This window comes from Brevibacillus jepli, from assembly GCF_047229145.1.
In the GTDB taxonomy this organism is placed as follows: Bacteria; Bacillota; Bacilli; order Brevibacillales; family Brevibacillaceae; genus Brevibacillus.
Window position 1 is genome coordinate 57,672 of the sequence record NZ_JBFEFW010000005.1, and the last position, 115,343, is coordinate 173,014.

Annotated in this window: 99 protein-coding genes, 2 tRNA genes, 1 pseudogene and 1 riboswitch (2 of these 103 cut by a window edge); of the genes and pseudogenes, 28 read left to right on the plus strand and 74 right to left on the minus strand. The window is 47.1% G+C overall.

Features of this window, described 5'->3' with window-relative positions; translation table 11 throughout:
• The 3 genes from AB1L17_RS07275 to AB1L17_RS07285 all read right to left on the minus strand — a co-directional run.
• Window positions 1-479: the 5' portion of a histidinol phosphate phosphatase domain-containing protein gene (locus tag AB1L17_RS07275; protein WP_412846228.1), read on the minus strand. Its footprint begins 520 nt before the window's first position; 479 of the gene's 999 nt are visible here — the first part of the coding sequence; its start codon is at window positions 477-479; its stop codon lies off the left edge, out of view.
• A 154-nt stretch (window positions 480-633) separates the two neighbouring features.
• The gene (locus tag AB1L17_RS07280) at window positions 634-1,110 is read right to left on the minus strand and encodes a dihydrofolate reductase (RefSeq protein ID WP_412846229.1); all 477 of its coding nucleotides are present in this window, start codon (window positions 1,108-1,110) and stop codon (window positions 634-636) included.
• Entirely contained in the window at window positions 1,107-1,901 is a 795-nt protein-coding gene (locus tag AB1L17_RS07285) for a thymidylate synthase (protein WP_412846230.1), read from the minus strand. Before AB1L17_RS07285 ends, AB1L17_RS07280 begins: the two co-directional genes overlap by 4 nt.
• A gap of 108 nt (window positions 1,902-2,009) precedes the next feature.
• Between AB1L17_RS07285 and pdxR (AB1L17_RS07290) the strand changes: the two genes are divergently transcribed.
• A complete protein-coding gene (gene pdxR, locus AB1L17_RS07290) occupies window positions 2,010-3,449 on the plus strand; it encodes a MocR-like pyridoxine biosynthesis transcription factor PdxR (protein ID WP_412846231.1) in 1,440 nt (479 codons plus the stop codon).
• A gap of 120 nt (window positions 3,450-3,569) precedes the next feature.
• Window positions 3,570-3,770: a hypothetical protein gene (locus AB1L17_RS07295; protein WP_412846232.1), complete on the plus strand. Its 201-nt coding sequence runs from the start codon at window positions 3,570-3,572 to the stop codon at window positions 3,768-3,770.
• Between the two features lie 118 nt (window positions 3,771-3,888).
• Here AB1L17_RS07295 and AB1L17_RS07300 read toward each other — a convergent pair whose 3' ends face one another.
• Window positions 3,889-4,095: a cold-shock protein gene (locus AB1L17_RS07300; RefSeq protein WP_412846233.1), complete on the minus strand. Its 207-nt coding sequence runs from the start codon at window positions 4,093-4,095 to the stop codon at window positions 3,889-3,891.
• 124 nt (window positions 4,096-4,219) lie between these two features.
• On the opposite strand from AB1L17_RS07300, the gene AB1L17_RS07305 reads away from it, so the two are divergent.
• The 3 genes from AB1L17_RS07305 to AB1L17_RS07315 all read left to right on the plus strand — a co-directional run bounded on the left by AB1L17_RS07305 (window position 4,220) and on the right by AB1L17_RS07315 (window position 6,741).
• Window positions 4,220-4,699, plus strand: coding sequence for an outer membrane protein assembly factor BamD (locus AB1L17_RS07305; RefSeq protein ID WP_412846234.1), 480 nt, complete (start codon window positions 4,220-4,222; stop codon window positions 4,697-4,699).
• A 191-nt stretch (window positions 4,700-4,890) separates the two neighbouring features.
• The gene (putP, locus tag AB1L17_RS07310; RefSeq protein WP_412846235.1) at window positions 4,891-6,354 is read left to right on the plus strand and encodes a sodium/proline symporter PutP; all 1,464 of its coding nucleotides are present in this window, start codon (window positions 4,891-4,893) and stop codon (window positions 6,352-6,354) included.
• A 141-nt stretch (window positions 6,355-6,495) separates the two neighbouring features.
• Complete coding sequence (locus AB1L17_RS07315; RefSeq protein ID WP_412846236.1) at window positions 6,496-6,741, plus strand: DUF3951 domain-containing protein; 246 nt, start codon at window positions 6,496-6,498, stop codon at window positions 6,739-6,741.
• Here the strand turns inward: AB1L17_RS07315 and pdxR (AB1L17_RS07320) are convergent.
• A complete protein-coding gene (pdxR, locus tag AB1L17_RS07320; protein ID WP_412846237.1) occupies window positions 6,736-8,157 on the minus strand; it encodes a MocR-like pyridoxine biosynthesis transcription factor PdxR in 1,422 nt (473 codons plus the stop codon). The two genes, AB1L17_RS07315 and pdxR (AB1L17_RS07320), sit on opposite strands and share 6 nt — an antisense overlap.
• 114 nt (window positions 8,158-8,271) lie before the next feature.
• Between pdxR (AB1L17_RS07320) and AB1L17_RS07325 the strand changes: the two genes are divergently transcribed.
• From AB1L17_RS07325 to AB1L17_RS07340, 4 genes are all read left to right on the plus strand, one after another.
• Entirely contained in the window at window positions 8,272-8,841 is a 570-nt protein-coding gene (locus AB1L17_RS07325; RefSeq protein WP_412846238.1) for a GNAT family N-acetyltransferase, read from the plus strand.
• Window positions 8,842-9,383: 542 nt separating this feature from the next.
• Window positions 9,384-9,833 (plus strand): hypothetical protein, encoded by a 450-nt coding sequence (locus AB1L17_RS07330; protein WP_412846239.1) that lies wholly within the window; start codon window positions 9,384-9,386, stop codon window positions 9,831-9,833.
• A gap of 6 nt (window positions 9,834-9,839) precedes the next feature.
• Window positions 9,840-10,448 (plus strand): hypothetical protein, encoded by a 609-nt coding sequence (locus AB1L17_RS07335; protein ID WP_412846240.1) that lies wholly within the window; start codon window positions 9,840-9,842, stop codon window positions 10,446-10,448.
• A gap of 89 nt (window positions 10,449-10,537) precedes the next feature.
• Entirely contained in the window at window positions 10,538-11,401 is an 864-nt protein-coding gene (locus tag AB1L17_RS07340) for a hypothetical protein (protein WP_412846241.1), read from the plus strand.
• Between the two features lie 107 nt (window positions 11,402-11,508).
• Here AB1L17_RS07340 and AB1L17_RS07345 read toward each other — a convergent pair whose 3' ends face one another.
• Both AB1L17_RS07345 and AB1L17_RS07350 read right to left on the minus strand, forming a co-directional pair.
• Window positions 11,509-13,476: a dynamin family protein gene (locus AB1L17_RS07345; RefSeq protein WP_412846242.1), complete on the minus strand. Its 1,968-nt coding sequence runs from the start codon at window positions 13,474-13,476 to the stop codon at window positions 11,509-11,511.
• Complete coding sequence (locus AB1L17_RS07350) at window positions 13,473-15,146, minus strand: dynamin family protein (RefSeq protein WP_412846244.1); 1,674 nt, start codon at window positions 15,144-15,146, stop codon at window positions 13,473-13,475. The genes AB1L17_RS07345 and AB1L17_RS07350 overlap by 4 nt, the downstream gene beginning before the upstream one ends.
• 220 nt (window positions 15,147-15,366) lie before the next feature.
• Here AB1L17_RS07350 and AB1L17_RS07355 point away from each other — a divergent pair, with 220 nt between their 5' ends.
• The 3 genes from AB1L17_RS07355 to AB1L17_RS07365 are packed head-to-tail and all read left to right on the plus strand — an operon-like array spanning window position 15,367 to window position 19,273.
• Window positions 15,367-16,941, plus strand: coding sequence for a spore germination protein (locus AB1L17_RS07355; protein ID WP_412846245.1), 1,575 nt, complete (start codon window positions 15,367-15,369; stop codon window positions 16,939-16,941).
• Window positions 16,942-18,048, plus strand: a complete 1,107-nt coding sequence (locus AB1L17_RS07360) for a GerAB/ArcD/ProY family transporter (RefSeq protein ID WP_412846246.1) — start codon at window positions 16,942-16,944, stop codon at window positions 18,046-18,048.
• Complete coding sequence (locus AB1L17_RS07365) at window positions 18,041-19,273, plus strand: Ger(x)C family spore germination protein (RefSeq protein WP_412846247.1); 1,233 nt, start codon at window positions 18,041-18,043, stop codon at window positions 19,271-19,273. The genes AB1L17_RS07360 and AB1L17_RS07365 overlap by 8 nt, the downstream gene beginning before the upstream one ends.
• Window positions 19,274-19,478: 205 nt before the next feature.
• Here the strand turns inward: AB1L17_RS07365 and AB1L17_RS07370 are convergent, their stop codons facing one another.
• From AB1L17_RS07370 to tynA, 4 genes are all read right to left on the minus strand, one after another.
• Window positions 19,479-21,320 (minus strand): hypothetical protein, encoded by a 1,842-nt coding sequence (locus tag AB1L17_RS07370; RefSeq protein WP_412846249.1) that lies wholly within the window; start codon window positions 21,318-21,320, stop codon window positions 19,479-19,481.
• 96 nt (window positions 21,321-21,416) lie between these two features.
• Window positions 21,417-21,938 carry a type 1 glutamine amidotransferase domain-containing protein gene (locus AB1L17_RS07375; RefSeq protein ID WP_412846250.1) on the minus strand — a complete coding sequence of 174 codons (522 nt, stop codon included), beginning with the start codon at window positions 21,936-21,938 and terminating at the stop codon, window positions 21,417-21,419.
• Window positions 21,939-22,009: 71 nt separating this feature from the next.
• Complete coding sequence (locus AB1L17_RS07380) at window positions 22,010-23,482, minus strand: aldehyde dehydrogenase family protein (RefSeq protein WP_412846308.1); 1,473 nt, start codon at window positions 23,480-23,482, stop codon at window positions 22,010-22,012.
• A gap of 21 nt (window positions 23,483-23,503) precedes the next feature.
• A complete protein-coding gene (tynA, locus tag AB1L17_RS07385; RefSeq protein ID WP_412846251.1) occupies window positions 23,504-25,783 on the minus strand; it encodes a primary-amine oxidase in 2,280 nt (759 codons plus the stop codon).
• A gap of 164 nt (window positions 25,784-25,947) precedes the next feature.
• Here tynA and AB1L17_RS07390 point away from each other — a divergent pair, with 164 nt between their 5' ends.
• Entirely contained in the window at window positions 25,948-26,781 is an 834-nt protein-coding gene (locus tag AB1L17_RS07390; RefSeq protein WP_412846252.1) for an AraC family transcriptional regulator, read from the plus strand.
• A gap of 60 nt (window positions 26,782-26,841) precedes the next feature.
• Here the strand turns inward: AB1L17_RS07390 and AB1L17_RS07395 are convergent, their stop codons facing one another.
• On the minus strand, window positions 26,842-29,925 hold the full coding sequence (locus AB1L17_RS07395) for an ATP-binding protein (RefSeq protein WP_412846253.1): 3,084 nt from the start codon (window positions 29,923-29,925) through the stop codon (window positions 26,842-26,844).
• Between the two features lie 221 nt (window positions 29,926-30,146).
• A complete protein-coding gene (locus AB1L17_RS07400; RefSeq protein WP_412846254.1) occupies window positions 30,147-31,154 on the minus strand; it encodes a response regulator in 1,008 nt (335 codons plus the stop codon).
• A 226-nt stretch (window positions 31,155-31,380) separates the two neighbouring features.
• On the opposite strand from AB1L17_RS07400, the gene AB1L17_RS07405 reads away from it, so the two are divergent.
• A complete protein-coding gene (locus AB1L17_RS07405; protein WP_412846255.1) occupies window positions 31,381-31,719 on the plus strand; it encodes an ArsR/SmtB family transcription factor in 339 nt (112 codons plus the stop codon).
• 81 nt (window positions 31,720-31,800) lie between these two features.
• A pseudogene (locus AB1L17_RS07410) lies at window positions 31,801-32,803 on the plus strand (NADP-dependent oxidoreductase).
• A 107-nt stretch (window positions 32,804-32,910) separates the two neighbouring features.
• Here the strand turns inward: AB1L17_RS07410 and AB1L17_RS07415 are convergent.
• From AB1L17_RS07415 to AB1L17_RS07430, 4 genes are all read right to left on the minus strand, one after another.
• Window positions 32,911-33,045 carry a hypothetical protein gene (locus tag AB1L17_RS07415; RefSeq protein ID WP_412846256.1) on the minus strand — a complete coding sequence of 45 codons (135 nt, stop codon included), beginning with the start codon at window positions 33,043-33,045 and terminating at the stop codon, window positions 32,911-32,913.
• Window positions 33,046-33,207: 162 nt separating this feature from the next.
• Window positions 33,208-33,290: transfer RNA gene (locus AB1L17_RS07420), tRNA-Leu, on the minus strand.
• Between the two features lie 19 nt (window positions 33,291-33,309).
• Window positions 33,310-33,386, minus strand: a tRNA-Pro gene (locus AB1L17_RS07425).
• A 165-nt stretch (window positions 33,387-33,551) separates the two neighbouring features.
• Window positions 33,552-34,040, minus strand: coding sequence for a hypothetical protein (locus tag AB1L17_RS07430; RefSeq protein ID WP_412846257.1), 489 nt, complete (start codon window positions 34,038-34,040; stop codon window positions 33,552-33,554).
• A 138-nt stretch (window positions 34,041-34,178) separates the two neighbouring features.
• On the opposite strand from AB1L17_RS07430, the gene AB1L17_RS07435 reads away from it, so the two are divergent.
• From AB1L17_RS07435 to AB1L17_RS07445, 3 genes are all read left to right on the plus strand, one after another.
• On the plus strand, window positions 34,179-34,403 hold the full coding sequence (locus AB1L17_RS07435) for a hypothetical protein (protein WP_412846258.1): 225 nt from the start codon (window positions 34,179-34,181) through the stop codon (window positions 34,401-34,403).
• A gap of 97 nt (window positions 34,404-34,500) precedes the next feature.
• Complete coding sequence (gene fosB / locus AB1L17_RS07440; RefSeq protein WP_412846259.1) at window positions 34,501-34,926, plus strand: metallothiol transferase FosB; 426 nt, start codon at window positions 34,501-34,503, stop codon at window positions 34,924-34,926.
• Between the two features lie 153 nt (window positions 34,927-35,079).
• Window positions 35,080-36,801 carry a protoglobin domain-containing protein gene (locus tag AB1L17_RS07445; RefSeq protein ID WP_412846260.1) on the plus strand — a complete coding sequence of 574 codons (1,722 nt, stop codon included), beginning with the start codon at window positions 35,080-35,082 and terminating at the stop codon, window positions 36,799-36,801.
• Between the two features lie 5 nt (window positions 36,802-36,806).
• Here the strand turns inward: AB1L17_RS07445 and AB1L17_RS07450 are convergent, their stop codons facing one another.
• Window positions 36,807-37,910: a chymotrypsin family serine protease gene (locus AB1L17_RS07450; RefSeq protein ID WP_412846261.1), complete on the minus strand. Its 1,104-nt coding sequence runs from the start codon at window positions 37,908-37,910 to the stop codon at window positions 36,807-36,809.
• Window positions 37,911-38,269: 359 nt separating this feature from the next.
• On the opposite strand from AB1L17_RS07450, the gene AB1L17_RS07455 reads away from it, so the two are divergent.
• Window positions 38,270-38,413 (plus strand): hypothetical protein, encoded by a 144-nt coding sequence (locus tag AB1L17_RS07455; RefSeq protein WP_412846262.1) that lies wholly within the window; start codon window positions 38,270-38,272, stop codon window positions 38,411-38,413.
• A gap of 624 nt (window positions 38,414-39,037) precedes the next feature.
• Here AB1L17_RS07455 and AB1L17_RS07460 read toward each other — a convergent pair.
• The 17 genes from AB1L17_RS07460 to AB1L17_RS07540 all read right to left on the minus strand — a co-directional run bounded on the left by AB1L17_RS07460 (window position 39,038) and on the right by AB1L17_RS07540 (window position 56,690).
• Window positions 39,038-40,348, minus strand: coding sequence for a nucleobase:cation symporter-2 family protein (locus tag AB1L17_RS07460; protein ID WP_412846263.1), 1,311 nt, complete (start codon window positions 40,346-40,348; stop codon window positions 39,038-39,040).
• A gap of 33 nt (window positions 40,349-40,381) precedes the next feature.
• Window positions 40,382-40,972 carry a xanthine phosphoribosyltransferase gene (locus AB1L17_RS07465; RefSeq protein WP_412846264.1) on the minus strand — a complete coding sequence of 197 codons (591 nt, stop codon included), beginning with the start codon at window positions 40,970-40,972 and terminating at the stop codon, window positions 40,382-40,384.
• Between the two features lie 234 nt (window positions 40,973-41,206).
• Window positions 41,207-41,308, minus strand: a riboswitch (purine riboswitch).
• A 136-nt stretch (window positions 41,309-41,444) separates the two neighbouring features.
• Entirely contained in the window at window positions 41,445-42,530 is a 1,086-nt protein-coding gene (rsgA, locus tag AB1L17_RS07470; RefSeq protein WP_412846265.1) for a ribosome small subunit-dependent GTPase A, read from the minus strand.
• 243 nt (window positions 42,531-42,773) lie between these two features.
• Window positions 42,774-43,025 (minus strand): hypothetical protein, encoded by a 252-nt coding sequence (locus AB1L17_RS07475; RefSeq protein ID WP_412846266.1) that lies wholly within the window; start codon window positions 43,023-43,025, stop codon window positions 42,774-42,776.
• A 97-nt stretch (window positions 43,026-43,122) separates the two neighbouring features.
• The gene (locus AB1L17_RS07480; RefSeq protein ID WP_412846267.1) at window positions 43,123-43,344 is read right to left on the minus strand and encodes a WYL domain-containing protein; all 222 of its coding nucleotides are present in this window, start codon (window positions 43,342-43,344) and stop codon (window positions 43,123-43,125) included.
• A gap of 158 nt (window positions 43,345-43,502) precedes the next feature.
• Entirely contained in the window at window positions 43,503-44,744 is a 1,242-nt protein-coding gene (locus tag AB1L17_RS07485) for an MFS transporter (RefSeq protein ID WP_412846268.1), read from the minus strand.
• A gap of 271 nt (window positions 44,745-45,015) precedes the next feature.
• Window positions 45,016-45,636: a YcnI family copper-binding membrane protein gene (locus AB1L17_RS07490; protein ID WP_412846269.1), complete on the minus strand. Its 621-nt coding sequence runs from the start codon at window positions 45,634-45,636 to the stop codon at window positions 45,016-45,018.
• Window positions 45,637-45,651: 15 nt separating this feature from the next.
• The gene (locus tag AB1L17_RS07495; protein WP_412846271.1) at window positions 45,652-46,926 is read right to left on the minus strand and encodes a copper resistance protein CopC; all 1,275 of its coding nucleotides are present in this window, start codon (window positions 46,924-46,926) and stop codon (window positions 45,652-45,654) included.
• Between the two features lie 164 nt (window positions 46,927-47,090).
• Entirely contained in the window at window positions 47,091-47,924 is an 834-nt protein-coding gene (locus tag AB1L17_RS07500; RefSeq protein ID WP_412846272.1) for an alpha/beta fold hydrolase, read from the minus strand.
• A 66-nt stretch (window positions 47,925-47,990) separates the two neighbouring features.
• Window positions 47,991-49,094, minus strand: a complete 1,104-nt coding sequence (locus AB1L17_RS07505; RefSeq protein WP_412846274.1) for a Ger(x)C family spore germination protein — start codon at window positions 49,092-49,094, stop codon at window positions 47,991-47,993.
• On the minus strand, window positions 49,091-50,194 hold the full coding sequence (locus AB1L17_RS07510) for a GerAB/ArcD/ProY family transporter (protein WP_412846275.1): 1,104 nt from the start codon (window positions 50,192-50,194) through the stop codon (window positions 49,091-49,093). The genes AB1L17_RS07505 and AB1L17_RS07510 overlap by 4 nt, the downstream gene beginning before the upstream one ends.
• 17 nt (window positions 50,195-50,211) lie before the next feature.
• Window positions 50,212-51,687, minus strand: a complete 1,476-nt coding sequence (locus AB1L17_RS07515; protein WP_412846276.1) for a spore germination protein — start codon at window positions 51,685-51,687, stop codon at window positions 50,212-50,214.
• 113 nt (window positions 51,688-51,800) lie between these two features.
• Window positions 51,801-52,856, minus strand: a complete 1,056-nt coding sequence (locus AB1L17_RS07520; protein WP_412846277.1) for an ABC transporter substrate-binding protein — start codon at window positions 52,854-52,856, stop codon at window positions 51,801-51,803.
• Window positions 52,857-52,917: 61 nt separating this feature from the next.
• The gene (locus AB1L17_RS07525) at window positions 52,918-53,715 is read right to left on the minus strand and encodes an ABC transporter permease (protein ID WP_412846278.1); all 798 of its coding nucleotides are present in this window, start codon (window positions 53,713-53,715) and stop codon (window positions 52,918-52,920) included.
• The gene (locus AB1L17_RS07530) at window positions 53,712-54,515 is read right to left on the minus strand and encodes an ABC transporter permease (protein ID WP_412846309.1); all 804 of its coding nucleotides are present in this window, start codon (window positions 54,513-54,515) and stop codon (window positions 53,712-53,714) included. Before AB1L17_RS07530 ends, AB1L17_RS07525 begins: the two co-directional genes overlap by 4 nt.
• A 44-nt stretch (window positions 54,516-54,559) precedes the next feature.
• Window positions 54,560-55,546, minus strand: a complete 987-nt coding sequence (locus AB1L17_RS07535) for an ABC transporter ATP-binding protein (protein ID WP_106840452.1) — start codon at window positions 55,544-55,546, stop codon at window positions 54,560-54,562.
• Window positions 55,547-55,739: 193 nt separating this feature from the next.
• The gene (locus AB1L17_RS07540) at window positions 55,740-56,690 is read right to left on the minus strand and encodes a DMT family transporter (RefSeq protein ID WP_412846279.1); all 951 of its coding nucleotides are present in this window, start codon (window positions 56,688-56,690) and stop codon (window positions 55,740-55,742) included.
• A 135-nt stretch (window positions 56,691-56,825) separates the two neighbouring features.
• On the opposite strand from AB1L17_RS07540, the gene AB1L17_RS07545 reads away from it, so the two are divergent.
• From AB1L17_RS07545 to AB1L17_RS07555, 3 genes are all read left to right on the plus strand, one after another.
• A complete protein-coding gene (locus AB1L17_RS07545) occupies window positions 56,826-58,175 on the plus strand; it encodes an aminotransferase-like domain-containing protein (protein WP_412846280.1) in 1,350 nt (449 codons plus the stop codon).
• Window positions 58,176-58,292: 117 nt separating this feature from the next.
• Window positions 58,293-58,799: a hypothetical protein gene (locus AB1L17_RS07550; RefSeq protein ID WP_412846281.1), complete on the plus strand. Its 507-nt coding sequence runs from the start codon at window positions 58,293-58,295 to the stop codon at window positions 58,797-58,799.
• 25 nt (window positions 58,800-58,824) lie between these two features.
• Window positions 58,825-59,448 (plus strand): YqaA family protein, encoded by a 624-nt coding sequence (locus AB1L17_RS07555; protein WP_412846282.1) that lies wholly within the window; start codon window positions 58,825-58,827, stop codon window positions 59,446-59,448.
• Between the two features lie 42 nt (window positions 59,449-59,490).
• Here the strand turns inward: AB1L17_RS07555 and AB1L17_RS07560 are convergent, their stop codons facing one another.
• From AB1L17_RS07560 to rbsK, 3 genes are all read right to left on the minus strand, one after another.
• On the minus strand, window positions 59,491-61,629 hold the full coding sequence (locus AB1L17_RS07560) for an ATP-dependent Clp protease ATP-binding subunit (RefSeq protein WP_412846283.1): 2,139 nt from the start codon (window positions 61,627-61,629) through the stop codon (window positions 59,491-59,493).
• A 214-nt stretch (window positions 61,630-61,843) separates the two neighbouring features.
• Window positions 61,844-62,440, minus strand: a complete 597-nt coding sequence (locus tag AB1L17_RS07565) for a TetR/AcrR family transcriptional regulator (protein ID WP_412846284.1) — start codon at window positions 62,438-62,440, stop codon at window positions 61,844-61,846.
• Window positions 62,441-62,598: 158 nt separating this feature from the next.
• The gene (gene rbsK, locus AB1L17_RS07570; RefSeq protein WP_412846285.1) at window positions 62,599-63,501 is read right to left on the minus strand and encodes a ribokinase; all 903 of its coding nucleotides are present in this window, start codon (window positions 63,499-63,501) and stop codon (window positions 62,599-62,601) included.
• Window positions 63,502-63,667: 166 nt separating this feature from the next.
• Between rbsK and nfi the strand changes: the two genes are divergently transcribed.
• Together nfi and AB1L17_RS07580 are read left to right on the plus strand one after the other, a co-directional pair.
• Window positions 63,668-64,345: a deoxyribonuclease V gene (nfi, locus tag AB1L17_RS07575; RefSeq protein ID WP_412846286.1), complete on the plus strand. Its 678-nt coding sequence runs from the start codon at window positions 63,668-63,670 to the stop codon at window positions 64,343-64,345.
• A gap of 98 nt (window positions 64,346-64,443) precedes the next feature.
• Window positions 64,444-65,202, plus strand: a complete 759-nt coding sequence (locus AB1L17_RS07580; protein ID WP_412846287.1) for an alpha/beta fold hydrolase — start codon at window positions 64,444-64,446, stop codon at window positions 65,200-65,202.
• A gap of 107 nt (window positions 65,203-65,309) precedes the next feature.
• Here the strand turns inward: AB1L17_RS07580 and AB1L17_RS07585 are convergent, their stop codons facing one another.
• The 7 genes from AB1L17_RS07585 to AB1L17_RS07615 all read right to left on the minus strand — a co-directional run bounded on the left by AB1L17_RS07585 (window position 65,310) and on the right by AB1L17_RS07615 (window position 87,569).
• The gene (locus AB1L17_RS07585) at window positions 65,310-70,181 is read right to left on the minus strand and encodes a non-ribosomal peptide synthetase (protein ID WP_412846288.1); all 4,872 of its coding nucleotides are present in this window, start codon (window positions 70,179-70,181) and stop codon (window positions 65,310-65,312) included.
• Window positions 70,156-72,468 carry a Gfo/Idh/MocA family oxidoreductase gene (locus AB1L17_RS07590; RefSeq protein ID WP_412846289.1) on the minus strand — a complete coding sequence of 771 codons (2,313 nt, stop codon included), beginning with the start codon at window positions 72,466-72,468 and terminating at the stop codon, window positions 70,156-70,158. The genes AB1L17_RS07585 and AB1L17_RS07590 overlap by 26 nt, the downstream gene beginning before the upstream one ends.
• Window positions 72,452-73,561 (minus strand): saccharopine dehydrogenase family protein, encoded by a 1,110-nt coding sequence (locus tag AB1L17_RS07595; protein WP_412846290.1) that lies wholly within the window; start codon window positions 73,559-73,561, stop codon window positions 72,452-72,454. The genes AB1L17_RS07590 and AB1L17_RS07595 overlap by 17 nt, the downstream gene beginning before the upstream one ends.
• A gap of 117 nt (window positions 73,562-73,678) precedes the next feature.
• Window positions 73,679-82,744: a non-ribosomal peptide synthetase gene (locus AB1L17_RS07600; protein ID WP_412846310.1), complete on the minus strand. Its 9,066-nt coding sequence runs from the start codon at window positions 82,742-82,744 to the stop codon at window positions 73,679-73,681.
• A 26-nt stretch (window positions 82,745-82,770) separates the two neighbouring features.
• Window positions 82,771-85,731, minus strand: a complete 2,961-nt coding sequence (locus AB1L17_RS07605) for a salicylate synthase (RefSeq protein WP_412846291.1) — start codon at window positions 85,729-85,731, stop codon at window positions 82,771-82,773.
• 307 nt (window positions 85,732-86,038) lie between these two features.
• Window positions 86,039-86,785, minus strand: coding sequence for a 4'-phosphopantetheinyl transferase family protein (locus tag AB1L17_RS07610; protein WP_412846292.1), 747 nt, complete (start codon window positions 86,783-86,785; stop codon window positions 86,039-86,041).
• A gap of 4 nt (window positions 86,786-86,789) precedes the next feature.
• Entirely contained in the window at window positions 86,790-87,569 is a 780-nt protein-coding gene (locus AB1L17_RS07615) for a thioesterase II family protein (RefSeq protein ID WP_412846293.1), read from the minus strand.
• Between the two features lie 361 nt (window positions 87,570-87,930).
• Here AB1L17_RS07615 and AB1L17_RS07620 point away from each other — a divergent pair, with 361 nt between their 5' ends.
• A complete protein-coding gene (locus AB1L17_RS07620; protein ID WP_412846295.1) occupies window positions 87,931-88,539 on the plus strand; it encodes an MptD family putative ECF transporter S component in 609 nt (202 codons plus the stop codon).
• A gap of 82 nt (window positions 88,540-88,621) precedes the next feature.
• On the opposite strand, the gene AB1L17_RS07625 is transcribed toward AB1L17_RS07620, so the two are convergent.
• Both AB1L17_RS07625 and AB1L17_RS07630 read right to left on the minus strand, forming a co-directional pair.
• The gene (locus AB1L17_RS07625) at window positions 88,622-88,897 is read right to left on the minus strand and encodes a hypothetical protein (RefSeq protein WP_412846296.1); all 276 of its coding nucleotides are present in this window, start codon (window positions 88,895-88,897) and stop codon (window positions 88,622-88,624) included.
• A gap of 39 nt (window positions 88,898-88,936) precedes the next feature.
• On the minus strand, window positions 88,937-89,158 hold the full coding sequence (locus tag AB1L17_RS07630; protein ID WP_412848866.1) for a hypothetical protein: 222 nt from the start codon (window positions 89,156-89,158) through the stop codon (window positions 88,937-88,939).
• 565 nt (window positions 89,159-89,723) lie between these two features.
• Between AB1L17_RS07630 and AB1L17_RS07635 the strand changes: the two genes are divergently transcribed.
• Window positions 89,724-89,966 carry a hypothetical protein gene (locus AB1L17_RS07635; RefSeq protein WP_412846298.1) on the plus strand — a complete coding sequence of 81 codons (243 nt, stop codon included), beginning with the start codon at window positions 89,724-89,726 and terminating at the stop codon, window positions 89,964-89,966.
• Between the two features lie 574 nt (window positions 89,967-90,540).
• On the opposite strand, the gene AB1L17_RS07640 is transcribed toward AB1L17_RS07635, so the two are convergent.
• The 5 genes from AB1L17_RS07640 to ppsA all read right to left on the minus strand — a co-directional run bounded on the left by AB1L17_RS07640 (window position 90,541) and on the right by ppsA (window position 96,030).
• Window positions 90,541-91,236 carry a hypothetical protein gene (locus tag AB1L17_RS07640; RefSeq protein WP_412846299.1) on the minus strand — a complete coding sequence of 232 codons (696 nt, stop codon included), beginning with the start codon at window positions 91,234-91,236 and terminating at the stop codon, window positions 90,541-90,543.
• Between the two features lie 115 nt (window positions 91,237-91,351).
• On the minus strand, window positions 91,352-91,819 hold the full coding sequence (locus AB1L17_RS07645) for a DUF6985 domain-containing protein (protein WP_412846301.1): 468 nt from the start codon (window positions 91,817-91,819) through the stop codon (window positions 91,352-91,354).
• A 35-nt stretch (window positions 91,820-91,854) separates the two neighbouring features.
• Complete coding sequence (locus tag AB1L17_RS07650; protein WP_412846302.1) at window positions 91,855-92,310, minus strand: DUF6630 family protein; 456 nt, start codon at window positions 92,308-92,310, stop codon at window positions 91,855-91,857.
• Window positions 92,311-92,325: 15 nt separating this feature from the next.
• Complete coding sequence (locus AB1L17_RS07655; protein WP_412846312.1) at window positions 92,326-93,309, minus strand: hypothetical protein; 984 nt, start codon at window positions 93,307-93,309, stop codon at window positions 92,326-92,328.
• Window positions 93,310-93,414: 105 nt separating this feature from the next.
• Window positions 93,415-96,030 carry a phosphoenolpyruvate synthase gene (ppsA, locus tag AB1L17_RS07660; RefSeq protein WP_412846303.1) on the minus strand — a complete coding sequence of 872 codons (2,616 nt, stop codon included), beginning with the start codon at window positions 96,028-96,030 and terminating at the stop codon, window positions 93,415-93,417.
• A gap of 411 nt (window positions 96,031-96,441) precedes the next feature.
• Between ppsA and AB1L17_RS07665 the strand changes: the two genes are divergently transcribed.
• Both AB1L17_RS07665 and AB1L17_RS07670 read left to right on the plus strand, forming a co-directional pair.
• Complete coding sequence (locus AB1L17_RS07665; RefSeq protein ID WP_412846304.1) at window positions 96,442-96,969, plus strand: TetR/AcrR family transcriptional regulator; 528 nt, start codon at window positions 96,442-96,444, stop codon at window positions 96,967-96,969.
• Window positions 96,970-97,043: 74 nt separating this feature from the next.
• The gene (locus tag AB1L17_RS07670) at window positions 97,044-98,237 is read left to right on the plus strand and encodes an MFS transporter (RefSeq protein ID WP_412846305.1); all 1,194 of its coding nucleotides are present in this window, start codon (window positions 97,044-97,046) and stop codon (window positions 98,235-98,237) included.
• A gap of 786 nt (window positions 98,238-99,023) precedes the next feature.
• Here the strand turns inward: AB1L17_RS07670 and AB1L17_RS07675 are convergent.
• The 22 genes from AB1L17_RS07675 to AB1L17_RS07775 all read right to left on the minus strand — a co-directional run.
• Window positions 99,024-99,488 (minus strand): hypothetical protein, encoded by a 465-nt coding sequence (locus AB1L17_RS07675; protein ID WP_412846445.1) that lies wholly within the window; start codon window positions 99,486-99,488, stop codon window positions 99,024-99,026.
• Between the two features lie 195 nt (window positions 99,489-99,683).
• On the minus strand, window positions 99,684-100,061 hold the full coding sequence (locus AB1L17_RS07680) for a 1,4-dihydroxy-6-naphthoate synthase (RefSeq protein ID WP_412846446.1): 378 nt from the start codon (window positions 100,059-100,061) through the stop codon (window positions 99,684-99,686).
• Between the two features lie 15 nt (window positions 100,062-100,076).
• Window positions 100,077-100,427, minus strand: a complete 351-nt coding sequence (locus AB1L17_RS07685) for a nucleotidyltransferase domain-containing protein (protein WP_412846447.1) — start codon at window positions 100,425-100,427, stop codon at window positions 100,077-100,079.
• 9 nt (window positions 100,428-100,436) lie between these two features.
• On the minus strand, window positions 100,437-101,066 hold the full coding sequence (locus AB1L17_RS07690) for a hypothetical protein (protein ID WP_412846448.1): 630 nt from the start codon (window positions 101,064-101,066) through the stop codon (window positions 100,437-100,439).
• Between the two features lie 199 nt (window positions 101,067-101,265).
• Window positions 101,266-101,556 (minus strand): SMI1/KNR4 family protein, encoded by a 291-nt coding sequence (locus AB1L17_RS07695; protein ID WP_412846449.1) that lies wholly within the window; start codon window positions 101,554-101,556, stop codon window positions 101,266-101,268.
• Entirely contained in the window at window positions 101,469-101,690 is a 222-nt protein-coding gene (locus AB1L17_RS07700) for an SMI1/KNR4 family protein (RefSeq protein WP_412846450.1), read from the minus strand. Before AB1L17_RS07700 ends, AB1L17_RS07695 begins: the two co-directional genes overlap by 88 nt.
• Window positions 101,691-101,863: 173 nt before the next feature.
• A complete protein-coding gene (locus AB1L17_RS07705) occupies window positions 101,864-102,121 on the minus strand; it encodes a hypothetical protein (RefSeq protein WP_412846451.1) in 258 nt (85 codons plus the stop codon).
• Between the two features lie 75 nt (window positions 102,122-102,196).
• A complete protein-coding gene (locus AB1L17_RS07710) occupies window positions 102,197-102,658 on the minus strand; it encodes a DUF6531 domain-containing protein (protein ID WP_412846452.1) in 462 nt (153 codons plus the stop codon).
• 471 nt (window positions 102,659-103,129) lie between these two features.
• The gene (locus AB1L17_RS07715) at window positions 103,130-103,597 is read right to left on the minus strand and encodes a DUF600 domain-containing protein (RefSeq protein ID WP_412846453.1); all 468 of its coding nucleotides are present in this window, start codon (window positions 103,595-103,597) and stop codon (window positions 103,130-103,132) included.
• 13 nt (window positions 103,598-103,610) lie between these two features.
• Window positions 103,611-105,131, minus strand: a complete 1,521-nt coding sequence (locus AB1L17_RS07720) for a DNA/RNA non-specific endonuclease (protein WP_412846454.1) — start codon at window positions 105,129-105,131, stop codon at window positions 103,611-103,613.
• Window positions 105,131-105,286, minus strand: a complete 156-nt coding sequence (locus tag AB1L17_RS07725; protein WP_412846456.1) for a hypothetical protein — start codon at window positions 105,284-105,286, stop codon at window positions 105,131-105,133. Before AB1L17_RS07725 ends, AB1L17_RS07720 begins: the two co-directional genes overlap by 1 nt.
• 513 nt (window positions 105,287-105,799) lie before the next feature.
• Complete coding sequence (istB, locus tag AB1L17_RS07730) at window positions 105,800-106,255, minus strand: IS21-like element helper ATPase IstB (RefSeq protein ID WP_486599057.1); 456 nt, start codon at window positions 106,253-106,255, stop codon at window positions 105,800-105,802.
• Window positions 106,234-106,542, minus strand: coding sequence for an ATP-binding protein (locus AB1L17_RS31530; protein WP_486599056.1), 309 nt, complete (start codon window positions 106,540-106,542; stop codon window positions 106,234-106,236). Before AB1L17_RS31530 ends, istB begins: the two co-directional genes overlap by 22 nt.
• Before the next feature lie 358 nt (window positions 106,543-106,900).
• Window positions 106,901-108,046 carry an IS21 family transposase gene (gene istA / locus AB1L17_RS07735; RefSeq protein WP_412848864.1) on the minus strand — a complete coding sequence of 382 codons (1,146 nt, stop codon included), beginning with the start codon at window positions 108,044-108,046 and terminating at the stop codon, window positions 106,901-106,903.
• Window positions 108,047-108,158: 112 nt separating this feature from the next.
• A complete protein-coding gene (locus AB1L17_RS07740) occupies window positions 108,159-108,452 on the minus strand; it encodes a hypothetical protein (protein WP_412846458.1) in 294 nt (97 codons plus the stop codon).
• A gap of 528 nt (window positions 108,453-108,980) precedes the next feature.
• On the minus strand, window positions 108,981-109,445 hold the full coding sequence (locus AB1L17_RS07745; protein WP_412846459.1) for an SMI1/KNR4 family protein: 465 nt from the start codon (window positions 109,443-109,445) through the stop codon (window positions 108,981-108,983).
• A gap of 2 nt (window positions 109,446-109,447) precedes the next feature.
• Window positions 109,448-109,903 (minus strand): SMI1/KNR4 family protein, encoded by a 456-nt coding sequence (locus AB1L17_RS07750; protein ID WP_412846460.1) that lies wholly within the window; start codon window positions 109,901-109,903, stop codon window positions 109,448-109,450.
• On the minus strand, window positions 109,894-112,665 hold the full coding sequence (locus tag AB1L17_RS07755; RefSeq protein WP_412846461.1) for an HNH endonuclease: 2,772 nt from the start codon (window positions 112,663-112,665) through the stop codon (window positions 109,894-109,896). Before AB1L17_RS07755 ends, AB1L17_RS07750 begins: the two co-directional genes overlap by 10 nt.
• A 10-nt stretch (window positions 112,666-112,675) precedes the next feature.
• The gene (locus AB1L17_RS07760; protein ID WP_412846462.1) at window positions 112,676-113,101 is read right to left on the minus strand and encodes a DUF4280 domain-containing protein; all 426 of its coding nucleotides are present in this window, start codon (window positions 113,099-113,101) and stop codon (window positions 112,676-112,678) included.
• The gene (locus AB1L17_RS07765) at window positions 113,088-113,639 is read right to left on the minus strand and encodes an imm11 family protein (protein WP_412846463.1); all 552 of its coding nucleotides are present in this window, start codon (window positions 113,637-113,639) and stop codon (window positions 113,088-113,090) included. Before AB1L17_RS07765 ends, AB1L17_RS07760 begins: the two co-directional genes overlap by 14 nt.
• Complete coding sequence (locus AB1L17_RS07770) at window positions 113,636-114,781, minus strand: pentapeptide repeat-containing protein (protein WP_412846464.1); 1,146 nt, start codon at window positions 114,779-114,781, stop codon at window positions 113,636-113,638. The genes AB1L17_RS07765 and AB1L17_RS07770 overlap by 4 nt, the downstream gene beginning before the upstream one ends.
• 70 nt (window positions 114,782-114,851) lie before the next feature.
• Window positions 114,852-115,343 carry the 3' portion of a contractile injection system protein, VgrG/Pvc8 family gene (locus AB1L17_RS07775; RefSeq protein ID WP_412846465.1) on the minus strand. Its footprint extends 933 nt past the window's final position, so 492 of the gene's 1,425 nt are visible here — the last part of the coding sequence; its start codon lies beyond the right edge, outside the window; the stop codon is at window positions 114,852-114,854.

A 115,343-nucleotide genomic window follows, 5' to 3' on the forward strand; every position in this document is an offset into this window, starting at 1 on the left:
TGCCGCAGCGTATCTTCTCCACCTGAAAAGTAGTCCATTTCAATCCCGACTCGCAGGTCAATCCCCTCATCCTCCCAGCGCAGTCGCTCCTTCTGAAGGAAAACAACAAAACTGTCCAGCGACTCGTTTGCGACTTGATTCAGCCATCTGCGCTGCGCAGTCCCCAAGCGATCTGAGCCGATGTGTACATGCTGTTCGTAGTAAGCGCGATACTCAAGAAACCGGTATAAGTGCTCCACCACGCAAACCTGCTGGATGCCCGCCTGTTTCGCACGTAATCGATACAATTCAAGCCAATCCCGCGAATAAGGGCCCTGCTGAAGTCGTTCTGACAGCCCTTGGACCAGCATGCTTGCCCATTTTCGGCTTCCCTTCACTTCGTCCTGCTCCACAAGAGGACCCAATGAATCTGCCTGCTTGAGCAACCAGTCCAGCGAATACGGTCCCTCTTCCAAATGGACGTGAAAGTCTACCTTCATCCTGATCACCTCCTTGGTTTGTCCCTGCCTAGTTTCTATAGTTTGTATGCAGCAGGTCCAATACATATGTCGGGTAATCACATGACCAAATACCCAGTGATAGGAGAATAAACAAGAACCAAAAAATGCCTCCGTATCGAGGCATTTTAAGTAATCAACTATTTTTCCGCTCATACACGCAAAACGTATGCGGATGAACGTTTTTCTCATCCACGATCCCTTCACGCTTGTCCACCAATGTATACGCGTCGCGATCCCAAGCCGGGAAAAACGTATCGCCATCTGTTTCCAAATCGATCTCCGTAATGTACAGACGATCAACGACATCGAGGAACTGGCGATAAATTTCTGCGCCACCAAAGATGATGACATCACCCATGGCGAGCACTTCATCCTTCGTATGGACGACCTCGACACCTTCAGGGTGAAAGTCCAGGCTTCTGGTCAGGACGACATTCCTGCGGTTAGGTAGCGGCTTGCCGATCGATTCGAACGTTTTGCGGCCCATCACGATCGTTTTGCCTGTCGTTAGTTCCTTCACATTCTTCAAGTCGGCAGGAAGATGCCAAGGCATGTCGCCATCTTTTCCGATCACTTGGTTGCGTGCATACGCTACAATCAGACTGATCATACGGCCACCTCGCCTTTAATATGCGGATGGGATTCGTAGCCGACGATTTCAATATCTTCGTATTTGAAGTCAAAAATCGAAGTAACTGCTGGATTGAGCACCAGCTTCGGCAGCGGCTTCGGCTCGCGAGTAAGCTGGAGTTTTACCTGCTCGATATGGTTGAGATACAGGTGGGCATCTCCAATTGTATGAACAAAATCGCCTACTTCAAGCCCGGTGACATGCGCCACCATATGCGTCAGCAATGCGTAGGAAGCGATATTAAACGGCACACCTAAAAACGTGTCGCCACTGCGCTGATACAGCTGGCAGGACAGCTTGCCATTCGCTACGTAAAACTGGAACAGCAGGTGACAAGGCGGCAATGCCATCTTGTCCAATTCAGCCGGATTCCACGCACTTACGATCAAGCGGCGAGAGTCCGGATTGCGTTTGATCTCATCGATGACCCATTGAATCTGGTCAACTGTTTTGCCGTCGCGTCCCGTAAAGGAGCGCCATTGGCTTCCGTATACCGGGCCCAAATCTCCGTTTTCATCCGCCCATTCGTTCCAAATCCGCACGCCGTTTTCTTGCAAGTAACGGATATTGGTATCGCCTGATAAAAACCAGAGCAATTCGTGGATGATCGATTTCATATGCAGCTTTTTCGTCGTAACCATCGGAAAGCCTTCACTCAGGTCAAAACGCATCTGATGCCCAAAAACACTGGTCGTCCCGGTGCCTGTCCGATCCTCTTTTGTGACACCCTCATCCAAAATGCGCTGGCACAAATCCAGGTATTGTTTCATCGTCCATCTCCCCTTCCATCTCATCTATTTTACCTGACCCAGACAAAAAGGAAAGATCGGAATGTCATGATATAATGAACTGGATAAATGTAGAAAGCGGGACTCGTGATGGATGGCATAACTTCTGTGGCTGCAAAGCCCTTATATAAACAAATAGCAGAACAAATCGAACAAAGAATGAGCAGTGGTGAATTCGGTCCTGGCAGCTACTTACCCTCAGAGCGCACGCTGGCCAAGGAGCTGAACGTCAACCGTTCCACCGTCGTCGCAGCATATGATGAGCTGCAAGCAGCAGGCATGATCGAGCGCATACAAGGTAGCGGCACCATTGTCAGCCAAGATATTTGGGGACTGGCACGCACCCGAGTCCCTAACTGGCGCCACCTTACCGAGACAGGCTCTTTTCGCCCGAATTTACCCCTGATTCGCAAAATTCGCCGCGAGACACAAGAAAATGACTTGATCGATCTGGCGAGTGGAGAGCTTTCTACCGATCTCGTCCCCCATCAGACTCTTCAACAGCTCATGACAGCCGATGACTTCCCTGCTCATCTCGGCTATGAGCATCCGCAGGGCAACTGGGCTTTACGCGAAACATTGAGTCTCCATATGAAAAAATGGCGGAGCATCGATGCAGCTGCTACCTCGATCATGATCACGTCAGGGGCGCAACAGGCTCTTCATTTGGTCGTACAGTGCTTGTTGAAGCCCGGCGATGCGATTGCCATTGAGGAGCCGTCTTATTGCTACTCCTTGCCGCTTTTTCATTCCGCTGGCTTGCGTACTTTCTCGCTGCCTGTTGATCGGGACGGTATCGATCCCAAACAACTGGCCCAGCTACACCGCCAGCATCGCATCAAGATGGTTTTTCTCAATCCGAATTATCAAAACCCGACAGGGACACTGCTTTCATTGGAGCGGCGCCATGAATTGCTCGCCTTCTCCTACGAAAACGGGATTCCGATTATCGAGGATGATCCGTACAGCTTGACCAGTTTTTCGAGAGAACCAGTCCCTACCTTAAAATCACTGGATCAGCACGGAACGGTTCTGTACATCAGCTCCTTGACCAAAATCGTTGCCTCTGGTCTGCGAATTGGCTGGATCGTCGGGCCCCCGACCGTCATAGAAAGGCTGGCAGATGCGAAGCAGCAGTTTGATTTTGGACACAGTATCTTTCCTCAATGGCTAGCGAATCGCTTTCTTGGATCGCCTCAGTTTGCGGAGCACATCGATCTTTTGCGAACCGAGCTGTCCTTGCGACATGATCAACTGTTTTTCTCGCTTCAAGACAAGTTCGGTGAGCAAGTGGAAATGGTCGGAACAGAAGGCGGTATTCACCTGTGGTGCAAGTTCAAAGGGGACTGGAGTGGGGAACGTCTTCTTACTGAATCGGTCAAACGGGGAGTTGTCTTTGTTCCCGGACATCTTTTCGGGGCAAAGCAAGGATTTGTACGCTTCACCTTCGGCAGATGTACCATCGATCAGATTCCAGAAGCTGTTTCGCGCTTTGCTGATGCATTCCTCGCAAGTGGATGGGCAAAATAATCCCCAAGTGGATGGCAACATTTTTGTACGGGCAGTATATGATCGAAATAAGCTACCGTATGCATCCTTGTGTATATCCCGCAGGGTGACTGTTCCATACAGAAAGGACGATTGGCTGTTATGAGTATTATGCCATTTATTATTGCCATTATTGTACTTGTTATTATAGGTCTCATCGTTACGATTAGAATCGGTATTAACCCAAGTGAATCCAAAGAGCGGGGCTTTAAACAGCGTTCTCGCAATCTGTTGATCATCTACGGCTTCATTACGATTGCTCTGATCATTGCCTTGTCAGTCTTTCTTTACAACAACCTTTGATCGATCAAAAGCTCAACTTGTCATAAATAAAGACGCCGTCTGCCTTGTACAGGTATGACGGCGTTTTTCAATCGAAGGAAGTCCCTCGTCATGTATTCTTATAAGAAAATGCCCTTTCTTACCCGAGCTTTCGCGCTACATTCGCGGCTTGGAGCCCCCGCTGTCCATTCACGATCTCAAAGACCACCTGCTCGCCTTCCTCCAAATTCCGGTAACCTGACCCCGTAATCGCCGAATAGTGTACGAAGACATCAGGTCCCCCATCGCGCTCAATAAAACCATAGCCCTTTTCTTTACTGAACCATTTCACTTTCCCTTGAATCATTGTGTTTCCTCCCTGTAATCAATGCAGCTCTTACGCTTACCCCATCATATGCGGATGCGAAGTAAGTGGATATACGGTAAAATAAATAAAGTAAGAATCGTCACGCCAGAAAGGAGTGAACTACATGAAAAAAACAATTATCGTTGCATGCGCGCTGCTGCTCACTGCTTGCTCCGAAATTTCCGAAGGGGTCCAAACGGCCCAGCAAGCAGTAGAAACAGGTCAGCAAGCGATTGAAGCTGGCAAACAGGCTGTCGAAGCTGGTCAGCAAGTACTGGAAGCCGGCAAGCAGCTGGCCGAGACTGAGGTCGCCCAACAGCTACAAGCATACCTCCAGCAAAAATACGAATCCTCTGAACAGCTGCGTAATGCCATGTTCAGTGGAGATGGTCAATTGCTCGTGGAACAATTGCAAAAGACGGAGCTAGCGAACTTCAGCTTCTACAAATCTGACATATTCGGGGTTGAATATACAGGCACACTCTCTGCCGATGGTACTTTCAAAGTGCTCAAGCACGATTTGAAAAATCCCGGTACAGAGCCTACTGTCGTGAAGGAATTCAAGGTAACACTCGACGGAAATGGTCAGGTGCAAGTACAGTAGCTTCCCAAATATTTCAAGAAAAGCCTGCGATCAATGATTGCGGGCTTTTTCGTGTTGCTAAAAAACTTTTTATTGAGGCTCTACAAAATTTTCTGTGTTTCCTTATAGATTTTTATTTATGGGCATGATAATGTGTAAAGTGTTCATATAAAGTTCATAAATATTAAACACAACAAGAGGTGCTGCTAACAATGAATATGCTGCTCACATCTATTATTGTGTACATGGCAGGTATGCTTTTAATCGGCTATTATGCCTACAAGCGTACCTCCAATCTGACCGACTATATGCTCGGCGGTCGTTCTCTGGGACCAACTGTAACCGCTCTCAGTGCCGGTGCCTCCGACATGAGTGGCTGGTTGATGATGGGCTTGCCAGGTGCCATGTTTGCCCAAGGTCTTAGCGCCTCCTGGATTGCCATTGGTCTGACTCTCGGCGCATATGCCAACTGGCTGTATGTCGCTCCCCGCCTTCGTTCGTACACGGAGGTTGCGAACAACTCGATTACGATTCCTGCTTTTTTGGAAAATCGTTTCGGGGACAGCTCTCGTATGCTTCGTCTCGTCTCTGCTCTTGTTATTATGATCTTTTTTACCTTCTACGTCTCATCTGGTCTCGTTTCAGGTGGCGTGTTGTTTGAAAACACCTTCCACCTCAGTTATCAAACCGGTCTATGGATCGTCGGTTTGGTCACCATTGCCTACACGCTATTTGGCGGCTTTCTCGCTGTAAGCTGGACGGACGCTGTTCAAGGACTCATCATGGTCATCGCTCTCATTCTCGTTCCACTCGTTACCGTCCTTACAGCAGGCGGATTGGGAGAAACGTTTACCGTCATCCGTACAGTCGATCCCTCTTTGCTCGATATTTTTAAAGGGACGAGCCTGCTCGGCATCATTTCCTTGTTTGCATGGGGGCTCGGTTATTTCGGACAGCCTCACATTATCGTTCGCTTTATGGCAATTACTTCCACGAGTGAGATTAAAAAAGCACGCAGCATCGGCATGGGCTGGATGATTTTCTCTGTCGCTGGGGCCATGCTGACAGGTTTGGTAGGTATCGCCCTGTTCTCCAAGCAAGGCTGGACGTTAAGCGATCCTGAGACGATTTTCATCCAGTTGGGCACCATCCTGTTCCACCCGCTGATTACAGGCTTCTTGCTGGCAGCGATTTTGGCAGCGATCATGAGCACGATTTCCTCTCAGCTGCTTGTTACGTCGAGCTCCTTGACTGAGGATATTTACAAAACATTTTTCAAGCGTTCTGCGACCGACAAAGAACTGGTCACCTTTGGCCGTCTGTCCGTTTTGCTCGTATCTGTCGTCGCCTTTTTGCTCGCCTTGAATAAAAATGACACGATCCTCGATCTGGTCGGATATGCGTGGGCTGGATTTGGTGCTTCGTTTGGGCCTGTCATTTTGCTCTCCCTCTACTGGAAGCAAATGAACAAATGGGGCGCACTTGCAGGCATGGTCGCTGGAGCTCTTACCGTTATCATCTGGACCCGTTTTGATGTGCTGAAGGACTTCCTCTATGAGATGGTTCCCGGCTTTGCCATTAGCCTGCTCGCCATCGTGGTTGTCAGCCATTTGACCAGTAGACCTTCGAATGAGGTAACCACTCAGTTTGATGAGTACCAAAAAAGCATGAAATAATCCTTGCTGCTAAAAGCCAAGCAGCCTATGTGCTGGACAAATGACTTGTCCTACGTCATAGGCTGCTTTTTTCTATTGAAACTATTTGAGACACTCATCGTAAATCATCCATAACCTCGCAAAAAGGAGGGCGAAAAACTGATGCTGATGATGTCCGGCTTGATTATTGGCATATCTCTTTTGATTATTGGCATGCTCGGGATCGCTTGCTACCGCTTTTTTATCCAAAAGAAACCGATCGAGCATTACTACACCCCGCTGGATCGCGTTTTCGGGCAAACACCAGTTGAATTCCATGAGCAAAAGATCGAGAAAAAAGAATCGGAGGAAGACGAAGGCGACGACAAGGATAAAAACGAGAAGATCCGGCAAAAGCACAGATCATAACGAAAACCAAGCTTCTGCCAAACGACTGATTCCTACCCCAATGTCTTGTTCCTCCACTCCACCAAATCCAACAATGATTCGCGGTCGTGAGTTCGTCGGATCATGGGCCCAGTTATGGCCGCTCGGATATACGCGAACATCGGCCGCACGCGCAAGCTCGATCAGCTCCTTCTCCGTTCGGGAAGTATCCACCAAAAGCAAAATATGCAGCCCTGCTGACTGTCCCAATACTCGTACTTCCGAGGGCATGTAGGCCTGTATCGCCCGAAGCAGTGCATCATGCTTGCGGTGATAGACGGTGCGCATTTTTCGGACATGCTTTTCCCAGTACCCCTTTTGCATGAACAACTGTATACTTCTTTGCAAATGACGGGAAACCGGAGAAGGATACGCCTGGAATGATTCCAAATATCGTCCGAGCAATTGCCCCGGCAGTACCATATAATCCAGGCGCAATGCTGGTGAGAACGCCTTAGAAAAATTGCCGATATAAACAACGCATCCATCCCGATCCATTCCTTGCAAAGATGGCGTAGGGTGTACATTGTAGCGGAATTCGCCATCGTAATCGTTTTCGATGATGATTCCGTTTTTTCTCTTTGCCCATTGCAGCAATTGCTGACGTTTGCTGATCGGCATGACCATCCCATACGGATATTGATGGGCCGGGGTTGTGTACACGACCGTTGCGTTGCTTTTCTCCAAGGCTTCAATGGACAGCCCCTCTTCTGAAAGCGGTATCGACACGACCTCGTACCCGTGATGCGAAAAAACGATTCGGGCGTCTGCATATCCAGGCTCCTCAATCGCAACCACATGATGCCGATCCGCCAAGAGTAGACATAGAAAGCTGAGAGCCTGCTGCAATCCGGTGCCAATGATGATTTGCTCTGGCCGACAAATGAGAGTACGGGCTCTGCGCAAATATCCGCTTAGCTCTACTCGGAGCTCCCATTCGCCTTGATCATCCCCGTAAAAGGCAAAATCCTCGGGATAGACATCCAGCGCCTCCAGCATGCAGGAGCGCCATGCAGCGTACGGAAAGTGCTTCGTATCAATGACAGAGCCGTGGAAATTGAAGCGACAAGTGAAATGCTCCCCTTTTTTCTTTTTCAAGATGGACGAATACAAGGCAATCTCCTCATCCTGATCCATTGGCTCAGACCATCTATCAATCTCGGCAGCATAAAAGCCGCTTCGCTCCCGGCTCACGATGTAGCCTTCTGCGAGCAGTTGCTGATAGGCTGCCTCAATCGTATTTTTGCCGACTCCGCTTGCTTTCATCAACTGACGGATCGACGGCATCTTGGTTCCGGACGGTATTTCTCCTGATGCAATCCGTTTGCTCAATTGCTTGTATAGCTGCTGATACAAAGGCTCTTTGCTCTGTGCATTCATGATCGGCATGTACTCCATCAGCGGCACTCCATTCTGTACCCATCCGACTCTCTCAAACTGTCACTATGTATAGGAGCAGTTCTCTTTTACAATGATTGTACCAGATTCACCCACATGAAAGGAGAACGAGTCATGAGCATTCATTTGCAAGGAGAAAAGGTAGTACTGCGAGATATTCGAGCAGAAGATATTGATACAATCTACTACTGGAAATACGAATCAGAGGATCGGGAGCATCTCAATTGGAATGGTCCCTACAAACCGCTTGATCCGTACACAAAAGAAGAGTATCGTGCCCTCCCACTTCACCAGGAGTCTCTTGCTCTTGTCGGGACGGATGCACCAAGAACCGAGCTAATGATTGAGATTGACGGCGAGCTAAGAGGCAGTGTGGGTCGCTACTGGGTATCCGAAGAGACGAACTGGTGCGAAATCGGAATCGTCATTTACGACTCCCGCTACTGGCAGAACGGCTATGGCCGGGAAGCGTTTCGGATGTGGATCGACTACTTGTTTGCCCACATGGATACTGTCCGTCTAGGCATTGGTACCTGGTCCGGCAACGAGCGGATGATCAAGTTGGCTGCTCATATGGGAATGGTAGAGGAAGCGCGGGTACGTAAGGCAAGGATCGTTCGCGGTGAATATTACGATGCGATTAAGATGGGGATTTTGCGAGAGGAATGGGAGAATCGGAAATGAAAAAGGGCAATCCCTGGTCTGAACAAGACGTAGGGACTGCCCTTTTTATTTGTAGGAAAATTTATTACTCCAACTCAGCCGCCACACGACTTACTTTTGCAGCCAACGCGTCGAGATCGAAGACATTTCTAGGGCTGTAAACACCTGCCGCTTATGATACGTTGGCTAGCTGCTTTGCACGCACATCCCCTTTTCCTATACTTGCAAAAGCGTTGTCGCACGCTGCGTCTTGAACGCTTACAAATCTATCAGCAGCTCTACGCCCAGTTGAAAAGCAACCAGTCAAAGATAGCGTGTATAATGATGAATTCATGTTTGATGGTTTTACGCTCCTTAAAGACAACACGCTCAATTCCATACTGGCGTTCATTGGTTGGCGGCATGATTTTATCGATCGCCTTATCATTTATAAAATAACAATAATTTGCATATATTCAAACTTATGATAAACTTCAGACTGTAAATATTTACATTATATTCCTTTTCAAAACCTTAAGGTACTAGAAATTAATTCATTTGAGAGGAGTGAAGTTTGTAACTACATGGCACTAGTAGTACAAACGAGATACGTGATAAAAAAAATACTTTGGGTTAAATTACTACTGATTTTTGGTTTATTCTTTTCCAACTCTAATAGTGTGTTTGCCAATGAGGAAATAGTAGAGAAGCAACAAATTCAACGAAGTGACATCGAGGCATTCATTGCTGGCATCTCTGAAGAAGATTTTGAAGAAAAACCGCAAAGAATCCAGATGGTAGAAGAAATAAAAGATTATATGAATGAACAGGATGTATACTATTTCGAAGATGTTGCATCAATAATTGATAAACATCAGCCTAAACGAACATCTAACATGAAAGCAAAACAATCAGAGGATATTAACTATATCGACTTGCAGGAAGACTTTGCAAGAATAGATGCGCTTGCACAAGAATACTACGAATACTATCAAATCCATCAAAGCTTCCCAGAGGAAAATATTAGCTTGTGAAGTTCTATGTCAGAAAGTGCTGCAATAAAGGCTCTAGGCAACGCTGGACTTAAAATGACGGAACGCCAATTAGCAGCTCGATTGGTTACATTAGGAGCTCTGGCAGCAATTGATGGCCCTCTGCCTGTGGGAGACTTTGTGGCGTTAGTTACAGGTGCCATTATTGTGAGTGAGTATTTAGATAACTATATAGAAAACCAAGCAGCCTTAGAGAGAAATATTAGAGAGAATGAAGGACGTTCTTATGCCCGAGTTATCACAGACAGTGTAACAATGACTAGTGAAATTGCTGATGAGATTAAAAATAATAATGTTAAACACTTTCGAGCACGTTTGAATAGTTCTGGTGGAGTCCTCGTTACTACACCACTATCCCTTACAGCAGCTAGACTGGCGGCAAAAGATGAGGAAGAAACATTCAGTGTTAGGAAGAGCCGAGCAGAAGACGTAGTAACGCAAACTGGGTATAAGAATATTCACCATCAAGCACATTATTTTTCTAGCCGTGGAACTCGCCCAGCTAATCTCCCTCACTATCATCTGCTAAAAAAAAGAAACGATAATTGGGAACAAATGGATGGTCATCATTTCTACCCTTGGAAATCTATGGGTTGATCCTTTTTGACGTAACTGTATTTACAGTTACGTCACATCTTACTTATACTGGATATTAAAATCGAATTGTGCACACCACAGGAGGAACCATGAGGCTGGAAATATGCAAACTCGACGAGGTGATAATCATTGGCGTCCCACAGGATTTGGAGTTTGATTCTCACGACGATGATTACGCACAATTTTATAATCCTCGGCTCACTGAGATCGAGCATATACTTGAACCAGAAAAAATATTTGAGGTGTGGGATTCAGATGGCACGATCATCGGGAAAAGAGTGAGCCATATTGAACACATTCCAGATGGGTGCTTTGTGAAAACGATACCTGCAGGAGAATTTGCCAAGCTTCACAAGAGTCAATTGGAGTATGAACTAGATTTGTTCGCTAGAACAAATTATATCGATGAGATTAGCTATGGATTTTCTACCAAATTACCGCAAAAAAATGGCGATACACAAGAGTTTTACTATCGGCCAGTTCATTATCGTCCTGATGTTGTGAATACACGTACGATTCCATCTTTAGAGAAAGAACGTTCTAAGTCATTAAAAGAACGCTATGTTTCCATCTTTTTTGATACGGAAAGCTGTAGCTTTCGCCAATTTGTATATAAGCGATATGTTACACAGTACAAAGGTTGCCTCTGGGACTTAGCGAGATTCAAAAATAATGATCAAGGTATCACCAGAGAGGGTATGTCCAAAGATGAAGCTGTATCATTTTTACTCCAAAAAGGCGAGGTACTCGTATTTTGGGAAGGATACAGCTCGTTTGGTAAAGAGATGATTCATGACAAAGTAATGAAGATGGACGCAAAGCATCTGCTTGAAAACTACACGCGATTCACTTCTGATATGTACATTTTTGATGAGACATTGACGTGGACAGTTATTTTTCAGCACGAACAAGACGAAGATGGATTCAAGCATATTTTGCTAAGGGTAGATTGATGGATGGGTAGACTCCCTATGCGCTCCTCCAACTTCTACCGTAAAAAGGGCAATCCCTGGTCTGAACAAGACGTAGGGACTGCCCTTTTTACTTGTAGGAAAATTGACTATTCCAACTCAGCCGCCACACGACTTACTTTTGCAGCCAGCTCGTCGAGATCCACGTTCATCTCAAGAGCCGCAAACAGACCTGTGAAATACTCGTTGATCTGGTCAATAACCCGATTGCGCTCACTTGCCACCAACTCTTGGAACAGCGTACTGAACTGTTCATCGAGCTTCTTGTTGCCGATCGCTACATAATCGCTCACTGGCTCTTGCATGCGCTTTTCCAGCTCTTCACGCATTTTTACTTTGCCATCTTGTTCGAAAAAGTCTTTCGTGTTTTTGAACAAGGAAACGGCTGGTGCAAATGCAGATTCGGCTACTGGCAGTTCCTCAGCAAACGCCAGTGTCTCCACCTGTCGCTGCTGATACGGTGCCAAGCTCAAGCCTGCTGCGTAGCTTTGCACATCCTTTTGCCATGCAGCGACAAGCATTGTCCCCTGCTTGTTCGTGAATTTCTCCAAGCGAAGGGTCGTCGCACGCAGCTCCTGCGCCAGGTCGTAGCTGATCGAACGCAATAGATCGGTCAAGCAGCCTTGCAGCGCTTGCTTCATGTTGCGTCCGTCGTCCTTGATAACAGCCGGGTTAAAAGCGAGATTGAACAGCTCGTTGAAGCGGAAAAACAGACGTTGGCGAACGTAATAGAGCAGCTCCTCGCGCTCTTTTGCCAGGTCTCGCTCAAAGGAAGCTGTAGACAACGCTTCGACGGCTGACAGCGCTTGAGACTTGGCGCTATTTGCCGCCTCCTTACGCACCAGACGCTCGTCTTCCCCCGACTGTGCCATACGCATGAATTCTGTCAGTGTATCGTGTGCACGACGGATTTCAGCGATGGCCGCGTTCACCGCGATTTGCGTCAGCTCTTCAATCGTAAAACGGAGAAACTCTGCTTCAAACGAAGCCATTCCCGAGAACTTGAATGCTTCATCAGCTGGCATGAGCGGCTCGCCCTCAGCCGAATTCGTGCGCTGGCGGTATACTTTCTCCGCAGAAGCTGCCAGCTTGCCTTTTTCGTGCATCCGTGCCAAAAGAGCAGTCTGACTGGATACCGGATAGATACGCGGCAGGCGAATCCCGCACGAAAGAAGGTTTTTCTCAATGTGGGTAATCACACCCTGCAATTCCTCATCGTTTGCTGCGAGGTCACAAGCATTGACGATAAAGAACATTTTATCCATCTCAAATGTATCCTTGACCCGACCCATTTGCAGCAAGAATTCGCGGTCTGCCTGAGAGAAGGCATGGTTGTAGTACGTGACGAACAGCACGGCATCCGCGTTTTTCATGTATTCGAACGCCACACCTGTGTGACGTGCATTGATGGAGTCAGCACCAGGTGTATCTACGAGGACGATGCCCTGATCAGTCAGCGGGCAAGAATAGAACAGCTCGATGTATTCCGCAAAACAAGCTTTCTCTTCCTTGGCTACAAAGCCCTTGAATGCCTGCATATCAACCAGCAGTTCTCCGCCCAGATGAGCTGTCATCTCTGGCAAGCCTTTTGTAACAGCTTTCAGGAAGGTGTAGTGCGGTTTTGCCGTAGGCGGGATTTGGGCGACGTCAATCTTGCCGAGCTCAGCCAATGCCCCTTCGAGATCAGTTGCAATCAGTCCAAATACCTGGAGCGAACGGATGACGTCCTGCTCGATTGCTTCGCGCTCCTTCAATACAACACGTACTGTGCCGTGCGGGTGTGTATCGGTTGGCGGCATAATTTTGTTGATCGCCGCAGTCGTCGGGTTCGGAGAGACTGGCAGCACGAGATCGCCCATCAAGGCGTTGGCAAAAGAGGATTTCCCCGCGCTAAAAGCGCCAAACAATGCGACAGTAAAACGATTGGCAGTCAAGCGATCTGCGCGGTCCAGCATCGCCTGTGCCTGTGCTTGCATCCCTGGTACGGAAACGACTTCATCACTTGCGCGCCGCAGACGCTCTGCTGCCGCAATTAGTTTGTCTCGTAGTTGATTCATGCTACTTGTTCTCCTCCACGCATAATCGCCAACAGACGACCTTTGGTTTCTTCTTCTCTAGCTGCCAGTCCTGTCAGCTTCTGATGCAGCGCTGCCAATTCACGCAATACGCCTAGGCGCTCGCTTTGAGCAGCACTCTCTACACGCACCTTCTCCTTCAACATCTCAACCACTTGCGCAATGAAGGAGAGGCCTACGCGTCTGTATTCCAGCTTCATCCCGCTGGAAATATCCGCACAGTAGTTCAGGACGTAGTCACTCGAAGCAGCACCCTCTTTGATGTGCTTGCTCAGGAACTCGCCCGTAATCTCGATCTTGGTCGCATGAACACTGGCGTGATATTCTTCGCTCCGCAAATCAAACACTTGCGGCTGCTTGCCGAGCCATTCTTTGAAATGGAAGTCGAGATTTCCCGCTACTTTTTCGCGGAACTCGACGAGAAGCGCTTCTTCGCGACGTGCGCGCTCTTCCTCTGTCTTTTTGCCTGCAAACAACAAGCCCACCTTGAAGCCTGGTTTGCGGCTCTCCAAATAGCTTCGTGCCGCTTCGTTCGTACTGAAATAGGTCAGGCGGGCGTTGTCCAACAGTACACCCAATTCCTTCTCCATTTGAATTCTCGCATCCTCGGCACGTTGTTGCAGTGCCATAGCAGTCGCTTCCTCTTGCGCGAGCAAATCTTGCACAGCCGCTGGATCTCGACTGTCGATGCCTTCTACTTCCAGTCGATCCAGTTCTACTTCCAGCTGTTGACGCTGCTCTGCTTGGCCAGCTCTCACTACCTGAATGTGCTCGTCGATCAAATGCTGTGCGGCATCGCGGACGCTCGTAGCAACCAGCTTTTCACGATCTGTTATCAGCTGCGAGAGTTTGCCCTTAAACTCCTCGTACATATTCTCAGGATGATCTGGTTCAGCAAGCGACGTGTAAAAAATCCCGTCCGGATGAATGTTCCAGGTGGCGAATGCTTCCTCCACACTTTCCTTATAGCTATCGAAATCCAATTCAAAATCAATATGTTTATCGATCATGTTCACGACCAGATAAACTGGCTTGCCGCGGTCCTTCAACGTTTTGGTAAAGTTGAAGTTCTCCTCCGCTTGAACATGGTTATAGTCCATCATGTAAATCACGACGTCAGCCAAATGCAGCGCGGATTCTGTTGCAATTTTGTGTGCGGCATCTGTAGAGTCAATGCCAGGTGTATCCAGCAGGCTTGCGTACTCATCTAAGAATGTTCCTGGATAGGAGACCTCTACGGATTCTACCGTATCACCATCTACCGCAAACTGTTTGAGCTTCTCCATCTCCGTATCTGGATCGAATGTAAGGACTCCGCTGTTCATGGTAAAGACACGAGCCGCTTTTTCTCCGCCGCGAATCTTGACGACATTCGCACTGGTCGGAATCGGATTGGACGGTAGCAAATTGACTCCCAGAAGCGTGTTAATCATTGTTGATTTTCCAGCGGAAAAATGTCCGCAAAACGCAATATTCAGCTCAGCTCGCTTGGTTTTGGCGGCCAGTTGAATGAGCTTGTTAGGTGTCGTTTCGTCACCCTGTGATTTCATAACTTCTGCGAGTTCTTCCCATGTATGTGCCAGTCGGGAAAAGTCTGTTTCCCGTATCAATACTTGACTGTCAAGCACTTCTATTCCACCCTTCTCCATCATTCCTACTCTCTCTACTAATACCTGTTCAAAAAAGACGAATTTTTGAACTTCCTTTTACTACTCTCTATTCTACCATGCCGAATGTATCATACGTCACAGATGAGTTCAATTCAAAACTATGAAAGATTTAGCATTAGCCTTTTCTTCCGCATAATTTTCCTCCCATCTGGAAAAAATCGCACTAACATGATATTCGCATTTTGAACGGGAGGAACTTCAAATGATGCGCAGATTTATGTCCCAGCGTCGCCAAAAGAAAACTCCCTCTCTTATCGCGCAACGTTTGCAGCAACGAAATGATCCTGCGCTTGCGCTATCGACCAGTTTGCAGCAAAACATGGAGACGTTCAAGACCTTGCTGGGTAGCCCCCACGATTTATTAATTCGTTCCTTTTTTATCGGCAACACCAATCATTCCTGTGGTGTTATTGCGATTGATGGATTGGCGAACTGCGATATGCTTGATCAGCAAGTAATCGGACAAATCCAGTTGATGATCTCGACTGCTTCCAAAATGGTGCCCACTGAACCAGATAAGATTGTCCAGATGCTCTATGAGGAAGTCCTTTCTGTCGTCGAAATATCGAAATCAACGGATTTCACAAAAACACTCGAAAGCATTCTTTCCGGGGATACAGCTCTTTTTGTAGATGGGTCCGCCGAAGTCATTCTTATCGACAGTAAGGGATGGAAAACACGTTCCGTCGAGGAGCCGGTCTCCGAAGGGCTGGTCCGAGGTCCCCGAGATGGCTTTTCGGAGAGTATCCGGGACAACACCGTTCATATACGCAGACGTGTCAAAGACCCGAACTTGCGCTTTGAAGGGTCCATCGTAGGGAGACGAAGCAGAACAGATGTGATCATCGCCTATATTGATAACATCGTTGATCCAGAATTGCTGAATGAAGTAAGGCGGCGAATCTCCACGATCGATATCGACGAGGTAGAGGAATCCGGTTTTATCGAACAATGGATTGAGGATGATTTTCTGTCTCCCTTTCCTCAGATTCATAACACGGAGCGTCCCGATAAAGTGAGCGGAGCGCTGTTTCAAGGCCGCGTTGCCATTTTGGTGGACGGGACTCCCATGGTGCTCATTTTGCCTGTTACGATTGGCTTGCTGCTTCACTCACCCGAAGACTACTACGAGCGCTGGATCGTCGGTTCATTGGCGCGGCTGCTGCGCTACCTTGCTGCTTTTCTGGCAGTCTATTCGCCCGCTTTCTATATCGCCCTCGTGACCTTTCATCCTGGCTTGATCCCGTCTGATCTCGCCTTCTCTATTGCTGCCACGCGTGATGGGGTTCCTTTTCCGGCATTCGTCGAAGCGATCATGATGGTGACAACAATGGAGCTCTTGCAGGAAGCAGGATTACGCTTACCCAAACCGATCGGCCAGACAGTCGGGATTGTCGGCGGTCTCGTCATAGGTGACGCGGCGGTTTCCGCCGGGATTGTAAGTCCTGTCATGGTCATCGTAGTCGCGCTTACTGCCATCGCTTCCTTTGCCATCCCTGCTTATCACCTCGCCATCGCCTTTCGGATGATCCGTTTTTTCGCCATGTTTATGGCTGCCATCTTTGGTATTTATGGCGTGGTGTTAAGCTTTATTGCCATCATGATTCATTTATCCAATCTGACCAGCATCGGATACCCGTATTTGGCACCTCTAGCTCCACAGATGCCGCGGGACTGGAAAGATTTAATTTTGCGCGCACCTGTTACTTTCTTGAAAACCCGACCAGACGCCCTTCACGCGAAAGACGAAAATCGAATGAAAACAGGAGGGTCATAAGTGAGCGCACAAACCTTGGCCGAGAAAATGATCAGCAAAAATCATATGGGGATCAACATCGCCTCGATGACAATTGGCGTCGGCATCCTGACCTTTCCTCGTTCCTTAGCCAAGGCAACCGGAGCATTCGATGGGTGGATATCCGTCGTGATCAGTGGTCTTTGTGCGTGCCTGATTGGCTGGCTGCTCGCCAAGCTGGCGGCTCGGTTTCCCAGACAAACCTTCTTTGAATACTGCTCGATCATCGCGAGCAAACCGATCGCATTCATCCTGACCTTTCTCGTCTGTATTTACACCATGCTATTTGTCTCGTTTGAGATCAGGGCAATCGGAAATATCGCCAAGCAGTACCTGTTTTACAATACACCTGTTGAGATGATTACGCTCTCCTTTCTCTTGATCGTTCAATATGCCGTAGTCGGAACGCGCGTTTCCATGCTGCGGCTCAATTTGCTGTTTCTGCCTGTCGTTCTCGTCGTCATGTTCGTCGTCTTGCTCTTTACGACCCAGTTGTTCGAGGTGGAAAATATCCGGCCCTTCTTTTCTTCAGACTGGCGCGCACTCTGGGGAGGAACCAGAGCGGTCGGATTGTCTTATTCAGGATTCGAGATTATCCTGTTTTACACCATGCTGATGAAGAACCCAAAGGAAGGGGCAAAAGCTGTAACGCTAGGGCTCTCGATTCCCATTCTGCTCTACATGACCATCTACATGTTCGTCATTGGGGTCTTCTCTGCCGACGTTGCAACGAACTTGACCTATCCAACCATCGAACTGGCAAAAGAGGTCGAAATCCCCGGCGGCTTTTTCGAACGGGTGGAGTCCATTTTCTTTACCATCTGGATCATGACGATCTTCAACACATGTGCGATGTGGCTCGATATTACCGTACTCAACTTGTCGGCCATGTTCTACAAGGTGCGCAAAACAGTTTGGGTGCTCATTCTTTCTCCCATGCTTTATTTTGTCGCGATGCTCCCCCAAAACCTCGTTGATTTCTTCACGTTTGCAGACAGCATCACCTATTTTGGAATAATCGTCGTCTATTTATGTCCGATATTGCTGCTCCTCATCGCTGTCATACGAGGTGTAAAGGGACATGAATAGACAGTTCACTGCCTTCTGCAGCTTCCTGCTTCTCTCTGCTTTTCTGGCTGGATGCTGGGATCAGGTTCAAATTGAGGAACGAGGATTTGTGGTGGGCGTAGCGGTTGATATCCCTCGTACGAAAGAAGCTGAGCAGCAAGCCAAGCAAGAGGCTCCAGACAAACCACAAGTAAAAGAGCGCTTTCTCGCTACGCATCAATTCGTTGTACCCGGTGGATTGGTCTCGGGCAGTCAAGGAAGCGGCGGTGGTCAAAACACAGCCAATGAGGCGTATCACAACCTCGTATCCGAGGGAGATTCTCTTTTCGAGATTTCACGTGAATTAGCTACCCGGACCAGCAGAACTCCGTTTTATCAGCATATGAAGATCCTGATCGTCTCCGAAGACGTCGCCCGTACGAAAAACGGTTTTGCCAGAGCACTCGATTTCTATTTGCGTGATCCTGATTCCAGACGAAGCAGCAAGGTATTCATCTCAAATGGTCCTGCCAAAGAAGTATTGGAAGTCAAACCGAAAACAGAGAAGCTGCCCGCTATTTACGTCAATTCGATTGGAGAAAACGAAAATAAAAATTCCCGCATGCTTCCAGAAGTCCGATTGGGCGATGTCCACGAGGAGCTACTCAGTCCGTACAGTTTTGTCGTTCCACGCATCAGACCCGAAGAGCAGGAGGTAAAATTAGCAGGTGCCGCCGTTTTTTCTCATGACAATCAGTTGGTAGGTTTTCTCGGGGAAGAAGAGACGGAGGGACTGAATTTTCTCACGGGAAGTATTAGCGGAGGCATGCTTAAAGGCAAGTTTAAAAACAACCTCGTCTCGATGAACATCCAAGGGATCAAGCATAGCATTGAAACAGATTTACGAGATCGGCAGCACATGAAATTCACGATCATAATCGAAAGTGAAGGCACATTGGCCGAGTCGTACGCCACTACGGATTACTTGAATAACATTGCGATGGATAAGCTTGAACAAGTGTTTGCCGAAGAAATCGAGCGAATGAGCAATGACACCATCAGGAAGGTCCATAAGCAGATGAAAGTGGATGTCATCAAGCTTGGCAGCTATCTGAAGCAGCATCATTTTTCGCTATGGAAAAAGATTCGCCAGGATTGGGAAACAGGGCAGCATCTGTATGAAAAAAGTGAGATAACCGTTCAAGCAAAGGTTTATTTACGCAATATCGGTGCAATCAACCGTACCGAACGCCAAAACAACAGGTGAATGCATGTTCAAATTTTTAGGCGTAGTCCCTCCGTATTTGACCCTAACAGGGACAGTTTTAGCGTTTTTGATTCCCTATCTTTTTTATAAAATCAACAACAAAATTCACGAGGTGGGTGATCCGCCGTGGAAGAAAAGGAATGACTCCAATTCATAGGGCCTATACATCAAGCCGGAATTTTCTATGTTTCGGCTTGATGATTTATCATTCGCTATCAATGTTTCGTAAATCTGCTTTATTTATTAAATAGCCATCAAATGTTTTGATTCGCCTGCAACTTGATTTGTTCCAGTCGAAATCTCGTAATATCTGTGCCTCACGATCGTTTTTTTTCCTTTTTTTCTTAATACGATCGATACTTTTATAAGCTTCAATCGAGTTCTTTACTGAATTTTTGAATTTCGTTTTATAAGTAGGGCGCACATTCTTCGTTATTTTTGAATACATCATTCTTTCCCGTTTGTTATGGATGATTACGCTTAATATCCGACTTTGCTTTTGGAGCGCGGCTTTACATTCTTTCAGTTGCTCTGGGCTCAAATCTTTTTGGCTCATCGTTGTTTCTATGTTTTTAAAAATATCCTTTTCTTGCTCCAGGCTTTTCACGTCATCATCTCTTACGGAAAAAGAATGCAAATAAGTTTGATCTGCATATTTCAGTTCATCGTACTCAGTCTTAATTTCACAGCCCCGCAATTCTTGAATAAAAAAGCTTTGATATTCTTCTTTGACCATTTCATCCATGTCATCAGCAGGATGGAAATCAAATTCTTCCGGGTTTTCAACATCCTCTATCGCTTCATAATCCATGAAATCTTGTCTGTTTTGCTCATATATTTTTTCAATTACTTTTCGAATACTAGCGGAATCTGCCACCAATCCGTCTTGTACACTACCGTAGTTTGCTACCCTTTCCCTTCCTTTCCATGCGATGGGTTCTTTATTTTTCGCACTATCTGACATCAATGCTTGGTGCATGGAAAAATGAATACCGGTAACCCCCTTCGTATCTTTCAATTCATTTGATTTCTTCGTATAGTCTTTGTCAGCCCCTCTGTTTACTGAATACATTAAATGGTATCTTGCCGTATAGTCGCTATCCGTAAAATTCAACTTACTTTCATCCATATCTACGGAGTATTGATCATAAGACGAATCTCCTTCATTTGGACTACCGAATTGCCCATTATTCAGCATCTCCGCTTTGGCCTCCCATTTGAATGGAATCCTAGCAGGAAGCTGAATTTCCCATGGTTTATCCGCGTCTATTTGCTTCAATATTCCCAGTTTAAGTAATTGATCCTGGTCTACACTAAAGTTCAACTGATCGTATTTTACCTCTACCGTGTATTCATACTTGGTTCCAACCTTCGCTCCACGAAGTATTTCCTCAATGGTATTATTGTAAGATTCCTTATTATTCTTGGCATCCTGCGGTGCTACATTCCATTCCTGATCTGCTCCTTGCCCTCTCAATATCTGATAGCCAACCAAATGACCTCCATTGTAGTCAGCTAATAGCCCACTTAGTCCACCTTCACGTATGGATATTTCTTCTTTGCCCAGATTACCGATTGCAGTTACGAGACCTAAGCCTTTACGATCACGTTTAGAGGTAGTTTTTGTTATTTGAGCAGTAACAGAATGAGGACGGTCGCATGTATATCCTAAATCTGCTCTCGTTTTTTCAAACCATTTCTGATTCAAATTTGGCTCCCCGTATACTTCCTTTAGTAACCCCCAAAAGGTGGGAAGACCTTTATCTGCCTGAACATCAGTAAATTCGCCATCATCTCCAATGGCCTTTTCTACGATTTCTTTTTCGTATGAATCTGGCTTGTCAGCTTTCATCTTATCGAGGTTTGCTTGATTGAGTTTTCGTTGGGTGACTGGCGTCCGAGGTTGCTTCTGATTTTGCAGAAGCTTCGTCATGGCCTTGTTTCCTACTTTTTTGGCGAGTTGTAAAACGGACGGCATACTACGGGGGGAAGTTACGCTGCTTGGCGTATGATTTACTTTAGGGATTGGATCCCGATTATGGAACACACTATCATCTCCTACGAGAATGAAGATTTTTCCTTATATTGTAGCAAAGGACTTACCCGTGCACCAACTGAGTAAGCCCTTCTAACCCATTTCCTATTATTTTGCCAACAAATCAGCAAACGCTTTGGCGTACGCCGGAAGATCAGGTGGTCTGCGGGAGCCGACGATGTGACCATCTACCACAACCTCTTCATCGACCCAAATCGCTCCTGCATTCTCCATATCATCCTTGATGCCTGGTGTCGAAGTCGTTGTTACCCCGCGCAAAATTTTGGCGGAAGCGAGCACCCAGCCGGCATGGCAAATATGTCCAATCGGTTTTTTCGCCTCGTGCATCGCCTGCACAAAGGACAGCACCTCCGGGTAACGGCGCAGCTTGTCAGGTGCCCACCCTCCTGGAACGAGTACACCTGAATAGTCGGTAGGGTTGACCTCTGCCATTGCTTTGTCTGCTTCACACGGCACACCGTACTTCCCTATGTAGACGTGATTCGCCTTCGGTCCGACGAAATGGACGGTAGCGCCTTCCTCTCGTAGTCTCAATACCGGGTACCAGAGCTCGAGATCCTCAAATTCACTTTCGACGAAGCAAACCACTTGTTTTCCTGCCAGTCTCACCGTTTTCGCCTCCTTTTCCTTCTACTCCGCTATTGTAGCAGGTACGAACGGAAAAGACAGCTAGTACTCTACTAAACTCCGTACCAATTTAACCCCTGTTTGCCGAGGTCGACCCACACACTTTTCGTATGTGTATACATGTCCATTGCCTGGATCCCTAACTCTCGGCCAAAGCCGCTTTGTTTTGTTCCACCAAACGGGACCGTGCTATCCAACATACTGTACGTATTGATGTAAACAGTCCCTGCTTTTAGACCGCGTGCCATGCGATGGGCGCGTTTTAGATCATTCGTCCAGACACCAGATGCCAAACCATAGATCGTTTCATTTGCCAGCTTCATTGCGTCCTCTTCCTCTTTAAAACGGATGATCGAAATGACAGGTCCAAAAATTTCTTCGCGAGCGATTTTCATTTCATTCGTCACATTCTCGAAAATCGTAGGTGTAAAGAAGTAACCTGTTCCCGTCTGTGGATTGCGCCTTCCCCCCAAGACAAGCTTGGCTCCTTCCGCAAGCCCACTCGCTACATACTGCTCAATCCGCTCCAATTGTGTCAAAGATATTTGCGGTCCCATTTGCGTCATCGGATCGAGTGGATTTCCCATCCGGATCGTTTGGGCTTTGTGACTGAACAAATCGATGAATTGATCATAGATGCGTTCTTGGACAAATAAACGGGAACCGGCCGCACATACTTGACCTTGGGCAAAGTAAATTCCGAATAGGGACCCATTCACGGCATCTTCCAGATTAGCATCATCGAAGACAATATTCGGTGATTTGCCACCCAGCTCTAGCGACACAGGTTTTAAATGCTTGCTCGCAGTTTGCATAACAAGGCGTCCAGTCGTTGTCGAGCCTGTAAACGCAATTTTATCGACATCCGGATGCGAGGTTAAGGCATCTCCTGCTATCGCCCCATAGCCAGGTACAACGTTGATGACGCCATCCGGTATCCCTGCTTCCTGAAAAATTTTGGCTAACTCCAAAATACTGATAGGCGTTTGTTCAGCAGGTTTAATGACGATCGTATTGCCTGCTGCAAGCGCTGGAGCAATTTTCCACATGGCTAGCATCAACGGGAAGTTCCAGGGTACAATGGCGCCAATCACCCCGATCGGTTCGCGCAGTGTATAAGTAAAACGGCTAGATGGGGAAGAGAGTGTTTCACCCTGAACTTTGTTTGCTAAACCGGAGTAAAATTCGAGAACGTCAATCATGGCAGGAATTGCGATATACTTCGTCTCGTTGATCGGGAGTCCATTATCGGTTGATTCCACCTCTGCGAGGAAATCTAGATTTTCCCACATTTTCTGAGCAGCCCGGTAGAGAAGCCTACCTCGATCGCTTGGTGCCATTTCTGCCCACGGACCTGTTTCAAACGCTTTTCTGGCCGCTTTCACTGCTCGGTCTACGTCTTCTGCTCCCGCTTCTGCTACGATACCATTTACTTCGCCCGTAGCTGGATTCCATGAATCAAACGTTTTTCCGGATAACGAGTCAACCCATTGCCCGCCAATGAATAATTGATATCTTTTTCCCATCATAAATGCCCCCATCTCGATTTATTTTTCTGGCAGATCCAGAGTTGGTGTCTGATCAAAGAAATTCCAAGGCTTTAACATCGTGTAAACCCACTCTGTTGGTAAAATCGGCCACTCTTCTGCACGAGCCACATGAGTGGTTCCCGTTGTCATCCACACGACGTTGTCAACGTTCTCAATGGTGTCGTTATTCGTTGTATATTGTTTCAAACCAGTATCTGCTTGGTTTCTGTTCGGATAGTCTCCCTCAGGAAAACGTTCATTCGGGTCGTATTTGGTAACCCAGAGCTGCTTATCCATAAAATTAACGCGATTGTACAGCCATTCATCTTTACTAAACAGGGCACCTTTTGCGATTGGATGGGTTCCACCTGCGTAAGGAATGATTTGATACGAAACCGGATTCCCTACTTTATTTTCCTTGTTCGTATTACTTAGGAGGCGAATCGTCGAAGGGTCAAAATTTTGGATCGCTTCCTGTTCGGTTTTCACAACCTTTTGCTCGGTTACCATGACGCTTTTTCGTGGTCCGCCGGCCTTGTTTTCCTCCACCTTCGGATTCACCTCGGTCAACGTGTTCTGTTCCCCATCGACATCCAAATCGAGACGGAAATTGTAGATGTGCTGATGTGTCGTTCCTACGATATGGTGGTCGATCAGCGTACCGTATTTCGTATCTTCTTTTGCCGTAGGGTCGTGCATCGTTGATGATTGAACCGCCTTCACTGCTTCAATTCCGGTGGCCCCTACATTAATCTTGATGGTTCCGTTTGGAGATAAAATCCAGTCAAAAATATAGTCATAATTGCCAACGGTACTAACCCAGCGAATGACAAGTTCTCTTCTCTCACGGCTCACATTTTGATTTCCAAGTACCATCTCTTGGTGTTTCAGCTCAGGACCAGCGTACTGCTCGAAGATGGCAATCGCATTGGGAATGGTATAAGGGTTTCCGTCATTATCTGTAATGGTTGCATCGAGAAGGACTGCATTGTTTGGTACATCCGTTCCTTTTTGCAGTTGTGATGTCAATACACCCATTCCGTAATCCCCAGAGTCCAAATACGCTTTAAAATACCAGCCAACATCCGGGTCGCCATAAGGCACAATCATTCCGCCAAGAGAACCTTCGTACATGACTTTTCGTTTTTTGCCCTGATCGTTAATCGTCATGGTTGAAAGTACTGGACCTACTCGTGAATCAAGCCTCAGGTGGAAATCCCAATTTTGCCACTGAATTTTGTTTCCTGAAATCGTATAGTTTTGTCCTTCAGGTTCTGATGTTGTAAGCGGTTTCATTTCTCTTTTTTGTTTCTTGTCTCTTCCGTCGTATGGGGTTGGCGTGAGAGGTACCGGGATCACACCTTCATCTTCCACTTTTATGACTTTCTTTGCTTCTAAATCTACCGTCGCTACCAGATTTTCAATAGGATGTGCCCAATAGTTCCCGTCACCCACATCCAGATAGGAGACGACTTTTAATAGTCGCAAGTCTTGCTTTAAACCATCTGCTCCATTGAAGTATCCGACTGTAAGTGGAGTAGCGACCACTTTCTTCTCATCATCAATGCCGCGTTTTTTTAGTGCATCCTTAAATTCTGAACTTTCTTCAATCGCCTTCTGGACCGTTACAAAATCATCCAGGATCACCATCCCATGAACCCCTTCGATCTCCTCGAAAGACGTTACCTTTTTGGTAGCAAGATCAACTTCACCTTCGAGTACTTTTTTACCGTCCAGAACGACAAATTTAGCCACGCGATTAAATGGGCTTTTTTCCCCATATACCCATTTCCATACCTGATCTTTATCGGGGTCTTTCAAGGAAATCTGGGTAAAACGCATATTCTCTTTGAATTGTTCCGATGCTTTTATCACTTTTACGGCCGTCTTGATTTCGTCGGCTGTTAACGGATTGAGTGGATGATCGGCTTTTTCTACGGAAACAGTCTGGTTCAAATCAGCTTGAAACACTTCGTTGATAAAATGATGCGTGACATAAGTGACACCTTCCTTACTCACTACCGGAGCCTCTAATTGGACGGTTTTACTATTTACCAGAGCCTCAGCTGAATTGGGTGTGATACGGACAGTGGTGCCGCCTTTCTTCACCAGAATAGTATTTGTTGTTTGATCCCACTCTAATGTACCTCCAACATTTTCAACAGCGGTTCGAAGTGGCACATACTCTGCTTCTCCACCATGCGCATTTGCTGTATTGGAGAAAGGCGCGATAGATGGCATCACGAGCGAAAACATCGTTACAAGTGCAATTGTAGATGCAAGCTTTCTTTTTTTCATACAATCCCCCTTGGATATCAATCTTCACATGTCCAGTTTATGAAGGGGGAATAGCAGTTGTATTGTAATTTTCGGAACTTTCAATTAATTATATCTTGTACGATAATAGACGATTATGAAAGAGTCATCTTCATATAGCTGATTACCATTTAAGGGGGTTTCAAATGCTTACGGTGCACAACGGGATTTCTGCTAACCTCCCATCCTATCAGTACGGGTTTCGATTGGAGACTGTTTCTTATCAGGAAAAATTCGTTCCGTACCAAGGGCAAACCGTGTTGTATTATGAATTTTTGATGGATGATGTGAATGCCATCCATGTCGTTCCTGACGGTTGTACGGATGTCCTTTTTTGTTGCGACCCACTCCGCCCTCATTCGCTGCTTTGCGGAACGCTCTTACAAGGTGAGAATTACAACTTTCATGCAGGGGCAACATACTTCGGGATTCGCCTTTCCCCTATACAAAGTTTGCATATTCGCCCAGCTACCTTTCGTGATGTAATCGATAAGCAGTTGCCTTTAGAAGAGGTAATGAAAGGCATAGGGAGCATTTGCGAGCAAATTGCTAGGAAAGCTTCCTTTCACGAACGAATCACGTATGTGGAAGACTCTTTTTTGCCTTTGCTTCTCATCTTTCATCAACCTTCGCAACTGCTTCCATACTGTATCCAGCAGATTTACCGTTCAAAGGGATTGTTTTCCGTTGAACAGCTGGCAATGGATCTTGGCTTTTCATCCAGGTATTTGCGTAAAAAATTCGAAGAAACGATTGGGATGTCTCCCAAGCAATACAGTCGAATTATCCGATTCCAAAATACACTCTCCTATATTTTGAATCAAAGAAATCTGAACATAGCAAATGAACATGGCTATTATGACCAATCTCATTTAATCAAAGATTTCAAGTTCTTTAGCTTGCTCACACCCATGCAAATCAGCGAGCTGTTGAAGCAAGCGACCAACCACAGCATGCAGCCTGTTGAAGTTGAGCTTTGAACACAGAAAAAAGCCGGTTTTCACCACGCTAAGGGTGTAACCAGCTTTTTTGCTATCAAATCAATTGTGCATCCCCTCAGGCGTAGGTACATACATGACGACTTTCGTCCCTCGTCCCATTTCGGAGGTAATGCTCAAGGTAGCTCCAGGAATGGTATCAAGACGCCTGCGGATGTTTTGGATGCCAATGCTTCCTTTTTGATTCTCGCCTTTTGACATTTGATACAGGAGATCATCGGCAATTCCGACACCATCGTCTTCGATCACGACCTTGATGTAATGACCTCCGTCCACGATCGTAAGCGTCACCTGACCTTTTTCATCCTTTTCGAACACTCCATGCCGGATCGCATTCTCTACAAATGGTTGTATGCTCAAGGAAGGTATCTCCTTGTCTAAAATACCGTCGTCTACGTGGCATACAAAGTCGAAGCCTTCACCAAAGCGAGCCTTCTCGATCTCTACATAGGCATGAATGAGCTCCATTTCACGATACAACGGCACGAACAGCGTAGTTCGATCCATGTCCAAAATAAAGCGCAAATACTGGCTGAGCATGGTGATGAGATACGCTGCTTTTTCTCCATCGGTATAACAGAACGAAATGACACTGCTTAAGGCGTTATAGAGAAAATGCGGCTTGATTTGAGCCTGATGAAATGCATGTTCATTGCGAATCGCCTCCTGAATGGAGGTTTTCATTGCGATCAGCGTTTGCACACGGGCAATGAGTGTCTCCGCATCAAATGGTTTGGTCACATAATCATTCGCCCCCGCTCTGTAGCCGAGTGCAATGTCTTGCGGGGTATCTCTGACGGATGCAAACAGGATCGGCAAGTCAAGAATCGAATACTGCGTTCGCAGCAGCTGGCACAGCTCAATCCCCGATACTCCTGGCATCATCACATCCAGAATGACGAGATCAGGTAGTGGATGTTCCTTGATTTTCTTTATGGCTTCTTTTGCCGAAAAAGCAGAAATAACATTATAGCGATGCCTGGAGAGTATGTTCAGCAGGGTGTGAATGTTGGATGCCTCGTCATCGACAATCATGATCGTGTATTGGTGATCATCAAGAATATCGAGGGGAATCTTTTCACTGACCTTCCGATGCCTCTCCTGAGACGTTGCGGCTAGCTCCTGTGTGACCATCCTCTGATGTCCCGTCGCCAGCGTAAATGTCATACGGGTGCCCTTGCCAGGCTCAGAGCTTTCTACCCAAATGTCTCCTCCCATGAGTTCAACCAGCTTGCGATTGATGTACAAGCCTACGCCCATGCCTGTATAGCCGTCTTGTGGCAATGGCTGATTTACTTGCTCAAAGTAATCAAAAATGGCTTCATGCTTATCAGGTGAAATTCCGATCCCCGTGTCCTCAACGGAAATACGAACCTGATCCTCTACCACGCTCGCTGTCACCTTGATCTGGCCAGCATTCGTATGCTTGATGGCATTGTGTACGAGATTATACATGATTTGACGAAGCCGATTCTCATCTGCATGCACCCAAATGTTCGGAGGGACCTGATTTTCCAGCCGAACATCTTTTCCCAACAGTTCGAATTGCAGCACATCAAAGACAATTTGGGTGACTACCTTGATATCCACGATGGTGAAATGTAGACGCAGCTCCCCATGCTTCAGGCGAGTGACATCAAGCAAATCTCCTACCAGCATGGACAGCTTGATCGATGTATCCTTGATGAGCCAGAGGTTCTGGATTTGTTTCGTAGAAAAGCTGTCTTTTGCGTCCTCTAACAGGTCGGACGTAATATTGATAATCCCGTGCAGCGGAGTCTTCATCTCATGTGACGTCTGCGTCAAAAATTCATCTTTCATCTGATTCGACATCTGCAATTGCTGTGAGAGAATTTCCGTCTGTTTAAAGGCATTGGTATAGCGCACAGCCAAAAGCATGTTCATGAAGGTAATGAAGTACAACACACAGACTTTTCCCGCGATGTCGGTCGGCACAATATTCTCTGCATAGAGAGTTCCGTCAATGGCATAAAGTGCCATGGAAACACCCGCGCCAATAAACAACCCTATTTCTTTCCGGTCATAAGCCCCCATCTGATTCTTGATGGATAAATGAATCAGTCTGCCAATGATAAAAAGAACGACGATTTGTGTATAACCCAGGGTTGGTCCTTTCAAATTCGTGTAGACAGAATACGGTGTCGTCAGAATCACGATCAGGAAAATGGCAATCGGCGTCATCAGGATGAACAGCCACTTCTGCGACAGAAACCTCGCATTGATGGTATAGAAAAACAAAATAAGAAGAATACCGCTAAGAAACAGGGTGAAATCCTGTATTTTGTAGGCAATGGTAAAGGAGAGATCAGGCAAATATTGCAGCAGTACCTTCTCTCCAAACACCATATTGTAAATGGCAAGAAGAAGCATATAGAAACCACTGAGCAAATAGCTTTTTTCCTTCGACCTGAGTAAATAAAAGCTGAGATGATAGGCAGCCATCATGAACATGGCTACGATAAAGGCGGTATCTATTCCAAGCAAGGTCCCGTTTACAATCGAGATTTCCTTGTCCAGACCCAGTTGAATCGCAGCTGCAATTCCTCCTGTAAAAAACATGTAATTGGCTACTTGGATGACGATTTCCATCTGTTTACCATCTACTTGAAAAAACGTTACATACGGCGTGTTGCCAGGTTGATGTCGGGCAAAGTCTACGTCTGGCCTTCCGCTTTCCCCTTCCATTTTTCCATTAATATACAAACGATGTGCCATGCGAATACTTTTTGTTTTCAAACCGTATATTTGACCTTCATTGGGAAGCATCACGGTTAATCGATAGGTTGCGACGCCTTTCCTGTCGATACTGTCATTCACAAACCTTCCCTTCCATGTCCCAGGCACAGTCAAATACGAGACCTCACGCTTGTCTTGGCGAAAATCTTCTGGTGATAGGAGTAGGCCTTCATAAATCTCCCACTCTCCATCCAAATTCACCAAGCCCTGATTATGAAAATCCCAGCTCGACAAATCGAGCACTCCCCGCTTTGCAATGGGCATATCACGACTCGGAAAGGTTTGTAGGTAGATCGTGATAAATACGACTATTGAAAGTAAAAAGATCAATCCAATTCCGATTCGAACCAGGATTTTCCTGAGATCCAAAAAAGTGTCACCTCCCCTGCAGAGCTCGAATATGTACGTTCCGTTAATTATAAGACTATCATTTCCCCCTCACAAAAATCTAACGAAATCGTTTACCGTAACGGCTCTCCCTAACTGATTTGCATCGAACTCGCCTTCTTCCTTTTTCTTGGAATAATAGCAATGGCTTCTCCCAAATTTCTCACGTAAAAAAAAGACAGGAAGAATGATATCCTCCTGCCTTACTGTCCAACTATTCGTGTCACCCGCTCGCTTATTTCCTGAGGCGGCTCCATTTCCCACTCCTTGCGATAGTCAGCAGCGAATTTGGCATAGTGTTGGACGATTTTCTGTTTTTGTTCTCCTCTTGCATAAATGTCCATTAATGCGACATTCATTTCCTCATGTAAAGGGTAAACCGCCAAGTACTCTTCCAGCCTGCGCACAGCCCTTGGCAACTCCTGAGCGGCAATGTCGAGTTCTACCAGTTTGCCCACCAGCTCTGTATACTTTTTCCGATAGCGTTCTTCCAGCGGTGCTTTCCACAAAAAATCCTTTCGATTAAAAAGCGACCCTTTGTACATCGCACACAAATTTTCTGCTCCTCCTGCGCTTTGCCGATCCGTTAACGAAGAGAGATCGTATTGCTGGAATGCCAATACATCGTATGTCTGATCCATCGGGTGAAACATGTAGCCTTCACCCGTTTTTTGTATATCGATGCCCAGTTCTTGCTCTTTCATAATTTTCTTCAGTCGATACATGGTATTGTGCAGGTTGTGCGTAGCCCTGCTCTCGTCCATCTCCGGCCATAAAAGGTCAGTCAGATGCCACTTGCTGATATCCTGCCTAGGGTGACAGAGAAAGTAAGCAAACAGCTCCTCACTCTTTCTCGTCGGCCACCGAACGACTTCACCTCTTGAATTCCGAACGTCCAAGCCACCAAAGCATTGGATGGAAACGTTCTTCTCGATATGTTTGATCGGAGCCGCCATTTGCAGCTGTTTGACTAGCCGATTCGTCACTCGTTCAATGGCCGCAGGCGTAACCGGTTTTAAAATATAGTCAAACGCGTACACCTTAAACGCATCCAACGCGTACTGCTTGTAAGCAGTCGTAAAAACAATCTTCGTATGCTCCGACAACTCAGTTATTTTGGACCCTAGCTCAAGACCGTTCATTTTCGGCATTTCTACATCTAAGAACGCCACATCAGGACACAGGTCGGGTAGACACGCCAGCGCCTCCAAAGTGTTTGAAGAAAATAAAGTTCTAGACTGAAAAATAAAGTGCTAGACTCGAAAATATAGTTGCAGACTGAAAAATAAAGAATTAGACTGACGATCCTTCATTAAGCTTACGGGCAGCAGTTAATTGAAAAATCTTGAAACCCTCGGCCATTAGCTTGATTTTGTTAAGAAAATAGCTATAATTACGTTTAAGGGATTAAACGAATGAACTAAAGAGGTGGATTGAATGAGCCAACAAACTGAGCATATTCTACAACAATTTAAAGATTGTATCCCATTATTGGAAGTGCTGACGGATGAAAACCGTCAAGCCATTATTATGCTGTTGGCGCAGAACAAATTAGGACTTAATGTTAATACAATATCAGGTCATATGAATTTGTCTAGACCGGCTGTATCCCATCATTTAAAGGTGTTGAAACAGTCTGGTTACATTAAAGCCGAAAAAAAGGGCGTAGAAAACTATTATGTATTAACTGTCCGTAAACCGCTTGAACAACTCAAATCATTAATTACTTCCGTTGAAAACGCATGCAATTGGTCCAATGATTACCCTAAGACCTGAAGGGAATACTGTAGGGAGAAATTTATTATGCACAATCGGATTATTAGTTTAAACCAATAATCGTAAAGGGAGTGATTTGAAATGAAGGCTATGATCATTGAGAAATACGGGGAAAATGTTCCATTAGTGATGTCCGAACAACCAATGCCTAATATCGGAGAACATGATGTTCTAGTGGAAATTCATGCAGCCAGCTTAAATCCTATTGATTTTAAGATTAAGGAAGGGAAAATGAAATTCCTGTTGAATTACAGGTTTCCTCTAATCTTAGGAAATGATTTCTCCGGTGTTGTAGTTAAAGTTGGTGATCGTGTGAATACTTTTAAACCCGGTGATGAAGTTTACGGGAGACCCCGCAAAAACCGAATCGGAACATTAGCCGAATTTATTGCTGTTCATGAGGATGATTATTTGGCTGAAGCCGCAGGGTCTAACCTTTGAAGAGGCAGCATCGATACCGCTGATTGGACTTACGACTTACCAAGCTTTTGTTGATATATTAAACCTTCAAAAAGGCCAAAAAATTTTGATTCACGCTGGTTCGGGAGGCGTAGGAACCTTCGCCATCCAACTGGCCAAGCTGATGGGCGCTTTTGTAGCCACAACAGCAAGCGAAAAAGGCTATGAATTGGTCAAATCGTTGGGGGCCGATCTAATTATTAATTATAAAAAAGAGAATTTTGAAGAAATGCTTACCGGATATGACGCTGTTTTTGATACTTTAGGTGGAGAAGCCTTGGAAAAATCATTCCGCATACTGAAACCAGGCGGACAAATCGTATCCATCTCCGGCATACCAAACGGCAGATTTGGAAAAGAAGCGAAATTGGGTTGGATGAAAACAACAATTTTGTCCATCGCGAGCCGTAAGATCAAAGCCCAGGAGAAGAAGAGCCAAACGAGGTATCACTTCCTTTTTATGAAACCGAGCGGAGAACAATTGAAGGTTTTAAAGGAATTTATTGATGAAGGTCTCATTAAGCCTATTATTGATAAGGTGTATCATTTGAAAGATGCCGGTCAAGCATTTAATTACCTGGAAAGCGGAAGGGCCAAGGGAAAAGTAGTCATTAGAATAAAGTAATTCTAGAAAAAAATCCAACCGATATCCGTGAATGAATGACAACAGCGGCAGTCTAAGACTTTATTTTTCAAGTTTGGTTCCGCCGCTGCTTCTTTTAATGGATCAGTCTAACACTTTATTTTCAAAGAACACAAAGGATGTGTGAATGCTCCGACGATCGTATAGCGATCATTTTGCCCAATAACATGCTTCATGAGATCAAGGATGGGTTTTTCATCTTCCACGATCATTACCTTAATCACTGTCGTCTCTCCTTTGGCAGTTTCGTTTGTCCCGATGCCTCCATGTGATCTTCCTTATCTATTGTCGGTAGAATGGACTATGATTTTAAGAACAAAAAAAAGTGAGAAACAGGCCTACTCACTGTTCCCCACCTTATAACGAAAACCATATGTATAGATTGCTGGTGCCGGTAAAGGGACTTGAACCCCCACGGTTTCCCTCACGATTTTGAGTCGCGCGCGTCTGCCAATTCCGCCATACCGGCCTATCCAAATAAAGAAACATGGTCGGGAAGACAGGATTCGAACCTGCGACCCCTTGGTCCCAAGCCAAGTACTCTACCAAGCTGAGCTACTTCCCGTTTGCCAGCGATATCGGACCTTCCGTATTCGACAATTTCCGATAAGTACTGCAACACTTACATACTATACAGGCAAATTGAACCAATATCAATACCGGATTTTTTTGGAATATAGTCTTTTATTCCTATTTTTTACAAGATAGTGAACATACACCTGAAATCCACTTATTTCCCCCTACATGGCGCACAGCTTTTGCCACATGGTATTTGTCGTTTTAATAAATCTTGCGGCAGGTTAAACGGATAGTCCAGCGGATGACGCCCTATTACGATCCAGCGCCCATTCGGCAGCTTCTTTAGCTGGTACACACGGAAAAACCGATCATCCGAATCAAAAGCGAACCATACTGCAATCGTCGCCCTCCTGCTGCCCGAAGACAGTACTTTCGATTTGACAATCGGTGGTGCTCCTATCGTATCACCTACAGGGATCGCGAGTTGTCCACGTATACGTCTCAAATCAAGATTACCGATCACGCGGTTTGCCAAACATGGGGTCATAAATTTTTGCAGGAATCGACGAATTTTCACCTTGGAATTAAACCGCTTCGGCAAAATGATTCCGCGATCGCCCACTCGTTTGCGAGCTGAAAAGATGATCGTAAAAAAAGCTTGCTCTGCCAATCGAATGACTTGCACCCATTGCTGTTTCATCTGACGTCCCTCCCCCTGTCAGATTATGCATCTCAGCAGGAAAACGGTTGGACGCCTGATAACCCTATACATAAACCGTTGCGAAACGGACAAATTAATACGGTGTTCCCATCATCAAAAACCCGTAGGAGGTATACCATGCCTAGCCAAATTAATACCGACTCGCTTAAAAAAGCAGAGGTAGCCACCACTCTCGCGAAAAACATGATCACACAAGCGATCGAGCAATCAGCGGCCAACCCACAGCTGGCAGAAGAAGCCCTGAAGCAAGCCACTCAGGAAATTGCCCAAGCCCAAACGATGGTATCACAGGTCCAATCCACGATTCAAACCCAAGCGCAAGCGCAACAAAGCAAATCCTAAAAGAAAGCAGGCAGACCCAAAGGAGACTGGTGGTTTGCCTGTTTTCCCCATACAATAGCAATAGCTGTACGATTTTTGCTAAAAGGTGGGGGACGTATTGCCGCAGCTCCAGGGATTGAATCATCTGCTTTTTTCTGTTTCTGATTTGGAGAGATCTTTTTGTTTTTATCGGGATGTCCTGCGGGCAAAGCCGCTTGTACGCGGTCGCAAGCTGGCTTACTTTGATCTGAATGGCTACTGGCTGGCGCTGAATGAAGAAGCTGACATCCCTCGCAATGAGATTGCTCAATCTTATACTCACATGGCTTTCTCCATCACGGAAGAGTCATTTGAAGAGTGGTACGCGCATTTGGAAAAGCACGGCGTTCACATTTTACATGGTCGGGACCGTTCCGAACGAGATAAGCAATCGATTTATTTTACCGACCCTGATGGCCATAAGTTCGAATTACATACGGGGACTCTCCAGGATCGTCTAGCCTATTACCGTGACGAAAAGCATCATATGACATTTTTTGAATAATCGATGACATTGGTGAGTTTTCTTAAGACTTTTCACAAAATCATAATAGTTCCAAAGAATCAACTCTTTTCTTGGATGCTATAATTAAAAAGTACTTCTGGCCTATTCTCCTTATGAATAGGCCCGTTTTTCGTAAAAATATGGAGGGATTTTATGTTTGGTAAGCGTGGCGCTCAAACCATTACCGCCTCAATTCAACAAAGCGATGTCCAAATGCCCGATCAGCTACAGGGAAAAGTTCATTTTTTGCAAATTAACCAGACGGACCTTGATCGGATGAAACAAATTGAACCACTCCTGACCGAACACCTAGAGGCTATTACAGAGCGTCATTATCACATGCTTCGCCAATACTCCCATCTCATGCAAATTATCGAGTCACATACGACAGTCGAGAAGCTGTCTGTATCGTTTCGCCGTTATTTGCAATCACTTCCACACGCCAAGCTAAACGATGCCTATGTATCCGGCCGAGAAAAAATCGGGGAAGTCCACAGCAAAATTGGACTTGCGCCAGAATGGTATACCGGCTCTTACTTGCGTGTCTATGAATACTTGATTCCTGCCATTATCAACACCTATTCGAAGCGTCCTCAAGAATTATCATCCGTCTTGTTGGCACTCATTAAGGTCATCACACTCGATTCGCAAATCGTCCTTCAATCGTATCAGGAGGATAATGATTACAAAGTCATTGATCGTCTGGGCGAAGTTCTTGAGTTAGTGATTCAAATCGATAAATTCAAGCATGTATTGGATACATTAGAGGATACGACGATAGAAGCAAGCAATGTAGGAACTGCTGCCGAGCAGCTAAGTGAATCGGTGCAGAAAGTAGCCCAATCAGCTGTGTCCGTTGCGGAGAGTGCTTCTACTACAATTGAGCAAGCGTCAATGGGCAAGGACATCATTCAAGAGTCGTTAACGAGCTTTCTTTCGATGGCAGATGAATTCCAAGATATGCAGTCAAAAATTTCTCAGTTAATGACGTCGATTGCAGAGGTTTCCCAAGTCGTACAAGTCATCCGTAACATTGCCGACCAAACCAATCTGCTTGCCTTGAACGCGTCTATTGAAGCTGCTCGTGCCAATGAGCACGGTCGTGGCTTTGCTGTTGTAGCCGAGGAAGTGCGAAAGCTCGCCGAACAGACAAAACAATCTGTCCAAAGCATTACGGCTACGATTACCAACGTCCAAAATGAGGCTGTCCACGTAAAAGAAACGGCCACTCTCATGAGCGACCATTTTAACGAAAAAGTGAATCAGACTCGTGATGCAATCGGGATTCTCGGGGATATTGTGCAAAATATCGAGACAGTCGGGCATTCAACCGGACATATTGCCGCCTTAGCACAAGAGCAGTCTGCTGCCACCGATGATATATCGATGCGTATTTCTCAAGTCCAGACGAATATGGAGCTGGTCGCTCGACACGTCTCGAACGCTGGTCAAAACGTCTACGATGTCGGCGCTGGCATCAACAGCCTGCACAAGGCGAGCATCACGCAAACGAACCACTTAAAGACCAAGCATTATTTACGTATCGTCAAAACTGACCACCTCTTGTGGAAATGGTGGCTGTACAACTACATGCTCGGGTACCATAATATCGAAGAAAAAGATCTCGTCGATCATCATCAATGCCGCTTGGGGATATGGTATGATGAGGCCTTGAACAATCCATCCGTAAGCACACTGCCATCCTTCAAGCAATTAGATGCACCGCATCGACAGTTCCACGAGACAGTTCGGCGTATTTACTTCTTCGTCAAGCAAGGGAAACACGAGGAAGCAGAAGTCGCTTTTCAGACACTGGAAGAAATTTCAGAGCGTATTCTCCTCGTTCTGGATCAGTTAGCCAAGGAAGTTTCCTAACGTTATTATCTATCCGTCTTTTTCCTACCAAGCTGCCTTTTAGAGGCGGCTTTTTTCGTTGGGATTCGGTTTAGCTCAGCTGCAGATAGCGGTTTGGTACGTGCGTTGTTTTGTCTCGCTCTTTTTGCTTTGGCAACTGACCTGCCTGTACTCCCTGTTGCTCTCGCTACGCCTACGCCAAACGCCTGCAAGGCCCAAACAACTGGAAACGATATCGAAGTCCTGCCATCAGCTGAACCAGCAAAATTCACTGCTGCAGCGAAGTTGCCCGCAGTCAGCCAAACGGAACCGGAATCGCCAGGCAAGGAGATCGGGACCGAACTTCTGATGACCGTCTGATCCCGAAAACGGATGGTACCCAATCCCCCATAGTTTCCGTAACTAACATCAATATCGGTACGGATCGATTGAACCGTTCCCCAGGCCAGCCCTGATGAACGCCCTACCTTTTTCAATCTGCGTCCGATTCCATACGAACGAACAATACCTGGAACTCTACCCACCGTTGCATAACGCGGTGCAAGGAGTCGATTCGAAGTGGGGATACTAAGCGCAGCATCGATACGATTGACAGCATTTTTCCGGAGTCGAACATACCGATACAAGCGCCCGATCCGATCTCTCCCTGAACGACCGCCATCTGCACCTCCAGGCTGGATTGTCTCGGTAAAGCCGCTCGTATTGTTTCGATTCAATACGTGATTGTTACTCAACACAAAGCGCTGGCCTCCCCGCGAAACAATCAAGCCTGCCGTTCCTGAACCCCCTGGATGCCCGATGCTATATCCAGCGATCACAGGTCTGATTCTGCCACGATAATTCGTTGCCAAGGGACGTGCAGCAGGATGACAGTGGCATCGTCCGGACGCGATCGTTCGAACAGGAACGGAGACATGTGCTTTCTTCGCCTGCCTTTTGACTAGGACGCAGCTCGGGCATCTCTTCGTCACCGCGGCACTGGCATTGACCGTATACAAAACGATACAGGCGCCGCCTTTTTTGTTTTTCCCATTTGCATAGCCAATCCCGATGCCAACTACACCGGGCATCCGCTTCCACCTTTTGACCAAATGCTTCTTGGCAAGGAGCGCTTCCTGAAAGGTTGCCATGGCACCCCTTCCTTTCTGAAGGTATATTTGTTCTACATGGTCATCGTATGTTGAACTTGGCCAGCACTGTTGGACGATCATCACTGCGGGAAAGCCTATTTTCTTTAAAAGCCATTTGGTCATACTGAAGTGGTGGGAGGAAACAGGAGAAAACGCTCCAGATTCTTGGGCCTTCTACTAAGGGGATTGACTGCACGGCTCCATGGAAAAAGCGAAACCGCGTCCAAAGTAGAGGTTCAGGGAAGCCGCTCAGAGGTGGACGCTTAAGGGCGTGTTTCGCTTTTTCCATTTCGCCTCGGCCGGCGTCCCAAAGATCTTCGCTTATTTCTCCTGTTTCCTTACGAGCTGGGGGTTTTTCAATGGCTTTGAAAGATTGGAAAAACTCCTTGATCCAGCTGCAGTGGTGGGAGGAAACAGGAGAAAACGCTCCAGATTCTTGGGCCTCCTGCTGGATGGCTAGACTGCACGGCTCCATGAAAAAAGCGAAACCGCGTCCAAAGTAGAGGTTCAAGGAAGCCGCTCAGAGGTGGACGCTTAAGGGCGTGTTTCGCTTTTTCCATTGCGCCTCGGTCGGCGTCCCAAAGATCTTCGCTTATTTCTCCTGTTTCCTTATGAGCTGGGGTTTTTTCAGGGCTTTTAAAGATTGAGAACTAACAATTAGCTACACCAGAGAAGAATATTTCCAGACGTTGCGACTTGTGGAGTCCTACCGAGGGACGGAGCACTGAGCCTAGTCTGAAAATATTCTTCTCTCCACCGTAGACACGTAGAGGTTTTTTTCTCCTGCTTCCTTACCACCTGAAGGTTTTCATATAGGCTTTGAAAGTTTGTGAACAAACGATCAGTTACACCAGAGAAGAATATTTCCAGACGTTGCGACTTGTGGAGTCCTACCGAGCAGAGAAGGGATTAGCGGGCAACAGAAACGCAACGTGCCCTACGACGAAGCGGCTACCACTTTTGCGTTTCCCCGCTAATCACTTCGGAGCGGGCAGTGCAATCCTCCCGAGGGACGGAGCACTGAGCCTAGTCTGGAAATATTCTTCTCTCCACCGTAGCCACGTTACAACAAAAAAAACCGCCACTCCCTATCCAAACAGGAAATGACGGTTAGCAGTTGTATCAAGTTAAGACGCTTCGGAAACTGTTACATTCGCCGGAGCAGCCTGTGATGCTTTTTTATTCGTATGAACGAGCAAGATATTCAAGATGACTGCGGTCAAAGAACCTGTCACGATACCGTTTTGTAGCATCATTTTTGCCAGTGTAGGCAGTTGATCAAACATCGCTGGAACAGCGGCAGATCCCAGTCCGACAGCGATACTGCAAGCGGCGATCAGCAGGTTTTCGTTTTTGTTCAAGTCAACCTGAGAGAGAATATTGATTCCAGATGCGACGACCATCCCGAACATAGCGATCATGGCTCCACCCAATACAGCGTTAGGAATGACAGTTGTCAATGCAGCCAGCTTTGGCAGTAATCCGAGAACGACGAGAATACCACCTGCACCAATCATTACGTCGCGAGATTTAATGCCAGTCAAGGAAACCAGACCGACGTTTTGCGAGAAAGCCGTGTATGGGAATGCGTTGAAAATGCCGCCGAGTACAATCGCAACCCCTTCCCCGCGCAATCCTTTCACTACATCTTGATCGGTTACTTTCGTATCCGTCACTTTACCGAGCGCAAAGTAAACGCCTGTAGATTCCGCCATGCTGATGATATTGACGAGAATCATCGTAACAATAGCTACAATACTGAACTGTGGAGTACCGAAGTAAAACGGTTCAACTACGCTAAACCAGGAGGCTTCCGCGACATTCGCGAAGCTGACCATGCCCATCGTGTAGGCTACAGCTGTACCGACAATCAAACCGAGCAATACGGAAATCGCACGAATAAATCCGGTAAAGAAACGATTAATAAGCAAAATAATAACCAACGTTCCTAAAGCTAAAAGCAAGTTGTGCGGTTGTCCGAAGTCCGGCATTCCTTGTCCGCCAGCCGCGTTGTTCATCGCGACGGGAATGAGCGATAGGCCGATGATCGTAACGACTGATCCTTGTACCACGGTTGGGAAAAAGCGTAGCAGCTTGCCAAACAGTGGGGCTGCCAAAACGACAAATATACCCGAGACGATAATGGCACCATAAGCAGTCGCTAGATTACTCGTCGAAGCAATGGCGATAATCGGGCCTACTGCTGTAAACGTACAGCCTAGCACAACAGGAAGGCGAATCCCTGTATAGCGTGTACCAAGAACTTGCAAGAGTGTGGCGATCCCGCATGTAAACAGGTCCGCAGCAATCAAATAAGCGATTTGTGTAGGAGTCAGATTCAAAGCACCACCGATAATCAACGGTACGACGACGGCTCCTGCATACATGGCAAGAATGTGCTGTAAGCCCAAAGTAACAATCTTATGTTTGGCTAGCATGAGTGAACCCTTACCTCCTATTTTATCTTTTGATTAAACGCGTGCAGGCTCGTCCTGAATAAAGTGGATGCCTTCCGGTGACATCGATTCAATACGTGCGAGTGATTCGATGCGCACGCCAGCTTGCTCCAAGAGACCGCGCCCTTCCTGGAAGCTTTTTTCAATGACTGCGCCAACCCCTACGAGATGAGCACCGGCATCTTTGATAATATTCGTAAGTCCTACCAAGGCAGCTCCAGTAGCCAGAAAGTCATCGACAATCAGTACACGATCTTCTTTGGACAAATACTGACGGGACACACTGATTTGATACGTTTCCTGACGAGTAAAGGAGTGAACAGGAGCTGAGTATACTTCCTCTGTCAATGTGACAGCTTTTTTCTTTTTCGCGTAGATAAATGGCACACCCAACACAAAAGCAGTTGCCATTGCGAAATGAATCCCACTTGCTTCAATCGTCACGACTTTCGTGATTTTTTCACCAGCGAACAGTTCGGCAAAGCGCTGCCCGATCTTCATCGTTAACTGTGGATCCACTTGGTGGTTCAAAAACGCATCCACCTTCAAAACAGATGCAGACAGCACCTTTCCGTCTTGTACGATGCGCTCTTGTAATTCTTTCATCAGTTCTTCCTCCTTGGATATGGTTCCAACCACTTTTGTGCAAGCGGCCTATTAAAATACAGAAAGCCCAGAGTGGACAGTGTCACAAAGCGGGCTACGTAAAAAAACCAACGCCAAGTGAAACTGTCCCTCTGGGCTTTTATCCCTAAGGTGTGACACATCATTCGTGCCTGCGTCGCTCGGACCAGCTATCTTCCAAACCTATTTTTGGAATAGGAAAGAAAGAGACGGAACCCTAGACGCACTTTCACTCGTAGTCAGGTGATTTACGGTCACCTGGTAGAAACGGTTGGGCCTTATTCCCAAAATTATACGAGCTTACCTATACGATTTTTCGTAACGCAATAACGAGTATTGACCAAATCTATCATAACTCCCTCGTGCTGAGCAAGCGTTAATTTTTGAAAGTGAAAGGAAGCGTTTTCATCTCCAAATAAAGGAAAGAGCCCTGATTTCTCAAGGGCTCTCGCTTCTATTTCTTCGGTTTTTTCTGCCGCATTTGAACGTTGATCTTCTTCCATTTATCCTTTTCGGCTGCTGCGAGTCTTGCGTCTTCTTTGCGTGCCAGATGTGCCAATTCGCGTTGGAGCTTCAGGTAACTGTCAAAGCGAGCTTTTTCCAGTGATCCCTCTCCTATGGCTGCTTGAACAGCACAACCGGGCTCTCGCACATGCTTGCAATCATTGAATCGGCATGTTTCCGCAATGGACTCGATATCGTCAAAGGCACCGCGAAAGCCTTCATCGGCCTCCCAGAGCTGCAGCTCCCTCATACCCGGTGTATCGATCATCAGGGCACCGCTCGGCATTCGGAACAGCTCGCGATGAGTCGTCGTATGGCGGCCGCGATCATCACCTTCACGCACGCCACTGACTTTTTGCATTTCCATACCGCTCAATTTGTTGATCAACGTGGATTTGCCTACACCAGAGGAGCCCATCAAGGCGATCGTCTGACCCTCGCCGAGATACGGTGCGAGCTGATCCAGCCCTTCCCCATGCTCAGCACTGACTACGTGAACAGGTACTCCGATCGCGACTGATTCTACCTCTGCCATACGTGCTTCCAGGTCGTCACACAAATCGGCTTTGGAGAGCACAATCACCGGATTCGCTCCGCTTTCCCAAGCAAGAATGAGATAGCGCTCCATCCTGCGTATATTAAAATCATTATTTAAAGCATTCACGAGAAAAACAGTATCGACGTTTGCTGCGACAATCTGCTCTTCCACAGTGTCCCCAGCTACTTTGCGGGAAAACTTGCTCTTCCGTGGAAGAAGCGCATGGATCGAGGCTTTCTTTTCCTCTGGACGGGCACTGATAACTACCCAGTCCCCGACAGCCGGATAATCTTCTCGACCTGTCGCTTCGTAACGCAGCTTGCCAGTTACTTCGCCCAGGAGCTCACCATGTTCACTCCACAGACGATAAATACGTTTATGTTCCAGTGTGATACGACCCACACTGTAGCCTTGATCGGCATAAGGGGCAAAATGATTGGTAAAGTACTCATTCCAGCCCATCGATTGCAATACTTGTTGATTGATTAGTTGATTCACTGCGGATTCCCCCTGCAATTGGTTAAATAAGATGGCCTTCAGCCAAAACCAGTCACAATCGAATCCTCATTTGGTGAACGGTATTATTGTTCGCTTGAAAGGAGGATTCCTGTGACCCCGACTACGACACTCTGAGCAAATTTGATGGCTACCATAAAACATCTCTCCTTTTCAAACCTACCATTCAGGTTTGGAATCATATTTCCCAATTATTGTACCATAATGAAACAAGATGCAACAGCGTCAATCTCCCCCGCCGCCACCACCACCACCACTGTCTCCACCACTACCACTACCGCTATCGCTTCCGCTGTCATAGCTGTCCCAACGATCGTCTGAGTCGTGATTTCGATTGTGATTGCTGTCTACATAGAAGGCTCCGCCCCCGCTGTCTGAAGAGGAATGAGAGCGTCCACTTCCGCCTTTTGTCGCTTTGGACGCCAAGACAAATACTACGATCAAAACCATGATGACGATAACAACGAAAAACTCCATTATTGTCCCCGTCCTTCCTCTTTTTTGAAGTTGTTTACCTATTTAGTATAACATAGGGGAGCTGGAACAGGCTGGGGCCGTGGAGGATGATTCCTTTTCATCCGGCAAAATGTCCAGATACAGGTGCGATCGCCAAAATGTTATCCAACACAAATACACGATACGCCTTCCTCATATAACAGTATGCTTTCAGGCTCCCTTTGTTCTCGTCGATATGCACAACACGGATCGTACGCCTGCTAGCCTCTCCATTTTTATTCAAATAGATGATTTCCACTGCTTGCTGCCTGGCTCCGTACCTTCTCAACTGTTGTATCATCAGGCTGTCACCACCATGAATAGTATCTTCTTGTTGTTGAAACCATCCTACCACAAGAGAACGCATGTTCGCAAACTTGTTCGCATCTACTAATTTTTCCCTCTACAAAAAAAGGGCATGCGCCCTAAAATGGACACATGCCTTATGCTAGATACAACTCAGCGCCTTCTAAGCGCACGTCCAAACACAATCAGAATCGGTGCCAGCAAAATAGCCGCCGCAACCAGAGAAGCACGAATCGAAAAACGAGTACCAATCCATCCGACAGCCGGACCACCTGCCGTTTGTCCCAAGGCATTGGACTGGCCCATCATCGACAAAACCGTCGCTCGCACACTGCTCTCAATGTTCAGATTCAGCCATGTATCATACAGCGGACTGCTTAATGACTGGATCACACCGATCAACAACAGGGCAAATAACGCCCAGCCAAAGCTTGGGGACAAGGCAAAAGCAACCATCGCTGCAATTTTGAGCCCCGTCAACGTGAACATGCCCACAAGGACAACCCGCTCATTGTTCACATCCAGCCTTTTTTCCACAACGCCCACGACGATGAGGCCAAGCAAGCTTGCCAGTGCGGCAATGATCCCGAACCACATTGGCATTGAAATAGCAGCGAGCTCTGGAAAGCCAATTTCTGCGATCAAATGCGCTTCCCACAAACGGTCATACCCTTCAGAAGCTGCACCCGTAAATAACGTCACGAACAAAATCAACATTAGAATCGGCTGGCTGCGAATCACTCGTGCCCCAGCTGTCCAGGTCTGAATCATTTCCGTCACGTGAGAAGCACCTGGCGTACGATCGCGACGAGTAAAGCCAGTCTCCTTCATAAACACGATCAGAAAGACACCAAGCCCCAGATACATGAGACCTCCGATGAGATACGGCAGATTGGGGGCAAGTGATGCCAATGCTACACTGAGCGCAATCCCGAGCAAATTACCAAACAAGGAATAGCGCTTGGCCTTCATAAAAATCGTCCCGATCTTCTCCTCCCCGACTTCGTCCACGATCCACGCGGTATCCGCTCCACTGATGAATGTATACCCAAGGCCACCAATCACTTGCGAAAGCAGCACCAAGCCGAACACAGAGATCAACGGTACCCAGACTTCAAGCGCGGGAAGGACCCCCTGCAAGGCAAACCCCGTACCAAGCAAAAACATTCCCCAAATGACGGAGCGTCGGCGACCATATGTATCCGCCACTACACCCGTTATCCCTTCAAACAGCAACACAGACAACTCCAATACGGTCCCGATCAAAAGAAGCTCAAACGGGTTGAAGCCCAGTGTCACAATATAGTAAAGCGCATAAGTCGTGAACATGGTCGTATTAGCCAAGGAAATCAAAAAACTCTTGATCGTATATACTTTTGTCGCATTCATGAACATGGAAGTAGTATCCACCTTTTTTTAGGCAGATGACGCGTTCCGTTTTCACGTACATATCGTTCCGTTACTGTCTTCTACTGCGCAAAATACGTACGCGTCATACTGCCGTTCATATTTTTCCTTCCTGTGTACTTGCTTGCTCTAATTAGTGTTTTTAACATGAGATACACCTCCGAAAGTAATTAACGCTATTATAGAATTTTTTCAATTGCCACACAACGAAAAAAGCTGTGCAGCATTGGACACACTGCACAGCTTGATTATGAAGTACTTACGCTTTTTTTCTAAACAAACCAACGATGGAGATCAGCAACGCCAAACCAGATAGTACCAATGGCAAGGTGTTGTTGCTGCCGGCACTCGCAGCTTCTGCAGGAGCTGTTGCAGGGGTTTGTTCTTTTCCTGCTTCATGTCCTGCTTCGCCTACACCAGCCTTAATGGTAGTAACAGACGCTGGCGTCTTGGAATCCTTGTCCCCTGTCCATTCCACAACCTCGCCATTTGCATAGGTCTGATAAGCCTTCCAAGCCAATTGCCCCTCTTCTTTCGGGTTTGCCCCGACAAACGTGAACTCCTGGAACTCATGCGCCTTGATTCCGCCTTCTGTTGCTGTCCACACAAGCGCTGTGTTCACACCGTCTTTATCTTTTTCGAACTCGTAGCTCCAGCCCGGAATCGGTTGAACGGAATTTACCTTCACACCTGCCGGGAATTCCAGCTTCACTTTTGTCGTGTTGACGTCCTTTTCTACCGGGACGCGCACCGTGTATTTTTCATAGGAGCCTGTAGTAGCCTCTTTCGGATATACGTTCACATGTGCTTGTGCTGCTTGCGCCAACGTCAAAACTGCACCCGCTACCAGTACACTGCTCATCCATTTTGCCATTTTCATCGTTTGAGATCCTCCCTAGTTTGAATCTGTTTGAATCACGGCCTGATTATTAGTCGTAGCAGTCGGGTAATTGATTTGGCTCATCCAAAGTCCAGCCAGAACAGCGACAATCCCGAATACAATTTCCCAACGCAAGTAAGCGTGCTGCAAGGAATTTTTCGTCCGCCAACGTCTCGTTTGCCTAAAGGCTAGAAGCAGCATAAGGCAGACACTTGCGATTTTTCCGTATAACAGATAGCTCCATGCCGTTGCACTCTGGAAAATGCTCATGACATCCGTCTGCACGATGAGCATGACAACGCCCGTCACGACGGCAAGTACAGCCGCTACAGCAACTGTCTGCAAGAAGAACCTCTTGAACGACTCCTGTCCTCGTTGCGCCACTTTGACTGTAAGGAGCAAGTAGACAAGCGCCCCCATCCACACGGCGACCGTCAAAACATGTAACAGTCTCAGTAAAATGGACAGCCAGACAGGAGCTATCCCCCATGCATGACCGCCAAAAGCCTGCGCGCTGATCACGAGAATCCAGATTCCTACATACCAGCCGGACACCATATTAGGGATCGCGACCATTAGAAGTAAGGCAAAGGACACGAGCAGCATGATCGCAAACGGAGACTGACTGAGCAAGTTCCCGTCCATCTGCCACAGTGCTTGCGTAAGTGATACAGCGGTTAACGATTCGTCATACAAGAACCACAAAAAGATAAGTCCGATGATCGCCAAACCCCATCCGATTTGTCTGCCAATCCCGATGAGCTGGGCAAGCGAAGGCAAGCCATGACGCTGTGCTGCCCACGCTACCAGATACAAGCCGCCACCTACGAGAATAATTCCTTGCGCCAAATAGCGGTACATGATCAAGTAGCTCGAATCTGCTTGCTGCTCACTTGGCGGCACCACGACCGTACTTTTTTGTCCGATGGAAAACGTGAGCTTCTCTTCGATCGGATGCCCGTCCTCGGAGACTACAGACACGATTACGGAATACGTACCTTCCGCCAAATCGCTCGGCAGATTCGCATTCACCTGCGCGGCATCGCCGGGCTGCAATGTCGGTCGCTCCACTTTTATTTCCTTGCCATCCCAGTCAAATAGACGCACGTTAACAAGATCGGGCTCCAATGTTTCGGTAAACCGCGCAGATATTTGTCCTGGATTCGCCTTCAGTACCTCACCATTTTGCGGCGAGCTGCTCATCAAGCCAGCATGGGCGTAAGCAGTCGTCATACCCGTTGTCAGTACAAGAAAGAAGGCGAGCAAAAACGCAACCGCGCATTGTCTCATGTTGTCTATCACCCTACCACCTGCTTCCTTATTTCGTCCTTAATCCTATCAAAATAGTACGAAAATCCATATGGCTCCATCGGGCTATCTGATGTGGCAAAGTGTTGAAAACAAAAAAAGGCAAGATCGGAAATTCTCTCCGAAGCATGCCTTTTCAAACGGTATTAGGATGATCTTACAGTGCTTTGTGCGAGAAATTCCAGGACGAGTTTGTTGAATACCTCAGGTTGATCCATCGGTGGGATATGGGCTGAGTCAGGCAGGATGACTTTGTGTGCGCCAGCAATCCGTTCAGTCAATACATCGGCGATCTGGATAAAATCGGGATAATCCCGCGTGCCTGCAATGACGAGTGTCCGGGCTTTGATTTCTTCCAAACGCTCGATCGGTGAGGGTGATAAAGCTTCAAATCCAGCTCCAAACTCCGGCAGCGAAAAGGCGTGTCTGTTTATTTCTATAAAGCGGTTTCGTGCTTCGGCAGCTAGCACATTCACCGGCTGACCAGGACCGTCAAACCACATTTGGGTCGTCATTTCCAACGCTTCCTCTGTCGTGCCAGTCTGACACATCTGATTGAATCGTTCCACATCTTGCAGCCTTTGTTCACTTCTTGGATGACCAAACAAGCCAGAGGAAACAAGGATCAAGCTGTTCACCATCTGCGGATAAGCAAGTGCGAACTCCAGCGCAACCATGCCCCCAAACGAAAGTCCCGCCACATGCGCTTTTTCGATACCAAGCCCTTGCAGTACTGCTTTCACATCGTCATACAAGGTAAAAGGAACCTCAGTCGCAAGCGTTTTACCAAACCCGCGGATATCAAAACGAACGACCTTATACGCCTGTGCAAACTCTTGCATCTGCGCATCCCATAGCCTCGTATCCAGATTGAAACCGTGGATCAATAGGAGTGGCTCGCCTTCCCCTTCAACCTCATAGTAAAAGCGCGCGCCATTTGCGTCGAGAAAGCCTGATTGTACAGACTGCCTGTTTTCCATTTTTTCTCACCTCACAACCACTATCTCACCCCGGATTGTTGCTTGTCTATATTTTTTGCTACATCTTTATCCAATAACGCCTGTACGTAAAATCTTGATCTCGACATCCACATCATATTCCGCCCTTTTCATGATTTCACGACATTCCTCTTTACTCAATTTCTTTTTCCCGCTCTTTTGACTGGCTATATTGTAGATTTCCCCAAATCCTACCGGGTCTACATCGTGTTTTCTTAACTTTTCCAGTAAATGTTCCGTCTCTTTTTTCACCGCAAGCTCTATTGCTTTTTGTACCTTTTCTAACTCCTCTGGCTTGGATAAATCTATTTTTTCAGCCATTTCCTGAATCTGCGCTGTCATCTTGACTTTCACAGAAAATCTTGGCTTCTCTAAATCCAGAACTTTCATTTGCTTTTTGCTTGAGATATGTTCAATTACCGTAAAAAGACGCTTTTTATCGAGGGAAATGTTTATTTCCAATTCTCCCTTATTGTAACGCTCACGTAATATCTTGAGGAAAAATCCCTCCCTTGAAGTAATCTCCGCCACTAATCGATCGTCTCGAAACAGAGCAATTTTATTAATATGCAATTCATTCTTTACTCTTTCGATATAAGGCATCACGGGATCTTTCCCCACCGCATAATAATCTTTCATAAACTCATGAAGTTTAGAGGAAATCATGTTCTCACCATCAACGTTCTGTCGTATGGCTTGATAGAGGTAAATTCCAATGTTGCTATTTTCGGGATAACGATGTGTCAAGATGTCATAAGCTCGTCCTTTGGCTACCGTTAAATAGACATTACTTCCAATAGAGGCATCTCGCGTTAAGTTTTCCACGAGTGACAGTATCCCTTTGCGTGCTAACGCATCATGATAAACAACGACACGAATTTGCCCCGCTACTATTTTTTTGGAAGACTCTCTGTTATGAGCAACCGCTAGTCCTTTACTTGTGTGAGCTGTTCCAGAAATCACGGTGACCAGCTCACGTGCTTCCGGATCAATTTGATAAAACACTGTGGTGCCTAATAACCGTCCGTCTCCGCTCTGATCGTATCCTACGGCAACCGCTAACCCCAATTTTTCTAGTACTTGCTGCTCTCCACAGCCATTCAATAACACGACTACTAAGAAATAGCACACAAGCAAACGTAACCTTTTCATGTCCGGACCGCTCCCCTCCGAAACAGCCGAATCACTACATAAAGCACGATGGGATAAATAAAAATGATATAGAAACCTGCTCCACCGAAAATATCCGTGATGAGATTAATCGACTGGCGTGTTTCCAAAAAATTGCTGGCAAAAAACATGACACCAACAATCCCTATCAGTGCCATTCTTTCCTTGAGCCCACTAATATGGTGAACCCCCCGCATGGCTACCCACAAGTTCATCAGCAAATTATCCAGCATGATGAGCATCCACAGTGAGATGGACACAAACTCAAAACGCTCCAAAAACGGAAACTCCACAATTTTCATCATCATAAGCGTTGCCCAGATAAGATGCTGAAGCTGTTCCCCTTGAAAGTACAAGAGTGTAACCAGCATGACGACAACATACAAGCAGGTGGTCATAAACAACCCACCATGTACATACCGCGGCAGTAATTCCTTTTCCTTAACAAAAGGATAGATGAACAAAATAATCTCAAATCCGATGATGGAAAAAGACATTTTCTTCGCACCGTCCATAAGCTGTACAAGGTCATGATGAAATGCTGGCTGCAATAGATGAAAATCGGCGTATTGCATGGGATAAACCAAGAGTAGTAGCTGCCAAATCGTCAACCCAACTGAAAAAAAGCTAATGCCAGCCAACACCCGAATGCCACCCGTCACTCCATAAATGGCCAGACAAAGCAAGGCGGCATTTAACATCCAGGAAGGCACCTCTGGAAACATCCATGACTGAATGATCTCGATGTACCCTCTCAAGATCGTTAAGGCAGAGCCCATCACATATACGATAAAGATGAAATTAAGAACGCGGGCCGGCCATTTTCCAAACACACTTTGATGAATGTCATACAAATCCATGTGTTTGAATTTCGCCAAGATTTTTAGCATGAACCACGCTGCTATATGTGTCATAATGCCTGCCAATATGACCGCGATCCAGGCGTCTTGTTGCACCCTATCATAAATAAACCGCTGTACGCCCGCTATGCCGATCCCAACCTGATTGCCATGAATCATAAATAGCGCAAGCGATACGCTGATAACCATATGGCTATTCCGACGAAAAGTGGACAGTGACATTCACAATCAACACCTAACTACTGAACTGGTCTTTTTTTCCCGGCATCATCAGGCGCACGGGTATCGTCAGGAGAACGTGTCATAACCGGACGCTTGCCGAGCGAGTAATAAGGAAACCGGATCAGACTGTTTTTAAAATCCTGCAAGCGAAATGGAAAAAAGGGAAGAAAAAACGGACGTCCCAGACTTGATTGACGCAGGATGTGTATCAATAGAAAAGACGCGCCAAGCATAATACCAAAACCTCCCCAAATTCCAGCTAGCAGGATAATCGGAAAGCGGAGGATACGTACTGCTGTACTCATCATGTAGGAAGGAAAAGTAAACGAAGCTAATGCACTCAGTGCCACAATCATGATCAATATGTTACTGGTAAAACCCGCTGCAACGGCGGCCTGCCCAATTACGATACCGCCTACAATCCCGATCGTTTGCCCCACCTTGAAAGGAAGTCTGGCTCCAGCCTCCCGCAAGAATTCAATAATCATCTCAAGCAGCAAAGCTTCAAACAATGGGGGAAAAGGCACCTTGGAACGAGACTTTACTAGCGATACAAGCAGAGCAGATGGAATCATTTCATAGTGAAACGAAAGTGCAGCCACATAAGTAGCGGTAAAAAACAAAGAAACAAAAAGGGCCGAAAATCGTAACAAACGAATGAAGGAAGCCATTTGCCACCGAATATAGAGATCTTCATTGGACTTGAAAAAGTCAACGAAGGAACTGGGACCCACGATAGCAAAAGGGCTCCCCTCCACAAACACGACAACCTTTCCTTCCAACAGGGCTTCACTTACATGGTCAGGTCGTTCTGTCAGGATTAACTGCGGAAAAATAGAGAACGTATTGTCATCAATCAGTTGAACCAGTTTTCCGCTGTCAATCACGCCATCTACATCCAGATCGCTTATACGCTGAATGACGGTTTCCACATTTTCTGGAGCAGCCAATTCCTCCATGTAACATACTTCCACGTTCGTCATGCTACGTTTCCCAATCGTAAGGGATACGTTGGTAAGCAAATCAGTCGCCAGATAGCCCTGTAGAATCCCTAAGTTGTCTTCCAATGCTTCAGTAAAGGCAACCTGTGGACCGAAAATCTGGGTTTCGACCTGAGCCTCTCCCAAGGAACGACTCGGTATTCTTGCTATATAGAGAAGAATCCCGCATGTCGTTCCTTCTATTTGAAGGTAAACCCATCCCCTCACGAGATAATCGCTGACTTGACTGTAATCCATGGTCTTGGTGACATGAGCAACAGGAACATTCCCCAAAATCGTATCTGGAACGATTTTTTCTTCAGGCAACCTTTCGAAATAGGGAAGCAACACTTGCTGGAGAATCGTTGTGTCAATCAGATAGGGGAGGTAAGCTAACAACAAGCTATTCGCTCCGCAAGAAAGGGTACGAAACACCAATCGCGGATTTTGCAGGTGATCGCTTAATCTTTCTCGCGTCTCGCTAACGGATTCAGAAATGATGTAGGTTGTCATCTTAAATGTACCCCAATATATGGTGTACCCCTATTATTTTTCCAAATCCCTCGCTCTATTCCCAAAGAAAAAACCGAGACGGAAACACTCCATCTCGGTTCGTTCACTTCTATTTATCTACCGCTCTTCATCTCAGTCCAGTAGCGGTCGTATTGCTGCAAGGTTTCTCCTACATCAACCAGCCACTCCGCACGGGCAATGTCTGCTTTATCCAGGAAGACCATCTTGTTGGAACGATATTCTTCACTGTGCAGTGGGTATGCTTGCTCGTTCGGGTTACTGTAGCCGATAGACTCGTAGTTTTTCACACTGACTTGTGGGTCCATCAAGTAGTTGATGAACTTCTCAGCCAATTCCTTGTTCTTGGCGCCTTTTGGAATCGCCAGCGTGTCTGCCCAGATCGTCGCGCCCTCTTTCGGAATCACGTACTCCACGTCTGGATTTTGCGCGTGAATGAAAGCTGCGTCACCGGACCAAACCGTTCCGATCCATGCTTCCTCAGCAATCATCTTTTGCTTGATGTTGTCTGTATCAAAAGCAACTACGTTTGGTACTACCTTTTTCAAATCAGTAAAGGATTTTTCCAATTCCTCTTTGTTCGTCGTGCTATTGGAGAAGCCATTCTTGATCAGTGCCATCCCCATAACCTCACGTGGGTCGTTCAACATGATAACACGGCCCTTGTAAGCTTCATTCCACAGATCGTTCCAGCTAGTCGGGGTTTCTTTTACATACTTCTTGTTGTAAGCAATCCCGGTAATTCCCCATGTATATACGAGTGAATACTTGTTTTCTTTGTCAAAAGGAGGTGTCTTGAACGTAGACACGATATTGCCCATGTTCGGGATGTTGGCTTTGTTCAACTCTTCCAGAAGGCCCAACTGAATCATCGTGCCTACCATGTAATCGGACGGTTGAATCAAGTCGTAGCCGGATGCGCCCGCTTGAATTTTTGCCAGCATTTCCTCATTGCTACCATATACATCATAGTTGACCTTGACGTTGAATTTTTGCTCAAAATCTTTGATGACTTCTGGGTCGAAGTTGTCTGCCCAGCTGTAAATATTCAATACTTGTTGCTCTTGCTCAGATGACGATGAGCACCCTACAGCGGTCACCGCAAGTACGGCGGTCAAAGCGCCGATCATCAAGGACTTGAAACGTTTCATTTTTTCCTCTCAACCTCCAAATCAGTTATGGGATTGCTTTTATGAAAACACCATGATGTACCTAAAAGATGGATTGATTATTTTTAGAGTCTTTACGGCGGAAAATCTCAGCTACCACAACCAAAAGTACCGTACTCACGATCAGAAGGGTCGAGAGTGCATTTACCTCGGGTGAGACTCCTCGTTTCACCAAGCCATAAATGTAGAGCGGCAATGTGGTCGAATTCGGACCGGCCACGAAGAACGAAATAATGAAATCATCCAGCGACAAGGTAAACGCCATCAGGAAGCCTGCGATAATACCCGGCATGATCAAAGGCAGAGTCACATAGCGCAATGTCTCCCATGGAGTTGCTCCCAAATCCTGAGACGCTTCTTCCAGCTCTTTGCCCATATCAGCCAAGCGCCCGGAAATAATGACCATCACATACGGCATGCTGAACGTCACGTGCGCAAGGATCAGCGTTACTTTCCCCAGCTCCATCTGTACCTGGCTGAACAATACGAGCAAGGCCAGACCCATCATGATCTCTGGGATGACAATCGGCAAGTACATCAGTCCGTTGAAGATGTTGCTCCAACGAATCGAGTAATGCTTGATTGCCAGTGCAGCAGCTGTACCCAGAACCGTTGCAATTACGCTGCTGATAACGCCAATCGTCAGGCTGTTCATCAAAGCTTGCATAACCTGCCTGTTTTCAAACAAAGAAACGTACCATTTCCACGTAAATCCAGTCCACGTAGCGTTGATCCGTGAATCATTGAACGAATAAAGGACAAGTATCGCGATTGGCAGATACAAAAAGATGAGCATCAGCCATGAGTATCCAGATAGTGCGTTTCGGCGTAGTGCTTTCATGCTGATCCCTCCTTTGCTTCGCTCGCTTTGGTAGCGCGGAAATAAAGAAGAATCAACAGCATGGACAACAGCATCAGTACGATGGACAAGGCAGAACCGAACGGCCAGTCACGCGCAGACAAAAATTGATTTTGAATGACGTTTCCGATCAGAGCCGATTTCGCTCCCCCCATCACATCCGGAACGACAAACATCCCGATGGATGAAACAAACACGAGGATCGAGCCAGTGACGACACCCGTCTTGGTCATCGGCAGGGTCACGTGCCAAAATGCTTTCCAAGGTGTTGCGCCCAAATCGTACGCTGCTTCCAGCTTACGTCGGTCCATCTGCTCCAGTGATACATAAATCGGCAAAACCATGAACGGCATCAGCGTGTACACCATCCCGAGCAGCACCGAACCAGAATTGTACAACAGCGGTAGAGGCTCCGTAATAATTCCCACCGATTGCAGGAACGTATTGATCACGCCTTGCGAACGCAGGATGATCACCCATGCATAGGAACGAACCAAAAAGTTGATCCAAAACGGAATCATCACGAGCAAAAGCCATATTTGCTGAGATGACTTTTCCAACCGCGAAATGTAATACGCTAACGGATAGCCGCACAAGATCGAGAACAAGGTTGTCAATACGGCTACGACCAGCGTATCCCAAAAGATTTGTCCATACAGCGGGTCCAAAATTCGGAAGTAATTGTTGAGCGTAAACTCATAGACAACTTGCCCGTACGTGCCTCTTTTGAGGAAAGAGAGAACGGCAATCATAAGCATAGGCAGGACGAAAAGCGCACCCATCCACAATAGGGCGGGTAGCGCGAGCAGTTTTACCGGCTTCTTGTTTAACAAGGAAGAATCACCTCGTCCGTCTGTGCCCAGCCAATGGCCACTTGATCTCCCACCTGCCAGTCCAGACCGTCACCTGCGTACTGATGTGCCATTACGGTCATATCCTGCCCCTCAAGGCGAATAAATACCTTACGCAAATTGCCGAGGAACACCGCATCAGCAATGGTGCCCAGCTTCTTGTGCTTGTCTTTGTCGGAATCAACCGGGTACAGCTTGATCTTTTCCGGACGTACCGCTGCGTTCGTTCCGTTTTCCTGGAAAATGTTGTTTTCCCCAATAAAGGTAGCCACAAACAAGGTTTGCGGGGAGTTGTAGATCTCTGCTGGAGAAGCAATCTGTTCAATTCGTCCCTTGTTCATGACTGCGATTCGATCTGACATCGCCATCGCTTCTTCCTGGTCATGCGTAACGTAAATGAACGTAATCCCTAAGTTTTTCTGCAAGTTTTTCAGTTCGAGCTGCAAGCTTTTGCGCAGTTGGTAGTCCAAAGCACCTAGTGGCTCGTCCAGCAGCAGTACGCGTGGGTTGTTAATAATCGCCCGTGCGATTGCTACCCGTTGCTGTTGTCCACCAGACAGCTGCTTCGGTGTGCGCTTCCGCAGTTCTGTCAGTTGAACGTACTGAAGTACTTCCTCCAAGCGCTTTTGTTGTTCAGCTGCGTTCACTTTTTTCATTTTCAAACCAAACAGGATGTTTTGCTCCACTGTCATATGTGGAAACAAAGCATATTGCTGGAACACCATGTTCATATCCCGCTGATAGGGCGGCACATGGCTGAGTGGCTTTTCGTCCAGAAAAATTTCCCCAGTCGTTGGCTGCTCAAAGCCAGCAATCATTCGAAGCAATGTCGTTTTCCCACAGCCGCTGGGGCCGAGTAACGTCAAAAACTCCCCTTCTTCAATGGAGAGAGAAAAAGAGGGGACGACGACAGTATCTGCAAATCTCTTTTCAATCGAATCCAGATGTATAATTTTTTTCATTCCGTCATCTCACCATATGTCATTATACTCATACAATCTAGGTAACTATATCGTGTATGATACGATTTGTAAACAGTTTCACCACGTCTGGACCGATTTTTTTGCGACTCGGAAGTAAGAGCGATTTTTCCCCAAAAACAAACAGAGCAAATGAATAAACATTCGCTCTGTTGTGTATCGTTTTTATTTTCTCTCACACAGACGAAGACTTCGTTGACGGCAAGCGGTCCCGTGCCCTTGATTTTGCCCCCAGGAAATTCGTCCCAATTACTCCGACAATAATCATCAACGCCCCAATGAGATGGTAGTAAGCCAATTTCTCTTGCAAAAACAAGACGCCAGCCACGATGGTAACCAGTGTAGACAGATTGTTAAAAACGCTGATTTTGGATGCTTCCATCTTGGACAAGGCAAAGTTGGTCATAAAAGACGTTACGAGCGAGGACAGTATCCCCAAATATACTATCGAGATGATGAACGTCGGGCTGGCAAAAGGTGCGAAATACGAGGACAAGGTACCCTCAACGCTATGTTGGATCACCGACCATGCGTTAAAGAACACAAATCCGAGTACCGCCACCATATATGTCATGTCTATATAATGGAAGGATTTTGTCATTTTCCTCGCCAGTACGCTATACCCTGCCAATGACACTGCGGATAAAAGAATGAGAATGGTACCGAGACTGCTCCCCGAGCTTGTGCTTGCACCCAGCCCCTTCATCGCAAAAATGTACACGACACCTGCTACAGATAAAATCGTAGATAGCTTTTGCAGCCAAGTAGATGACTCTCTCAAAAAAAACGCCGCCATGATCATGGTAAAAATCGGGACAGTCGCTTGGATAATACCGGCTTCAGAAGAGGTGGTATATACCAGTCCAAACGCCTGAAGGGTAAAGAACAGAACCGGGTACAGCATGGCGAGCGGAATAATCGCGAGGATGTCTTTTGGCTTGATAGACAGCTTGATCCACCCAAACAAGATCGGTATGGATGCAGCAAGAAAGGCCACGGTAAACCGGTGCGACAGCGTATCGACCGGATTCGTGACAGCGAGTGCCATTTTCAGAAACAAAAACGACAAGCCTGTAATGACTGCATTCAATAATGCCGCGAGAATTGCTTTCTGTTGGTCTTTCATCGTATGTATCGCTCCTACTGGTGACTTTTTACAGACGACCGTCTTAGGTTAATAGTAATGGGGGATCAATCGTGCTACAATGCAAAAAAGTAGTATCTGTACCGATACAAAATCGGTAGTAAGGGGCTGTTTTGTATGCACAAATATTTGCAGCTTCAAAATGAACTAGAAGCCTTGATCGAGAGCCTCTCCTATCGAGATGGAGACCGGCTTCCCTCCATTCGGGAGCTAGCCTCTCAATACCACTGCAGCAAGAGTACCGTCATCCGAACCTTGGACGAACTCGAAAAGCGTCACCTCATTTACTCTGTCGACCGAAGCGGTTACTACGTCGTGAAAAAACAAAGGAAGCTACAAGCCGCAGATGCGTCGATTATCGACTTAGCGACCTCAGCTCCCGATCCTGACCTGTTTCCTTATGTCGACTTTCAACACTGCATCAATAAAGCGATTGAGACTTATAAAAACGACCTGTTTATTTACGGAACCACACAAGGCTTGCCTTCACTCATTGCCGTCATCGCCAAGCAGCTTGGGAACCATCAGGTATTTACGGACCCTCGTAACATATTCATTACGTCCGGTGTCCAACAAGCTCTATCCTTGCTGTGCAGCCTTCCTTTTCCTAATGGCAAAGATACGATTTTGATTGAGCAGCCTAGCTACCACTTATTCATCGAAAATTTACAAGTACACAAGTATCCTGTCGTCGGGATTAAGCGCACTGCGCAGGGAGTCGATTTGGAAGAACTGGAGTCTATTTTCCGCACGGGAAAGATCAAGTTTTTTTATACAATGCCTCGCTTTCAGAGCCCGCTCGGTACGACCTACAGCCGAAAGGACAAACAGCGAATTGTGGAGCTTGCGCAGCAATACGACGTCTATATCGTGGAAGACGATAACATGGCAGACCTTGAGCATGACAGCAAAGCTGATCCCCTCTTTGCCTATGATCGCTTCTCTCGCACCATCTATTTAAAAAGCTATTCCAAAATCATTTTTCCTGGACTGCGTTTGGGTGTAGCCGTTATCCCTGACGCACTCAAGGAATCCTTCAACCAGCATAAACGGCTTTCTGATATCGACAGCTCCATGCTGTCTCAAGCTGCATTGGAAATTTACCTAAAAAGCGGGATGTTCGAGCGCCACAAGCAAAAAATACGCAGCTCCTATCACCGACGATCCAACCTGCTGACGGCAGCACTGAACCATTTTGCGGCCACAGAAGGCCATCTATTCACCTTTCATCCCCTTGCGTATCCGGGAATTCATACGCACATTGTTTTGGACGCTTCCATCTCGGTCCCTACCGTGATTAGTCAGCTGAAAAAACGTTCGATCCTGCTCGAAGGAACAGACAAAAATTACTTGGTGGGCTTTCCGCAAGAAAATATTTTGAAGCTGAATGTGTCCTACGCCAAGGAAGCATCGATTGAGCGCGGGATTCACGAACTGATAGATGTTTTGCGCCGCATGCACCGATAAATGATCCGTCTTAAGTCGCAGATGAAATCGGGCGAGAGTGCGTTTTTGGACAATCAAGAAACTTCGATAATGGAACTATTGAGTTGATCCAAAAACCAAGGCGGATGTGAGTGATTGTTGAGTAACCAGCGAACGATCTACATCGTATTATCAGATACAGGAACATGGTTTACCAGAATGATTCGCTGGTATACGAAGGCTCCATTGAATCATGCTTCCATTGCCTTTGATCCACAATTAACCGAGGTTTACAGCTTCGGTAGAAAAGACCCCCGAAATCCGTTTATCGGCGGCTTCGTAAAAGAAGATATGCAAGGCAAATTGTTTCAAAATGCAACGATTGCGGTATATCGTTGTATAGTAAGTGAATCCCAATTCAAAAAAATTCGTTCCATAGTCGGCCAGTTTGAAGTAGAATCGCATCTATACACATATAATTTGTTGGGCTTACTTGGCGTGATGCTGAATATTCCAATAAAGCGCAAAAAGGCCTATTTTTGTTCGCAATTTGTCGCCTCTGTGTTCGAAGGGGCCAATGTGCGGCTCGTGTCAAAATGCGCTGCATTAACTACTCCAGCAGACCTGGTACAATCCGACTTGATTGAATTGATGACTGGCAGTTAAAGATAGAATGACAAAGGAGAAATAGATGTTTCAGAACATTTTAGATTTCTTAATGGAATATGGCAATTTGGGAATGTTCATTCATTCTTTTGCAGACGCAGTCATCTTTCCCGTTCCTGCCTTCTTTCTTCAAGTGCCGCTCAGCCTTGTTGATCCTTCGCAGGCATTGTGGATTGCAACCGTAGGCTATATCGCTTGTCTCTTAGGGACACCTGTCGGTTATTTTCTCGGTAAAGTCCTGGGCAAATCCGTTCTGTACAAAATCCTCAAAAAAGAATGGATTGATGCTGCCACAGCGATGTTTCAAAAGAAGGGTGAAGTCGCGATCTTCATCGGTTCGTTTACACCGATTCCGTTTAAAGTATTTACGATCATGTCTGGTTGCCTGAACTTCCCGTTGTGGAAATTGATTGGTTATGCTGCCATTGGACGGGCAGTCAAATTTTACGCAGTCGGATTTTTGTTTTATTTTTACGGAAAAATGGCGGAAAGTATGGTCCATGACGTATCTCTCTATATATTTCTCATCATGGTGCCGCTCATCTTGGTCGGATTATGGGTGAAGAAAATCGTCACCAAGCGCCGCCAGCTGAAAATGGAAAGTACTGACGCAAGCAACGGCATCAATGAGAAAGTCATGAATAAATAGCAAAGAAACCCCAAATCGATGGGGTTTCTTTTTTGCACTTGGTTATCCTTTTTTGACACGAATCACTTCATCTTCTACATCAATCAGCATCGTTGTCACATTGTCCTCTTCCATCACCAGATCCGCAATTCTATCCTCGACGTATTGCTGAATCACACGTCGTAATGGACGTGCCCCAAAGGAAGGGTTGTAGCCCAGCTCAGCCAGCTTTTCTTTTGCGTCATCTGTCACGCTGATCTCCATTCCTTGCTCAGACAAATTACCCATGACATCTTGCAGCAGCAGATCAACGATTTTGACCAAATCCTGTTTTTCCAGATGGGCAAAGGAAATGATCGAGTCGAAGCGGTTCAGGAACTCCGGCTTGAAGTACGCACCCAGAGAGTCCAGCACGGTGGCCGGCTCAGGTGTTTTTGCTCCAAAGCCAACGGAAATTTTCCGCTCGCTCACACCTGCATTGCTCGTCGCAATAATAACGGTTTCCTTAAAATTCACGGTTCGGCCTTGACTGTCTGTCAGGCGACCATCCTCCAGAATTTGCAGGAACATGTGCATGACGTCCGGGTGTGCTTTTTCGATTTCATCGAGCAGGATAATGCTGTACGGATTGCGGCGTACGCGCTCTGTCAGCTGACCCGCTTCTTCATGACCGACGTAGCCAGGAGGAGAACCGATCAATTTGGATACTGAATGCTTCTCCATGTACTCGCTCATATCCAGACGAATCATGGAATCACGGGTTCCAAACAGCTCCTCTGCCAGCGCTTTGGACAGCTCTGTTTTCCCGACACCAGTCGGACCTACGAACAGGAAGGAGGCAATCGGTCTGTTTTTTGGCTTCAGACCAGCACGACTGCGGCGAATCGCCTTCGCTACTTGTGTGACCGCCTCGGATTGGCCAATGACTTTGGCTTCCAAATGAGCGGCAAGATTTTTCATTTTCATCTGCTCATCACTTTGCAGCTTGGTTACAGGAATTCCTGTCTTTTGCTCGATCAAGGCTTGAATATCCGTGACTTCAGCCTGTACGCGTTGCTCCTTGCCATCGATCTGATCCAGACCCTCTAAAATGCTTGCTTCCTCGTCTCTCAGACGGGCAGCTCGTTCGTATGCCTCTTGCTCCGTCGCTTCCTTTTTCTCCTGATTGATTTGCGCCAGCCGCTCATGCAGCTCTGCCGTATCAACCGCGGAGGATCTCAGGTTCAAACGCGAGCCCACTTCATCCAAAAGGTCAATCGCCTTGTCAGGCAAGAAACGATCTTGAATATAACGATGGGAGTATTCCACGCAGGCACGGATGACATCATCCGAGTAAGCGACTTGGTGGAATGCTTCGTATTTCGGACGCAATCCTTTTAAAATCTCGATGGCCTGTTCAACGGTTGGTTCCTTGACCATGACTGGCTGCAGGCGGCGTTCGAGAGCTGCGTCCTTTTCAATGACACGATACTCTTTCAACGTAGTTGCCCCAATCAGCTGCAGCTCACCGCGAGCCAGCGCAGGCTTCAGGATGTTTCCTGCATCCATTGATCCTTCCGCAGAGCCTGCACCTACCAAGAGATGAATCTCATCCACAAACAGGATGACGTTTTTGCGTTTTTGCAGCTCGGCAATCACTTGCTTCATTTTTTCCTCGAACTGTCCGCGAATGCCTGTGCCTGCTACCAGAGAGGCGACATCTAAAATGTACACCTGCTTGTTTTTCAGCTTGGTCGGTACTTGCCCTTCCGTAATTCGCAGGGCGAGACCCTCAGCAATCGCTGTCTTCCCGACACCAGGCTCTCCGATCAGAACCGGGTTGTTCTTGTTTCGTCGGTTCAAAATCTCAATGACACGCTCAATTTCTTGTTCGCGTCCAATCACAGGATCAATCAGTCCGGCACGCGCCGCATCGTTTAGATTACGGCCCAACTCATCAAGGATTCCGCCACCACGCTCTGGCGCTTGTGGCTGTGGTTGGCCGGAAGATTTGCCCGGATTCCCCCGGCTTTGGGCAAAGCCTTGCAGGAAGTCATCCAAGCCAGAGAAGGATGAGAAAGGACTAAAGCCCATGCCCACTCCCATTTTGTTGGTCAGCTTTGTTTTGCAATCCTGGCACAAATCGTATTTTTGTTGCTGATTTTGTACGCGTATATGAACAGTCACAGTTGCTTCTCGTTGTTTGCAGATTTCACAATGCATATTCAATCCCCCCAAAAGCGTTGTTTTGGAATCAGAAGATCTTTGACCTTTCCTGACCTTCGTTGTCCTTATTATAGTTTGACCTTCTTTGACTTTCAAGAGGGATTGTATGGTTTTTTACACTTTGCCCAGAAAAGGCACGAATGATCGCAACCCGAAAACGGCTTATTTTTGTAACATTCGGTACAAAAATTTGCGATAAAAAAATAACGCATTACGCGCCGAAGATAGATTCCATGGTGCCATTCATGATTTGTTCAGCCAATGTCCGATTTTGTGTAGATGTATTTAACACACGGAAGCCGTAGTAGCTGCTTAAAAATACGCTTGCCAAATCCACAGCAGATCGTTTAGGAGAGATTTCACCCGTTTGCAAGCCTTCCTCCATCACTTTTTCCATGGTTTGCTTTAGAAGTTCAACATGTCTGGAGGCTATTTCTTCAATCTTGGGATCGTCTTTCGCCCGTTCCAATCCTGCATTGATCAGCAAACATCCCGTTGGATTCGTTGATTCAAAGTCTTCCACCAATGCCCAAGCTAAAAAATTTTGCAGCCGTTCTTTCACGGAACCCGGACTTTCCAATAATGCCCGCTGTTCACGAATCCCTGTTTCGTGATAGTGTTCCACCACCGCTAGATAAAGCTCCTGTTTACTGCCAAACGTATTGTACAAGCTGCCTTTTCCTAGTCCAGTATCACTGCATAAATCATGCGTAGAACAACCATTGTAGCCTTTTGACCAAAATGTTTTCATGGCTACATCTACGATGGAAGTGTAATCAAAATCACGAGGTCTGCCGCGTGTGCTCAACGGAATCCTCCTTTCATTTCCAACTGTTATGGAAATCATACATATTATGTACCGATCGGTCAATAAATGAAATGTTTGCAACCGTAACCCATGCCTATAGAAAAAGCCCATTTTGAAAATCCTCTCTCAAAATAGGCTTGATCATTTCTTATATCGCATCAAAAAGAGTATGCTTGTACTTCCTCTAAAGTAGGCAGGGATGGTTGAGCTCCGTTCCTTGTCACGACAATCGCTGCTACTTTGCTGGCAAAGGTGGCCGCTTCGGTTTCTGTCATTCCTTGCGTGATCCCGACCGCAAAGGCAGCGGTAAAGGAATCGCCTGCCGCAGTTGTATCCACTGGCTCTACGCGGAAAGCCGGGATGTGGGTCGCCTCATGGGCGGTTACCAAGAGAGCGCCCTTTTCCCCCAGCGTTACGATGACGCGCTTTGGTCCACCAGACAAAAGCTTTTTGGCTGCAGCATGCACTTCATCTATCGTGGATACAGGCATTCCCGTGAGAATAGAAAGCTCTGTTTCGTTTGGTGTCAAGGTATGTACATGGGTTAATAGCTCACTGGATAGCTCGCGTGCAGGTGCCGGATTTAAAATGACTAGCTTGCCGAGTCGAGCAGCCTCTTTGACTGTATATGCAACGACAGGCAACGGAATTTCGAGTTGGAGCAATACGATATCGCAGTCCTTTAAAATGGATAGATTGTTTGCAATATGCTCGGTGCTGACGAGCGCATTTGCTCCCGGAACGAGTACGATGTTGTTTTCCCCGTCATCGCTCACATTGATAAAAGCCATGCCTGTCGTACCCGAGCGTTTGATCCCTTCTATGTGAACGTGCGCATCCGTCAGCCCTTTGAGCATGATCCGACCGTTCTCATCTTCTCCTACCATTCCGATCATGGAGACATGCGCGCCGAGGCGAGAAGCTGCCACTGCCTGATTCGCTCCCTTTCCACCCGGAATCAGCTCGAAGTGATGGCTTGCGATCGTTTCTCCTGCCTTGGGCAAATGATGAACATGGGTAACGAGATCCATATTGATGCTTCCTACTACTGCGATTTTCACGACGAGCCCTCCTAGTTACATCTCTAACATGATGATTCGGTCGGTTACAAAATAGTGCTTTTCATCCGAGAAGTCAATGTATTTCTCAGGATTGTTCATAAGTCTTTGAGCACCGGACGCCAATTGGATATAATGAACAAATCTTCTATCATCCGGAGGTAACCAGATGGAGCCGATTATCCAGCACTCTTGGAGCATTGATGAGCAAGAAGCCATCAACCTGCAGCGACAACTAGCCCAGCAAGTAAAAAAAGAAGATCAACTAGAGGACGTACGCTATGTCGCTGGAGTAGACGTCGCCTATCATGCCGAGCGCGATTTGTTAGTTGCCGGTGTTGCAATACTCGACGCCAATTCCCTGCAAGTAGTCGAGTCTGTCGTCATCCAAGACACCGTCGAATTCCCGTACATTCCTGGCTTGTTCTCTTTTCGCGAGCTGCCTCCACTGGTGAGTGCGTTCAAGGAGCTAAAAACAACACCGCAGCTCGTCGTGTGTGATGGGCAAGGAATCGCTCACCCGCGAAGATTCGGACTAGCCAGTCATTTAGGCGTCCTGTTTGACATTCCTACCATTGGCTGTGGAAAAACGAGACTGCTAGGTGAATATGAAGAACCAGCACAGAAAAGAGGTGCGTATTCCCCCTTGATCGATCAGGGTGAGATCATCGGCGGAGTCTTGCGCACACAACCGAATATCAAGCCAATTTTCGTCTCCATCGGGCACGGCATCTCATTGCCAACCGCATGCGCGTGGATCACCAGGCTCTCACCCAAATATCGTTTGCCCGAAACGACGCGGCAAGCGGATCAGCTCGTGAACAAAGTATGTGCGAAAGTTAAGTAGCCAAGCCCCAAGAATTATTCCCTACAAATAGAAACCCTCATTTGTCCAGAACGTATACCTACTGTGAATCCAGCCATAGCAGAGTGAGGTGTCGTACATTGGCAATTGAGATAACTAGTTTGGATACTTCAAGAGGGAAGCTGCAATACAATAGGAGTGGGAATGGCAAACCCAATATCGTTCTCATCAACGGCGGCTCTGGACCCATCGAAGGGTGGATGAAAATACTACCTGAAATTTCAGAGTCGTCATCCGTATTTTCCTATAATCGTTTTGGTGTTTCGGGTAGTGATAAGCCGCGAGAACCTCAAGATGGCTTCACGATTGTAGAAACGTTACGGGAGGCATTAACGAAAGTAAGATTTGAACCTCCATTCCTGCTCGTTGGACATTCATTAGGGGGATTATATGCCAATTTATATACCCGGCTTTACCCAGACGAAGTAGCTGGAATTGTCTTTTTAGAATCCAGCCATCCGAAAGATGTAAGCCTCAATGACTATCAAGGTAAGGTCGTAAAAACAATCAACAAGCTGCTCTCCATGTTTGATTCCTTCTCTTCTCACAAACCATTCAATGAAGTTCATTTTGTTAAAAAAACAGTGGAACAAATTGAGACAATCGATACTTTTCCCGACATACCCGTATATGTGATTACAGGTGGAAAAGAAAATCGTATGATGCCAGAGGAAGTTCGCAAAAAACGATTCGAACATCAGTTGGAACTCCTTTCATTATCTCGATACAGCAAACATGTCGTCGCTGAAAACAGTGGACATTTCCCTCAATTTTCAGAGCCAAGAGTCGTCATAGAGACGATCAAAGATTGTATCGAAAAGCTAAAACAAACCACCTAATAGCCTACTTCCTAAGCCGCTCTCCATTGCCCATTCGTATGAGAAAGAAAAAAAGGATGAGCAACGCACAGGGAGACTTCCCCTTTGCCTGACTCATCCTTTCCTATTTACAGATCAAGCGGTAATGCCAACAGCTCCGCCAGCTTGGCAGTATTCTCTCCCACCATGCAGCTGTAATGGTTGCCGGCGATCTCTGTCACGTTTAGTGCACCGAGGCAAATATCTTGCCAAAAAGCGATGGTCTCTTCGCTCGTGCCAGGCAAAAACTGAAACGGCTCGCGAGCTAGCAGGAAGCGAATGTCCCCCATGTATGGCAGCGGAGTGTAGCGAGCTGCTCTAAAGCTCTGACCAAACACCTTGCACAAGCCTTCAGCCATTTCCACTGGCATTTGCTCTCCTGTTGATTTGCGCAGTGCTTCGACATACGCGGTAAATCGTTCACTTCTGTCAAACGCGGATAATTTGCGGAACATCTCTCCCACCTGGTCCAGCTTCTCATCCCCGCCGATGCTGCATGCTGAGTCTTGCGGGATGCAATCCCCGTATTTCTCCACGAGCTGCAAAATCCCTCGTGCAAAATCGTGCTCATCCACTTTGCCAAAATCGGTTTGTTCCAGTGTGATATTCAGATTCGGAACGAAGAGTGCTTCGATCAAGAGATCGTCATTTACTTCTGTCATAATCGGAGGAATATCAATCAAAACCAGGTCCAGAATATGGACTCCCCGCTCCCCGAGTCTTCTCGCCACTTCGATGGCAATCAATCCGCCCAAGGAATAACCAATGAGCTGTACGGGCCTTTGCTCCGCTTCAAGCATGACCTCCATAAGGCACTCGGCATAGTCATCTGCGACCGTTTCTATCAGCTCCGACGGCTCTAGCGCGCAATAACGCTCACTATCGTCAATGGCGATACCGACAACGCTTCCTGTATGCTGTGCTTTGAGCTGTTCGAGCAGTGGACGAAAACTGTCCATCGTCCCCAAAACGGCATGGAATACAACCCGAAGTGGTCCAGATTCGTCGCCGCCATATGGAATCAGCACGGCATTGCTCGACTTGCTCCGTTTTTTCGGCAACGAGACTTCCTCACTCTGGTGCATCTCCTCATTGCGCACGCGTATGAAATGCGCCAAAGCTTCGACAGTCGGGAAGTTGAGCATTTGTCGGAGCAGGACATCGAACGGGATGGCAGCATGTGTCACGTCCTCCGCCAGCTTGTCGCGCAGCTTTCCTGCTACCTGTGCCATGATGAGAGAATCAGCACCGTGCTCATAAAAGCTTTGGGCCCTCCCCAGCTTCGCTACCCCCAATGCTTCTGCCCAGACATGAGCAAGCTGCGCTTCCAATGGATCTGATCCAGGCTCCTCAGCCTCGTCTATAGCCGCGTTCTGCCCGAGCGACGATGCAGGGCGCCATTTTGCCAGCTCGCGGCGGTCAATCTTGCCATTTCCCGTAAGCGGCAGTGCATCTACTACTTGCATGTGGGCAGGCAGCATATGGGCAGGTAGGTGCAAGGAAAGGAATTTTTCCAGCTCTGCGACACTGACTGGTACCCTGTCCAGCTTCACGCGCTTGGCAAGGAGATGAATCTCTTCTTCATGCTGCAACGCCCATAGCAGATCACCACCATCCTCTTTCTGGAGCTCATGTAATCTTGACGCATCCGTCCCTTTTGTAAGGATGAGCCACCCGCCAGGGCGAATCAGCTCTTTCAGTCTGCTATCGCCTGTGCTATCCAACTCTCCCGCAGCCAGAAGCACGTCGAAGGAGCTCGGTGCCAGTCCTTGTGCCCGATAATCTTTTTCTACTGTATCCGTGCCTAGAAACTCCACTTCATAGCCTTCCAGCGCTTGCAGGACGCCCTGAGTCAACACCCCTGTACGCGAGCCGACTTCCAAAATTCGCAGAGGCTTGCCCTCCTGCTGTCGCGCAATGCGTTGTAAAAGCACGCCAATGCTCTGATTGACCTCAGTGCCCGCTTCTTCTCCGATCCCATTTACGAGCATCGCGAATTCTGCTTTCTCCGCTTCAAGGTCGCGCTCTGTCTTACGGGCACACTCCACAACTCCCAGCAATACAGGCTCGTCACTCGCCCCATCCAGCACGACACCAGCTGCGGCGACAGCAGGGTGCTTGAGCAGTGCCGACTCAATTTCACCGAGCTCGATCCGATGCCCTCTGATTTTGACCTGATTGTCTTCGCGTCCGATAAACTCGATTTCGCCACCTGGCGTGTAGCGGCCCAAATCGCCAGTCCGGTAAAGTCGCTCGCCATCCTGAGGGTGAGGAAAGAACCTCTCCTCTGTGAGCCTTTGATCTCCCACATAGCCATCTGCCAAGCCAGCTCCGGTAATATACAGCTCGCCAATCATCCACACCGGGCAATCACGCATCTGTGAATCGAGAACTCGGAATCCCTGATTCGCCAGTGGTCGGCCATACGGAATGCTGCTCCAGTCCGGTTCCAGCCCTTTGTACATATGGTAATTCGACCAAATCGATGCCTCTGTGGCACCGCCTAGACTAATGACTTGTGCAGCAGGGAGACGTTTTTTCATCCGATCGGGCAGGTTCAGCGGAATCCAGTCACCGGAGAGCAACGCCAGCCGCAAGCTCGCTACATGGACATCTGGCGTGGAATCCAAATACGTAACCAGCATCTGCATTAGGGCCGGTACAGAATTCCACACGGTGATTTGATGCTTCGCTATCAGCTCTGTCCAATGGGACGGATCGGTTTGGCGTTCGGGATCAGGATAAACGACAGCACCACCCACAGCGAGAGTGGCAAAAATATCATAGACGGACAAATCAAAGCTCAACTGGGCTAGCCCTAATACTCGGTCATTTTCCGTAATCGCAAAGCGACGCAGCATGTCCTCGATCGTGTTAGCGGCTGCACGGTGGCTGATGACGACCCCTTTTGGCTGTCCCGTGGACCCAGACGTATAGATGATGTACGCGGGCAAATCCGGATTTTGGTCAGGCAAAATCAACGGTTCGTGCTGCGGGGGTACTTGATCAACTGCGATTGTTTTGATGGAGTCGGACCATTGCAGCTGGTTGGTCGATACCGTCAAGACATAGCGGATGTTCGCCTGCTCAACCATTGCCTGTCGGCGCATTTCGGGTTGCTTCGGGTCAATCGGCACATAGACGGCTCCGGCAAACAAAGTACCGAGTACCGCAGTGACTTGATGGGCACCTTTATCCATCACGATGGCGATGCGGTCTTGCTCGCGGCACCCCAGCTCCTTGAGCTTCCCGGCTACTGCGGCAGCTCGCTTCACCAGCTCTGCATACGAGAGCTGTCCTTTACTGTCGATCACGGCTGAACGATCCGGCGTCGTCATTGCCTGTGCTACGATGGGCTGATGCAAGCCATAATCTGGTATAGCTGCAGTGGTTGCATTCACTCGTTGCCGCTCTTCCCACTGCCAGTCTGGCAAGGCAATCTCGTTCGCTGCCTCCCACATATGCTCGCTGTCCGCCAAGGCTTGCAGCAATTTTGCAAAGGTATCAAACATGTCGTCAACCATTTGCTCAGGGAAGACGCCCTCCCGGACATCCCAGTTGACCTGCAGTCCTGCCGAGCTGTCCATGGCTTGGCAATCGATGAAAACCTGTGGCGTTTGACTGATGCCATGCCCTGCTATTTTCCCCTGCAGCTGGCCTCCTTCCGCTGGTTCCACTAACCCAATTGCACTCGTGAACACCACCGGCATCAGAGCAGCTTCACGTCCGCGCCTACGCGCCAATTCACGCATGACCTCCACGCCGGAAAACAATCGGTGGTCCAAATCTTCAAACAACTGCCTCTGAATGGTCTTCGCCCGCCCCTGAAAAGTGCGCTCCAGGCCCCAATCTACCGCAAGCAAATTGACGGATGTAAAATCCCCCACAATCTCATGGACGCGCTCATGCAGCGGCTGTCTGTTCAACAAGGTTAAATTCAGGCAAAATGCACGGTTTCGACTCCAGCGCTCGATCACAGCGGCGAAGGCTGTCATCACAGCGGAGGTTGGCGTCAACCCTCGCTTTTGGGCACGCTCTTTGAAGGTATCCCATGCAGCGTTATCTAATCGAATGAAACGACGGCGAAAGCGTGCTTCTCCCGCTTCTGTCTGTTTTCTGGCCATAGGCAGGTCCGGAGCCAGTGGCAGTGCATCAATCCGCTGCTGCCAGTACGCTTTGTCTCTCGCATACGGTGCAGTCTCTCTGATGCTGCGTTCGGCGAGCACGTAATCGCGAAACGTAATCGGCAGCTCGGGCAATGTTTTTCCCTGTTCTTTGTAAAGGGCTTCAAACTCACCCAGCAAGAGCCAAATACTCGCCCAGTCCGCGACGAGAAATTCCATCGACACATGGAGCACGGATCGGTCGCTCATTTTCGTCAAGCCGATATCAAACAACGGCCATTTGGCTGTATCATACACGCGATGTCCCATCGCTTCACGTATGTCATCTAGCCTTCTTCCTGCCTCCTGCTCATCCATGCTACTCGTGTCCGTGTATGTAATAGGCAGATGCGGTACATTCTTCATGATCCGCTGCTGCCCGTTCTGATCAATCGTTGCCCGCAGCATGTCATGTCTGGTAATGAGCCTGTTCCACGCATCCTCCGCCCGTTTCAAATCAAGCTCGGGATAGTCCAGCTCCATGTAGATATGGCATGCCACGCCACCATAGCCAAACAACTCATACCGCCCCAGCAAATAAGCTGACTGTACATCTGTCAGGGGAAACGGCTCGAATCGCGCTTTAGGCTCGGGGATCACCGTCACCGACTGGGATTCGGTACGCAAAAGTGCGAGAATGTCCGCTTTCTGTTCCTTTAGTGCTTGTAAATCATCGGCTGCGAGCGTTCCTCTGGGGGCTCTGTAGCGCAGACTCCCATTTTCCTCCCATAAAAAAATTCCATCTCTGCGAAGGCGCAACAAGAGCTCGACGCTATTGGTCTTGAGGTTTTGGGGCATATGCACACACTCCTACATCGATATTGTTCTTGATCACGAACAGTTTTTGTCCAAGTGGTGCCAATGGGTGAGACTCCTCTGGCAGTACCGCTAGCTCCTTGACGCCTGCACGCTGGAACACATCGAGCCACTGCTGGACAGTCATGAAAGTGGATTGGGTATTTTTCCGATCATCCACGGGTGGCGTCATCATGAACGCTTGGGAGATGAGCATTTCTACGAATTCTCGCGTTGGTTCCGTTATGAGCATCCAGCCTCCCGGAGCGAGGCTCTTCATCAGACCTTGAATGACTTCATCTGTGTTCCGTGCATTGTTCAGCATGCCTGCCGCAATCACGATATCGAAGCTGCCTTCTGTGAGGCTTTGTGCAAACAAATTTTTGTCGATATCAACCACCTGGTATTTCATCCACGGGCACCCCTTGTACCGTTCACGCGCAGAGGATAAGAAAAAGTGGGATACATCCGTGTACACATACTCCAGATTCAGTCCTTTGGAAACAGACGCTCTCAAGCGGTCCACGACCACATCCGTAGTCGCTCCCGTTCCTGCCCCTACCTCCAGAATGCGTAACGAATCTGTCGTTGCCGCGATCCGCGCTACTGCTTCCGCTACCGACTTGTTCAAATAACGCGCCATGAGGGTTTCCCGATAGAGCGCATTGGCAACATGCATGCGACCCTCGGGGAATAACAGGAGAGCAGCTTGCTGGGAATCCTCCATCAGCTGTGGAAGCCAATCCGCATTGTCCTTCAGATAGTCCGTGACCAGCGGTGAACCCAGCTTGCCATTCCAGGCATGTCTGGCCAAATCCCAACGGCGCTCTACTTCCTCTTGCGTCATGTGAATCGCACATTGATACTCCCCATCGGCATGTGCCACATAACCGCGATCTGTCAGTATTTGCAGCCATCGCTTGATGACTGGCTGATGACGTTCTGCGACATTCGCAGCAGCGAAAATGTCTGACGCCGTATAGAATTGCTTTTCAGACGCCAGTGCTCCTTGTGATTGCAGTGCCAGCAGCATGGAGGCAACAGCTGCCGCATCCAACCGCTCGATGCACGTTTTTACCTGTTCGGCTTTGATCCCTTTCAGCTCTCTCTCGGCTGGCACTGTGCATGCAAATACATCATTTTTCTCCACAAAAATGGCATCAGTCGGTGATTCAGTGTCGTCGAATTCCTCAGCTGGAATGCTCCAGGCTGCTTGTTCGAGAGACGCTAGTGACAGCGGCTCATGGCTGCCATTTGAGCGCAACACGGGATATCCCAATGCCTGCGTCCATTCCTGCCACTGTCTTGAGCACAATAACTCCTGCTGCGCGCGTGTTTCGATCGCAGCCTTGTCGACCTGACCCATAATCATGTCTCGTATGGCTAATAAATCGCGCCCGATGGCTCGTGGCCACTGCTTCGTAAGAATATCGCGATAGGTCGGCGTTTCTTGCGGCCCCAGTATGTGTGTACTGTTCTCCAGCATGTGTGCTGGTGGGGACACTGTCAGCTCCCCGTGAATGTCCGGAAGATCAGGTACGTGCAGACGCGGATGCCACACGACAGATCCATGTGTGTCTGTCAGCGACAAGCTCCCGCCAGCTACGCCAATCGTCACCCGATGCAGCAGATGAAGGTGGTTGTCTGGATCATCCGGATCGACTTCGTTGTGGGCGCGCAGCGTAATCGGGATTTTGCCCAGCTGTCCGATCAGCACTTGAAACGGCCCCTCATCCTTGATGACATGGCTGATTTTCCATGGACGAATGGAAGGAAGTGCTTCCTGCAAAATGTGCATGAGCGGGAAAGACACCTGTGTAGCGCAAGCAGCATCGATGTACAAGGCAGGCTGCTGTGCCAGCAATGTTCGTGCGCAAGCGATAAATCGACGGACAGCAGGCAAATGCACGTAGAGGTCGCCCGTCATAAAATGGACGCCGGACTGCCTGGCCTGCTTTAAGCACAACGCCAAATCCTTATGGTGGATCGGTTCTTCCGAAATGACGTGAATACCCTTCTCAAGCAGTTGGATCGACAGCTCTGTTCCGTTGCCGCCCATTACGGTGGAACGCAATACGACGCAAGCCAGATCAATGTCAGAAGGAAGCTGATCCGCATCCGTGTACAGCGGGATGCCGTATCGCTTTGCGCAAGTACGCGAACGCTCACTGCCTTTTGCCAGCAACCCGACCAATTCAAACTGATCAGGCAATGCCTTTACGGCTTCCAGGTAGAACTGTCCAAAGCGGGAACCGCATACCACGGTACGCAACTTACGATTCTCTGTCATAGGTCACCTCGACTTCCTGCTCGCGAAGCGCATCGATCAAATATGTCGCCGATACGCCTTCTGCCACGAAAAAGCATCCTGCTTGGCTGTTGTTTTCTTCCGTGATCAAGTGGGCGACCGTAGCTGCGATGATGCCGGACAGCCGATTCCAGTCGCTCGGATAGTAAAGAGTTGATACGACCCGCACTTTTTCGCCATCACGGCTTCCAGTCGCATGCAGGTGGAACATCGTAAAGTCTTCCACACCTTGCTTATTGGTCTCGAACTGTTCTAACAGCAGCCTCGCTGACGCCTTTTTTTGTTCCTCGGTCTTGTATTGCTGTAGAGCCTTGATCATGACAAATTGATTCAGGATGGCATTGCTTTGGTAGCTGTTGTAAAAGTAGGCCGATGCGATATGGTGGTGGCTGGCCATTTGACTGAATTCCCTGGTCATTACCGGATACGTGTCCCGTTTGCCTGCTGGATGCGGAAACGTGTAGTTGCGATGGAACGGCCCGTCTATTTTTTTGACTTCGCCTTGCTTGCAGTAATACATTCCCCACCCGGTATCTTCTTCAATGCTGCACACGATGTCATACGCTGCATTCAGCGAGAAACTGCCCTGTCCCGCAAAAAATACTTCGAGCAAGTCGATTTCGTCCAAATCTTTCTCAGCCACGTAAGCGGGGAAAACCTCCGATAGTCCTGGATAAACCCCGGCAGAGATGATAAACGATAGTCCCTTTTCTTCGATCTCCTGCTTGCGCGTGAGCAATTGTTGATACAGATGCTCATCTCCCGACACATCCACATAATGGATCGCATGCTTGAGGCATCCATCGGCAACTTTATCGACAATTTGTTTGGAGGGTCCTGCGCAATTGATGACGAGATCGCATCGACCGCAAAAGTCATCCAGCTCCTCTTCGGCGAATACATCCACCTGCAGGCATTCCAGCCTGTCCTCCATCCCCGGAAATAGCTCGCTCAGCTTCCCGGGATTTCTGCCCCCCAGCACAATTTGATGATTCGTCCTAGAAAGAATCGTGTGAACGGCTGCACTGCCTACTACCCCGGTAGCTCCTAAAATGCCAATCTTTTTTATCCCCAATGTACTCTCCCTCCCAGCCTGCTTACTGCTTACTGCGTCCCTCACCGTAAGAGATGGCAGGGCTTGCGTCTGCCACTGAGTCGCAGCCCTGCTCTCTCATACGCGGTTCCTCTCTTTTTATATGGTCCCCTCGTCATAATCCCCAGCTAGGTGTTCGGTCTCCTGCATGCTCTCCTTGATCAGCTCAGCCAGTGTGCAAATCGTAGAGGCTTCAAACAAATTTTGCAGAGACAAATCAATCTCATATCTCTCTTTCAAAAGATTGAGGCATTGAATCGCGCGCAATGAGTCTCCGCCCCGCGAAAAAAAGTTGTCGTGGATTCCGATTTCACTTACGCCAAGCACCTCTTCCCAGACGCTGGCGAGTTTGACTTCCATCTCGCTGGTAGGGGCAACATGCGCCTTTTTCGGCGTGCTTGTCTTTCTTCCGCCGAGCTTCGCCAGTGCTTTACGATCTACTTTTCCATTGGCGGATAGCGGCAGTTCATCTAGCAGCACATACTCGGTCGGCACCATGTAATCAGGCAAGCTATGTCGCAGTGCTTCGGACATTTTTTCCGGTTGGAACAGGCGGACTGACTCCGGTGCTTGCGCCACAATCAGATGGCGATCGAACGCTTCGGCGGCCTGACCGTTTTGCGGATAAGCAAGGACGTTCGTAAAGCCCTGATTTTCCAAACCGGCTCTCCATTGCTCTACAGAGAACAGCGGGAGATGATGGGCTTTTCGCTCATCCTCCAGATGGCTAAACCCATCCTCGAAGAAGCCGACAGTGGTCAGAAGCAGGCGGCTGTTGCGAGTGGACTCGACCAGGAACAGAAGTCCTCCAGGTGCGAGCAGCCCTTTCAAGTAACTCATCGTTTTGTCTATATGACGAGAGCGATGCAGCGTATTGTCCGCCACGATCACATCAAACGAGTGCGGCTCATAGCCTTGCGCAAGCGGAGCTGCGTTCATGTCAAGCTGACCGTATTCCAGCGGAGCCTGCTCTCCCCACTCCTTCTTTGCCCTGTCGGTAAAAAAGGAGGATTCGTCGACATACAAGTAACGCCCACGCTCTGCAGGCAATGTGGACACGAGCGTTTGCGTCAAGCTCCCCGCTCTCGTGCCAACCTCCAGCACCCGCAATGTCTTGTCCGACGGATGACTGCTTACGATGCTGTCAAATACACCCCCGGCAAGACCCTTGTAAAACTCCCGCGTCAGGTCAAATCGATTCAAGCCCGCAGGTGTCAAGAAGGTATCGTCTGCGAGAAATAGCTCCAGCGGGTCTAGCTCACCAGTTAACAGCCCGATAAACAATGGATAGTCGCGGCGGAAAACCGCTTCGAGCTCTCGTCCCGATTCCGTTCGGAGCGGGGAAGCTGACAAGACTGTATCTGGCGCTCCTTCACGCAACGAACGCAGACTTCGGTACTTGCCCTCAGCTTGTTTTTCAAGCAAGCCTTCCGCTACCAGCACTTCCAGCCAATGCACGAGCAAGGTCTGGTAACGGGGATGGATCTGAAAACGATGCATGAGCTCCGTAATCGAACTGCTCTCTCCTACTTGAGAGAACATCCCCATATGCGCAAGCGTACTGCACATGTAGGCGGTGCTTACACGATCAGCCTCAGCAAGGAATTGTGTGACGGGCTCCACTTCGACAGCTGCGGGAATCGTATCTGCCTGCGATTGACCCATGCTGTTGATCGCCTGCCAGCGAGCTGAGCAGTGTGCAGGATCAGCCTGCTCCGTTTCGAATAACGCGGATTCCTTATGGCGATCAAGCACCACATACCCGACCAAGCGCTTCTCATCTGCACCGTCATCCGGCACTGCTACGACAGCGTCCTTTACCCCGTCCTGACGCTTCAGCGCCATCTCGATCTCGCCCAGCTCAATCCGATGGCCACGAATTTTCACCTGGAAATCTTCCCGGCCGAGAAACTCCAGCGTGCCATCTGGCAAGTAACGGCCCAAATCTCCTGTGCGGTACAGTCGTTCCCCTGTCCGCGGATGCGTGATGAACTTCTCATTCGTCTTGCTCTCGTCGTTCCAATAGCCTTTGGCAAGACCAGTGCCACTAATGTATAGCTGTCCCGGCACCCAAACAGGGCAATCCCCCATCCATTCACTCAGCACATGGTAGCGCTGATTGACCATCGGGCGGCCGTACGGAATGCTTTTCCAGCTCGGGTCAATATCTTGGATTACGAAAAAGTTTGACCAAATCGAAGCCTCAGTCGCTCCGCCTAAACCAATGACCTGAACATGAGGGAAATATGCCTTGATCTTGTCTGGCAAATCCAGTGGAATCCAATCACCGCTCAGCAAGACGAGACGCAACGAATGTGGCAGCTGAAGGTTTCTGCCCGCGGCGTATTCGATCAGCATCTGCATCAGCGCCGGAACTGTGTTCCACACCGTCACCTGCTCGGCTTCCAGCCATTCCAGCCAGTGTGCAGGGTCTTTGGCCTTATCCGCATCCGGCATGACGATCGTTCCACCGGCGGCAAGCATGCCGAAAATGTCATACACCGACAAATCAAAATTCAGATTGGACAAGGCGAGTACCCGGTCGCTTGGCCCCACTGCAAATCGTTGGTTCACATCTTCAATCGTGTTGACCACGCCTCGATGATCGATCATGACCCCTTTTGGCAAGCCCGTTGACCCGGATGTGTAAATGACATAGGCCAAATCCTCTGGCTGTCCGGCCAGCGCGGGTACACTGCGCGAAGCGATTTGCTCATTCCTTGCAGTCATTTGGTCCACAATCAGCCGTTCCACAGACGCAGGCCAGCCCAATCGTTCATCTGTCCAAGACTGGGTCAGCACGATTTGTACTTGCCCGTCATGCAAAAGCTGAGAACGCCGCTCCTCTGGATGCGCCGGATCGATCGGCAGATAGGCTGCCCCGGATTTCATAATCCCGAGCGTGGCTGCGACCTGCTCCCAGCCTTTTTCCATCACGACAGCGACCAACGTATTCGGCTGGACTCCCTTAGAACGCAGCCACTCTGCTATTTCATCAGCAGCGTCAGACAGCTCGCCATAGGTCAACGTCCGCTTGGCGGAGATAACGGCAGGGTGATCTTTATTGCTTGCAGCTTGTTTGGCAAACAGTCCGACCAGTGTTTCTGAGGAAGCAGGTGCAGCTGTATTGTTCGCCGCAACTCTTGCTTCCAGACGAGGAACAGCGATCAGGCTCGGTGCTGACTTCTGCCATACCGTTTCATCGTCAGTCAGTCGATGCAGCAGATCGCAATAGGCAGAAAACATGTCGGCAAGGAGTCCCTCTGGAAACAGTCCTTCTACGGCGTCCCAGATCAACAGCAGCTCTCCGTCTTGCTCGACCACTTGATGGTCCAGCCATACCTGCGGCGTCTGTGTGATGTTGTAGACGAGCTTGCCCAGCCATTTTCCATCGGCGTCGGAGCCGCTCCACTGCTCCACCCCTAGTGCGCTCGTAAAGACAACCGGCATGGCTACACCGTTGTGCTCTCCTGTTTGCTTCGCCAATTCACGCTGAACTTGAACCCCGCCCACATAAGGATGGTCCAAATCGCGCCATAGCTGCTGCTGCAAATTCCTGCCTCGCTCCAAAATAGTCTCGCCAGCTGACAGCTCGACGGCCAGCAAGGTCAACGTGGTGAAGTCTCCTACAATTTCGTTAACTTGCGCATGCAATGGCAGTCGATTGAATTGGGTCAGGTTGATTGTAAAGCGCGAGCTCTTGCTCCATGCACCGAGTGTTTCCGCATACGCTGTCAGCAAAATCCCGGATGGGGTCAGACCGACCTCTGCCGTCCGTTTTTTGAGCTGCTGCCATGCTTGGCGATTGAGTCTGGCTTCCAAACGACTGAAGCGCTGCTCGGTAATCGTGTCTGGATTTTTCGCCAAAGGCAGCTGTGGGGCTGGCGGCAAATCTGGCAATCGGGACATCCAATAGTCCAGATCGCGTTGGTACAGCTCCGTTGATTTGAGCTCTTCTTGCGCCAGTACATAATCGCGAAAGCTCAGGTCCAGCGGAGCCAAAGACGCATCCGGCTCATGATACAGCCTCGTCCATTCGCTCAAGAGGTGGAACATGCTCCACCCGTCAAAAATCAGGTTGTCAAAGCTGATATGCAGGCGAACCCGTTCCTCTCCAAAGCAGGAAGCCCGCACATCAAACAACGGCCACACATCCGTAGACAATACCTGATGCGACATTTCCTCCCGTATCGCTTGCAGCTCGGCCCGAGCCTCTTCCGCTGTGCTGTTCCGCAAATCAGTGACCTCGATCCGGTAAGCAGGAACCTGCTCCAAAATCTGCTGGCGCCAGCCATCCGGCAAAATCACCGCACGCATCATTTCATGCTGGTCAATTAATCGTTGCCAAGCCCTGTTGACCCTCTCTAGGTCCAGATGCTGCCCTTCGATTTCGAAATAGCAGTGCGTGGAGACATGCCCCAAGGCGTAAACACCACTGCGCCCGACCCAGTACGCTTGCTGAATATCTGTAAGCGGGAAAGGCTGATGCCTGTCTTGTGGAGCAAGTACGATGGCAGGCAAGCCTGACGCTGCTTCCGTTTGTTCCATGAGCATCTGCACATGCTGCGCCAGTCCGGCAATCGTCGGCTTTTCAAAAATACGTCCTAACGACAGCTCTACCCCCAGCTTGCTGCGAACCAATGCACTGAGTCTGGTTGCCAAAAGCGAATCTCCGCCGAGCTCGAAATAATTGTCTGTAACGCCTACTCGTTCCACATCAAAGAGCTGGCACCAAATAGCAGCAAGTGCTGTTTCGATCGGTGTCGCAGGAGCTGTATACGCTTTTTCTGCTTTTGCCCTCATCAGGCTGTCAGGAGTCGGCAGCGCTTGCCGATCTACCTTGCCGTTTGCTGATAGCGGCAATTCGTTCAACAAAAGGAAAGCAGTCGGAACCATGTAATCTGGCAGCTTTTGACTCAAGAAACCAGATAGCTGAAGAGAGTTGAAGCGCTTGACTTGAAGCGATGCCTGCGCAACAATGACATGCTGACCAAATGCATTGGCCGAATCGTTCGGCTCGGGGAAAGCGACCATTTGTTCGAAGGCTTGCTCCTGCAAGGCTTGCTGCCAAGCTTCCGCCGATAGCAAGGGTCGCTGTTTGGTAAGCCGCTCGTCTTCGAAATGGGTAAAGCCGTCTTCGAGAAACCCTGTGCTTATTTGCTGCAATCGGCTGTTGCGGGTCATCTCCAGCAAAATCAGCATACCGCCGGGTGCCAACAGGCTTTGTACATGCGAGAGAGCCACACCGATGTTTTTCGCGCGATGCAAGGAATCGGAGGCAATGATGACATCATACTGGTGTGCCTCAAAGCCTTGCGTCTGTGGATTTTGATTGATATCCAGCAGCTGATACTCCACAAACGGATACGCATGGAACCTCGTTTTTGCTGCATTCGTAAAGAAGGTCGAGGTGTCCGTGCATGTATAATGAGTCGCGGCTGCAGGGAGCACGGCCAGCAACGACTCCGTCAACGCCCCGCTCCTCGCCCCGATTTCAAGCACACGTATCGGTTCTAATTCAGACCTGTCTCGCAGACTATGTACATGCCGCTCGACCATAGACAGTGCCACGCTGTCTCGCTGCTTCGCGCCAGGGAGTGTCTGCATCAGATCATTCGGAGTCAAGGCTAGCTCCTCCGAAAAGAAATGAGCCAACGGGTCGAGCTCTCCACGCAGGAGCGCAACACTCGCATCATCGACTTGCTCCATGTAACGCAATAGCTCTTGCGCCTGTTGTTCTTGTGCAGGCAGCGCCTGGGAGAGCTGCGGCTTTTCGAGCCATTGTGCCGGGATCGCCCGCATCACGCTGTAAGAATCCGATTCATCCATATGGACAAAACCCTCGTCCGCCAGCGTATGAAGCCACTGTCTGATCAACGCGCGATAACGCCTTTGAATCCCGCAATGCTCCATCAACTCATCGAGGGAGTAGCTTGCGCTTTGCTCAAAACTTACGCCTGCCTTTTTCAGCGCACGGCAAATGTACCTGGCTGCAAGCCCCTCCATATACGCCCAAAAGAAAGGGAACTCTTCCGGACTGATGTTTGCTGAATGCACCGCCAGTGCATGCTCACGACCCTTATCGATTACAGCTGCCCATAGCGCTTCACTCTTCTTTTGATCAGCCCCTATGCTGTCGAACAGCGCTGATTCGCTTTCCCAGTTGGGAACCACATAACCAACCAGCTGCCTGTTCTCTCGCGGATTGCCAACGGCTGTCACGACGGCATCGCGAATCCCCGGATGCTGCTTCATGGCCGATTCTATCTCGCCCAGCTCAATGCGATGCCCTCTAATTTTCACCTGGAAGTCCTTGCGCCCAAGAAACTCGATCGTGCCATCCGGCCAATAACGACCGAGATCCCCCGTCCGATACCAGCGCGAACCGTTCCAATAGCCAAAGCGCTCAGCAGTCAGCGCTGGATCACCCCGATAGCCTACTGCGACACCTGCTCCGCCGATCCATAGCTCTCCGGCTACCCAGTCAGGGCAGTCTCGTCCATGCGCATCCACAACCCGATAAGCCTGGTTCGCGAGCGGCCGCCCGTACGGAATCGATGTCCAGTGAGCGGGCAAGGGCAGTGTGACATCAAAAAAGTTGGACCAGATTGACGCTTCTGTCGCTCCCCCCATCGCCACCAGCTGACTGTTCGGTGCGAGCTGGTTCAGTCGTTGCGGCAAATCAAGACCAATCCAGTCACCGGAAAGCATCGTCACGCGAAGCGGTAAGCTCTCATACTGTCCGCTCTCTGCAGCAATGAAGAGCATATCGAGCAGCACGGGTACGGAGTTCCACAATGTGATCTGATGCTGGTCCACCAGCTTCGCCCAATGTGCCGCATCCCGTCGCAGCTCTTCGCTGATGAGCACGATCGAACCACCTACGCTGAGCAATCCGAACAGATCATAAACAGACAGGTCAAAATCAAGAGAGGATACCGCCAAAATCCGATCAGCTGGCCCAATTCCGTAGCGCCTGTTTATTTCTGAAATAGTGTTCCATGCCCCGGAATGGCTGATCTCTACTCCTTTTGGTTCACCTGTGGAACCGGAAGTAAAGATGATGTAGGCGAGACTGTCCGTTGGAATCGCGACGGGTTCAGCCAGAGGAGGGACGTTCAGCGCATCCGCAACGGCCAGAACAACAGCATCTTCGGGCCACTCCAGCGTTTGCGCCAGCTCCGTATCCGTCAGCACATAGCGAATCCCTGCTTTGCTATGAATACGCTCACGCCTTGTAGCAGGCTGCCCGATTCCGACAGGTACGTAGCATGCGCCTCGTGCCACGATACCAAGCACCGCAGCGACTTGATCGATTCCGCGCGGCAGGCTCACCGCTACAGGGTCTCCTGCTTCAACCCCTTGCTTCTGGAGAAGGGCAGCTATCTGCAACGCATACCTCGCTAACTCGCCATACGAAAAAGTAGCGGAAGCACGACTATCGATCAATGCCGTCTCATGCGGATTCTCTTGTGCATATGCAAAAAATGCACGGTGCAAGAGTTGTGGATCGTCTTTCACCTGATCATTTCTCTGCTTCGCCATATCAGGAAGCAGCGCTGGTTCGACTTGCCAATCACTGTCCTCCGTCACCAAGGAGTCCATCAGCTGGCAAAAAGCAGCGAACATTTGGTCAATCATCCCGTCAGGAAAAAGCTGATCAACAGCATCCCACGCCAGCAGCAGTCCGCCGTCCATTTCATACGACTGGAAATCGAGCCATACTTGTGGCGTTTGCGAGATCATGTAGGTGAGCTTGCCCAATGTTTCGCGGCATTCGTCATTAATGAGTGGCGTACCCAAATTGCACGCAAAGACGACAGGGGCAAAGTCCCGCTCTCCCTGACGCACACGCGCCAAATCGCGCTGCAGCTGTACCCCGGAATAGGCCGCATGTGCCACATCCTGATGAAACTGCGACTGTATAGAACGCACACGCGCCAGGAAGGATGGTTCATCCCGCATGTCAACCGCAAGCAATAGCAGGTTGGTAAAATCGGCAACGACGTCTTCGATTCCAGCGTCTCCGGTCTGACGATCGAACAGCGGGATGTTGATGAGAAACTGCAAATGGGTGCTCCAACGCGCCAGTACTTCTGCATAAGCCGTTAACAAAACCATCGCTGGCGTGACACGCTGCGCCGCAGATCGTTTTTGCAAAAGCGTCCAGTCCACTGCCTTCATGAAATGCGTTCTTCGTGCAAAAACGGGCGACTTGATCATTTCCGGCTTTTCCTTCAGCGGCAAGCCTGGAGCTTGCGGCAGGGTTGAAAGGCGTTCCTGCCAATAGCGAGCGGCTTCCTGCCTATCCTGTGCCCGGCGTTGTGCCTCTTGTCTGAGATAATGGGCAAAGCTCCAGTTTGCCGGGGCCACAGGCTGGATGCCTCGCGCGTAAGCTGCCGTCAAATCTCGCAATACGATGTGCAGACTCTGTACGTCCGCGACGAGCAAATCCAGATCAAAATGGATGCGGGTACGGCCCTCGGGCAATAAGCTCAGCTCCAGACCAGCTACTTCTCCCGCTTCCACCGCCAGACGTCGATGAGACATCCGATCCCGTATTCGGTCTAGCTCCCGAGCCAGTTCGATCTCTGAAAAAGCCCGCAGATCATGAATCGGTACGGCAGTAACAGTCGGGGTACTCATTACCTCTTGCTGTCCATCCGTCAAAAATCTTGCCCGCAGCATCGGATGGTGCATCAGCAGCTTGCCCCATGCTGCTTCCAAACGATCCGGCTCAACGCCCACACCATCAATCTCCAAATACGCATGGCATCCGACCCCACCGAGAGGCTGATCATCCTGACGTCCAATCCAGTAGGCGTATTGCACATCTGTCAGCGGAAAAGGCACATCCACTTCCACATCCGCTGTCTTTGCTTCCACAGTCGGAAGCGACGGGCTTTTCTTTTGCAGCAACGCCTGCCAGTCACGTAAGGTAGGAGCACCGATCAGCTCGGCAAACGTAACCTTCGCCCCTTCCTTACGCCATTTGTTGACCATTCTCATCATTTGCAAGGAATCCAAGCCCAGCTCGATCAAGTTCTGATCATCAGAAAACGCGACAGGCGCGGGCAGCATCTCCTGAATTTGCCTTTTCATCTCCTCGTAGCTCAAGGAAGTGGCGGGACTTGCGGTTTGACTGTCATTGAGCATTTTGGACATCATCTCTCTCCTCTCGCGCAAGACCCCTATTCTTTTCCAACCAACTGCCTGGAGAAGCTACTGAGCTTTTCACGCGTTTCTTCCAGTTCTCTAGACGGCAAAGACATTTCGACAACACCAGCTCCGGCATGCAGCCAAGCCTGGTTGTCCTTTTGATAAATCGTCCGCAGCACGAGAGCCGCATCCATGGCACCGTCACTATCAAAAGTCATGACGCAACCGCTGTATAGATTTCGCGGCACGGTCTCCAATCTGCCGATGGCTTCGATCGATTCTTTTTTCGGGATACCCGAGGCAGTAACCGCTGGGAACAATGCACGGAAGGCATCCCATGAGTTGCATCCGTGCTTCAGCTTCCCTTTCAAGCGAGAGGCGATATGCTGAACCGTTCCTCGGCTCGCTACTGACATAAAATCGCTCAAGACGATCGTCGTCGAATCGCAGACGCTTTTCAGCTCTTCGAACGCCAGCTTGACGGAAACTGCGTGCTCGGCAATTTCCTTCGGGTCATTCAGAAGCTCCTCCTTGAGCTTGTTCGCCTCGTCTTCACTACTGCCTTTTGCCCGTGTTCCTGCGAGCGGGAAGGTACTCACCCATCCATCGCTATCGACCTCTACTACCGTCTCCGGGCTAAAGCCAGCCGCGCCGAGACCATCGAGGCTGACAAGGAAAGAGCGAGACGGTGTATTGACTCGTCTGCCTGCGATATAGCTCGCAATCAGATCAAGCTTTTGATCAAGCGGAATTTTTCTGGACAAGATGACCTTGTGGTATTTGCGTTCTTGAATCTCGCGCACTGCATCAGCCACGCTTTGCATATAGGCTTCAGCGGCGTATGTATCTGCCTGTGGGACGGAAAGCTTCTGTTTGTCCACTCTTTGGCTAAGATTTTGCGCTTCCGGACCATTCATCGACAGTGAGTGCAGTAGTTGGCTAAATTCGCTCCGCATCTCTTCACTCAAGGCTCTCAATAGGAAAGTTCCTTTGTTGAAGCGCACCTCGACTTCAGGTATAAACAGCTTGAGCAAGCCATCCTCCTCGGACAGCAGAGGCAAGCCGTGATAATAACGAGCCATGCCAAAGTTGACCGTTCCATAAGCGCGCCAGTTTTGGAGCGGGACATGCGCCATTGCTTTATCGAGCGTTTCACTAAGCTCGTTGTTGTCGAAACGGAAGGTCTCGTTGCGATAGGTCAGAGTCGTCTGCTTCGCATCTACGTAAAGAAGCGCATGAATCCCCAATCCTAGCGACAGCTCATCCCCATTTTCATAGAGCAGGTAGTTATCATAAAGGCCACGCTCTACGATTTGGGCGGCTGCCATATGAGCGTCCCCTACAAAAGCAAATGTCTCTTCCTGATAGGCAATGTCCGCCGTCATATCCTCCCGCTTTGGCTTTAATGCGAGCTCTTTCAGCTTGGCTTTATTTACCTTGCCAACGCTGGTCAGCGGCCAGTAATCAATGAATTCGATTTGGTCCGGCATTTTGTACCGCGCCACACCTTTTTCCTGGAAGAATGTATGGATATCTGCCAGGCTGATCTCCTCGTCTTCGGTGATCAAAAACGCGCAGCTTTTCTCGCCAAGTATTGGATCGGGAAGCGTGATCAGCGCCGCGTCTTTAATAGCTGGGTGCATGCGCAAATACGACTCTACTTCAGCCGGCATGATTTTTTCGCCAGCTCGGTTGATTTGTTCCTTGATCCTTCCACCGATCTGAATATTTCCTTCCGGCGTAATCCGCGCCTTGTCCCCAGAACGGTAAAAGCCATCAGGCGTAAAGCTCTCGCGGTTTTGCTCCTCTGCTCTGTAGTAGCCGCGAATCGTATACGGTCCACGCACAATCAGCTCGCCGTATTCACCTTGCGCGACATCGTTTCCATGCTCGTCCACGATTCGCACCTCATCCGCTTCAGATATCGGGCGGCCCTGGCAGCTGGTAATGATCGACTCGTGATCATCCAGTGAGGTGCAGCAAATGAGCCCCTCCGCCATCCCGAATACTTGCTGGAGCTTGCATTTCCAATCGCGTGAGATGCGGCTTGCGAGATTATCATCCAGCATGGAGCCTCCGACCTGAAGGACCTCCAAGCTCGAAAGGTCGCTTGACGAATCCCATTCCAGTACCTCCTGCCATACTTGCACGATAGAAGGCACGAGGCCGGTTATGGTCACCCGCTCTTTTTCAATCAGCGGAAAAGCTTCGTCGCAGCTGGTTGTTTTGCTTAGCACGATCTTGCCGCCAACCGACATCGTCCCCAAGATTCCTGGGCAGCAAAGCGGGAAGTTGTGCGCAATCGGCAGAACTGCGAGATAGACGCTTTGCTCCGTCAGCTGGCAACGTGCTGCGGCTGCTTTTGCATTGTAGGCGTAATCCGCGTGGGTTCTTGGAATCAGCTTGGGTGTTCCTGTCGTACCACCAGACAAGAGCAATAACGCAGTGTCTTTGTACGAAGGGGCTTCCAGCTCAATCGGCGGCCCACTAATTCCCGCCAGATTCATCCCGATCGAACTCTCTCCATCTGTCATGACGAATTTGACTGACGCATGTCTTTTGACTAAATGTTCTGCCATATTCGTGTAATCAAAGCCGAGAAACGTCGTAGGAATGATGTAGGCAACTGGCTTGGCGAGTGTAAAAATCCCGTCCAATTCAGCCTCTCTGTGCGCAGGCAATACGAGAATCGGCACAGCCCCGATGCGAAACAGGGCAAAGCAAGTCAGTACGAAAGAAATCCGATTGGGGAGCTGGACGGCTACATTGTCACCTTTTTTGATGCCCATATGATAAAAACCGGAGGCAAGTGCATCTACCTTACTGTCGAGCTCATGGTATGTTAGTCTCTCCTCGTCCTCCACCAACACTTCCTTGTTCTGGTACTGTTCCGCCCATTTGCGCAATTGCTGCCCAAGTGTCAGCGGCTCCCAAAGCCCGCGCTGTTCATAAGCCACTGCTGCTTGCTCATACCACTCCGTACTTACTTTCATTCCGTCTTCTCCTCCTGTATAACTGCGGGTCACTCATTCGCGCCCGCAGCCAGATCATGCAGGCTCGTTGCACACATCATGTTGGTTTGTCTAACAACAAGATATTGATAGTGATTCTCATTGTCAATTCTATCCGTAAGCTGTTTTTTCTACATTTTGGAAATATAGGATGAGTTATCTTCCGTTTTCTCACGATTTCTTCGTTTCTCTCCGCTCGAATTCCATATTCTTACATCCTTATATCACAATATCAAACCCAAGAAAGTTTATATGTATAATAGAAGATTCTCGTCACAGCTGCTTGGATTTACGCTCTGATCCTGCCGATCGCAACAGCTCCAGCATAGCCTTTAGCAGGCGTAAACCGGAAAATTATCCAATCCTCACTCCTGATCCCCTCCCCGCTTACTGTGAGGCTGTGATCCCGTTCCTCCATGCAAAAAGAATCAAGAGGGTGCTTACTCAGGCCCTTCCCAGTCGCTTTGACAAAAGCCTCCTTGCGTGTCCAGCAATCAAAAAAGCCCTGTTGCCTCTCACCACGAGGTAAACGTAATAGTCGATCTCGTTCCACTGGGTGAAAGTAATTCAAGAGTTGTTCCATTTCCGGGATGTGTCGCAAATGTTCCACGTCCACGCCAAGGAAGCGATCGCGTGAAAATGCGACCGCTACCAGCTCATGCGAATGCGATAGATTGAAAAAAAGTGGTTCCGAATCATTGTTTTGTCCATACAAAAACGGCTTTCCGTTCGAATCGCACGCAACTTGTACCTGTTTAGGTGCGATCGCTGTATACCGCCCAATCAGCCTTCTCAGTAGTCCATGTGCGACAGCATAACGTGTCCTGTCCGCTTGGAAATGGAGCCGTTCCCGTTTGTCGAGTTCTTCAGCGGATAGTACAGCTTCCAGCTCCTGCAGGCTTTGTTCGAACCACGGCACAAACGCCAGCCAAATATGTACTTCCCCATCAGCCAGCTTCACAGGGGATGATTCCTCCAGAAATGCTTTCGTGTTTTCAGACAAGGTGGTTATCCGTACCTGCGGCATATGCTGCATCCCGTTAACGCTCCCCTTTGCCTATTGCAGCAACACGGTACTGTCCGATGATTTTGGCAACAGATTGCAGCAGATATTCCTTGTTTGTCGTCAGGAAAAAATGCCCGCCATCTACCATCTCGAACGTAAATTGTGCGCTTGTGTGACTGGCCCAAGCCTCCATTTCTTCCTGCGTGGCTTCCTGATCCTCTGTCCCGCAATACGCTGCAATGGGGCAATCCAGCGGCTTTTCCTCGGTATACACATACGTTTCGTCGAGGGTGAAGTCTGCGCGGAGTAACGGCATGAACAGCTCCATGAGCTCCTTGCTTTGCAGGATCGCCTCTGGCGTCCCGGAAAAGCGTCGCAGCTCAGAGACAAACTCATCATCAGACAAATGGTATATAGGCTTTGGCTCCGGGAAGTGAGGAGCACGACCTCCTGAAACGATGAGGCAAAGTGGATTACGCTCCCATTTGCTCCGCACCATGCGCGCCAGTTCAAAAGCAATTCGCGTTCCCATACTATGACCGAAAAAAATAAACGGCCGATCCAAATACGGATAAATCGCTTGGGCTATCTCTTGCACCAGCACGCTCATTTCTGCGTGCGCTCGTTCAGCAATCCTATTTTCCCTACCTGGCAGCTGAACAGGGTAAACACCCATATCGCTTGGAAAAGCCTGTGCCCATCCCCTGTAGATCGAAGCCCCTCCCCCTGCAAAAGGGAAGCAAAATAATCGAATGCTGTCTGTGGCTTGCGGCTGAGAAAGCAGCCATGATTTCGCTGTTGTATCCATGCTCATCGTTACTCCTCCATTTCGTTTATCGTTGAGCGATTCAATTACAGAGTACATGATAATGATTCTCAAGACTGTTTGCCAGATCCTTTTTCCTGTATGCTCATCGTCATCGTTGGAGAAAAACGGAAAAGGATGGAGATAATAGGTGAAAAACCTCGAAAAATATGCCAAAATATTGAAATTTGGACTTTTCTTGTTTTGACAACGATTCTCATTATCAATATTGTGTTCTTATACTGACATCCGTGCGTATCACGCCTGCTTGACTAGCAAACTATTATCCAGCATTCATGCCAAAGGGGGATCGCAAATAGAGAGAGTAAGAGCTGCCGATCGGCTATTTAAGTCAGAGGGAGGATGTTACATGCAAGCCCAATCGTCATTAGCTGCCCAAAGCGGCAGATGGACCATGCGAGATATTATTACGCTCGCGATTTTCAATGTCGTCATGCTAATACTTATGACCATTGCTCCGATCATTACGGTTGTTTCTCATTTACTGGTTGGCGGCCTGACTGCGCTGCTCAATGGTCCAATCTATATGGTTATGTCTAATAAAATCGCCAAGCCAGGGACTCTATTTTTTACGTCCGTCCTGACAGGCTTGTATTTTGTTGGTTTTGGCTATGCAAATTACTTACTTACCTTAGCGGTTATTGGACTCATCTGCGAGCTGATCCTGTGGGGAAAAGGCTCCTATCTCAATCCTGTTCGCAATGCAATCAGCTACTCCGTTTTTTATGTCGGCTATTCGCTTTGCGGGGTTGTACCGCTCATTTTCTTCCGCGAATCGTATCTCGCCACTTTGGAAAAAAGCTATACGCCCGAGCAGCTATCTGCGATGCTCTATTACTTTGAAACACCCAGCATGATTCTGCTCATGTGCTCAATTTCGTTTATCGGCGGATTGCTCGGCTGCTATTTCGGCAATCTGTTGATGAAAAAGCACGTAAAAAAAGCAAAGCTGGTATAATGATTCGGGTAAAAAAACAAGGCATATTCCTCCTCGGTGCTCGAGTTGGAATATGCCTTGTAGACATGTTAGTATAGTCTCTCTATTGTCCTTCCATGGCAAGTAAAATAAACGTTATAAATGCTATTACCGTACCAAAGACGAAGTATAAACCCGTAAGAATAGCCATTAACAACAAGGTCGCTTTGGCCCAGTTTCTACGATTCAAATTCCCATCAGAACCAAAAGCCCAGACAAATAACAAAACAAGATTCGCGATCGGAATCAGCATGAACAACGAGACCATCACCCAGTCTTTCATCGTCATGACCTTTTCGTTTTCCGCTACGCTTCGTTCCACATACGTTTGGTGATCCATCATACACCCTCCACGTTTTATACCTGTACACCGTTTTTGCTATTGTTCAACCGCTGCTCCAATGAATGCCAAGATCATAATAAAAATGAAGACGCTCAAATACAACCCGATGCCAATACCCATGATCAGCAAGCTCGCTTTTGCCCAGTTCTTTCTGTTCAGATTGCCTTCGCCACCAAATGCCCAAACAAAATACATGACGAGATTGACTATTGGTACCATCAAAATTAAAAAAGTAATCAACCATTCCTTGACCGACATGACCCGCTCATTTTCGGGCACACTCACTTGCAAATGCTGTTGATGTTGTTGTTGAAGCTGCTGTTCCAATGCGAAACCTCCTTGTTATGTCATGATCATTTTTATTATATTGTTTCCTTTTGAAATAATCCTTACGGCAACAACATATTGCTATGTCCTCCGTTCATCTCTTAATTTTTTCCAGTATATCATTTTACAAGAGTAATAACACATTTAATGGTATTATTCCGGATATAAAAAGGCCTTAAGGGTCCCTCAGGTAGTTGTCTGTTGACGGTTAGAAAGATAGAAACGTTGTCTACGACCAATTTATTCAAATACGATAGTTACACCTTTCTCTTCTAGTAGTTCAACTCTTGCTTCCTCCAGGCATGTTTATCTAAATGCTTTTTCGCAACGTCGTAATTTTTCCATGTAAGAGTAAAAGACGGTCCAGGACTGCCAAATCCCCCAAATAAGCAATCATCCAACGAGTTTATATCAAAACCATAATAGCCTCCACTTATGCTACCATTTATAGGATGACAGGGGAATTAATAGAGATCGAATAAAGGAGAGAAGCCGAATGAACATAAAGAAAAATCAAGTATTTGTGGAATTGGAGGTAGCGAATTGGGACAACACAGACCTTGCATCAACGCTATTTGAAATGTGCTACGCCCAGAAAGAATATGAAAATGATGTAGTCGAGGTTCATCAAGTTGTCGATCTGGGAAAGCAAAAAGGCAAATCGAGGTACTTAATTATTATCAATATTACGCAAGACTTGGACAATCTCGGTGAAGCGATTGATAGTCCTTATCGATAGAGAAAAGCCCTTGAACTTTCGTTTTCAAGGGCTTTGCCTATTCGTCAGTGAACAACTCGGCACCGCTACAAATCTGATAAAATTGTTTCACATCATTTGGGAGAATATCATTAGCATCCTCGATTCCCATTATTTTGCCTCTGTTTGTGTCCATACGTTATCTACGTACTCCCCCACTCCCATGAATCTATGAACAGCCCCATTTCCCTTATTTCATGGATGGCTTCCTCACAAATCATCGCGCTACCAATATCCATGTAATATGCCTCATTTGACAGACAATATCTTCTCTCAAATCCAATCTCACCATATATTCGATCTGTTTCCCGATTAGCGTATCGCCGTCTTGAATCGAGTAAAAAAACTGGATCATCTCCTGCGGACAGCACTCTTGATAGGATTGACTCCGCGGGTGTTAACGGACCGTCATCATTAACTTTGCCGATGTCTATGATGAAGGTCCATGTCTTTATCTTCCATTTTAGTATAATTACTTCAAGAAATTTTGACTAATTCTAGGAACACAAAAAGCCCGCTGGCGTGCAACGGGCTTTCACTATTACGAAGACGTTACTTATTGAATAATCTCGGAAATCGCTTGCTTTTGCTCCAAAAACTCGTTTTGTACCTCGATCAGTTCTTTCAACAGATTAGCAGCCTCCTGCAAAGATGCAGCTGCCTGCTCCTTGTCGCCAGCCTTGAAAACTTCTTTCGCTTCTTTTATTGTGTCTTTCTTATTAGCTTTGATCTCTAAAGCCTGCTCTTTGTTCGCTTTCTTTTCTGTGCGAATTGGCTTCAATTCTTGACTGATCTCTTTGAAAGAAGCTTTTTGCTCTTTTACTTGAGCCAACTCTGTTTGGACATGTACCAGTTTTTCTTCAATGGCAGTATGGTTCGCGGCGATTTCAGCCTTGATGCTCGCTACCTTTTCTTTGTCCTTGGCTTTTTTCGCTTCCTTCAATTCAACAGACAGCGCTTTATTCGCTTCACGCAGTGGCTTCGTCTCTGCCAGCGCGCTCTTCACCTTTTCACGTACTTCCTTCGTTACATCGCCCCAAAGTACGTCCCATGCTTGTTGGTTGATCTGAGATTGTGCTTTTAGTTTATCTTGCAAAGCTTTTTGCTCCACTTGCAATGCTTGTAGTGCTTGAAATTCAGGCAGGCTCTTCCACCCCGCTTCTTTCCCTTCTTTCTCAGCCGCAAAAGCTCCTACGGCACTCGTTACCAGCAAGCTCGCTGCAATGACAGATACGGAAAGCATTTTTTTCATGTGTGAACACTCCCTGTCTTCTTTTGTTTCCTACAAACAAATCGTACCGTACGAGCGTCGGGAATGTTCGGGATAACCTCGTGAAAAGTAAGGGGAAAGTGTGGGATGCCCATGTTTAAATGACAACATCCTGATAGCCTACTTCCGTTACTTCCTCATTTAATAGACGAAGTCCCAGACCGTTTTCTTCGTCCCATGTGCAACCGAAGAGTAATCCGATGTCACGGCCTTCAAATATATCTCCATATGGCACCACAATTTCATGTAAAACGATTCTTTCCAGTAGTTGCTCTTGTGTTTCAATGAAGGGATAATCTTCATTGAATTCAATATCATACCCAAGCTCATGCCGCTTTTGCTTGTAGTAGTCGAAAATCGCTTGCAAAACACTCGGTTGTAAATGCTCCCAATTTTGCATGAGAGATTGATAGGCCATATATTGTTCTTCATCAAATTTACCGTCTTCCTCACCTTCAACAGTGAGTGTTATCTTGGCTTCTTTCCCGCAAAAATGAATGGTCGTGTCCCTTGACCAAACAAGAAAGTATGCGAGTTCACCAAAAACTGGATCGTTTATGATCATGCGAAAATCTCCTTAGCTACCGTTTTTCCTACTCATTAGTCATAAAACTGAATAAATCTTCCTTCTGCAGGAATTCTTTCGTCATCAAATACCTCTACTTGCAGCAATTTTTCTTTCTTCTCCAGCTTGGCAATGAACAGTGCGTAAAAGTCACCACCAGTTGGATAACTGAATAACCCGTACCCTTTTGGTGAGAGCAATTTATTGGCTTCTCTTATCTTCTCAGGTACATATTCATATTCAAACTCCCCTAATTCCTCAAGCTCTTCCTGTGTACCCAATTCAATGTGATTCGTGAATTCATAATCCAATAGGTAGTTAACAATCTCCCAATGCTGCTCGCCTCTATGATCAAGGTAGAGGAATTTCTTCGTAGACATTCCATATCTCCATACACTTTCGTAAACGTCTAGCGCATTATCCTTTTCCAAAAATGCTTCAAAATCTTCGCTATCTTGGAAAATGAGCTGTGCGATTTCTTGACCTGTCATGCTACCTTCCTCCATTTAACGTGATTGAAACAACGCTCCATGCTGATTCGGGATATATTCTGGATAGCTTTTGCGATAGAAGTTATCGATTAGAAGCAACAATGGGTCCCATTCAGGATATGGTTCAGGGTCTGCAAACATCATTTTTGCTTCTGGCGTATTCATCAATAGATCGTCGTTAAAGTGTGTGGGTACTGGCAATCCCAGTTTATTCCGCACATGGATCAGGAACATAATTTCAAATGGATAGAAGCCATATCCAAAGTCACCGAACTCATCGAACTTCCCTATTTCCGATGCCAATAGAGAATGATACAACGACATCTTCCCAATCAAATTTTCGATTTCTTCCAGATTCGGTGTGGACCATCGTTCCAGCACCTCTCCGTAAACACCAAGGTCTTCAGGTATGTAATCGTAGTCCAGATCATCTGCCTCAATTTTTTCTATCACAGCCAGATGCAACTTTTGATTGGTTCCCGCTATAGTTTTATCTCTGTATTGCAAATATAGCTCTAGTAAAAACCAAATGTGTTTGTTGTCATCATCCGCATCGATTAAATGCCCACCGAAATTTTCAACGATAAAGTCAAATAAGAGCTTTTCCTCTTTCTCCCACCCAAACATCGTAAAATGAATCAAGGCTGTAATAACTCCCTTGAAGGTGTATCTCAAAAACATTTTCGGATAGCGAATTTTATAAAGGTCCTGTCCCATACACTGATAAAACACAACCATTTGCATCGCTTTTAATCCATCTGGATGATTTCCACCTTGAATCAATACGTCGTTTTTCCACTGTGACAGGTAATAAGAATAAATTTGCTTAAGGTTTACTAATAAAATATGATCCTTCTCAATGGTATTCCTCTCGACTATTTCGGCAATTTTACTTTTGCTATCATCATAATCTTCTTTGACATCTTCAAATTTGATCCCATCCACAAAGTTTTTGCGGTATCTTTTAAACGACATTGCAAACTTTTTGGGGTTTAGCATGATATTCTCCTCTTCTTCAAAATCCATTTTTTTCTTTTTATCAGATTATAGCAAATAAAAAAAGCGATAACTGGGGTTACCAATTATCGCTGACGTATTCAGTGATTACAATATTTCGATATACCCTTCTGTTCCATGCACGCGAATTCGTTGCCCATCTTTTATCAGTTTGGTAGCATTCTCCACGCCGACAACTGCTGGTAAGCCATATTCACGTGCGATAACTGCTCCATGAGTCATCAGTCCACCAACTTCGGTGACTAGACCCTTTATGGATACAAACAATGGTGTCCAGCTAGGGTCAGTAAAGGAGGTGACTAATATATCTCCATCTTCTAGATTGGCCTCTTCCATGTTTAAGATGACACGTGCTCGCCCCTCTATAACTCCGGATGAAACGGGTAGACCTACAATAGCTTCGGCTGGGAGATTTTCTCGTTTGTACTCACCTGCAATGATTTCACCATCAGATGTGATAACACGTGGTGGCGTCAGTTTTTCATAGTATTTGTACTCGTCTTTTCGTTTGTTGATGATCTGGTAATCTAGTATATTTGTGCGTACGACTTCGTGAAGTTCTTCAAAAGTGAGGTAGTATATATCTTCTTTTTCATGAATAACGCCCTCTAGTACGAGTTGTTCGGCTTCTTTCAGTAAAGCCTGCTTATACACGAAGTAGCGATTAACCATGCCGTATTTTGGATATTCCCTAAACCCGCTGAAATTCCGGATTAGGTCGATCATTCGTTTTGTTTCTTTGGCTTTTTGTTCACCATCCGGTAATTGCTTCAATCGATCTAATAACTCTTGTTCTTTTTTCAAAGCTTCCTGTCGCCCTTGCTCAAATTTCCGGTTGCTGGCATTAGGCTCAAAGTTTTTGATATTACCAAGAATCATGGGGACAAGTGAAGTTGGTTTTTCGCTCCAACGCGTTTTCGTCATATCGATTTCACCGGCACATCGCATTCCGTATTTGCTGAGATAATCATAGATAGCGTCTTGGGTTTCCTGTCCACCCTCAAGCGTAACCAGTTCATCCAAAAAGTCATCATCTTTTACTTGTTGTAAATACTCAATGACTTCTGGATAAGGACGAATCACATCGGCGACATCCAATAGCGCCAGACCCATTTCCGAAGTAATATTGTTTGGTACAGATTGAGAAAGTGTATCTGCTACGTTTTTTTCACCTAGCCACTTGTTCATTTTTTCATTGATCCATGATGAAGCATCCATAGCAGCGATAATGACACCCAAGCTTTTTGGGTCAAATAAAATCTTCTTTAATTGCTGGATATCTTCCAGAATAAAATCAAATAAATCTGATCCTGATTTCGTTTGAATGTTTTGCTTTAACTCTTCTATCGATGTTTGACTACTCTTAATCAACTCAGAAACGATTGTCGGATCGTCTTCGTTTTGTGGTTGAAACCTCACAGGCGACATACCTTTATTGCTTTTGCTAGGACTCTCTTCTTTTTTATCAGCTGGTAACGATTTAATAAAATCTCCACGATCTATAATGGTCATAAGGGCGTCTTTTATGAGCGGATCGGATTGTCCCAGGGTATTTAATAATATTTCTCTGCTATCAGGTGAAGCCAGATTAGGTGTGATATCAACAAACAACCTTCCACCAGCTTTACGCATGGGGGCAGGAGTCGTTAACAGGAAAAAAGACAATCCCAATGGTTTCATGGCATCAGTCATCATTTGTTGATGGCCGACAGATACATAAACGTGATTTTCTTGATCATTCGCTTCAGGGATCGGGTATAAAGTCGTGATGGGCCGACTCTGGACAATATAAAACGTATCATCAACCAAACACCATTCAATATCTTGTGGGTAACCAAAATAAGCTTCGATCTGTCTTCCAATGCGTGCCAGTTGTAAAATTTGTTGTTCCGTAAGTGTTTGCGTCTTTTGCTGATCAGGATCGATCTGCTGTGTCTCTGTTCCGCCTTCTTTTCGTCCATAGATAGCCACTTTTTTGGTTGCTATTCTCTTATCGACGATTTCCCCTTCCAGTACTTTATAACAATCGGCAGATACCAAGCCAGAAACCAGTGCTTCTCCAAGTCCAAAACTGGCATCGATTGACAGCAGCTTCCGGTTGGATGTAATGGGGTCAGCGGTAAATAAAATCCCTGAAGCTTGTGGGAAAACCATCCTTTGAACGATTACGGATATAGAAACCTGACTGTGGTCGAATCCATTTTGCATACGGTAGATGACCGCGCGATCCGTAAATAAGGAAGCCCAACATTTGCTGATATGCTGCAAGATGGAATCGACGCCGATGATATTTAAAAAGGTGTCTTGTTGGCCAGCAAAAGAGGCATGTGGTAAATCTTCAGCAGTCGCACTAGAACGCACTGCATAAGCATGCTCCTCTCCAAACTGGGACAGATAGTGAGTAACTGCGCACGCAACATCGGACGGAATTTCTACTTCCATAATGATTTGTCGTAGCTGCCTGCTGATTTCACCAATTTGCTCTCGATCTTCTGCTTTTAGCATGGTTAGTCGATCCAACAAAGCATGATACGCTTTGTTTTGTTCAATGGCTTTCTGATAGCCCACTGTTGTAACACAAAATCCTTCTGGTACTTGTATTCCTTGAATTTTTGATAATTCCCCTATATTTAACCCTTTTCCGCCAACGAGCAAAAGCTGCGTTTTTTCCATTTCCTGAAAACCGAGAACCAATGAACTCATTCAACATCTCTCCTAACCATTGAATTGAGAAAAAACATTTGACAAGAGTTCGCGGGCATGGTACATTTAAAGTGTAGGATGCGATAACTTTGACCAAACCGATTTAGACGGTCGTTATTAGATTATATCATCGTGGCTGTTTATGTGCAATATTAAGGAACCTGGCTAATCTGCTCAGGTTCTTTTTTGATTTTTCACTACCATTATTGGACAATCAGGTTTTAAAACAATACTTATCTATCCATTTTTCAAACCGTGTGGTAGCAGTTTTTCTTTTATCCTCTTCTCGCCTGTTATGATAAAAATACTGGACTGTTCGTTCCTGAAACATTATACTATTCCTACAGTGAGGAGGAATTAACCATCGGACGTATTAAAGAGTTTGACAAGGAGCGCGTACTTCATAAGGCAATGTTAGTTTTTTGGGAAAAAGGTTACGAAGCGACAAGCATACCGGATTTATTAAAAGCAATGGGATTAAGCAGATCAAGCTTGTACGAAACATTTGTGGACAAACAGACGCTTTATGTTGAGGCCATACACCATTACAAAAAAATAGGGCAAAATAAAAGAAATCTCTTGGTAAATGCGCCGTCTGCGAAAGTTGGAATCCGGCAGTATTTTGATCAGCACATTACTTCCGCATTTGATGAGGATTTGCCAAAAGGATGCTTGATAACAAATGCAACCATTGGTATGGATTCACCAGATGAACAACTACGTAAATTGATACGTGACCGATTTGAGGAATTGGAACAGACTTTTTATGAACTTTTACATAAAGGACAGCAGACAGGAGAAATCGATCCCAAAAAAGATATAAAAGTGCTATCGCATTTATTGCTTAACCTCAATCATAGTATCAATGTAATAGCCAAAGTAAAAAGTGACAAGAAAGTCGTTTATGACATGGTTAATACTGTGATTGAGATGCTGTAACATATTTTTTTAACCTTATTGGAACGAACGTTCCAGAAAAGCATATTTTCATAACGATTGTAAAGGAGCTTGCTATGAGTTTAAGCGCAAACCAAAAAGTTGAGAAAACTGTTTCGTCTTGGATTACCCTCCTTCTGGCAATTTCGTGCGGTGTAATCGCCGCTAACCTCTATTATGCGCAGCCCTTGGTGGGACCAATCAGTTCAGCAATCGGGCTATCTGCAGAAACTGCAGGGCTTGTCGTCACACTTACCCAGATTGGTTATGGTATCGGCTTATTATTTATCGTACCCTTGGGAGACATTCTTGAAAACCGACGGCTGGTAGTAGCATCATTGCTCTTCACTGCAGTCGCTTTGACGATTGCGGCAGTAGTGAAAAATGCAGCGCTATTCCTCATAGCTTCACTGTTTATCGGGATAGGATCAGTCGCAGCTCAGGTTCTGGTACCATATGCAGCTCATCTATCGCCTGATGCCTCGCGCGGACGTGCAGTTGGTAATGTCATGAGTGGTCTGTTACTCGGTATCATGCTTGCACGGCCTGTATCGAGTTTGGTGGCAGATCTCCTGAGCTGGCACGCTGTATTCTTCTTGTCTGCCGCGACGATCTTTGTTCTGGCACTCTTATTAGCAAAGGCGCTGCCTGCAAGGAACCCGTTGGTAAATGTACAATACCCAACCCTTATGGGCTCCATGTGGTATTTACTCCGAACGACTCCGATCCTGCGCCGTCGAGCGATCTATCACGCTTGTGTGTTTGGGACATTTAGCTTGTTCTGGACAACTGTTCCTTTGTTATTGAGTAGCCCCACTTTTCATTTTTCTCAAAAAGAGATTGCATTGTTCGCTCTGGTCGGGGTATCTGGGGTGGTTGCTGCGCCCGTGGCAGGACGTTTTGCGGATAAAGGTTGGATTCGACCTGCCACAGGATTAGCGCTAGCTATTGTTATCATTTCTATATTGCTTCCCCTGATGATTCAAAGCGGTTCGACAGCTGCAGTTGCAACCCTAGTCGTTGCAGCGATCCTTTTAGACATGGGAGTTTCTGCTAATCTGGTCCTTGGACAGCGTGCCATCTTCTCATTAGGGGCAGAGTTTCGAAGCCGATTAAATGGATTATACATGGCCATTTTTTTCCTTGGCGGTGCTATAGGGTCAGCCTTAGGTGGGTGGGCATATGCCTTAGGTGGCTGGAATGCAGCGTTGTGGATTGGAATAGCTTTTCCGATCATCGCGATGATTTATTATACGACAGAGAAAAATTAATTATATCTAAAAATTATTGAAGTAACGGGAAACGATAGTTAAACAATCGCTCAAAACAAAAGCTGCCTTGTAGGGGCAGCTTATTTTGTTAAGCTAACTTATAAAACAATGGCAATAGGAAGGAAAAAACCGCAAACGATAATGCAATGACAATTTGAATAGGGCGTTTATGCCTAGTTTTTTCATGATATGTTAGGTCAAAATCATGATGAAGAATCTTTAATAATATATGATTATTGGTATATAAGCCAACAGCACCTAACAAACACCAAATACCAAGAATAATGGCTGAAATATATGATTCAAAAAAAGTCGCGGATATACATATAGTTATGATAACCATTCGATAGACAAATTTTTTTAGCGTATTCATCATTTTTCACCTAAATCTAAAAGTTTAAAGCCCACAAAGGAAATATGTGGTGATATAAAGTTAAGTCTTAGTTGTTGCTAAACTAAAACATTTGCTAATAGGTGTGAAAATGATGATGTGTGTTCAGTCTTCAAGTGGTGGTAACTTTATGTTGAGCGAAGTGGTCAATATTTTGATTGACATTGTACGTCATCTAAGAGAGTTGGGCTGCAATGCTATGCCTTGGATTGCTGTACCTTGCGTTCCCAGTATCTGCGCTCGTACTCCTTCGCTTTCAGACGATTCTCCGGCTTCTGTCTCCATTTGCGCCGATACTCACGTTCATATTGTCTTTTGTATTCTCGGCGTACTTCCAATGCTTCGGGGCTTAGTTGCGCCCTCTAGTGGTTCAAATCCTTTTATCAACTTCCTACTCAATTCTGTTCCCCTTCAATTCTTCCAGTTTTGTTCGTTGGGATTCCAATAGCTGTTCCGTTTCCTGTATTTGTTCTTTTGCTCGTTGTACCATTAACACAGCTTCTTGTTCCGTTTTTTCCAGTTCTATCTGTTGACGGGCTAATACGTTTTCGTTGTGCTGTACAGTATCTCCTTAATCCAGATGCTTCTCGTTCCAATCCATCTAAGCGGCGAAGTATTTCCAGTCTAGGATGTCCGTCCTTCTGGTCTGCTAGAAGGTTATAATAGTCAGCCTGTTCCAGTAGCTTGCGTATCTCTGTTGCTACTTGCGGGTCGGTACTGCCAGAGCATCTCATCTCGTCAGCCTGTTGCCGTAACTCTCGTGCTTTCTGACAGTAGCCTCTCACTTCCTCTACGATTGCCTCATACTCTGCTTGTGCCTGAGCAATTAGACCTACCTTTTCCTGTACCTGCTTTGTCATTTTCTTTTCCTCCTTTGATTTTGGACATGCAAAAAAGCTCATTCCTCCTCATCGTTCAAGTTGAAATAAGCCTTTGAAAGTTGGTCTAAGTGTGTTTGTCAAGTTTTTAAGTGTTTGGTTTGTTGGTTGTATTGTATGATCCTGCTATTACGATGTACACCCTATATTGTATTTCTCGCACACAAATCAAAATTCTTAACGCCCTTCAAAATTATAACCGCCTTTTCTTGGAAGCTCGTCTTCAAAGTCACATGAGGCTATCGCTTTGAATCCAGAGTCCCATAGCTCTGTCAGCAGTTTTGAAATCTCCCCAATATAAACCTTTTCATCGACATCTTCCATTGGTTCTATATCGAGATAGTATTTGTAGTATAAAAATTCATCACTTCCTTGATTTCTTTTCTCTTCAGAAAAATCTCCGTTGTTGAAAATATATATTTCAGCTTGCTCCGTTACAATGGTCGAACCTGTAACCGAACCCTCAACAAACTTTGAAACCGTCTCTACAACTGATGTTTTCTCATTATCGGTATCCAAAAATATTTTTGTAAACAAATCATAATGAGATTCCACTAAAAGCACCTCGCATTATTTAATTGGGGTAAATGGAGGATTGTCAAACGCTCCCCCTATTTTAATTATAGAAATGTCCACATCCATACCTAGCTCCTGTTGCAGTTGTTCCCTAAACTTACTCAGTTTAGCTTCACCAGACTGAATTTTTCCTGTTTCAATGGCATGTAGCATTGTTTTTTCTTTAGCAGAACCTGGATTCGGAGGTTTGACTTTACTAAAAGAATCCTTTATGAGCTCGTTAAATTTTTCTGGTGAAACACGTATCGCAAAATCAATATCTGAGGTAGGCTTGGCTGTTCCTTTTGCTCTACTACCTTGAACAACGATATCGTCACTCAAGTGTCCAACTTTTTCCCGAATCATTGCTGAAACCTATTCAAATTGTTCTTTAGTTAGCCCTTGTGGTATTTTAAGAGCTTTAGGCATCCCCTCAGGCGGCTTCTCCGGCGGCTTTTGATTCGGCTTCTGCCCATTCGGTCCCCCATATGTTTCGCGCCACTTCAGTTGGTTCTCCGTAGGGGCAAGCTCCTTTTTATTCGAGAATTTTACTGGAAACCCTTCCGCCAATTGTAGCTGAGGACCTAAACAGTCCGCTAAATTCTGCAACCCTTCTTGCATATCATCGCGCAGCTTCCTAGCTTTTTGCTTGAGCTGTTCTTTCATCTGTGTTGCCTTGGCTATGACAGCCTCTTTTGCAGCCATGATGCTGGCATACAACTGCTCCTTGATTCGCTGGACGGCTTGCATCACATCGACGGCATTTGCTACGTTCTTCACAACATCCGCCGCTGAGTCTGCTACCTCAAGCACTTTCTGTCCAACTTTCGTTCCCTTTAGTGCTTTATGCGCTTTGACACCCAGCTTGGATCCGGTTGCCGCCCATCCTGCAAAGGGGATACACGCTGCCAAAGATAACGCTGCTCCTTCATAATCGCCACGCGCTGCGGAGATACCCGCATTCGCCAAATCGGCTATTTCTCTCAGACCCGGAATGAGTCCCACAACATCCAGTGCTAACTGTATACCATCCAGAAATCCCCCCCATCCAGACTCTTCCTCTTCATGCAGCTTGATAAAAATAATGCCTTCCTGGCTCGCCTTGGCTGTAAGAACGAGCTCCTTGCCCGAATTAGCTAATGATTATTGACATGCAAAAAGGCTCATTCCTCCTTATCGTTCAAGTGGAATAAGCCTTTGAAGGTTATTTTGAAAACTTCTCTACCAAAAATGCAAAGAAATTTTCAAATTCATATAGTCCTTCTTCATTATCTTGCTCCCAGTCTATGACTGGACATTCAGTATTTTTTAACCTTGAAGTATCGAGACAAAAAACCCCCGCTCCATAATTCTGTATGACTACATACTCCTTTGGCAAACCATATTTTCTCCATTCATCAGTCTCTCTTACACAAGTCGGAACTTCTCGGAGTCCGCCTCCACAAATCTCAACCCCGCCCCCCCCCCTCCTGTTCCATATTCTTTCAAAAACCATTTATAGCTATCTGGTAATTTAACTTTTAATCTTTCCTCAATACCATTTATTCTACTTTCATCTAATGCACCAACAAAAAACTTTTGCGGGGCATTTGCTATTAATTCCATGATCGTCTCTTTATTCAATTCCATCACCCTTTCTCATTGGCTAATGTTTTAAGATAATCATCTGATCGCCATTTCCAATAATCTTCCCTAAAATCATTATTTTTTTGGTCTAGTACAGGATCACTGCTAAAACTACGTTTTTTCAATCTTTTTCTTTGTTTTCTAATTTCCTCTATGTCTTCTATAGGTCGTGACCATCATGCCAGGGCGGCTCTCGGTATCGTAATGAATATAGCCAGGGATGCCTGCCGCGTCTGTCTGGCAGATGATACGCCCTTCTTCGTCAAACATATTCGTGTAGACGATGACGCCATCGGATGCCAGAGATTCCGCTGGTCATTTCCTGTATAGAACAAGTCAGTGACAACCCCATTAGGATTGGTGTAGCGAGTCATCCTGCGGTCTGCATCATACGAAAAGCGAAGGGAACGAGTCCCATCGGACAATGCTGACACCAAGCCATCCGCCCCATACTCCAGAGAAAACGCTCGACGACTCCGCTCTTCTGTCAATCGATTCAGCTTGCCATGTTAGTCATAGCTGAAGAGCAGCGACATAGCGGCAGCCACCGTATGGCGAAGTGCTTGTCCATTTCTGGCAAAATCGTACGTCTCTCTCGTTTCCTTGACCCACAGCGTATAGCCGTCTTGTCTTTCCCGCAGTTCGTCAAAAAAGACGTCCGCATCACTGGATCGGTATAAGCCGTCCTGAACCCGAGTAAAGGTATTGGCGCGGCCAGCATTCCACCAAACCGTGATTTCTTCGCGTGTCTCATCCAGAAATTCCAGGCGCATTTTGTAATTGTGCGTCCACGCTTTGCCAAGTGCGCCCTCTTGCAAAAGCAAGGAGTTATAATGCAGCTCAAACGTCCATGTTTCGGCACCATACAGCTTGAGGGCTGGATGAACGATAAACTGGGCTCCGGTACCTCCGTGGATAGGGTCTCGAAGACAACTTTTCAGCTTCGCTTGTTTGATGTTCCGTTTTCTCAACCTATTGATATTCTTGTACGTCACTCGAACTCTGTTACGACGCCCGGCCATTCCTGTTACGGCCGAGAATACGCCATCCGTCGCATAATCTAATGCCTAAGATCCTGCTTCCTTGACCACTTCCTTCACAACAGGCTTCTGCATGAACTTGCCGAGCATGCTCTCCTGAATGTTCCGCGCAGCAGTGACGACCTTACCTTTCACAGCGCTTGCTGCATTGGCCGTCGCCTAGACCGCTTTCGTTGCCTTGGACATCGCTTTTGTTGCCTTCACTGCTTTCGTTGTCAGCTTTGCCGCAGTCACTGCCGTTTCCGCACCTTCGCTCATTTGATTTTGAACATGCAAAAAAGGCTGACTCCATCTTATTGTTGAAAGATGGAATCAACCTTTGAAAGTTTATCATGTGATAGTTATGTTACTTATTGTACGTGCTTTTTATTGTACTGTATGGTTCTTTTTTGTATATTGTCCTTATATTTTTCCACCCATTTCTTCGAACCAATCATTGAAAATATGACTAGGTAATTTTTCAGGATCATTAGTATACTTTATCTCGTAACTGTATTGAGCTTTTAATTTGTTCTCAGATACGTTATAAATCAATTTCATCTCTGCGGGCATTTCCCTGTTATTTTTCTTACATAAATCATTAATTTCACGTAAGTTTTTATTAAGAATGTTGAGTAAAGTTACTTGTCTCTCTTTTGATATATCGTAGATAGGTCTTGAATTACTATTAGTGTCTAATACTGCATCATTTACCTTGTGTTTCTTAACAATAGCCTTGTTAATTTGATAAAATACATCTGTACTAAATTGTCCATATTCATTCGAAGCATATATATATATCATATCAGCTTTATTATTTACATACTCAAGACAAATGGACACCATATCTGCCTGTAGTTCTGAAAAATAATCTTCAAATACTTTTGTCATAGTCCAATCTCCTTTAATTTACTAAATCAAAAACTTTTAGCTCACCATCTATTATGTAACTTACATTAAAACTAGACGGTCGAAGCGAATCCCCCTCATAATTTACTTTTACATCAACAGACACATGTTTAGGCGGATTCTCTTTTAAAGCTCTTGCCCATTCATTTTCAATTTTCTTATAAGTACTGAGATTAACCTTACTTGACTGGGATACAAGGTTATCGATATCTGGTGAAACACAAAACCTATCACCTGCCAAATGCCCTGCATGGTCACCAGGTTCCTTACCTGGCGTATTTGACTCATGTGGTAATCGTTCATCTCTTGCAGTTAATTTTAGATCATCTGTTTTAAAGCTTTCAATTCTGCCTAGATGATCAGTTTCATAGTCATATTTGTGTTCACCTGCTTTATACTGCACATTCGGTTTAAGTTTTCCTCTTTCATCAAATGGATTATCAACAAATGTTTTATTAGGACCATTTCCCGATCCATCAATTTCAGGCGGCTTCTCCGGTGGCTTTCGATTCGGCTTCTGGCCATTCGGTCCCCCATATGTTTCGCGCCACTTCAGTTGGTTCTCCGTAGGGGCAAGCTCCACCACATCATTTTTATTCGAGAATTTTACTGGAAACCCTTCCGCCAATTGTAGCTGAGGGCCTAAACTGTCCGCTAAATTCTGCAAGCTTTCTTGCATATCATCGCGCAACTTCCTAGCTTTTTGCTTGAGCTGTTCCTTCATCTGTGTTGCCTTGGCTATGACAGCCTCTTTTGCAGCCATGATGCTGGCGTACAACTGCTCCTTGATTCGCTGGACGGCTTGCATCACATCCATCTCGTCTAGTGTTTTGCGGGCAGCCGTCCAGACCTTCCCTACTGTTGTTTCCACTGTATTCGCTACGTTCTTCACAACATCCGCTGCTGAATCCGCCACCTCAAGCACTTTCTGTCCAGCTTTTGTTCCCTTGAGGGCTTTATGTGCTTTGACACCCAGCTTGGCTCCGGTTGCCGCCCATCCTGCAAAGGGGATACACGCTGCCAAAGATAACGCTGCTCCTGCATAGTCCCCACGCGCTGCGGAGATACCCGCATTCGCCAAATCGGCTATTTCTCCCAGACCCGGAATGAGTCCCACCAGATCCAGTCCAAGCTGCAAGCCATCCAGAAATCCACCCCAACCAGACTTCTCTTCTTCCTTTTGTTCCTCTTGCTGTTGCTCCTCCTCTTCCTCCTCCTGCGGCAAATCCTCCACAACCACAGGTGCCTTCGTCAGCCCGACCATCTCAATCTTCGGTGCTTGAAGATCCACTTCCCCATCCAAAATCATGCTGCTGGTGCTGCACATGAGGTAGATCGCTTCCTTGGCCTTGATCTCGATCTTCGTATCTGACGTAATCTCCATATCCTTTTCCGAGGAAAAAGCAATAGGATGCATGCTGTGAATCTCGATGCCGTCTTCTTCATGCAGCTTGATAAAAATATTGCCTTCTTCGCTCTCTTTGGCTGTAAGAACAAGCTCCTTGCCGCCCATCATCAGCTCTTTGCCAAAGTTGGTTCCCCAGTACTTGATACCGGGATTGCCTGTCTTTGCGGTGCTGCCTCCGCCTTTCGCACGGAGCTGACCGCCATTGCGCCTTCTTCATCTGGTGTGGAGAAGTACAGCTTGACGGAGTCTCCCATTTGCGACATGCAGTGAAAGCCGCTGTTTCAGGAGAGGCCTTTCGCTTTCTTTCCTCCTGTTATTTTGAGCATGCAAAAAGGCTCATTTCTCCTCATCATTCAAGTGGAATAAGCCTTCAAACGTTATTAAATTTATTTGTAAAGTTTTTTTGTGGTTAGTTTTTTTTACACATGTTGAATGGGAATTTGAAATTCACCAATTTCTGATTCTTGCACCCATGCATTATCTTACACTTCCCCAGTATATATAGATCGAAATAACTCCAGTTGGTTTAAAACTGCCACACTCTTTAAGAGATTACACATTTATTTTACAAACCCTATGGCTTAAGCAGTGAACTCTCATGTACCACTCTTAATCATCACCGTACATCAGATCATCCAGTTCCTGATTCTGTTCTTGAATCTCTTTGAATCTGTTAATTGTGAATGTCAATCAAATAGTTGACCACCGTGCTCATCAAAAAATTGACCACCATGGCAAAAATTATTCCACCCGACGGGTGGGTAACTTTTTCATGATCACGATTGCTTCAGGCTTTGCTTAAATCGGTAACTATCGCCGTTCATTGCAAAAATGTGAGCTCGGTGTGTAAGTCGATCCACTAAAGCGGCCGTCATTTGTTCATCTTTGAACACTTGAGTCCAGTTAGCGAAGTCCAAATTGCTAGTAAGGATCATGCTTCCTTTTTCATAGCGAGCAGCACAGAATTGAAATAGTAGCTCAGCACCTGTTTTACTTAAAGGAACAAACCCTACCTCATCAAGAATGGCTAGATCGACTTTTAACCATTGTTTCTCCAATTGAAGCAAACGCCTCTCTGATTGCGCCTCCATCAGCTCATTACACAGTTTGGCTGCTGTCCAGAATTGAACGGTGTAACCGTGGCGGCAAGCCTCCATCCCAAGGGAAATCGATAGATGTGTTTTCCCGGTACCTGAATTCCCAATAAAGATTACATTCTCAGCCTTCTCGATGTACTCGCAACGAGAAAGCTGGAGAACCTCGGTTTATTTAGGGCCGGCATGACTGAAAAATCATATTGGTCTATGGTTTTAATTGTAGGGAACTTTGCCTGTTTAGTGCGGGATGCAATTTGATTCGCATCTCGTTGCAAAACCTCTTGTTCCAAAAGAGCCAATAGAAAATCTTCATAAGGGATTTGACGCTCCATGGCATCATGAGCCATTTCCTTATAGGATTTCTTGATTGCGGGCAACCGTAAGCGCTTTGCATAGGCTTCAAGTAGAAATGATGTACTCAATGCACGACACTCCTTTTCTGCAACAAGTCATTGTACTGAGTAAGATCGGGGGACTTTACTCGAATAACGGGGACATGGCTGTCAGTCCCAAAAGCAAGAGAAGAAACCCGATGCTCTGGTATTGTTCGTTGGAGAAGAAGTTGCCTTACGGCATCATATTGGAAAATTCGATTTTGGGCTGATTCTCGTAACGTATCTTCGACCAATGAAGGCTCGAACTCCCGATGCAATAAGAGAACTCGGATGAAGTCTTTAATTCCCGCAGAGCGATGTTTGCACTTATCTAGAAACTGATGATAGATATCTGGCAATTTAGCCTTCTGCAAAGGCCGAGCATAAAGAACTGATCCTGGTCGAATTAATAGGAGATCGAGGTAGTGATCATAGTTGAATATCTCTTTCCCTTTTTCGAAACATCGTTGATGGTAGCGATCAGTTCCCCATTGTGATAGATCGCAAGATCATCAGCATAGACTCGGCATACTAGCTCTTTCGAGGCATAAGAAACAGGTACGGAGTACGCGTTCTGCTCAAAGGTAACCAAGGAGAGGGAATTGCTCTTCACTGGTATCATTCGATAACACTCTAAGGGGTGAGAAGGAAGTGGCAACATACACTCCTTATCTTGAATAAAAGCTTCACCCACCGTAATGGTAGACCGTGGAACTCTTGTGTCTTCATAAGATAAGCATTTTTGCAACAACCAATCATTTAACTCATTTAAAGAGGCTACAGAAGGCATCGGCGTAAAAAACTGCTGTTTGACCATTTTAACAAGGTTCCCGACTTGCCCTTTTTGATTCCCTTTTGCAGGTTCACAGAAGTAGCTTTCGAACAGATAGTGTGCTCGTAATTGAGTAAACCGTTCCTGCTCTTCTCTGTTTTTGCCCTCCAAAATCTTTTTCACTGCGGTTTTTAAATTGTCATAAACAATGGTGTGAGGTACGGCTCCAAGAAACTCGAAGGCATTTACATGACCTTGCAAAAGGGCTTCCTGCTTCTGATGAAAGAATGTTTGGACAAAGATTTTTCGACTATAGGTACAGCGTAAACAGAATACTTGAACGGTCACTTGCTTTCCAAACAACAAGATATCAACCTCGCCCCAGTCAAACTGAGCAAACTTCCCTGGCGGGAATTCAAGTGGAACGTACGCTTTGGGGGGAGAGACTCGTAGTTGTCTGACATAGCGGCGAACAGTCGATTCACCGCCTGTAAAACCATATTCCTCAACAAGTCTTTGAAAGATGCGTTTGGCAGTGTGTCGCTGCTTTGGTGGGGCTTGTTCATCTTGACGCAGCCATTCTAAGATGATTGATTGAACGGACTCAATAACTGGTTTCGGCTTTAGTTTGGAAAGCTTGTACACAGGTATTTCTGTTGTTGTTAAAGCTTTACGTATGACTTGGCGAGAATATCCCGTCTCTCTGGATACTTGACGAATCGACTTACCTAGCACGAAGTGCTGTTTCCTGATAAACTCATAATTAGCCATCTGAAGCATTTCCTTTCCTCCCATATCTTGTTGTCTAGTCAACATCCAAGATATAGGAAAGAGGTGCTCAGGTGGTCAACTTTTTTATGAGCGATATACCGATAGGTGGTCAATAATTAGATTAGCATTCACAGTTAATTCTATTCATTAAGTGTTCAACAGTCATCTCATTATCTATCGATACCTTCCCATCATAGAGTTGAACCTTCGCACCTATATTAACCAAGTCAATAACTAGTTGTTTCAGTTTCCTATCATCATCTTCATCATTGAATAACTCACATTCCATAATAGTATTACCACTCTCAACTCTATTTTTAATTTCACCAAAACCTAAATTTGTGAACTTTTTAATTGTCGTTAAATACTTAGTTATACTATTATCATTTTTTATTATCACAAGTATTTTACCCAACGTTATACCCTCCTCTCAGAATCAATAATTAAAAATCATTTGGAATTGAGGTGTTAATTGGTTTACCCGGAGGATTTTTCCGATAACTACCACCGTGCCAACGATACAAATGTTTTTTAAATGATACTCATCTGACCGCCATGGTGCCTTCCTTGGACAGGTAAGTCACACGCTGCAGGATCATCACCCAATTCAACTCCTGCTTGATCTCTTCCATGTCCTCCAGCACGACGGATTTGACAAACAACTCGGACGCGAACTTGTTTATGATTGTCGAAATAAAGCGGAATAAGTCTGTAAAGCAATTATAGTAGTCGTTTTATCACTTTGCTTTATGTCGAATTGAATGATACTTCATCCAGCTCTTCCTGATATTCCGAAGTGAGCCACTATTCATTGAGTTTTGGAAATGCAAAAAAGGCTCATTCCATCTCAGAGTTTAAGTCGGAATGAGCATTTACAGTTGTTTCACACGTTCTTGTGCAGATGAGATAAAAACGAATTACAATCCATTCTATTTTTTCTACATTAGCTGTTATCAGGAATAAACAACTTACTTGTAAAATCTGTAAAGCTATCAGCAATTACGACAATAAATTCTTCTTTTAACTCCTTATCTTCCTCAAAATAATCCATGTCACAAAAATAAACTTTTCCTACATCATTCCCTCCTACCGATAAACAGATTAAACTATCGGCTGGATCAATCCCTATAGGAAGAAAGTTAGAGGGTACAATTTTACCAATAGTATACATTCTATATTTGTCTTCTAAATTCATCTCTGCCTGTTCTGATAAAGGAAAATACATCATTATTGATGAAGTTATTTTACCATCTTGAGTTTCAAATCTCCTCACACTAGGTTTTCCACCATTATGTTTCAAAAGAAATTCTTTGTAGTCGCTAGGGAGTATTATGTTATTTCTTTTCTCAAATCCTTCGATGTCCTGTCTATTTAACTCTTGAAATGTATAATCAAATTCAATTCCCATTTTTACCCTCCATTATCTTTATTTTCTTCTAAAGAATACATTCTCTCCAATAACTCCGTAAATGAACTGCATATTGGAGTTATTGCGTCCTCTATTTTTTCTTCATGATCATAAAAAACTATCTGAGGTTTGTCTAAAGAATTGCGAAAATCAAAGCAAAGTAAATTTCCAAACGGGTCTCTGCCAAATGGTACTATTCCCATGGTACACGGATCATCTTTAAAGTCAAAAAACATTTGAATATTTAATACTTCATCAGTAAAACTAATTAAATCATTAAAAACTCCCTGTGTCCCATTGTCAAAATCGAATTTATTGGGTTTGGGGTATCCACCATTATATTTCTGAACGCATTCCCTATAGTCTGACGGAAACCTCACACCAAACGTATTCTCAACAGAAGATATTGTCTTTTCATCAACAGTTTTTTCTACAAACATCCAACTAATCAATCCCATGATAACATCTCCAGAATTTTCTTTTTGATTTGACCCTTTCTACCTGCCTCTCCTCCACCCCAAATCGCTCTTCCTCCTGTATGACCAGCTACTTGATGTTCAAAATAGTCAACAATTTGCATCCTCCCACTATCTTGATGATGATGCCATGTCAACGTTTTTGGGACGGAACCATTTTTAAATAGTTCAATTTCCTCTTTAGTAAATTTTTTCGCTAGGTCTGGGTTCTTTATAATTTCCTCATAGAGTTTTTTTGACAAATAATCAAATTGTACTCCATCCGGCTCCAAGTACAGTTTTTCAGGCAGTGAAATTTCGTGTTTAGAATTAAATATTGGGAACCCAGCTTTATCATAAGTTACTTTGTATTCTTTTCCATTTTTCTTTGAGACAAATGTATAAGTTGTCGTGCCATCTTCATTCCTAACTTTGTTTTTATATGTTCTTGGTTTATTCGGAACTCTTGTATAAGCTGGTTGATTTCGAGCAGCATCTTCCATTGCTTTGTCTATTGCTTTTTGTTGCTCTTCTTTTGAAGGTTTAGATTTAGTCTCAGGCGGCTTCTCCGGTGGCTTTTGATTCGGCTTCTGGCCATTCGGTCCCCCGTATGTTTCGCGCCACTTCAGTTGGTTCTCCGTAGGGGCAAGCTCCACCACATCATTTTTATTCGAGAATTTTACTGGAAACCCTTCCGCCAATTGTAGCTGAGGGCCTAAACTGTCCGCTAAATTCTGCAAGCTTTCTTGCATATCATCGCGCAGCTTCCTAGCTTTTTGCTTGAGCTGTTCCTTCATCTGTGTTGCCTTGGCTATGACAGCCTCTTTTGCAGCCATGATGCTGGCGTACAACTGCTCCTTGATTCGCTGGACGGCTTGCATCACATCCATCTCGTCTAGTGTTTTGCGGGCAGCCGTCCAGACCTTCCCTACTGTTGTTTCCACTGTATTCGCTACGTTCTTTACAACATCCGCTGCTGAATCCGCCACCTCAAGCACTTTCTGTCCAGCTTTTGTTCCCTTGAGGGCTTTATGTGCTTTGACACCCAGCTTGGCTCCGGTTGCCGCCCATCCTGCAAAGGGGATACACGCTGCCAAAGATAACGCTGCTCCTGCATAGTCCCCACGCGCTGCGGAGATACCCGCATTCGCCAAATCGGCTATTTCTCCCAGACCCGGAATGAGTCCCACCAGATCCAGTCCAAGCTGCAAGCCATCCAGAAATCCACCCCAACCAGACTTCTCTTCTTCCTTTTGTTCCTCTTGCTGTTGCTCCTCCTCTTCTTCCTCCTGCGGCAAATCCTCCACAACCACAGGCGCCTTCGTCAGCCCGACCATCTCAATCTTCGGTGCTTGAAGATCCACTTCCCCGTCCAAAATCATGCTGCTGGTGCTGCACATGAGGTAGATCGCTTCCTTGGCCTTAATCTCGACCTTCGTATCTGACGTAAACTCCATATCCTTTTCCGAGGAAAAGATGATCGGATGCATGCTGTGAATCTCGATACCATCTTCTTCGTGCAGCTTGATAAAAATATTGCCTTCTTCGCTCTCTTTGGCTGTAAGAACAAGCTCCTTGCCGCCCATCATCAGCTCTTTGCCAAAGTTGGTTCCCCAGTATTTAATGCCGGGATTTCCCGTTTTCGCCGTGCTGCCTCCGCCTTTTCGCACGGAGCTGACCGCCATGGCGCCTTCTTCATCTGGTGTGGAGAAGTAGAGCTTCACGGAGTCTCCCATTTGCGGCATGCAGTGAAAGCCACTGTTGCCCTCTGCCGAGTAGACCGTAGCATACGGGAACCAGCTCGCCTCTGCCTTGGGCTGCTTCGGATCGATGTCGAGGTGGATTTTGACGGTGTCCTTCTGGATGTCGATGATCTTGCCTTCCAAAGCCGCGCCACAGATGTCGTGGTTGCGGATGGGATTTTGCCGGATGCCTGCTTCGGGCATGAGCTGATACGTGTGAATCAGCAGGGCATGGTCGATTCTCGTGGTGGACCCGGCGACGACCAGTTCTTTTCCTTGGTAGTTCACACGGTCTCCGAGTTGCAGAACCTGCCCGCTTTCTACTTCATAGGTGAGAAAATCGTTTTCCGACATTCCTTCCGCGTAGCCGTTTTCGGTTGTTTCCATATAGGGCGACAGCCTTTTGCTGACGGTGTAGCTGGCGTCTGTCAGTTGGGCAGTGCGTCCCTCGGGCAAGCCAAACCAAAACTTGGGCGTATCCGCGACGGCTTCGGCGACGAGAATAGAGCCGAAGCGGGATGCCAGTCGCTTTAAAAATTGCCAGTCTGTTTCCTGATACTGAATGGCGATGGTCCCAAGCTGCGCGCCGTTCGAAGCATGGTCCAAATAATCCGAGCCAGGATAGTCCTTCGTGATTTCGTCGAGCAAGCTCGCATAGCTCATTTTTTTATTTTGAAAAGAGCGCATTTTGCGCTGACCATCCATTCGCTGCGTATGCGAGACTGCTTCCAGCTCCAACTGGTACACGCCTCGAACGAAGTTCACACTGACGGTATCCACGAGTCCTTTGAACAATGTCTTCGTCAGCGAACCGTTTTCAACCAAATTCAACGCAACGGTATCCTCACTCGTCGCCATCTCGATGTACCGGTCGCTTTTCTCCTCTGGGATGATTCCGGTGACGAACAATCTCGCGTGCTCATTGACTTTCTTTACGATTCTGACATCTTGCAGGCTTTGGATTTCAAAGGGTGAGACCAACTGGATATTCTCATATCCAGCCAGCTTCTCTGTCGTATTCATACAATCCCCCTCACGATTGCTCCTGTCCGTCGTCTTCGATGCGAATGCAGCCTCCATATATGCACATGTTCGTGCTGGTGTTTAACAGGGCGGGATGATTTTCTACGAGTACATCTGCCTTGCCCTCTATCCAGGGCATGGTGACCATGGGAACGCATGGCATTGGCTTGAGTACGCCGTTGTTGGCCGCAGTAGCAGCAGCGACGGTTGGATTTTTCTCGCATTTGCATTTGCCAAACGGCATGATGTTTACTTGCGGCATGTAATCGTTGACGTTCATTTGTGCCTGGTTGCGAATGTACACGCCATGACTAAACGGCGTTTTCAGCTTGTTCAGCTGGCTCCCGTAGCTGCACGAGAGAATCGCTCCTGCCACGACGTAGCTTTTCTTCGGTGCGGACGAAGGCACTACATCGACATCTTCAATCATGGGCATGACTCATTCTCCTCCCTGCTTGCTCTGCTTTTTTCAAGCGGATACCGAAAAAGTCCCTGCGCAGCAACGCCTCCGCCAGCCGCAAATCGATGATGATATACGGTTCACGAATCCCTTCTATCTGAAAAATCGTATGGCGGCCAAGCTTTTCCGGATCGAGCACCAGCCTTTTGAGCGAGCCGTCCTTATGAAACTCGCTCTGTTCGGACAAGCAGTTCACACGCGGCAGGATCATCAGCCAGTACAAATCCTGCTTGATCCGCTCCCTGTCTACCAGCACGACGGATTTGACAAACAACCTCGGCGCGAACTTGTGGATGATTGTCTTTAAGCGGTTGGAATAAAGCGGGATGGGTCTGTCGAGGAAATCCAGGTAGTCGTTTACTTTCTTTTTCTTGATATCGAACTGGATGATTGCTTCGTCCAGCTCTTCCTGATAATCCGGAGAGAGCCACTCCTGCCGGATGACGTCAAAAACGCCTGTTGGCTCTACCGCACTCGCAATGCGCTCGTCCTGTGACAAGATGAAATAATTCATACCTGACTCCCCTCTCGCCAAATGACATGCCGCTCCTGAAGCTCATCCAACAGAATGGACTCCCTTGCGTCCTCCGAGAACACGGCTCTCTCCAGAAATGCTCCGCTAAAGTTCGCCCCGGTCAAAATCGCCTCTGTAAAATCCGCGCCACGCAAGTCGGCTCCGGTAAAATCAGTCCCGGTCAAGTTCGCCCCGACGAACAAGACGCCATCGAAGCCGGGCGTCTCCCACCCATCTGGTTCCAAAAGACCCCTTGGCCCGGATGCTTCACGAAAACTCGCCCCTAGCAGATTCGCTCCGGTAAAATCCGCTCCGTGAATGAGACTGTCTTGGAAATCTACTGCTTGCAGCTGGGCACGATGCCATCTCGTTCCGACCAAAACACTTTCGCGAAGGGTCGCATTCTTTAACTGGCTGTCTGAGAGGTCCGAATAGCGAAGATCCAGACGGTCGAATTGTCCTAGTGCCAAATCGAGACCTGCCAAAACCTTGTAGCCGTATTCCAGCTCCTGCTTCTCTTCCAGCCAAGCACGGATCATCTCGGAATCTTTATGTCTTGTATCCAGACAGTACACGATCTCGCTCTGATCCAGATATTCTCCGACACGTACCTCCAGCTCCGGCTCCTTGTCCACCTGTTGGAAGACCTCCAGCTGGACAGCCTGCACCATGGCATAACGGATCAGGTGAACGACATACTGATGAAACTTCTCTGCCTCCACGAGCTTGATCCTCTCGATATCGGGAAGCCTTATGAGTCCGGCATACGCTCTGGCAGCCTCGCTCCATTCCTCTCCAAGCCGATCCAAAAAGCGAAAAGCCCAGCTCGCATCGTAGGTGGTTTGACATTCGACCGGATCGAAAAACCAGCTGCTGTCCGTGGCTTCCAGCAAATAATGACTGCTTCCCTCAAGAAGCTCCGTCCGCAGCATGGAATAGGTCAAGTGCGCCAGCTTGCCCTTTTCCCCTAGCTCCTGCATGTGAACGACTCGTCGGCAAATCTCTTCAAATGAACGTAAAAATTCTTTTGCCAGTCTCTCTTTATTGGCCTGATAGTAAGCATCCAAGGCGTGCAGGCTGGCAATGGTCCTCTTCGGCACCTCGTGCTCCTTGAAATACTGCAAGGCTTCCTCTCTTTCCATGCCAATCCCCCCTTCTTCTCACCGTTTTTGCATACACCAAACACACGGTTACCGCGTGGCACCATGTGTGTCAATTGGTTTTGAGCTCCTGCCCGACGATGCTTGTATTTCCGTCCATCTTGATGTTGCTCTCCTTGCAGGTGAGACTGATCTCCTCTTTCGCCGAGATAATCACCTTCGTGGCAGAGTCCATCAAAATGTCCTTTTCGGAGACAACCTTGATATTTTTCTTGCTGAAAATCTGGATGCCGTCCGCATCGTTCATGCGTATGAGGATTTCCCCGTCCTTTGCGCTGAGCAATACCTCTGATGGACTGAACATTAGTTCTTTGCCATTAGCCGTGCGGAAGTATTTGATATCGGGATTCCCGAGCTTGTTCGTTTCGCCTTCGTCTGAATTTTTCCGAACAGAGCTGATCGCAATTCCGTCACTTTCCTTGTTGCTCGGAAAATAGACACGGACGTAGTCATCGAGCTCAGGCATGCAATACCAACCGCTGTTTCCTTCGGCCGTATAAACCGAGGAATAAGGGAACCAATGCGCCTCGCTCTTGCTCTGCTT

Coding starts and splice junctions, on each gene's coding strand:
- AB1L17_RS07715 (WP_412846453.1), bottom strand. CDS start 103,597: ATGACAAAAGTATTTGAAGATTATTTTTCAGAACTACAGGCAGATATG.
- AB1L17_RS07315 (WP_412846236.1), top strand. CDS start 6,496: ATGCTGATGATGTCCGGCTTGATTATTGGCATATCTCTTTTGATTATT.
- AB1L17_RS07765 (WP_412846463.1), bottom strand. CDS start 113,639: ATGAATTATTTCATCTTGTCACAGGACGAGCGCATTGCGAGTGCGGTA.
- AB1L17_RS07720 (WP_412846454.1), bottom strand. CDS start 105,131: ATGATGGGCGGCAAGGAGCTTGTTCTTACAGCCAAAGAGAGCGAAGAA.
- AB1L17_RS07645 (WP_412846301.1), bottom strand. CDS start 91,819: ATGATCATAAACGATCCAGTTTTTGGTGAACTCGCATACTTTCTTGTT.
- AB1L17_RS07485 (WP_412846268.1), bottom strand. CDS start 44,744: ATGTTCATGAATGCGACAAAAGTATATACGATCAAGAGTTTTTTGATT.
- AB1L17_RS07665 (WP_412846304.1), top strand. CDS start 96,442: ATGTTAGTTTTTTGGGAAAAAGGTTACGAAGCGACAAGCATACCGGAT.
- AB1L17_RS07525 (WP_412846278.1), bottom strand. CDS start 53,715: ATGAAAGCACTACGCCGAAACGCACTATCTGGATACTCATGGCTGATG.
- AB1L17_RS07560 (WP_412846283.1), bottom strand. CDS start 61,629: ATGCATTGTGAAATCTGCAAACAACGAGAAGCAACTGTGACTGTTCAT.
- AB1L17_RS07610 (WP_412846292.1), bottom strand. CDS start 86,785: ATGCAGCATATGCCGCAGGTACGGATAACCACCTTGTCTGAAAACACG.
- ppsA (WP_412846303.1), bottom strand. CDS start 96,030: ATGAGTTCATTGGTTCTCGGTTTTCAGGAAATGGAAAAAACGCAGCTT.
- AB1L17_RS07335 (WP_412846240.1), top strand. CDS start 9,840: ATGTCAGAAAGTGCTGCAATAAAGGCTCTAGGCAACGCTGGACTTAAA.
- AB1L17_RS07495 (WP_412846271.1), bottom strand. CDS start 46,926: ATGAGACAATGCGCGGTTGCGTTTTTGCTCGCCTTCTTTCTTGTACTG.
- AB1L17_RS07640 (WP_412846299.1), bottom strand. CDS start 91,236: ATGAAAAAAATGCTTTCCGTATCTGTCATTGCAGCGAGCTTGCTGGTA.
- pdxR (WP_412846231.1), top strand. CDS start 2,010: ATGGATGGCATAACTTCTGTGGCTGCAAAGCCCTTATATAAACAAATA.
- AB1L17_RS07305 (WP_412846234.1), top strand. CDS start 4,220: ATGAAAAAAACAATTATCGTTGCATGCGCGCTGCTGCTCACTGCTTGC.
- AB1L17_RS07745 (WP_412846459.1), bottom strand. CDS start 109,445: ATGGGAATTGAATTTGATTATACATTTCAAGAGTTAAATAGACAGGAC.
- AB1L17_RS07340 (WP_412846241.1), top strand. CDS start 10,538: ATGAGGCTGGAAATATGCAAACTCGACGAGGTGATAATCATTGGCGTC.
- AB1L17_RS07280 (WP_412846229.1), bottom strand. CDS start 1,110: ATGATCAGTCTGATTGTAGCGTATGCACGCAACCAAGTGATCGGAAAA.
- AB1L17_RS07615 (WP_412846293.1), bottom strand. CDS start 87,569: ATGAGCATGGATACAACAGCGAAATCATGGCTGCTTTCTCAGCCGCAA.
- AB1L17_RS07405 (WP_412846255.1), top strand. CDS start 31,381: ATGAGCCAACAAACTGAGCATATTCTACAACAATTTAAAGATTGTATC.
- AB1L17_RS07760 (WP_412846462.1), bottom strand. CDS start 113,101: ATGCCCATGATTGAAGATGTCGATGTAGTGCCTTCGTCCGCACCGAAG.
- AB1L17_RS07330 (WP_412846239.1), top strand. CDS start 9,384: ATGGCACTAGTAGTACAAACGAGATACGTGATAAAAAAAATACTTTGG.
- AB1L17_RS07505 (WP_412846274.1), bottom strand. CDS start 49,094: ATGAAAAGGTTACGTTTGCTTGTGTGCTATTTCTTAGTAGTCGTGTTA.
- AB1L17_RS07380 (WP_412846308.1), bottom strand. CDS start 23,482: ATGGGAAAAAGATATCAATTATTCATTGGCGGGCAATGGGTTGACTCG.
- AB1L17_RS07325 (WP_412846238.1), top strand. CDS start 8,272: ATGAGCATTCATTTGCAAGGAGAAAAGGTAGTACTGCGAGATATTCGA.
- AB1L17_RS07350 (WP_412846244.1), bottom strand. CDS start 15,146: ATGATGGAGAAGGGTGGAATAGAAGTGCTTGACAGTCAAGTATTGATA.
- AB1L17_RS07500 (WP_412846272.1), bottom strand. CDS start 47,924: ATGGAAAACAGGCAGTCTGTACAATCAGGCTTTCTCGACGCAAATGGC.
- AB1L17_RS07355 (WP_412846245.1), top strand. CDS start 15,367: ATGATGCGCAGATTTATGTCCCAGCGTCGCCAAAAGAAAACTCCCTCT.
- AB1L17_RS07285 (WP_412846230.1), bottom strand. CDS start 1,901: ATGAAACAATACCTGGATTTGTGCCAGCGCATTTTGGATGAGGGTGTC.
- AB1L17_RS07635 (WP_412846298.1), top strand. CDS start 89,724: ATGAACATAAAGAAAAATCAAGTATTTGTGGAATTGGAGGTAGCGAAT.
- pdxR (WP_412846237.1), bottom strand. CDS start 8,157: ATGGAGTACATGCCGATCATGAATGCACAGAGCAAAGAGCCTTTGTAT.
- AB1L17_RS07670 (WP_412846305.1), top strand. CDS start 97,044: ATGAGTTTAAGCGCAAACCAAAAAGTTGAGAAAACTGTTTCGTCTTGG.
- AB1L17_RS07675 (WP_412846445.1), bottom strand. CDS start 99,488: ATGACAAAGCAGGTACAGGAAAAGGTAGGTCTAATTGCTCAGGCACAA.
- AB1L17_RS07345 (WP_412846242.1), bottom strand. CDS start 13,476: ATGAATCAACTACGAGACAAACTAATTGCGGCAGCAGAGCGTCTGCGG.
- AB1L17_RS07620 (WP_412846295.1), top strand. CDS start 87,931: ATGCAAGCCCAATCGTCATTAGCTGCCCAAAGCGGCAGATGGACCATG.
- AB1L17_RS07300 (WP_412846233.1), bottom strand. CDS start 4,095: ATGATTCAAGGGAAAGTGAAATGGTTCAGTAAAGAAAAGGGCTATGGT.
- AB1L17_RS07460 (WP_412846263.1), bottom strand. CDS start 40,348: ATGCTAGCCAAACATAAGATTGTTACTTTGGGCTTACAGCACATTCTT.
- tynA (WP_412846251.1), bottom strand. CDS start 25,783: ATGAAAAAAAGAAAGCTTGCATCTACAATTGCACTTGTAACGATGTTT.
- AB1L17_RS07450 (WP_412846261.1), bottom strand. CDS start 37,910: ATGGCAACCTTTCAGGAAGCGCTCCTTGCCAAGAAGCATTTGGTCAAA.
- AB1L17_RS07625 (WP_412846296.1), bottom strand. CDS start 88,897: ATGGATCACCAAACGTATGTGGAACGAAGCGTAGCGGAAAACGAAAAG.
- AB1L17_RS07490 (WP_412846269.1), bottom strand. CDS start 45,636: ATGAAAATGGCAAAATGGATGAGCAGTGTACTGGTAGCGGGTGCAGTT.
- AB1L17_RS07750 (WP_412846460.1), bottom strand. CDS start 109,903: ATGGGATTGATTAGTTGGATGTTTGTAGAAAAAACTGTTGATGAAAAG.
- AB1L17_RS07520 (WP_412846277.1), bottom strand. CDS start 52,856: ATGAAACGTTTCAAGTCCTTGATGATCGGCGCTTTGACCGCCGTACTT.
- AB1L17_RS07445 (WP_412846260.1), top strand. CDS start 35,080: ATGTTTGGTAAGCGTGGCGCTCAAACCATTACCGCCTCAATTCAACAA.
- AB1L17_RS07545 (WP_412846280.1), top strand. CDS start 56,826: ATGCACAAATATTTGCAGCTTCAAAATGAACTAGAAGCCTTGATCGAG.
- AB1L17_RS07475 (WP_412846266.1), bottom strand. CDS start 43,025: ATGGAGTTTTTCGTTGTTATCGTCATCATGGTTTTGATCGTAGTATTT.
- AB1L17_RS07530 (WP_412846309.1), bottom strand. CDS start 54,515: ATGGGTGCGCTTTTCGTCCTGCCTATGCTTATGATTGCCGTTCTCTCT.
- AB1L17_RS07600 (WP_412846310.1), bottom strand. CDS start 82,744: ATGTCCAAAATGCTCAATGACAGTCAAACCGCAAGTCCCGCCACTTCC.
- AB1L17_RS07430 (WP_412846257.1), bottom strand. CDS start 34,040: ATGAAACAGCAATGGGTGCAAGTCATTCGATTGGCAGAGCAAGCTTTT.
- AB1L17_RS07630 (WP_412848866.1), bottom strand. CDS start 89,158: ATGTCGGTCAAGGAATGGTTGATTACTTTTTTAATTTTGATGGTACCA.
- AB1L17_RS07755 (WP_412846461.1), bottom strand. CDS start 112,665: ATGAATACGACAGAGAAGCTGGCTGGATATGAGAATATCCAGTTGGTC.
- AB1L17_RS07585 (WP_412846288.1), bottom strand. CDS start 70,181: ATGCCCCAAAACCTCAAGACCAATAGCGTCGAGCTCTTGTTGCGCCTT.
- AB1L17_RS07770 (WP_412846464.1), bottom strand. CDS start 114,781: ATGGAAAGAGAGGAAGCCTTGCAGTATTTCAAGGAGCACGAGGTGCCG.
- AB1L17_RS07435 (WP_412846258.1), top strand. CDS start 34,179: ATGCCTAGCCAAATTAATACCGACTCGCTTAAAAAAGCAGAGGTAGCC.
- istA (WP_412848864.1), bottom strand. CDS start 108,046: ATGCTTCAGATGGCTAATTATGAGTTTATCAGGAAACAGCACTTCGTG.
- AB1L17_RS07365 (WP_412846247.1), top strand. CDS start 18,041: ATGAATAGACAGTTCACTGCCTTCTGCAGCTTCCTGCTTCTCTCTGCT.
- AB1L17_RS07465 (WP_412846264.1), bottom strand. CDS start 40,972: ATGAAAGAATTACAAGAGCGCATCGTACAAGACGGAAAGGTGCTGTCT.
- AB1L17_RS07685 (WP_412846447.1), bottom strand. CDS start 100,427: ATGATTCGGGAAAAAGTTGGACACTTGAGTGACGATATCGTTGTTCAA.
- AB1L17_RS07695 (WP_412846449.1), bottom strand. CDS start 101,556: ATGGTTTTTGAAAGAATATGGAACAGGAGGGGGGGGGGCGGGGTTGAG.
- AB1L17_RS07390 (WP_412846252.1), top strand. CDS start 25,948: ATGCTTACGGTGCACAACGGGATTTCTGCTAACCTCCCATCCTATCAG.
- AB1L17_RS07295 (WP_412846232.1), top strand. CDS start 3,570: ATGAGTATTATGCCATTTATTATTGCCATTATTGTACTTGTTATTATA.
- AB1L17_RS07725 (WP_412846456.1), bottom strand. CDS start 105,286: ATGTCGCAAATGGGAGACTCCGTCAAGCTGTACTTCTCCACACCAGAT.
- AB1L17_RS07655 (WP_412846312.1), bottom strand. CDS start 93,309: ATGCTAAACCCCAAAAAGTTTGCAATGTCGTTTAAAAGATACCGCAAA.
- AB1L17_RS07650 (WP_412846302.1), bottom strand. CDS start 92,310: ATGACAGGTCAAGAAATCGCACAGCTCATTTTCCAAGATAGCGAAGAT.
- AB1L17_RS07515 (WP_412846276.1), bottom strand. CDS start 51,687: ATGACAACCTACATCATTTCTGAATCCGTTAGCGAGACGCGAGAAAGA.
- AB1L17_RS07590 (WP_412846289.1), bottom strand. CDS start 72,468: ATGACAGAGAATCGTAAGTTGCGTACCGTGGTATGCGGTTCCCGCTTT.
- nfi (WP_412846286.1), top strand. CDS start 63,668: ATGGAGCCGATTATCCAGCACTCTTGGAGCATTGATGAGCAAGAAGCC.
- AB1L17_RS07480 (WP_412846267.1), bottom strand. CDS start 43,344: ATGATACAACAGTTGAGAAGGTACGGAGCCAGGCAGCAAGCAGTGGAA.
- AB1L17_RS07455 (WP_412846262.1), top strand. CDS start 38,270: ATGGCTTTGAAAGATTGGAAAAACTCCTTGATCCAGCTGCAGTGGTGG.
- AB1L17_RS07605 (WP_412846291.1), bottom strand. CDS start 85,731: ATGAAAGTAAGTACGGAGTGGTATGAGCAAGCAGCAGTGGCTTATGAA.
- AB1L17_RS07540 (WP_412846279.1), bottom strand. CDS start 56,690: ATGAAAGACCAACAGAAAGCAATTCTCGCGGCATTATTGAATGCAGTC.
- putP (WP_412846235.1), top strand. CDS start 4,891: ATGAATATGCTGCTCACATCTATTATTGTGTACATGGCAGGTATGCTT.
- AB1L17_RS07700 (WP_412846450.1), bottom strand. CDS start 101,690: ATGGAATTGAATAAAGAGACGATCATGGAATTAATAGCAAATGCCCCG.
- AB1L17_RS07535 (WP_106840452.1), bottom strand. CDS start 55,546: ATGAAAAAAATTATACATCTGGATTCGATTGAAAAGAGATTTGCAGAT.
- AB1L17_RS07510 (WP_412846275.1), bottom strand. CDS start 50,194: ATGTCACTGTCCACTTTTCGTCGGAATAGCCATATGGTTATCAGCGTA.
- AB1L17_RS07555 (WP_412846282.1), top strand. CDS start 58,825: ATGTTTCAGAACATTTTAGATTTCTTAATGGAATATGGCAATTTGGGA.